Here is a 91,544-nt window from a genome sequence, read left to right as displayed (position 1 = left end):
TCTGGCTGAGGGCTAAACTGTGCCGCTGGCGCGGTGCCTTCGGCAATCGTCTTCGCAGTTCGGGCCGCCCGTGACGTGCTCCCTGCACGACACGGGCTTTCACCGCGTCCATGCGGCTCACCCGGCGAAGCCGCTAGCCTCAGCACAGTTTTTGACGCCGAAAACGCCTTCGTTTTGTATCGAGTGAGGTCAATAGAAACGGCTTCCATAAGGAAGCCGTTTTTCTTTGGGATTAACCGGCCTTGGCTAACTGACTGCGGTAGTTCGCCAGCCATTCACTAATACGCTGCTGTTGGGCGTCATCCAGCCACATGCCCAGTTTGGTGCGGCGCCAGATAGCGTCTTCCAGCGACACCACCCATTCGTGCTCCACCAGATAACGCAGCTCGGCTTCGTACAGGGTATGGCCGAAATGTTCACCCAGATCGCTCAACGCCTGCGCGTTGCCGAGTATTTTCTCGCTCTGGGTGCCGTAGGTGCGGCTGTAGCGACGTGCCAGCGCTTCCGGCAGATTGTAGCGGCGGCGCAGCAGGGCGGCGTAGTCTTCGCGGCTGCCGCTGATATCGCCGCCGGGCAGAATGGCGCGGTTGGTCCACGCCTGGCCCGCCTGCGGGTAGTATTTCGCCAGCTTGTCCATGGCGTGTTCCGCCAGCTTCCGGTAGGTGGTCAGCTTGCCGCCGAACACCGACAGCAGCGGCGCCTTACCGCTTTCATCCGCCACTGACAGCGTGTAATCGCGGGTGATGGCCTGCGGTGAATCCGACTCGTCGTCGCACAACGGACGCACGCCCGAGTAGCTCCAGACGATGTCGTCGCGCGTCAGCTGCTTTTTGAAGTGGTCGTTGTATACGTCCAGTAGGTAACGAATTTCGTTGTCGTCAATCTTCACCTGATGCGGATCGCCGTGGTACTCCACATCGGTAGTGCCGATGATGGAAAACTCATCCTGCCACGGGATCACAAACACGATGCGGTGGTCTTTATTCTGCAGAATGTAGGCCTGCTCTTCCTGATGCACGCGCGGAACGACGATATGGCTGCCTTTGATCAGTCGGATGCCGTACGGCGACGGCAGCGCCAGACCATCGTCAAAGAACTGGCGTACCCACGGGCCGGTTGCGTTGACCAGGCCTTTCGCCTGCCAGCGATGCGTCTCGCCGCTCAGCGCGTCTTCGGCTTCCACCACCCACAGGCCGTTTTCTCGGCGGGCGCGGGTGACGGTCATGCGCGTTTTCACCTCGCCGCCGCGGCGTACGACTTCCTGCGCGTTCAGCACCACCAGACGGGCGTCGTCCACCCAGCAGTCGGAATATTCGAAACCGCGCGTCAGTTCCGGTTTCAGCACCGATTCACGGCCGAATCGCAGCCCGTGGCTGGACGGCAGGCTGACGCGTTTGCCCAGATGGTCGTACATGAACAGACCGGCGCGAATCATCCAGGCCGGACGCAGGTGCGGCTGGTGCGGCAGGCGAAAACGCATCGGGAAAATGATGTGCGGCGCCATTTTCAGCAGCACTTCGCGTTCGGACAGCGCTTCCCCCACCAGCCGGAACTCATAGTGTTCCAGATAGCGCAGGCCGCCATGAATCAGCTTTGAGCTGGCGGAGGAGGTGGCGCAGGCCAGATCCTGCGCTTCCAGCAACAGAACGGACAGTCCGCGCCCGGCGGCATCCGCCGCGATGCCGGTACCGTTAATGCCTCCGCCGATCACGATCAGATCTTTGGTTTCCACGTTTTCTCCTCCGCCACGTCAAAAGCCGTCATATTCGTTAAAAGCTATAATGTCGTTAAAAGCAATAATGTTCGTTTTCGCTCACGATATTAATCGAAAACAAACATGTTAGCCAAGCGTTAACCAATTAAAAACATTTGCGCGTGATGTAGCTAACAGTTTCGCGCCTGATTTAATTAAAGATAACCTGTTCGGCACGGGTGATCTGGGTGTTTTCCCCGCCGCGCGCGCCCGGTTGTTCGCGATATCCCTGTGGTTTATCCGGTCTATCGGCGCGATGAGTGGGTTACAATGCGCGCAATGTCATGCAAGGCATACCATTCGGTAACCACCACCCTTTATCAGGCAATATGAGGCAGGCAATGGAGCAGTTTGAGGCAATCGATATTGAGCAGGCGCATCAGCGCTGGCAGCAAGGCATTGTGCTGGTGGATATTCGCGATCCGCAGAGTTTCGGCGGCGCCCACGTGCCTGGCTCGACCCACCTGACCAACGAAACCCTGTCGGATTTTGTGCGCGGCGCCGATTTCGAACAGCCGGTGATGGTGATGTGCTATCACGGCATCAGCAGCCGTAACGCGGCGAATTACCTGATCAGCCTCGGTTTTGAGGCCGTATATAGCGTGGATGGCGGTTTCGAAGCCTGGCAAACGCGCTTTCCGCAGGATGTGGCGGCGGGATGACGGTGAACCGGTGTGGCGCGCGAGGCGACACACCGGCTTGATTACCGGACTTCAATCGGTTTTTTGACGAACAAGCCGTAGCTCAACGCCCCCAGCATCAGCAAACCCGCCCCCAGAAAGAAAACATTGGTGAACATCCCGGTGGCGTCCAGAATCACCCCGGTAATAATGGGCGCGCTGGCTGCCCCGAGAAAACCGCCGAAGTTCTGAATGGCGCCAAGTGACGCCACCTGCTCTTTGGGAGCAATGTCGGTCGCCAGTGTCCAGATGACGCCGGAAGGCAACTGCGAGCAGAAATATCCCAGCGATAACAGCAGAATGGACATCGAGGTGTTGCTGACGAAAGGAATCGGCGCCACAAAGCAGGCCGCCAATGCTGCTCCCAGTACGATAGGGATCTTACGGGCGGTGATGGTGTTGACGCCGCGGCGAATCAGCCGATCGGAGATAGCACCGCCACACAGCACGCCGAGAATGCCGGCGAGGAACGGAATAGAGGCAATCCAGCCGGTCTGTTTCAACGTGAAGCCGAGGGATTTTTCCAGATAGCCCGGCAGCCAGGTCAGATATACCCAGATGGTAAACATGATGGAGAAATTACCCAGAATCATGAACCAGGTGGTTTTATGCCGAAACAGCGCGCCCCAGCCTGGCTGGCTTTTGGCCGCCTCATCGCCGGACGCCGGCGCCGCCGCTGTTGTTCCGGCATGAATGTCGCGCTCTTCGGCCGCAGTCGGTTCGCGGTAGAACTTCAGCCAGACCAGCAGCAGCGGTATGCCCGCCAGGCCGATGGCGATAAACATGCCGCGCCAGCCCAGCGTCAGCAACAGTACGGTCAGAATCGGCGGCGCCACGGCGTTGGCGATCTGCGAGCCGGTATTGATGATGGCGGTCGGCAGGCCGCGTTCGCGGGCGGAAAACCAGCGATGGGTGATTTTAATGCCCGAGGTGAAAAAGGGCGACTCGGCGATACCCAGCAACATGCGCAATCCATAGAACATGGAATAGCCGTTGATGAATCCGGCCAGCACGGTAAAGGTTGACCACAACCCCACTGCGCCGGAAAACATTTTTTTCGGCCCCAGTTTGTCCACCAGCCAGCCGGCCGGCAGGTTGGCGAGCGCATAAGGCCACAGGAAGGCGGAAAGCAGCATGCCCATCTGGGTGGCGCTGAAACCGAACTCTTTAGCGATGGTGGTATTGGCGATACTCAAGTTGGCGCGATCAAGGTAATTGATGATCGCCGCCATTAACAGAATGAAAATGATTCCCCAGCGTAAGCGGGTAATCGGCGAGGTGGTTATAACCGTATTATCTTGTAAGGTAGAGGTGGCGTTTTTCATAATAATCAGCAATCCGTAAATAAACTGATGTGAATTTTAATCACCGCTTTGCGAATAAAAGATGGGCCTCGGCTTTGACAGCATGGCCGGTGCAGATCTTCCGGAAAGAAAACGGCAAACATGCCTGGTGTTAATGAAATAAAGCTTTCGTTTTGAATATTGCGATAAAAGACAATATCGTGGTGCTCGCTTTTGTCTTCAATCACAGTATTGCTGCGGCTGCCGCGTGCGACGCCGATGGTTTCTTCCCCCTGTAATAAATACTGGATATCGACAAAATTAAAATGTGATTCCGCCAGCCGTTCCTCGGCAGGTTCTGTGGTGAACTCTTGTAATAAGCAGAACATTTTTCCGGGAATAATGTCGTATTTCCCGGTCGCCATCACGGTAAAGTCGGTCGTGGAAATATAATCGATGGCCTGATGAATAATCGGATGTGTTGCGTATTTCTCCCGACTCCAGTCTTGTTGATCGCAAATAATCATAGCGGGTTATTCCTGGTGAATGACAAGAGCATGCCATTAAGCCGGCAGGTGGAAATAAAGGCGTTATTTCCACTCGCCGGACAATACGCCTGATGGCGTTGACGTTATCGTTACTGAATTTTTTTCTGGTAGTGTTCCGTTCCCTGACGAATCTGATCCAGGATCACCGTCAAGGCCCAGAATTTCTCTAGCACATTGTCCCCGGTCACCCGGCAGTGATCGTGTTCAAAGGTGCCGAGGCGCTGATGGTAGATCTTGGCGTTTTTGGGGTAGCCCAGCGTTTCGGTGACCGCCGCCAGCGACAGAAAGGTCGCCAGCTCCTGCGCCAGTTCCGGCTGCTGCCGGCTTTGCGAATACAGCCACTGATACAGTTCCGGGTGGAAGTTGGTGAACACGCCGCTAAAGCCTTTGGAGCCGGCGCGCATCGCCGGAAAAGCGATGGCGGCGTTGGCGTTGATGATATTCAGCGGCGTGCCGGCGGTGAGTTTTACCCGGCGTTCTACCGTTGGCAGGTCGCAACTCACGTCCTTGAGCACCACAAAGCGGCCGCTGTTGGCGCAGTGCATCAGTTCTTCATCCGTCAGCAGGCGGCGATACGGCGCCGGACATTCGTATAGGCCGAGCGGCAGCGTCGCCGGCAGCGCCGCCAGCAACGTGTCCAGCGTACTGAAGAATGTCGCCGAGCCTTGGTTCTTCGGGTCCAGATGATTGGTGACCAGCACCAGCGCGTCGATGCCGGTTTCCGCCATCGCCTGCAGTTCGGCAATCTGCTCGTCGATAGCGTCGCTGATGTGGCCGGATGCGATCACCGGCACGCGTCCCGCTACGGTGTCTACGACGAAACGAGCCAGATCCACGCGCTCCTGCAGGCTGAGGAACAACATTTCGCTGGACTGGCAGACGGCGAACAGCGCGTCCACTCCTTTGTCCAGATACCAGTCAATCAGTTTCGCCAGACCGGGGTAGTCGATTTCGTTTCTGGTGTTAAACGGGGTCAGCATGACGGGAATGATGCCTTCGATGCTCTTCATTCTTTTTCTCCTTGCCCGAAAATCTGTTCGGGGTGTTTAAAAATAAGGTGTGGGTAAATCAGCGTTGCGCCAGCCGGTTCGTCACCTGCTGATGGGTTGGCATATTGGCGGCGCCTTCCCGTTCGACCGCCAGAGAGGCGAACGCATTGGCATAGGTGGCGGCCTGCGCCACGCTCTGTCCGGCGGCCACGGCGGCGGCGAATGCGCCGTTAAAGGCATCGCCGGCGCCGGTGGTATCCACGCTGACGGCGGGAAAGGCTGGAATATGCTGGAATTGCTGACCGTCAAACAGCAGGGCGCCGTTGGCGCCCATGGTGATGATCACCCGTGCGGCGCCAAGAGCGTGGATTTTCTGCGCGGCTTGTCTGGCACTGTCCAGGCTGTTGATCTCAATACCGGACAGTAATGAGGCTTCGGTTTCATTCGGGGTGATGATATCCACATAATCGAGGCAGGATAAAACATCGTCGGAATAAGGGGCCGGATTCAGGATAATTTGCGTGTCGAGCGCCCTGGCCAGCTTCATGGCGCTTAGCGTAGCCGGGAAATTATTTTCCATTTGCAGCAGCAATACGTCCGCGTCTTCCAGCTCGGGCATGATTTCGGCAATTTCTTCATCGGTCAGCGTTTTATTGGCGCCGGAATAAATGGCAATCATATTTTCGCCATTTTGCAGCGAGACATAAATAATCGCGTTGCCGGTCGGCTCCGTGTCGGACTGATATAATTTAAATGAGTGAATGGCGGATTTTGAAAGATGTTCGTAAGCAAAATGACTGAATTGATCTTTCCCGACTTTGGAAACGAAATGCACTTTCGCACCGGCCATACTGGCGGCCATTGCCTGATTGGCGCCTTTTCCTCCTGGCCCCAGTGCGCTGCCTTGCGCCAGTAAAGATTCTCCTCCTTTGGGAAAACGCGCGACCCTGGCGACAATATCCACATTAAACGAGCCAAGAATACAGACTTTACCTTTCATGGTTTTATCCTTTTTTCGTATGCTTTTATTTCTTACCTGATTTTTTATTTTCTTTAACAGGACCTCAAAATCTTTTCCGGTTTCGGTAATAAGCTGAGATTGCAGGCTGCGGCGAATAATAACGGCGCCGCCGTGGCAACGCTGAATCAGTTGTTGCCGGGCCAGGGCATTCAGATCACTGCGTATGGTTTCTCTGGTGACAGAGAAAATAGCGGCCAGATATTCCACGCTGGCGCGATCGTATTGATCCAGATATTCCAGAATCTTGTTTCTACGCTCTTCAAGAAACATACCCTTAACACCTCTTAAATGAGAGTAATGGAGCCTCCCTGGTTGAAAAGTGACCGCGATCATAGGATGTCGGACAAAACGGAAGTAAACAAAAATCCGCAGTACACCCGCCGGGCGGCAAGGGAGCCTGTCATGACGAATGCCCGAGAGATGTGAAAGCCATCACATCCAAACGGAAATAGCAGGGGTTATGAACGGTTATTGCGCTGCGCTCCGGGCGGTAAATGTTTTAGAATCGAAGACATAAATTCATTGGCGGGAAGCGTTGGGCTATTGTCATGATCCGAATTGTTGCGTTATCCAATCCGCGTCTGGCGCAGGCGTTTGTCGACTATATGCATACGCACCAGGTGCGACTGGTTGTCCGCATCAACGGCAGCGAAGTGGATATCTGGCTGCCGGATGAGAGCCAGCAGGAGCGGGTGAAGCAGGAACTGGCGCGCTTTCTGCAAGAACCCTGGCATGAACGCTATCAGGCGGCCAGCTGGCAGAACGGCACTACCGACAGCGGGCTGCGTTACCCGTCGTTTTCCTACCTGCAGACGCTGCGTCAGCGCGCGGGGCCGTTGACGCTGGCTGTGCTGGTGGTCGCCATCGCCGTCTACCTGCTGATGCAGGCCTACGGCGTCGAGCGCATGATGGTGCTGCTAGCCTTTCCGGACAGCACGCAGACTCTGCAGCTCTGGCGCTGGTTCAGCCACGCGCTGCTGCATTTCTCGCTGTTGCATCTGCTGTTCAACCTGATGTGGTGGTGGTATCTCGGCGGCCCGGTGGAGCGTGTGCTCGGCACCCGGCGCTTGTGCGTCATTCTGTTATTGTCATCTGCGCTCAGCGGTTGGGTGCAGTCCTGGTTCAGCGGTGTCTATTTCGGCGGCCTGTCCGGCGTGGTGTATGCCCTGATGGGGTACGTCTGGCTGCGCGGCGAGCGTGAGCCGGATGGCTCGCTGCATCTTCAGCGTGGTTTGATGGCGTTTGCGCTGGCGTGGCTGGTGGCGGGCTATTTCGATATTTTGGGCATGTCGATCGCCAATGCGGCGCATGTCGCGGGACTGGTCATTGGCTTGCTGATGGCATGGTGGGATACACGCAACAGACACCGTTAATGCCATCATACCGTTTACCGAAATCCGAATGAGTGGCAGAAGGGCGCGCAGTGGCTACTGCATGGCCGTGCGTTGTTTTGCCTGCGAGGCGCGGTTTCTTAATTGGCCGGCATGACGGCATGCCGGTGTTTGAGGGGATCAATGTGAAGCAAACACAGCGGCACGACGCCATTATCGATTTGGTGCGTCGGCAGGGATACGTCAGTACCGAGGAGCTGGTGGAGCATTTTGCGGTCAGCCCGCAGACCATTCGCCGCGATCTGAACGATCTGGCGGAACAGAACAAGATCCATCGTCATCATGGCGGAGCGGCGTTGCCCTCCAGTTCGGTTAATACCGCCTATCACGATCGCAAAATGATGTGGTCTGATGAAAAAGCCAGGATTGCGAGGCAGGTCGCCAGCCAGATTCCGGATGGTGCTACGCTTTTTATTGATATCGGCACCACGCCGGAAGCGGTGGCCCACGCGTTGATGAACCATAAAGATTTGCGGGTGGTCACCAACAACCTGAATGTGGCGACGCTGCTGACCGCCAAAGAAGATTTTCGCCTGATTCTGGCGGGCGGCGAGGTGCGCAGCCGGGACGGCGGCATCATCGGCGAGGCCACGCTGGATTTCATCTCTCAATTCAGGCTCGATTTCGGCATTTTGGGAATCAGCGGTATTGATATGGACGGCTCGTTGCTGGAGTTTGATTACCACGAGGTACGCACCAAGCGGGCGATTATCGAAAACTCCCGCTGCGTGATGCTGGTGACGGACCATTCGAAGTTCGGCCGTAACGCTATGGTCAATTTGGGTAACATGGATTTGATCGACTATCTTTTTACCGATCAGTTACCACCGCCCAGTGTGCTGAAAATCATCGAACAACATAAGGTACAGTTGGAGTTGTGCTGATCCCGACGTGCCTTTTTCCATCACTGATAGAGGAGAGAGGCACGATGTCACCATCATTCAATCCTTCCCGGTTCGCCGCCGCCCTGCAGCGTCAGTTGCAGGCGTGCGCTCAACCGTCTTTGCAGGCGCTGTCGTTGCGTCAGTGCTGGCAACTGGTGAGCGCCGCGCTGACGGAGCAACTGGATGTGTTGACGTCTGCCGACCAGTTCCCGCCCGACGCCGCGTCTGCGGCGGCGCGGCATGTCAATTACCTGTCGATGGAGTTCCTGCCCGGCCGCCTGACCGGCAACAACCTGCTCAATCTGGGTTGGTATGACGCGGTGGCGGAGGTGCTGGCGCAACAGGGGCCGGCGCTGAGCGACGTGCTGGAGCAGGAAACCGACCCGGCGCTCGGCAACGGCGGGCTGGGACGGCTGGCGTCCTGTTATCTGGACGCGATGGCGACGGTCGGCCAGCCGGCGACAGGCTATGGTCTGCATTATCAGTACGGCTTGTTCCGCCAGCATTTTGACGCCTGCTTTCAGCGGGAAACGCCGGACGACTGGCTGCGCGACAGCTACCCCTGGGCGCGTCCGCGTCCGGAGCTGGCGGTGGAGGTCGGCTTCGGCGGCGAACTGGCGATACAGACGGATGGCAGCGAGCGTTGGATACCGGAGCAGGTTATCGTCGGCGAGGCCACCGATATCCCGGTTATCGGCTATCGCAACGGCAGGGTACAACCGCTGCGGCTGTGGCAGGCCACTCACAGCGACCCGTTTGATCTTGAGCAGTTCAACGCCGGTCATTACCTGAAAGCCGAGCAGCAGGGCATCGCCGCCGCCAGTCTGACCAAGGTGCTTTACCCGAACGATAATCACACGGCAGGTAAAAAACTGCGCCTGATGCAGCAGTATTTTCAGTGCGCCTGCGCCGTGGCGGACATCTTCCGGCGGCATGAGCGCGCAGGAAGGTCTCTGGAGACGTTGCCCGACTATGAAGTGGTGCAGTTGAACGATACCCATCCGACGCTGGCGATCCCCGAAACCCTGCGTCTGTTGCTGGACGAGCACGAAATGCCGTGGGAACAGGCCTGGCAGCTTACCGGGCGCCTGTTTGCCTACACCAATCATACCCTGATGCCGGAGGCGCTGGAGTGCTGGGACGAACGGCTGTTCGGCCGGCTGCTGCCGCGTCATCTGTCGATTATCAAAACGATTAATGAGCGCCTGCGCCAGCAGGTGGACGCGCGCTGGCCGGGCGATCGGCACGTCTGGGCGCGGCTGGCGGTGGTACATCGCCGTCAGGTGAGAATGGCGAACCTGTGCGTGGTGGCCTGCTTTGCGGTCAATGGGGTGGCGCAGATGCACTCTGATCTGGTGGTGCGCGACCTGTTTCCGGAATATCACCAGCTGTGGCCGACGAAGTTTCACAATGTCACCAACGGCATTACGCCGCGCCGCTGGCTGAAACAGTGCAACCCGGCGCTCTCTTCGCTGATCGACGATACCCTGCGCACCGAATGGGGCAACCGGCTGACGCTGCTGGACGGGCTGGCGCCCTATGCGCAGGACAGCGCGTTCCGGGCGCGCTACCGGCGCATCAAGCAGGACAACAAAACGCAACTGACGCAATTTTTGCAGCGCGAATACGGCATCCGTATCGATCCGGCCTCGTTGTTTGATGTGCAAATCAAACGGTTGCATGAATACAAACGGCAGCATCTGAATCTGCTGCACATTTTATCGCTATATAAGCGATTGCTTGCCGACCCCGGATTGGATATCGTGCCGCGCCTTTTTCTGTTTGGCGCCAAGGCTGCGCCGGGGTACGTGCTGGCAAAAAACATTATTTACGCCATCAACTGCGTGGCGGAGCACATTAACCGGGACAAGCGGGTGAATGATCGCCTGAAAGTGGTCTTTTTGCCGGATTACCGTGTTTCGCTGGCGGAGCGGATTATTCCGGCCGCCGACGTATCGGAGCAGATTTCCACGGCGGGCAAGGAGGCGTCCGGCACCGGCAACATGAAGCTGGCGCTGAACGGCGCGCTGACGGTGGGCACCCTGGACGGCGCCAATGTGGAGATGGCGCAGGAAGTGGGCGCGGAGAATCTATTCATCTTTGGGCATACCGTCGAACAAGTGAAAGCGCTGACCGCCGACGGCTATAAACCCGCTCGCTACATTGCCGCGAATCCATTGCTCAAGGAAATCCTCGCCGAACTGGCCGATGGAACGTTCAGTCACGGGGATAAAACGGCGTTCGCCCCTCTGCTGGATAGCCTGCTGAAACTGGGGGACCCCTATCTGGTGCTGGCCGATTTCACACCTTACTGCCAGATCCAACAGCGTGTGGATGAGCTGTATCGTGAACCTGATGAATGGACGCGTCGCTGCATTCTGAATACCGCCCGCATGGGGATGTTCAGTGCCGATCGGGCAATTCATGATTATCAGAAACGCATCTGGACGATGCGTGATTAAGGAATCAATACCATGGCGTTGAAAGCAAAAAAATCTGTACCCCAACATCCGGGGATCGCTGATACCTATAAAGATGCTTACGGTAATGAACAGGCGATAGACCAGGAAACCCGCGAGAAACTGCTGCAACTGCTTGATGTGGCGGCTCCGACAGTAGCGCCGTTGCCTTCGGTGTGCGTGTTCCGTCAGGGGCAACCGCATAGGTTGCCCCTGCGCGATGAAGGCGAGTATGGCTGGACGCTCACCTATGAGAAAGGCGGCATTATCGAAGGGCGTTCGGCCGGGCAGGCGGCGCTGGCGTTGCCGGACAACCTGCCGCTCGGCTACCACCAACTTATTCTGACGCAGGGCGAACAGCAGTGGTCATGCCGGGTGATTGTGGCGCCGGCGCGGTGTTACGAGCCGGAACCGCTGACGCAGGGAAAACGCTGGTGGGGCGTCACGGTGCAGCTTTATACCCTGCGTTCGTCGGATAACTGGGGGATCGGCGATTTCGGCGACCTGAAAACGCTGGTGGAGCAGGTAGCGCGCCGGGGCGGCGCCTTTGTCGGCCTTAATCCATTGCACGCGCTTTATCCGGCCGAGCCGGAAGCCGCCAGCCCGTACAGCCCGTCATCGCGCAACTGGCTGAATATTATCTATATCGATGTGAATCAGGTGGATGATTTTCATCAGAGCGACGCCGCCTGCGAGTGGTGGAAGCAGGACGATGTTCAGCGACGGCTGACAGCCGCCCGCGCCAGCCGATGGGTGGATTACGCCGCGGTCACCAGCCTGAAACTGACGGCGCTGCGGCTGGCGTTCAACCATTTTAATCGCCGCAACGCGCTGGACCCGCGCAAAACCGCCTTCCAGCAATTTCTGAAAACCCACGATGAAAGCCTGTTGCAGCAGGCGACTTACGACGCGTTGCAGGCGTGGCGGAAGAAGCAGGGCGAGCCGGCCGCCGACTGGTTGCAGTGGCCGTGGGAATATCATGACGCGCGTAGCGACGCCTCGCTGCGATTCCGGCAGGAACACGCCGATGATGTGCAGTTTTATTGCTGGCTGCAGTGGCTGGCGCATGAACAGCTGGCGACCTGTTTTTCCCACAGCAAACAACTGGGCATGCCGATCGGTCTGTATCGCGATCTGGCTGTAGGGGTGGCGCAGGGCGGCGTGGATACCTGGGGCGATCAGCAATTGCACTGCATGTCGGTGACGCTAGGCGCGCCGCCGGACCCGCTGGGGCCGGGCGGACAGAACTGGAACCTGACGCCGATGCACCCGATTCTGCTGCGCCAGCGCGACTATCAGCCGTTTATCGATTTGCTGCGCAGCAATATGGCGCACAGCGGCGCGCTGCGTATCGACCATGTGATGGGGCTGCTGCGGCTGTGGTGGATTCTGAGCGGTAGCACCGCTACCCACGGCGCTTATGTGCTTTATCCGGTGGATGACCTGCTGGGGATCCTGGCGCTGGAAAGCCATCGCCATCGCTGCCTGGTGATCGGCGAGGATCTGGGGACGGTGCCGGAAGAGATCGTCAACAAACTGCGCGACAACAGCGTCTACTCCTATAAGGTGCTGTTTTTTGAAAAGGATCAGCACGATCGTTTTCGCGCGCCGGACGAGTATCCGCCCCGCTCAATGGCCACTATCACCACCCATGACCTGGCGACACTACGTGGCTACTGGCAGGGCGTCGATCTGACGCTGGGCAAGGATCTCGGGTTGTATCCCACCGACGCATTGCTGCAACAGCAGCACGACGCGCGGGAAAGCGCCAAGCAGGGGCTGCTTGACGCCCTGCATGAGCAGGGACTGCTGCCGCAGCGGGTTGGGCGCAATGCATCGCTCACGACCATGAGCGCCCAGCTTAACCGCGGAGTGCAGCGTTATCTGGCCGACAGCGCCAGCGCGCTGCTGGGATTGCAGCTTGAAGACTGGCTGGACATGGCGACGCCGGTGAATGTGCCGGGCACCCATCAGGAATACCCCAACTGGCGGCGCAAGCTGAGCCGTTCGCTGGATTCCATTTTTACCGACCGCTATCTGGAACGGTTGATTCGGGATATCGATTTGCGTCGTGGCGGGCCGGTACCGTCGCGGACCAGAAAGACGGCGAAACCGGCAGATAACGAGAAGCCGGAAGAGACAAAAAAGGAAGAGACAAAAAAGAAAGCAACGAAAAAAGCCTGAGTGGCGAGTAAACGGCATCGGGAAAAACGACGGGCGACCAGATGACTGGCCGCCCGTGATAATCAAAACCGGCTCGATGGGGCCGATCGTCAGCATCGTATCCGATCAGCACTACCAATCAGCACTACCGATCAGCACTACGTCGTATCATGGCATCTGATTGGAATGACCATCCCATCAGAGCGACATCCTGTCAGAACGGCATTCTATCAATAGTAGGAGTGTTCGCCGCGCTGATGCTCGGTGAGGTCACGCACCCCTTTCAGTTCCGGGAATTTCTGCAACAGCTCTTTTTCGATGCCTTCCTTCAGGGTGTAATCCACCATGGAACAGCCGTTGCAGCCGCCGCCGAACTGCAGAATGGCGTAACCTTCCTCAGTGATTTCCATCAGCGTGACGCGGCCGCCATGACCGGCCAGCTGCGGGTTGATCTGGGATTGCAGCACATACTCCACACGCTCCATCAGCGGAGCGTCGTCGCCGACTTTGCGCATCTTGGCGTTCGGCGCTTTTAACGTCAGCTGGGAGCCTAACTGGTCGGTCACGAAGTCGATTTCGGCGTCTTCCAGATACGGCGTGCTGAGTTCATCCACGTAGGCGGACAGTTTCTCGAACTTCAGCTCGGTATCGTTCGGCTCGACGGCATCGGGCGGGCAGTAGGACACCCCGCACTCGGCGTTAGGGGTACCGGGATTGATGACGAAGACACGGATCTGGGTGCCTTCCTCCTGTTTTGCCAGCAGCTTGGCAAAGTGCTCCTGAGCAGCGTCGGTAATACGAATCATAATGTTAACTCAATAGTTGACTACGCCAGTTGGTTATAATACGCCCATCCCGGCGGTTACGACAAGGTGCGGCATAGACACCACACCTGAACCTGCCGCGCGCCGGCATTGCATAATACCCGGCTGACTTCCGCCGCGGTGCTGCCGGTGGTCACCACATCGTCCAGCAACACTAACCGTTTGCCGTCGACGTCATGCCGACACTCGAACGCGCCGCGCAGGTTGCGGCGACGGGAACGCGCGCCCAACGTCTGCTGAGGAACGGTAGAACGCACGCGGACCAGCGCGGCGGGGTGATACGCGCAGCCCAACCAGCGCGCCAGCAGGCGCGCGAGCAGGTCGGTCTGGTTGAAGCCGCGCCGCCAGTGACGCCGTCGGTGCAGAGGAACGGTGACGATGGCGTCAGGCCGCGGATACGCGGCGGGCAGGCTCCGGGCGGTATCCCGGCGGCGCGCCAGCCATTGCAGCAGCATCAACCGCGCCAACGCCGGCGCCAGCTCGGTGCGCCCCTGAAATTTGACGCGTTTGAGCAGCGTGCTCAGCGGCGGCCGATAATCGCTGACAAACAGCAACGACTGCCACGGCGGCGGCTGTTGCAGGCACCGTCCGCACGGCAGGACGTCGGACGCCGAAGGCAGGCCGCAGCGCGGACAACTGGTGACCGGCAGCGGCAGGTGACGGCGGCAGTGACTGCAAATCCCGTGATGACTATGATAGAGCGGCTGCTGGCAGAGCCAGCACTGTGCCATGATCGTCAACATCGCATTTCCCTGAGTAATCAGGCATGCCGGGCGGCGTGGCCTGAACCATTCCATTTCTGACGGAGGACAACATAACTCATGGAAGCACTGCACTGGCAAACGGAAGGGGAAGGAACATGCGAACTTGTGATGCTGCATGGCTGGGGAATGAATTCGCAGGTATGGAACAACATCGTCGTGCGACTGGCCCCGCATTTCAGGCTGCATCGGGTGGACCTGCCGGGTTATGGTCAGAGTCAGGGATTTGGGGTGATGTCGCTTGCCGACATGGCGCAGCAGGTGCTGGCGCAGGCGCCGCAGCGGGCGGTGTGGCTGGGCTGGTCGCTGGGCGGGCTGGTGGCCAGTCAGGCGGCGCTGAGCGCGCCGGAACGGGTCAATGCGCTGATTACGCTGGCGTCGTCCCCGTGCTTTGAAGCGCGCGACGACTGGCCGGGCATCCGTCCGCAGGTGCTGTCCGGTTTCCAGCAAATGCTGAGCGAAGATTTCCTCGGCACCATCGAGCGCTTTCTGGCGTTGCAGACGCTGGGTACCGAAAACGCCAGAAAAGACGCCCGCTTGTTGAAAGTGGCGCTGTCCGGTCAACCGGCGCCGACTACCGAAGTGCTGAACGCCGGGTTGGATATCTTGCGCCACGCCGATCTGCGTGAACCGCTGAGTGCGCTGACCGTACCGTTCCTGCGTCTGTACGGCGCGTTGGACGGGCTGGTGCCGCGCAAGGTCGCCGCGCTGATGGACGAACGGTACCCGCACTCCACTTCCGTGGTAATACCGAAAGCCGCCCACGCGCCGTTTGTTTCCCACCCGGAAGCGTTTGTGGAGCATGTGGTGGGGTTTGTGGGGGAAAATCTATAGGTGCAGTAGATTAATGGGAATGGTTTATCGAAATACGAAGATTGTGATACAAGGATCTCTGCGATTCGTTGCTGTATTTAAATCAGTTCGATTATGTTTGTAATGCCAGTTTTAAAAGAAATTACTACACGTGGATGATTGAATAGAAAAAGGATGTAAAAATGTCATATATTATTTACCTAACGTTGGAAGGCGACCAGCAGGGATTAATTTCCTCTGGTTGTTCTACTATAGATTCTATCGGTAATCGTTATCAGTCTGGGCATGAAGATCAGATACAGGTATTAGGATTGAACCATACGATAACACGAGATGATAATGTGGCTCATCATCCGATACAATTAGTAAAGCCTATCGATAAATCTTCTCCATTACTAGGCGTATCTATTACCTCAAATGAAAAGTTAACGGCGAATTTTTTCTTCTATAGAACTAATTCAGCTGGGAAGTTGGAGGTTTTTTATGAATTAACATTGGCTGATGCCAGAGTAGTATCGGTATCTTCATCATATCCACACTCTATAAATAATATAGAATCAATCCCTTATGAAGAGATTATGCTTAAATATAAAAGCATATCTTGGTCGCATAAATCTGCCGGTACTTCTGGTTATAGTATCTGGCATGATGGGATTAACGAATAGATTAATTATTGTTTCAATAATCTCCGAAGTATATACCCTGAATTAAAGCTCGAAGTGTGACGGGTATCGTATGTACTTCGGAGGTTAATCGTAAAGCCAATGCCCTAACCTTGCTGATTCTATAAGCATTGCTACAGATAATGCTTTTAATTCTGGTTTTTCAGTCTTTTTAAATGGGTTTAGAAGAGAAAATAAACTATGGTCTGAATAATCGTAATAATAATTATCTATATTAAAGTTACCTGAGGTGACTTCGAATTCTTTAAAAAATTCAGACATCAATGCTTGTATCTCATCATCATCAAAATCAAACTCTGAGTTTATTAGCGTCTCTTCTGTTACTTTCTTTTGATATGGGGTTATTGAAACTCCAGCGTGCCTCTTTACCAGGTCTATTATTTTCTTCTTATTAATTTCCATATAATTTATCCTCGCCTCTGGCTATCTGATTGTAGTGTCGTACAGCATTATAGGATATGGTGCTTACATCGCAAATTAATATGGCCCAACCTAAAACAGGTATTGTCCTGCCAACAAATGTTCCTAGGTTCCTGACAAACCTTATCTTTAATCCCTGAATTGGGCCGCCAATAATCGTTGGTAATGATATTCCAAGCGGGATTTTTGTCTTTTTGAATATTCGCCTTGAATATATGCTAGATAATGATGTCCCTTTTATTGCGCCGGACGGCTTTCTTCTTGTGTCTTGATCGTTTCTCCCTAAAAGAATCATACTCATAGCAAGAGCATCGTCAATGCCAAAGTGTTTCATGGTTTCATCAACCATAATCCAGAAGAATAATTCTCCTGCGCTTAAATTTATCATCCCATTGTAAAAATATGTTCCACCTACTTCTTCCACTGTATCCATGTGTAATTCCCTTTTGAGGCGTTTGAAGTGATTTTTATATAGTTAATCTCGATGAAGACTGTTGTATTTTAGCATATGCACATCATTCAGGCATGACACGCCAGTCACTGCTTCTAAATACAGGGTTCAGGCCTGATTGCCTGAACCCTGGCAGAGAGATCACCGTTTCTTAAACGCCGCCGCCAGCGCGTCGCTCATGGCGCTATTGCCTGCCGGCGTGCTGCTCTGGCGCGGGCGGGCCTTGTTCCCTGCTTGCGATGGGCGCGACGCATTATTGCCGTTGTCGCGTCCGCTACCGCCGCGGCGGCTGTTGCCCTCGCCCGGCTGTTCGTCCAGCCGCATGGTCAGCGCGATGCGCTTGCGTTGCAGGTCTACTTCCAGCACCTTCACCTTGACGATGTCGCCGGCTTTCACTACCTGATGCGGGTCTTCTACGAAGCGATCCGACAGTGAGGAGATGTGCACCAGTCCGTCCTGATGTACGCCGATATCCACAAACGCGCCGAAGTTGGTGACGTTGGTGACGGCGCCTTCCAGAATCATGCCCGGCATCAGGTCGTTGAGGGTTTCCACCCCGTCGGCGAAGCTGGCGGTCTTGAATTCAGGCCGCGGGTCGCGCCCCGGTTTTTCCAGCTCTTTGATGATGTCGGTGACGGTAGGCACCCCGAAGCGATCGTCGGTAAAGCTGACCGGTTTCAGGGTGCGCAGCGCGCTGGAATTGCCCATCAGGTCCTGCAGTTTCTGCTCGGTGGCGGCCAGAATGCGCTCCACCACCGGGTAGGCTTCCGGGTGGACGGTGGAGGCGTCAAGCGGGTTGTCGCCGTGGTTGATACGCAGGAAGCCGGCGCACTGCTCAAAGGCTTTCGGACCAAGGCGGCTGACTTTCAGCAATTGGTCGCGGTTGTTGAAGCGCCCGTTTTCGTCGCGCCAGCTGACGATGTTTTGCGCCATCAGCCGGGTGAGGCCGGCCACGCGGGTCAACAGTGCTACCGACGCGGTGTTGAGGTCGACGCCGACGGCGTTCACGCAGTCTTCCACCACCGCGTCCAGTTTCTTCGCCAGTTGAGTTTGGCTGACGTCATGCTGGTACTGGCCGACGCCGATGGATTTGGGGTCGATCTTGACCAGCTCGGACAGCGGGTCCTGCAGGCGGCGGGCGATGGACACCGCGCCGCGCAGCGACACGTCCAGATCCGGGAATTCCAGCGCCGCCAGTTCGGAGGCGGAATACACCGACGCGCCCGCTTCGCTGACGATCACCTTCTGGGCTTTTACGTCTGGGAACTGTTTCTGGGTATCGAGGAAGAAACGCTCGGTTTCACGCGAGGCGGTGCCGTTGCCGATGGCAACCAGCTCCACCTGATGCTTGATGCACAGCGCTGCTACCACGGTAGCGGCTTTGGCGGTCTGACCGGTGTGCGGATAGATGGTGTCGGTCGCCACCAGTTTGCCGGTGGCGTCCACCACCGCCACTTTCACGCCGGTACGCAGGCCCGGGTCCAGCCCCATCGTCGCGCGCATGCCGGCGGGCGCCGCCATCAGCAGGTCGTGCAGGTTGCGGGCAAACACGTTGATGGCTTCATCTTCGGCTTTTTCACGCACGCTGCCCATCAGCTCGGTTTCCAGATGCAGCAGCACTTTGATGCGCCAGGTCCAGTTCACCACCGCGCGCCGCCAGCTGTCCGCCGGCGCGTTGCCGAGACGCAATCCCAGATGGTCGACGATGATTTGCTCGCAGTGGCTCTCTTTCGGCGGTTCGTCAAACTGCGGATCGGCGTTAAGCGACAGTTGCAATACGCCTTCGTTACGGCCGCGGAACATTGCCAGCGCCCGGTGCGACGGCACCTGCGACAGCGGTTCGTGATGGTCGAAGTAGTCGCGGAATTTCGCGCCGTCTTCCTCTTTGCCTTCCACCACGCGGGACACCAGATGGGCGTTTTTCCACAGGTAATCACGCACCTTAGCCAGCAGCGCGGCGTCTTCGGCGAAACGCTCCATCAGAATGTAGCGTGCGCCGTCCAGTGCGGCCTTGACGTCGGCCACGCCGTTATCGGCATTGACGTAAGCGTCGGCCACGTGTTCCGGCGTCTGGCTCGGGTCGCTCCACAGGCTGTCCGCCAGCGGCTCCAGCCCGGCTTCGATGGCGATTTGCCCGCGCGTGCGGCGTTTGGGCTTGTAAGGCAGGTAGAGGTCTTCCAGCTCGGTCTTGCTGAGCGTGGTGTTGATCGACGTCGCCAGCGCGTCGGTCAGCTTGCCCTGTTCCTCAATGGATTTGAGGATGGTCTGGCGGCGTTCTTCCAGCTCGCGCAGGTAAGACAGGCGGCTTTCCAACTGGCGCAGTTGGGTATCATCCAGCCCGCCGGTGACTTCTTTACGGTAACGGGCGATAAAAGGCACCGTGTTGCCTTCATCCAGCAGTTGAATGGCCGCACTGACCTGTTCGGTTCGTGCCTGCAGTTCGCTGGCAATAATCTGGCTTAATGCATTCGTCATAGTGTTATCAGCAAGATAGTTTTATTAGCGAGATAATGAACGTTGAAAGGATAAATGACTGGGGGACAGTTATACGGATTGACGGCGCAAAATGCCAGTCAGACAAACGGAGGGTTTGCAGCGGCCCGGCCGGCGCCGGTACCGCCAGAGTATTACGCTTCGTTGCAGAACGGCGCGATGTAGCGCTGATGACGAGAGGCTTTCAACTGCTGTAAATCCACCAGCACCAGACCATCAACGCAGTTGTTGAAGTCCGGGTCGACGCCGAAGTCGATAAACTGCACGCCGCCCGGCTCGCACAGCTCCGAGTACTGCTTATACAGCGTGGGAATGGAGCATCCCATGTTGCTGAGCATACTTTTGAGGCGCGTCAAATCCTGTTGATAGTCGTCGCCTTCGAATTGCCTGAGCACTTCCGGCAGCGAGGCCGGGTAGGGCCGACGCGAACGGGCCAGCGCCTGGCTGGGTGCGAAGTGCAACCGGTAGAACGCAATCAGCAGATCGCGCGCCGGCGAAGGCAAGGAACCGGACAAGGAAACCGGGCCGAACAGATAGCGGTACTCCGGGTAGCGCGCCAGATACGCGCCGATGCCCAGCCACAGGTAGTCCAGGCCGCGCTTGCCCCAGTATTTGGGCTGAATAAAGCTGCGGCCCAGCTCAATTCCGCTGGCCAGCACCGGGGCCATCTCTTCGCCGTACTGAAACAGGCTATGACTGTACAGACCGCTGATGTCTTTTTCCGCCAGCAGGCGCGCCGTCGGCGCAAACCGATAGGCGCCGACGATTTCCAGTTCGCGGTCGTCCCATAACACCAGATGCAGGTAATCGTCGTCGAAGCTGTCGAGGTCGCGACGTTTGCCGGAGCCTTCGCCGACGGCGCGAAAGGCGATTTCGCGCAGACGTCCCAACTCACGCAAGATAGGAACGTAATCTTCGCTGCCGCGACGATAGAGGTAGATTTTTTTGCCGTCCGGCGTGGTGCCGAGTGCTTCGCAGGTTTCCAGCGCCCGTTTCAGCAGCGTGCGCTCTTCCGGCAGCGCAATCGGCTTGTCGCCGTTAAAACAGCCGGGTTTGCCTTGCCCCAGGCGGTAGACATGGCGGCGGAAGCGGGCGGCCAGATCGTTGGGCTGCCATTCGCCCTGGCTCCAGGTCGAGTAAGGGATCTGCGCGCCGATGCGAAAGCGCAGCCGGTTGCCGTGCTGGCGGAACATTTCCCGCACCAGCAACAGGGTGGACAGCGGGCGATAAATCAGCGACGACAGGTAGAACAGATTGCTGTTACGCCCGCTGATGTGAATCGGCACAATCGGCGCGCGCGCTTTGGCCGCCATGCGGATAAAGCCGTTATGCCAGTGGCCGTCCCGGATGCCTTTCAGGCTCATGCGGGAGACTTCGCCGGCGGGGAACATGATGATCGCGCCATCGCCGGCCAGATGTTCCTGAATGGCGGCGAGCTGATGACGCCGGGTGCGGTTGCTAAAGTTATCCACCGAAAAAAACAGGTTTTTCAGGGGCTCGATATAGGAAAGTAATTGGCTGGCGACGATACGCACATCCGGACGCACGCTGGCGACGGTACGTAGCAACGCCAGGCCGTCCAGCGAACCGATCGGATGGTTGGCGACCAGTACCACCGGTCCATGACTGGGGATGTTTTCCAGATCGCCTTCCACCATTTCACAATTAAGGCTGAAGTAATCCAGAACCTGTTCCACCAAATCCAGTCCTTTGAGGTGGGGGTAACGCTGGGCAAATTGCTGGAATTCATTCTCGAACAACAGACTACGCAACAGTGAACGCTGCCAGGTCGGAGTGGAACGATGCGGAGCAAGCTCTTGTAATAGGTTATCCAGGCTAAACATAAACGGCCCTCCATAATCACCGATGCCACGGTAAGGGAGGGAAATGACATCTTTATGTCAAAGTGAGAACAAATATGTGAAGGTAAGAACCTATATGTCAAAAAAAGAATAAGAATGACTAATAGCAATGTATTTTGATATTTGGACGCCGGCATGGCGAACACGGCGAGCGTGATCGGCAAAACGCCCGCCGGTATGACGGGGCTTGAGCCGGTCAATCGATAGGGTTGCGATAGTCGATTTTATTGACGTACCAGACCCTTGGGCCGGTTGGCGTATTAACCACCGCTTCTTCATCCACCGCTTTTTTCAGCAGCGCGCGCGCCATTGGGGCGTCGATTGAGATGTAATCCTTGCGGCCGTAAATTTCATCCGGCCCGACGATCCGAAAGCGTTTCACGTCGCCGTCTTCGTTTTCCACCTCGACCCAGGCACCGAAAAACACCTTGCCGTCTTGCTGGGGGGAGTAATCCACCACGCGCACTACCTGCAGGCGTTTGCGCAGATAGCGCACCCGGCGGTCGATTTCGCGCAACAGGCGTTTGTTGTAGAGGTAATCGGCGTTTTCGCTGCGATCGCCCAGACTGGCGGCCCAGGCTACCTTCTCCGTGATTTCCGGGCGGCGTTCCTTCCACAGATAGTTGAGTTCCTGATGCAGGGCTTCATAGCCTTCGCGCGTGATCAGATCGGTTTTCATACGCTTTTCTGAAATGTGAGGATCATAAAATCGTTATAATCGTTGGCTGTGAGATAACATAGCGGATAAATCGTCATTTGTGGCGTGATTTGCAGTGCCCGGTGATGGGAACGGCTTGATTACAACGTATTTTTATATCCTTTGTAACAATTTTGCCTAGAATATATACCAGAAACGACTGTCAGTTCATTGCCGGTTTCTGAACAATATCAGATTGTGTTTCGTAATAAAGCCAAGCGCTGGCGGCTATCACGTCTTTGGAGAAGAGAGATGCAAGAGAATTATAAAATTCTGGTTGTGGATGACGATATGCGCCTGCGTGCGTTGCTGGAACGCTATCTGACCGAACAGGGTTTTCAGGTCCGTAGCGTCGCTAACGCCGAACAGATGGATCGCCTGCTAACGCGCGAGTCCTTCCATCTGATGGTGCTGGACCTGATGTTGCCGGGGGAAGATGGCCTGTCCATCTGTCGCCGTCTGCGCAGCCAAAGTAACCCGATGCCGATCATTATGGTGACGGCGAAAGGCGAAGAAGTGGACAGGATCGTGGGTCTGGAAATCGGTGCGGACGACTACATTCCTAAACCGTTTAACCCGCGCGAACTGCTGGCTCGTATCCGTGCGGTTCTGCGCCGTCAGGCCAACGAACTGCCGGGCGCGCCGTCGCAGGAAGAAGCGATTATCGCGTTCGGCAAGTTCAAACTGAATCTGGGCACCCGCGAAATGTTCCGCGACGACGAGCCGATGCCGCTGACCAGCGGCGAGTTCGCCGTACTCAAGGCGCTGGTCAGCCACCCGCGCGAGCCGCTGTCCCGCGACAAACTGATGAACCTGGCCCGCGGCCGTGAGTACAGCGCGATGGAACGTTCGATTGATGTGCAGATTTCCCGTCTGCGCCGCATGGTAGAGGAAGACCCGGCACACCCGCGTTATATCCAGACCGTGTGGGGGCTGGGCTACGTGTTTGTGCCGGACGGCAGTAAAGCATGATTCGATGGCGCTTCTCTCCGCGCAGCGCCTTCGCCCGTACGCTGTTGCTGATTGTTACTCTGCTGTTCGTCAGTCTTGTCACCACCTATCTGGTGGTGCTTAACTTCGCGATTCTGCCCAGTCTGCAGCAGTTCAACAAGGTTCTGGCCTACGAGGTCAGAATGTTGATGACCGACAAGCTGCAACTGGAAGACGGTTCCACGCTGGACGTGCCCCCCGCGTTCCGGCGTGAGATTTACCGCGAACTGGGCATCTCGCTCTACACCAACGCCGCGGCGGAGGAGAGCGGGCTGCGCTGGGCGCAACACTACAAGTTTCTGAGTCAGCAGATGGCGCAGCAACTGGGCGGGCCGACCGAAGTGCGGGTGGAAGTGAGCAAGAATACCCCGGTGGTGTGGCTGAAAACCTGGTTGTCGCCGGATATCTGGGTGCGGGTGCCGCTGACGGAAATCCATCAGGGCGACTTCTCGCCGCTGTTCCGTTATACCCTGGCGATTATGCTGCTGGTGATCGGCGGCGCCTGGCTATTTATCCGGGTGCAGAACCGACCGCTGGTGGAGCTGGAGCACGCCGCCATTCAGGTGGGGAAAGGCATTATTCCGCCGCCGTTGCGCGAGTACGGCGCGTCGGAAGTACGTTCGGTGACGCGCGCTTTCAATCAGATGGCGTCCGGGGTCAAGCTGCTGGCGGATGACCGCACGCTGCTGATGGCCGGCGTCAGCCACGACCTGCGCACGCCGCTGACCCGCATTCGTCTGGCGACGGAGATGATGGGTCAGGAAGATGAATACCTGGCGGAGTCGATTAATAAGGATATCGAAGAGTGCAACGCCATCATTGAGCAGTTCATCGACTATCTGCGCACCGGTCAGGAAATGCAGATGGAAGTGGCCGACCTCAACGCGATTCTGGGGGAGGTGGTAGCGTCGGAAAGCGGTTACGAGCGCGAGATCGACAGCGAACTTGCTCAGGGCGAGTTGCAAATGAAGGTCAGCCCGTTATCCATCAAGCGGGCGGTGGCGAATCTGGTGGTGAACGCGGCCCGTTACGGCAACGGCTGGATTCGCGTCAGCAGCGGCCGAGAGTTGCAGCGCGCCTGGTTCCAGGTGGAGGACGACGGTCCCGGCATCGACCCGTCGCAGCTTGCGCACCTGTTCCAGCCGTTTGTGCGCGGCGATAGCGCCCGCAGCACCAGCGGCACCGGTCTGGGGTTGGCGATTGTGCAGCGTATCATTGATGCGCACAACGGATCGCTGGATGTCGGCGCCAGTGAGCGCGGCGGGCTGCGGGTGAGAGCCTACCTGCCGTTAACCTTCCCGAATCAATCCGGCGGAACGCCGGCGCGTGATGGCAACCGGCGAGCATCGGCCCCTGTAAGCGGCAGAAAGAAATAGAAAAAGTGGCGGCGGATGCCGCCAGGAAAACGACGAAAACGGTAAAGAAAAAGGCGCGTTCATCGCGCCTTTTTGCTGTCGGTGGGTTGCCGTCGTTATTGCTTCGGCCCGGCGGAAACCAGCGCCGCGCCGGCAGGAGTGTCGGTGTACTTGTCGAAATTGGTGATAAAGCGCTGTGCCAGGTCGTGCGCCTTCTCTTCCCACTGCGCCGGGGAGGCGTAGGTGTCGCGCGGATCCAGAATCGCCGGATCGACGCCCGGCAGCGCGGTCGGGATCGACAGATCGAAGATCGGCAACGTCTGGGTTTCGGCGTCGTCGATGCTGCCATTGAGGATCGCGTCGATAATGCCGCGGGTGTCCTTGATGGAGATACGCTTACCGGTGCCGTTCCAGCCGGTGTTCACCAGATAGGCTTTGGCGCCCGCCGCCTGCATGCGTTTTACCAGCACTTCGGCGTACTGCGTCGGGTGCAGCGCCAGGAACGCCGCGCCAAAGCAGGCGGAGAAGGTTGGCGTCGGTTCAGTCACGCCGCGCTCGGTGCCTGCCAGTTTGGCGGTAAAGCCGGACAGGAAGTGGTACTGGGTCTGATCCGCGGTCAGTCGGGAAACCGGCGGCAGCACGCCGAAGGCATCGGCGGTCAGGAAAATCACCTTGGTGGCGTGCCCGGCTTTGGAAACCGGCTTGACGATGTTATCAATGTGATAGATCGGGTATGACACGCGGGTGTTTTCGGTTTTTGAGCCGTCGCTAAAATCCACGCTGCCATCCGCCAGCACGGTCACGTTTTCCAGCAGCGCGTCGCGGCGGATGGCGTGATAAATATCCGGCTCCGCTGCAGCGGACAGATTGATGGTTTTCGCGTAGCAGCCGCCTTCAAAGTTGAACACGCCGTCGTCGTCCCAGCCGTGTTCGTCATCGCCGATCAACTGCCGTTTCGGGTCGGTGGACAGCGTGGTTTTGCCGGTGCCGGACAGGCCGAAGAACACCGCCACATCACCTTTTTCACCCACGTTGGCCGAGCAGTGCATGGAGGCGATGCCTTTGAGCGGCAACAGGTAGTTCATGATGGAGAACAGACCTTTCTTCATTTCGCCGCCGTACCAGGTGCCGCCGATGAGCTGGATGCGCTCAGTCAGGTTGAAGGCCACGAAGTTTTCCGAGTTCAGCCCCTGTTCCTGCCACTGCGGGTTGGTGCATTTCGCGCCGTTCATCACGATGAAATCCGGCTCGAAACCCTGCAACTCCTCATCGCTGGGACGGATAAACATGTTTTTCACGAAGTGAGCCTGCCAGGCGACTTCGGTGATGAAACGAACCTTCAGGCGCGTGTCGGCGTTGGCGCCGCAGAAAGCATCAACGACAAACACGCGTTTGCCTGATAACTGGTTGGTGACCAGCTGTTTCAGGTGTTGCCAGGTTTCCTGGCTGAGCGGATGGTTGTCGTTTTTGCCTTTGCCCTGATCGGACCACCAGACGGTGTCGCGGGTCACATCGTCGCGGACGATGTACTTATCCTTCGGGGAGCGGCCGGTGAAAATGCCGGTATCAACGGCAACGGCGCCCAGCTGGGTTTCGATACCGCGTTCATAACCTTGTAGGGTAGGGGATGTTTCTTCAGTAAAAAGTAAATCGTAGCTTGGGTTGTAGACAATTTCGCGGACATCATGAATGCCATAAGCCGTCAGTGCTTCTGGCGTAATGCCTTTTATCTGCATGTTGCTACTCCTAGATCGTTATAGTCGTACTGTTAGTAAGTCTAGAAGGTGAGCTTATTTTAACCGCGATAACAATCAAAAAATTAAATAAATTCATTAATAACTTTGCTTATACATGTGAAGAAAAAGTAAGCAAACGGTTGTTGTGTAAGCGAAATGACCGGGTGAGATAACGGGCGGTTTTTTCGTGGTACCGTCGTTGTGAGTCGTATTGTTGTTGTGAACGTTGTTGTGAAAGTAGAGAAACGGCCCGCAGGCGGGCCGCTGAAACGGGGGAATCAGTGCAGGGTCGGCTCGGCGCCGGGCTGGCGAAGGTCGGCAATATCCTGCGGGCTGAACAGATAATGGCTGCCGCAGTAGTCGCAGTGCATATCGATCTGTCCGTCCTGCGCCAGAATGTCGTTGACCTCGTCCGCCGACAGGGTCATCAGCGCGTCGGCGCAGCGTTCCCGCGAGCAGTGGCATTGGAACGCTACCGGCTGCGGCTCATACAGCGTGACGTTTTCCTGATGATACAGCCGATAAAGCACCTCGTCGGCCGGCAGACCGAACAGTTCCTCGCTCTTGACGGTGGCGGTCAACTGGGCCAGGTGGTCGAAGTCTTCGCGGTTGCCGTGCTGCGCGGGCAGAACCTGCAGCAGCATCCCGGCGGCGCACTGGCGGCCATCGTGTTCGCCGGTGCGGATGAACAGGCGCGTCGGCAACTGCTCGGACTGCTGGAAATAGTTTTCCAGACAGGCGGCCACGTTGTCGCCGTCCAGCCCCACTACGCCCTGATAGCGCTCGCCCTCGGTCGGGGTAATGGTGATCACCAGATAGCCGTTGCCCACCATGTCGTGCAGCGAGCTGTCGGCGGCGATGTCGCCCTGCAGGCGGGCGACGCCGCGCATCTGCTGTTGATGATTGCCGTTGATCACCGCCAGTTTCAGCGGGCCGTCGCCCTGTAACTGCACGGTGATATCGCCGCTGAATTTCAGCGTGGCGGTCAACAGGCTGGTGGCGACCAGCATTTCACCCAGCAGGTTTTTTACCGGCGCGGGGTAGTCGTGATTGGCCAGCATCTGCTGGAAGGTGTCGCTTACTGTTACCAGTTCGCCGCGAACGGCATGATTTTCGAACAGATAACGATGCAATTGGTCATGATTGGCCATAATGTTCTCTCGTGGTGATGACGGCTTAGAGCCTGGCCCACCGGGGCTATTTTACTTGCCATTTTGGCCCTGGGCAGTGCTCGAAATCCTCACGTACTAGGTGTACGCTCCGGGTTCTCCGCGCTGTCCGTGTCCAAACTGGCTGCGCCAATAACGCCTGGTGGGCCAGGCTCTTATTCCGCGTCACTGTATTTGAATTTGATTAAATCCCGGCGCTCTTTTTTATCCGGCCGCCGGTCCGGGTGCGGCATCGACAGGGCATTGAGCTTTCTGGCCTGCGCCAGTTTTTCCCGCTTTTCAATGCTCTGCTGCGTTTCTTCATACAGCGCCTGCGCTTGCGCCGCCGTGCGCCGTTGAGCGCTGATGGCGCGGACAATCACCGTGCGTGCGTCGTTGCCCTGACGCAGCGTGATTTCGGCATCCAGCTCCACCAGCTTGCCGGGTTTGCTGCGCTGGCCGTTATAGTGCACTTTGCCGCCGTCGATCATCTCGCGCGCCAGTGAGCGGGTTTTGTAAAAACGCGCCGCCCACAGCCATTTGTCCAACCGGACCGCATTGTCATCGTCATGCTGGCTGTCTTTGCTCATGAACACTCCTGATTGCCGACGAAAACCGACTGGTGGATGCCCGGGAGCAACGCCAGATAGTCATTCATCGACGGATGCTGCCGAAAACGGTTTTCCTGCCGGCTGGTCGAGTCAGGATTACTGACGCCCAGACAATAACGGATGCCAAACGTTCTGGCGGCATCCAGTATGGGTTCGCTGTCATCCACAAACAGCGTACGCGCCGGGTTAAACCCGGTTTCCGCCTGAACGGATCGCCATAACCGCTGATCTTCTTTGGGATACCCATAAGTATGGGTGGAAAGTAATAAATCAAGGTGCCGATCGAGCCCGGTGTGGGCTATCTTGACCGACAGGCTGTGCGGATGGGCGTTGGTCAGCAAAATAGTCCGGCGGCCGCTTTCGCGCAGCGCATGCAGAAACGGCGTGGTATCGTCGCGCAGGCGGGCGCGGTGGCCGATATCGCTGGTCATTTGGTAGATATCCAGCCCCAGCCGGTCGCTCCAGTAATCAAAGCAGTACCAGTTCAGGGTATGGCGCACCGCCTGATATTCCACCGTGATCAATTGTTGAGCCTGATCCAGGCTGATATTGCGCTGGCGGCTCAGGGATTCCGGCACCAGTTGCAGCCAAAAATAGCTGTCAAACGCCAGGTCGAGCAGCGTGCCGTCCATATCCAGCAGGACGGTATCGATCTCATTCCAGTTCAGTTCGGGATTCATGCACACTCCGGGACATACGCCCCGTTTCCGGTTGGGCCGGAGGCGGGGCAGTCGATGTTATCAGCGTAGCATAACCGCTAAACGCGGCCGATCGCACTCGTCGATTGAGGTAACCGGTCGATTATGCCGGTTACCTTATCTGGGAGCGGAGTCTGTTGACCTGGGAGCGAAGTCCATTATCCGTACATGGCGGTGGCGGCGGGCGCTTCCGGCACCAGATGGCGGGCGTAGTATTGCTGGATGTTGGCGATACGCTGCTGACTGCGGCGGCGTTTCACCAGCAGCAACACCAGATTCAGTATCAGAATGACGCTGAAGGCCAGCAGCAGCAGGCAGGCGCCCAGCGAACGCCACATGGTGACCGCGTCAGGTTCGCTGTGCAGCGAAATATGACGGGTACCGTTGGCATCGATGCTCAGTTGAGTAATCACGCCGTTGGACTCGAACGGCGTGTGCAGCAGCAGGGATGACAGACGTTGCAGTTCCTGCCATTGCTCCTGCGGCGGGAAATCGCGCAGCGGCGTGGTGGGCATCTGATGATTGACGAACTGGCGGCCTTCGTCGCTGCGAATCAGAAAACCGCCCGGCGGCGGACTGTTCAGCGAATTGGACGCCGTGATGATTTCGCGGCTATAGAACTCGTCGGTGGCATTTTTCACCAGCGAATCCAGTGACTCGGCGCTCACCGGGCGCAGCACCACGCTCATGCCTTTCAACGCGCCGGAACGCGCACGTTTAACCAGCAGATCCCAGTTCTTGGCGTTGCCCAGATTGATTAGCGCGTTTTTGAGCCGGGTGCAATCTTCTTCTTTTTCACACAGCGCATCGGTTTTCAGCACGATATCCGAGAAATTATTCAGCAGAATCATGCCGGATTTCTGAATGGCGTCCGCCAGTTGCGAGCTGACCTGATTGTCGCTGACGGCTGGGTGCAACTGCTCGTTGACCGTCTTTTGCAGCGCGGCGGTTTTCTCGATGGTGTCCGACTCGGGCAATGGCAGAGGCGCGGCCTTGTTCCAGTAAATGGCGGCGCAATCAAATGGCGCAAACGCCGAGGCCCGGGAGGAGGTCGGATTAAGGTTGATCGGCGGCACATAGCACATGCCGCTGCCGCGGATCTGCAATTTGTCGCCGATGTGCAGCGGCATACGCTCCAGTTCTTCTACCTGAGTCACCTTGATGCTGCTTGCGCCCTGCATCCAGGCCAGACTGAGTTTCAACGGCAGATCAAGCGGCACCGAGGTCAACAACAGGATCAGGCTTAACAACGCGCCAACCGCCAGTACGGCGTTTTTGCCCCATTGCTGTAGCGGGAAGAATTTGACTTCGTTATGTAATGACAGGTAATGACCCTGACGCACGACCTGGCGGGTCAGGTAGATATCCACATCGGTTTTTCTGCCGAGATCGTAGCCGATATAAGGCTGCCAGTGAGGGGGATAGATGAGATCAATATTGCCGAGAGAGACATTGCCGATCTGGCTTTGACTGGCGTCGCTGAACAACCCCATGCATTGTGGCGTGCCGTGCAGGCAATGCACCTCGCGGAGTTCTTTCTGCGAGGGCGGACGGAACAACTGCCAGCATCCCCAACCGGCCATGAGGCAGGCGGCGCCGGCCAGCCACGGCAACATCGCCAGCGGGCTGGTCAGGCTGAACACCAGCAGCAAAAACGCCAGGCTCAGCACCCCGGTTTCGCGCAGGCCGCGTGAGCGGTGCACAGCGTGTTCTTCCAGTGTTTCTCTGCGAATCGCCACCAGCTCGGTGTGTTCATGGACTTCCGGCCGAATCGACGCCTGTTCGCCAGAAATATCGGCGCCGGTGCTGGAATCCCTCTCATTGACGAATTCCGTCAGCGAATGACCGTTGAGTGAAACCACCAGCGGAATCGAACGGGTTTTGATCAGCTCGATCTCATTGTTCTGGGTGATGTATTGCTCCCAGCGCGCGGGCAGGTGAATCTCCTGAGTGTCGATGTAGTAGCGCCATTTGTTGGGCGCATCGGTACTCAGCCCATAGCGAGTGATGCTATGAGTAATGGGATACACCCGGTTGCCCGGCAGCAGACGAGGCAGACGCGGCGACGCGACCGGAACGGACGACGAAACCGGGCCGTCCAGATGGGACATGGCCAGATAGCGTTCGATGGCAATACGTTCCGACGCCGTCAGTTGACGATGTCCCGACGGTGTAACTGGCAAACGTTTGGCGAATAGAAGACGACGATACATGAGATAGCCAATGATCCCCCCTACCGCAATCAGACAGGCAAACAATACAGCCAATATGATGAGTATTGTGCGCATATTATCTCCAGCCAACAGCGTAAGGTTCCCTCTGTTATTTCCGGATAGTAACAAAACTACACGAACAATGTTAACCCGCGTCGCATGGTTAATGACTGAATTAACCGACTATTAGTTGTTTAACAGCGTATGTTAGCAAGCGGGAGATATTGCTGAAATGAGGAAAGTCTGAATTTTTTCTGATGAGTCATCAATAATCGGCTATGCGCACGCCATGATTTTTGTATAAAAAAAATTAATGTGTACGTGGTGTTGCTGATATGTAAAGTCACCATGATGGAGTTGCAGCAGCTGTTAATGTTAACGCACAATGTGACTCACTGAAGATTCTGTAGGAAACTGCGGCTCTACCGGTTTTTTGTTCCGTGCCGACCATTGGCCTGAACAGGGAAAGCCTGTTGATGTTTCCTTATAGAGGCCACGATGAATAATAACCTGCAAAAACCCAAAATCCTCAAGGTTGAGACCGTAGCCCGTTCACGTCTGTTCAATGTGGAAGCCGTTGATTTGGAATTTAGCAACGGCGAGCGCCGCGTTTACGAGCGTATGCGTCCATCGGGCCGCGAAGCGGTGATGATTGTACCGGTGAGCGGCGACGAGTTGCTGTTGATTCGTGAGTACGCGGTAGGGATTGAGCAGTATGAACTGGGGTTTCCCAAGGGCTTGATAGATCCGGGTGAGACGGTGTTTGAAGCGGCTAACCGTGAACTGATGGAAGAGGCCGGGTTTGGCGCGGAACAGTTTGAATTGTTATCCACCCTGACGATGGCGCCGTCCTATTTTTCCAGCAGTATGAATGTGGTGGTGGCGAACGGCCTGTACCCGCAACGCCTGCAGGGCGACGAACCGGAACCGCTGCAACTGGTGCGCTGGCCGCTGGCGGACATGATGTCGCTGCTAAAAGAGCCGGATTTTCGCGAAGCGCGCAACGTCAGCGCGCTGTTTCTGGCGCAACAGTGGCTGGGCCGACAATAACCGACAGCGACCTGCCAGAACGATCGATAACCAAAGAAAAAGGCGCGATAATCGCGCCTTTTTGCTATCTCAATCAGAAACGTATCTCAATCAGAAACGTATCGCCGTCGGGATCAGAACAGCTCTTCCGCCTGACCGCTGCTGGTATTGAACAGCGTGGTGCCGGCGTCATGCACTGCCCGTTCGGTCGGCTGCGTGCCATCAATGAAGTATTCCTGACGGCTGTTGGCGCCGCCATCCGACAGTTTGCCGCTGCTGCGATCGATGGTGACGGTCACGATGCCTTGCGGCGGCGGCGTTTTCTGTTCCGGTACGCCCGCCAGCGCCACCTTCATGAAGTCATCCCAGGCAGGTTCGGCACTCTTCGCGCCGCCTTCGTAACCGGAAATCTGGTCGCGAATTACGCCGGATGCCGACGTCCGGCCAAGGTCGCGGCGGTGATCGTCAAAACCAATCCACACGGAAGCGACGATATTGGGGCCATAACCTGAGAACCAGGCATCCTTCGAGTTGTTGGTGGTACCGGTTTTACCGCCGATATCGCGGCGTTGCAGCACCTTGCCCGCGCGCCAGCCCGTCCCCATCCAGCCTGGTTCGCCGAACACATTACTGTTCAGCGCATCCTTGATCAGGAAAGACAGCGGTGTGCTGATGACATGCGGCGCATAAGGCTGCGTCGCCGCTTGTCTGGCGACTTCCGACGGTGTGGCCGGGTCAGCTTGCGGCGCGGCCTGCACCGGGTTTTCCTGCGAGGTCGCCACGTTTTCCATGCTGTCATCCGACAGAACGGCGGAACGTTGGGTATCCCCGTAGATCACCGGCAGATTACAGGTATCGCACACCACTTTCGGGGTGGCGCTGAATACGGTGCTACCGCTGGCGTTGTCGATTTTGGTGATGAAATAAGGGTCGACCAGATAACCGCCGTTGGTCATCACCGCGTAACCGCGCACCACCTGCAGCGGTGTAAAGGACGCCGAGCCCAGCGCCAGCGATTCGGTATGCACGATGTTCTGTTCCGGGAAGCCGAAGCGCTCCAGATAATCGGCGGCGTAATCCACGCCCATCGCGCGCATCGCGCGTACCATCACCACGTTTTTCGACTGCCCCAACCCCTGACGCAGACGGATCGGGCCGTCGTACACCGGAGGCGAGTTTTTCGGGCTCCAGTCGGAACCGGCGCCCGGGTCCCAGCGCGTAATCGGGGCGTCGTTGAGAATGGTGGCCAGTGTCAGCCCTTTATCCATTGCTGCGGTATACAGGAACGGTTTGATGTTCGAACCGACCTGACGCAGCGCCTGCGTGGCGCGGTTGAACTTGCTCTGGTTGAAGTCGAAACCCCCTACCAGCGCCAGCACGGCGCCGTCTTTCGGATTGAGCGACACCAGCGCGGAGTTGACGTCCGGAACTTGCGCCAGCCACCAGTCGTTATCGACTTTACGCACCCAGATTTGCTGGCCGGCCTCCAGCACGTCCGTCACGCGCTTCGGCGTGGGGCCCTGCTGGTCATCCGAGCGGTAGGCGCGCGCCCAGCGTACCCCTGCCAGCGGCAGTTCGATTCTGTCGCCGTTGGCCATCATGGCATGGGCTTTGTCGGCGCTGGCGTCAGTCACCACCGCCGGGAACAGCGGCCCGTAAACCGGCAGCTTTTTCAAGGCCTCGACGATTTTATCCTGCGTCAGGGCCGGGGTGCCCACTTTCCACAGCACCTGCTCCGGCCCACGGTAGCCGTGGCGCATGTCATAAGCGATGACGTTATTATGCACCGCGTCTTCCGCCGCCAACTGCAACTTGCGGGTAATGGTGGTGTAGACCTGATAACCGTCGTTATACGCATCTTCGCCGTAACGCTTCACCATTTCCTGACGAACCATTTCGGCCAGATAGGGCGCGGAGAAGGCGATTTCCGGCGCGTGATAATCCGCCACCAGCTTTTCATTGCGCGCCTGATCGTATTGCGTCTGCGTAATGTAGTTTTCGTCCAGCATACGGGACAGCACCACATTGCGGCGAGCGACGGCGCGATCGTAGGAGTAGAGCGGGTTGAAGGTGGACGGCGCTTTCGGCAGACCGGCGATCATCGCCATCTGCGCCAGCGTCAACTGGTCCACCGGACGGCCGAAATAGACCTGCGCCGCCGCACCGACGCCATAGGCGCGGTAACCCAGATAGATCTTGTTCAGGTACAGCTCAAGAATTTCGTCTTTGGTCAGCGTTTGCTCGATGCGAATCGCCAGAAACACTTCCTTGATTTTACGCAACAGCGTGCGCTCGGGGCTCAGAAAGAAGTTTCGCGCCAGCTGTTGGGTAATGGTGCTCGCCCCCTGCGAGGCGTGACCGGACGTCAGGGCGATCACCGCCGCACGGATAATCCCTTGTGGGTCAACGCCATGATGTTCGAAGAAACGGCTGTCTTCCGTGGCGATAAACGCGTTCACCATCGTGGGGGGAATCTGATCCAGCTTCAGCGGGATACGACGCTTTTCGCCAAACTGGGCGATCAGCTCGCCGTCGGCGCTGTAAACCTGCATCGGCGTCTGCAGACGGACGTCTTTCAGCGTGGCGACATCAGGTAACTGCGGCTCGATATAGCGATAGAGGCCATAGAGCGAGGCGGCTCCCAGCAGAATGCAACTCACTGCAAGGATGAATAGGTACTTTACGAACTTCACCGGAGATTTTCCATTCAGTAGCAATTGAATAGTTTATAAACAGACGGGCGCTAGTATAAAGGGAAGCCAGCAAGGTGGATATACCCGTCATCTTTCAGGTTACAGATGCGTTGGCCGCCCTCTGTATACGGCCCTTCTCTGGGCCTCGCCCCGCATGGGGGCGCTGCAAACCGGGGCCGAATCAGCCCGGCAGATTTGTCACCCTGCCGCTACCGGGTTCAGTTCCTGGGGATTCACCCGGTCGGTGGCCGCCTTATCTGTACCCCGACATCCATCGGGTATCTGTTCTGTTATGAAACGATAAGGAGATCGAACACTCATGGCTTATCCCATCTGGCAGGTTGGACTGGATATCCAGAACGGTTTTATGCGTGCTCTGGCCGTACAACGCCGCAGGCATGGCTGGCAATTGCGCCACTGGTGGCAGTTGCCGTTGCCGGGCGGAACATTAAGCGGCGGTAGTCTACATCATCCCGCCGCGCTTTGTACGGTTCTTCGTCAATGGCGGCAGGAATTGCCACGATTTGTTTCATTGCGGTTGGGATTTCCCGCCTCGCGGGTACTGCAGCAACGGCTGGCGCTGCCTGACCGCCGTTTGCGTGAGCCGCGGCGCGGCGAATATATCGGAAAGATGGCGGCAAAGGCGTTGCCGATCAGCGGCGACGATCTGGCGCTGGATTATCGCCCTGACCCGCAAACGCCGAATACGCTGCTGGTCACCGCGGCGCGCCAAACCGAATTGAACATCTGGCTGCATTGCCTGCGCGATGCCGGCCTGCAACCCGACGCTGTGGATATTACTCCCTGCGCTTTGCGTTGCATGGCCGCCCAGGCCGGACTGGCGACCGATCGCCTGTTGCTGCACCGCTTCGACGATCACTGGCTGTGGGTTGCGCCGCTGGCGGAACCACTGGCATTCGGTACTTTTTATCCCGACGACATTTATTCAGATGGCATTTATTCAGATGACATGTCGAGCCGCTCGGATGGCGTTGCGACGTCGCCTGATGTACTGAAGTATGTAAGTACCTGCTATCAAAATAACGCTTCTCATCAGGCCTATCTCAGCGCATCTGCGCCGGAGTATCTGCAACAGCTTCCCGCCACGTTGATTCCCTGGTCCCCCCTGAGCGCGTTTGAGCGGCAGCAACCTCCGTTGCCGACGTTTCCCGCCGCCTTTGCCATTGCCGGCGGTCTGGCGATGCGCCCGGAGGATACGCCATGTTGACGGTTAATCTTCTGGCGTGGCGCCAGCGCCTGTTATATCGGCGTATGCGGCTGAGCCTGCTGGCGCTGGGTTTCTCGCTGTTTGGCATCGGTTGTACGGCGGCCGTGGTCGGCGGGTACTGGCAGCAACAACTGACGGAACTGCGGCTGCGCCTCGATCAAACGCAGTCGCAACAGTCGCAGTATGAACAGCTCTACCGCCGGACGCGGGATGCCTGGCAGGCGCGGGAAGCGCGGCTGGCGCAGCAGGCGGCGCAGGAACGAGGACGGAGGCAGAATTTGCGCTATCAGGCGTTGCTTGAACAGTTGCCGACGCTGGTGCCCGATTCGCTCTGGCTAACGGAAATCGGCGATAGCGGCGCGCATCTCCAGATATCCGGAGTGAGTAATCACTATTCTGCTATCGTCACTCTGGCGAAGGCGATGTCGACGTTACCGCAGATAGAACACGCCAGCGTGCAACAGACGCAGCGCGACACGCAGGATAGTTCGAGGCTGAGTTTCTCGTTGCGCCTGTATTGGCAGGCGTTGGCTGAGACGGGAGACAACGGATGATGGCGTGGCTTTACCCCATGACTGCCCGCTGGCTGGCGACACCGTTGTGGCTGCTGTTACTGGCGCCATCAGCGCTGGTGATGCTGGTGGCGCTTATTGTCGGTGGGGTATGGATTTCGGCAGAACGGCAGTTGCTGTTGCAACTTGAGCAGCAGCATCGGGACAGTGCGCTGGTCGTGGCGCAGTGGCGGGAGAAAATTACCCGGATGCCAGCCTTGCACCCGCTTCAGCGCTGGCTGGCTGACCAGCCGCCCTTGGCGGCGGACTGGTCGTCGAATCGCGTGGCATCGTGGCTGGAAGCGCCGCTGCGTGATAGCGGCGTACATCTGGTGACGTGGCGTCCGGTGCAGGCGGAAGACATGGACACGACATCGCCTGCCTGGCTGCTGGTTTTTAGCGCGGAGTATGCCGCAACCCTGAATTTTCTGACGCGCTTCAGGGCGCTCCCGGTGGTGCTGCGCATTGATCATCTGACGATCCGAAAAACGCCTGCCGGGCTGCGCACCGAACTGCGGCTGTCGTTGCCGCAGCCAGTGGAGACGGCGCGATGAGCGGATGGCGAGGCCTCATACTGTGGCTCGTCTGGCTGTCGGGAATGGCGAGGGCGGAGACGATGCGCGATCCGTTTCAGCCGCGGCTGGACGTATCGTGCGAGAACCGAGCGTTACCGGATGAATGGCGATTGAAAGGAATGGTGGGGTCGTCATCGCAGTGGGTCGGGTGGCTGGCGCAGACGCCAGGCGGCTGGCTGCGAGTCCGCGATGGCGACGTTATCCCGCCCGGCGACTGGCGGATTACGCGGCTGGATCGCACTGGCGCTACGCTGCGCCCGGCAAACGAGACGGTGCGCTGTGGGGCGGCGGAGGTTCATCTGGGCTCGCCCTTTCATCACAAAAAGGAATAACGCATGAAGACAGGATGTTTTCCCGGCGGACGGTTACGTCGGTACGGCTGGCTGATCTGGTTGATGATGTTGTTTGGCTGTGTGCTAGCCGAAGCCCGCGGCGACGAGCCGGTTTCGCTGGCGTTCGATGACGTGCCGGTTCAGCGAGTCTTGCAGGCGCTGGCCGATCACCTGCAGCTTAATCTGGTGGTGGCGCCGGGCGTGACGGGCAACGTCAGCCTGAATTTGCAGCAGGTTCCCTGGCAGCAGGCGCTTGATATTATTCTGCACATGGGGCAGTTGACGATTGAACGGCAGGATAGCGTCATGATGGTCTACCCCGATACCTATATGAAAGACCGGCAGCGGCAGCAGGAGGAGCTGGCGGCCAAACAGCGCCAGCAACTGCCGTTGCAGAATCTGTCCGTCACCTTGCAGTACGCGGAAGCCACCGACGTGGTAGCGAGTCTGCAGAGTCAGCGCGGCACCTTACTGACCGAGCGTGGCAGCGTAACGGTGGACAAGCGCACCAATACGCTGTTGGTGAGGGACGTTGTTTCAGCGCTGGAGCAAATTCGCCCCTGGATCGGGGAACTGGACAAACCGCTGGCGCAGGTGCAACTGGCGGCGCATATCGTGACCATCAGCAGTGAACATCTTAAGGCGCTGGGCGTCAACTGGGGACTGGGCGATGCCGCGACGGCGGGGCAGGCGCTGCAAATGAACAATTTCAGCGTCAGCCTGCCGGTGGAGTCGCCCGCCGTCAACGCCGGGTTTCATCTGGCGAAATTGAACGGACGGCTGCTGGATCTGGAATTGATGGCGCTGGAACAGGAAAATGAAGTGGAGATCATCGCCAGTCCGCGCCTGTTTACCGCACATCAGCAGACGGCCAGCATCAAGCAGGGCACGGAAATTCCGTATCAGGTGTCCAGCGGCGCCAGTGGCTCAACGTCGATTGAGTTCAAAGAAGCGGTGCTGGGAATGGAAGTTACGCCCAGGATTCTGCATGGCGGGCAGATTACGCTCAATCTGTTGATTAGCCAGAATATGCCGGGACGCGCCATCAAACAGGGCGAAGGGGGCGAGATACTGGCGATCGATAAACAGGAAATCCAGACACAGGTGACGGTTCAGGATGGTGAAACCATTGTGCTGGGCGGTATTTTCCAGCAGCAGAAGAATCAGGGCGAGCGGCAGGTTCCGGGGCTGGGCGCGTTGCCGGGCATAGGGCAATGGTTCCGCAGCGGTAATCAGCAGCACACGCGCCGCGAGCTGGTCATCTTTATTACCCCAACGCTGATTCAGTCGGCCAGACGCGCTCCGGCGGCCTGAAGGCGGGCAGGCGGACGAGCTGAGCCGCCTGTCTTGTGGGCCCGCTTTGTTAAAATAGTGCCCTTCATCGTTTGACGATACCCTCGTTTTAGCATACAAGGATAGCGGCTTGAGCACGGAAGTGGTGTTACATCAGCGGTGTACACCCCAAATAATTCAAGTTGCAGGACAAAACGCTCGCGTTTTAAACAACGCAACGCGTTGGCCCTTCAGGGCAAGGCTCATTATGAGCGCTGGTAGCGCGGTGACGCAGCGAATCCTCGGGCGTTTACATCAGTAAGCGACAAAGGGCGTGACAACGTTGCCGTGAGCAGCGTTTAACACAGCGTGCTGCGGCCTGGAAGGGGCGAGGCCCATGTATGGGCCGCGTAATAAAGCCAACGCACCTGCAACTTGAAGTATGACGGGATAGATAAAACGCACGGTTTATCGCTGCCTGATTCGTGTGGCATTTTATTCGGTTGCCAAACTACCCTGAGTATTGAGATAATTTTTTGTCTGATTCTCGCACTATCGCTCATGAGGTTTCAGTTTAGGTTCCGCCGCAGGTTACATGGCGGGGCGGATTATCATTAACGAATTTCTTAGTAATACCAAAAAAATGGCAGAGAAACGCAATATCTTTCTGGTTGGGCCCATGGGTGCCGGCAAAAGCACTATTGGCCGTCAGTTAGCTCAGCAGCTCAATATGGAATTCTTCGACTCCGATCAAGAAATTGAGCGACGTACCGGGGCTGATGTGGGCTGGGTATTTGATGTGGAAGGCGAGGAAGGCTTCCGCGATCGCGAAGAGAAAGTCATTAATGAATTGACGGAAAAGCAGGGCATTGTACTGGCAACAGGCGGCGGTTCGGTGAAATCACGCGAAACCCGCAATCGCCTGTCTGCACGTGGCGTGGTGGTGTATCTGGAAACCACCATTGAAAAACAGTTGGCCCGTACTCAGCGAGATAAAAAACGTCCGTTGCTTCAGGTTGAAACCCCACCACGCGAAGTGCTGGAGGCATTGGCGAAAGAGCGTAATCCGCTGTATGAAGAAATCGCCGATGTCACGATTCGCACTGATGAACAAAGCGCCAAGGTTGTTGCCAACCAGATCATCAGCATGCTGGAAAGCAACTGATTTTGTGTAATCTCCTGCACACTGCAGGCTTCTGACAGATCAATGGAACGCGCATGGAAAGAGTCACCGTAACCCTCGGGGAACGCAGTTACCCCATTACGATCGCCGCCGGTCTTTTCAACGATGCGGCTTCTTTTATGCCGCTGAAGGCTGGTGACCAGGCCATGCTGGTGACCAATGAGACGTTGGCACCGCTTTATCTGGATGCGTTGCGTGATCTGTTGGAAAAAAGCGGCGTGCGGGTTGATCAGGTGATTCTGCCTGATGGCGAGCAGTTCAAGTCGTTAGCCGTGCTGGAGCAGGTGTTTTCCGCCTTGCTGGCTCGGCCGCATGGGCGCGACACCACGCTGGTCGCGTTGGGGGGCGGCGTTATCGGCGACCTAACCGGCTTTGCCGCCGCCTGTTATCAGCGCGGCGTTCGCTTCATTCAGGTTCCGACCACGTTGCTGGCGCAGGTCGATTCTTCCGTCGGCGGGAAAACCGCCGTCAACCATCCGCTAGGCAAAAATATGATTGGCGCGTTCTACCAGCCTGCTTCGGTGGTGGTCGATCTGGATTGCCTTAAAACGCTGCCTGCACGTGAGCTGTCCTCTGGTCTGGCTGAAGTGATCAAGTATGGCATCATCCTTGACCGCGCGTTTTTCGAATGGCTGGAAGAGCATATTGACGCTGTGCGCAGCCTGCAGGATGAACCGCTGGCTTACTGTATTCGCCGTTGTTGTGAACTGAAGGCGGAGGTGGTGGCGGCGGATGAACGTGAATCCGGACTGCGCGCCTTGCTGAATTTGGGCCACACTTATGGACATGCCATTGAAGCGGAAATGGGTTACGGCAACTGGCTGCATGGCGAAGCCGTAGCGGCGGGCATGGTCATGGCGGCCGAGGCCGCACGCCGTCTCGGGCAGTTTAGCGCTGACGATGTCGAGCGCATCAGGGCGCTGTTGCTGCGGGCCGGATTGCCTGTCACCGGGCCGCGTGAAATGGCTCCGCAAGCGTATCTGCCGCACATGATGCGGGACAAGAAGGTTCTGGCGGGGGAACTGCGTCTGGTTCTGCCCACGGCGATAGGTCAGTCTGAAGTCCGAGCGGGCGTATCGCACGAACTGGTGCTGGCATCCATTGCCGACTGCCTTCCCTGAACGCACTCCCTGACTGGCTGAATAGCCAGCAGCCGGAGCTGCGGTGGTTTACGTTTAAAATACAATGCCTTATGATTTAGACTTTCGCAGTGTCAGATGTCCGCGGAAGCTAGCCTTTCAGTTGGAGGGTATAAATGGATGAGTTCAATCCGGAAGAAGAATTGAAGCCGGATACCAGCGATCGACGCCCTGCGCGCCAGCAGAGACGAAGCAAAGGCTTCGCTGCCCCCAGTGTCTCGCTATCCAGACAACACACCATGATTGGTATCGGTATTGTGGTACTGGTGCTGCTGATCATCGGCATTGGTTCTGCTCTGCAATCTCCCAGCCAGAACAAATCTTCGGCTCCGTCGCAACCAGCAGGTTCTGACAGGAATATCGATCTGTCATCGTCCATGTCTTCCAGTCAGGAACCGGGAACACCGCCACCGGCGGCGGCGCTTCAGCCCTCTTCTCCGGCGCCGGTCGCCGCTCAGAATGCGGGCGCAGGCTCTGCGCAGACGCTGAGTGGTCAGCCTGTTTCCGGTACGCCCACGCAAGCGCCGTTGCCTTCGCAGAATAGCAACCAGCAGCGTATTGAATTGCCGGGCAATATTACCGATGCGCTGTCTCAGCCTCAGCAACAGGACCGGGTGAACGCGTTGTCTTCCGGGTTGCCGACCGAACCGGCGACCGTGCTGGCGCCGGCAACCAAAGGCGGACGTGCTCAGCCTGCGGAGAAATCGCCTGCCCATGTTCAGGCGGAAAAACAGCCTTCTCCGGCATCTCATAAAACCGCCGCCGAGGCGAAAGAGAGCGCCAAACCTGCTGCGAATGCGCATCGGGCACCCACGACGGCCGTGACGCCCGCACCGGCCAGCAAACCGGCAGCGGCGGTCAAACCGGCGACGTCAGCCGGAAGCCAGAGCGGTACGGCTATCCAGAGTGCGCCGGCCGGCCACTTTACTTTGCAACTCAGCAGCGCCTCCCGCGAGGATTCCCTCAAAGCGTATGCCCGGGAACAGCGGCTGGCGAATTACTGGGTATATGAAACGAAACGTGACGGGCGACCCTGGTATGTTCTGGTGAATGGTGTTTACGCCTCGCCGGAGGATGCCAAACGCGCCATTGCGTCCTTGCCTGCTGATGTTCAGGCGAAAAAACCATGGGTCAGGCCGATCCGTCAGGTGAAGCAGGACTTGACCAAGTAAGACCAATTGGCCCTGATGTGCTGTCTAAACAGAGTACAATCCGTGGCTCTGAACTGTGTGAGTAATTAACGACGGCATGAAGAAAAACCGCGCGTTCTTAAAATGGGCCGGTGGGAAGTATCCGCTGGTGGAAGAGATTCGCCGATATCTGCCAGCGGGAGAGCGATTAATCGAGCCTTTCGTGGGCGCGGGTTCCGTATTTCTCAATACTGACTACGACAGCTATATTCTGGCGGATATCAACAGCGATCTGATTAATCTCTATAAAATTGTCAAAACCGAAACCGATGCTTTCATCCGCGATGCCCGCGAGCTGTTTATCGATGAAGTGAATACCTCGGATGTTTTTTACCGGTTGAGAGAGGAGTTCAATCTCTGTACCGATGATTATCGTCGGGCGCTGCTGTTTCTGTATCTGAACCGTCATTGTTATAACGGTCTGTGCCGCTATAACATGCGTGGCGAGTTCAATGTGCCGTTTGGGCGCTATAAGAAACCCTATTTTCCGGAAGAAGAGCTTTACTGGTTTGCGGAAAAGGCGCAGAACGCTACGTTCGTGTGCGAGCATTATCAGCAGACGCTGACTAACGCCTCCCCGGGCTCGGTGGTGTATTGCGACCCGCCTTACGCGCCGCTGTCGGCTACGGCCAATTTTACGGCGTACCATACCAACAACTTTAATAATCGGGACCAACAGAATCTGGCGCAGCTGGCGCAGCAGTTGTCGTCGCAAAGCCAGATCCCGGTACTGATTTCCAATCACGATACAGTACTGACTCGTGAATGGTACCGTGACGCTTCGTCGTTGTATGTGGTCAAGGCGCGCCGCACCATCAGCCGCAATATTTCGGGCCGCAGTAAGGTCAATGAGTTGCTGGCGTTGTATTGTCAGGCAGCGTTCTGAGCGTGATCGGGCGCTGCGGGCGGATGGGCGCGATGTGAGGAAGTAAAAGGGTTGTTCCCCTACAGAGTGGCTGCGCAGGTGTGAGATTAATCCATAGCGCCCGGCAGCAAAATGCAGACTTGATGGTTTGGAGAAACGCATGAAACCGTTTTTAATCGCCCCGTCTATTTTGTCGGCTGACTTTGCCCGTCTTGGCGAGGACACGGCGCAGGCCCTGGCGGCCGGGGCGGATGTGGTCCACTTTGACGTGATGGACAATCACTATGTTCCCAATCTGACTATCGGTCCGCTGGTGCTGAAATCTCTGCGCAACTATGGCATCACCGCACCGGTGGATGTGCATTTGATGGTAAAACCGGTGGATCGGCTGATCCCTGATTTTGCCGAAGCCGGCGCCAGTTTCATCACGTTTCATCCCGAAGCGTCCGAACATGTCGACCGTACCCTGCAATTGATCAAGGATCATGGCTGCAAGGCCGGTCTGGTGTTTAACCCCGCCACCTCGCTGAGTTATCTTGATTACGTGATGGATAAGCTGGACATCATTCTGCTGATGTCCGTCAATCCGGGCTTTGGCGGCCAGTCTTTCATTCCGTCCACGCTGGATAAACTGCGCCAGGTACGTAAGCGGATTGATGAAAGCGGCTACGATATTCGCCTGGAAGTGGATGGCGGCGTTAAAGTCGAGAACATCGCGCAGATTGCGGCGGCCGGGGCGGACATGTTTGTCGCCGGTTCGGCGATTTTCGGCCAACCGGATTACCGGGCGGTGATTGAGCGTATGCGACAGGAACTGGAGACGGTACGTCATGACTGATTTCTCTGCGATTCGCGGGCTGGCGTTCGACCTTGACGGCACGCTGATCAACAGTGCGCCGGGGCTGGCCGAAGCGGTCGATATGACTCTGGGGGCGTTGTCACTGCCTCGCGCGGGCGAAGCGCTGGTGTCCACCTGGATTGGCAACGGCGCCGATGTGCTGGTAGAGCGCGCATTGCGCTGGGCTGGCATGGAACCGACGGCACGGCAGGTTCATGACGCCCGTTCGCTGTTCGACAAGTATTATGCCCGCACGGTGGACAGCGGTAGCCTGCTGTTTCCGGGCGTGCAGGAAACGCTGGCGCAATTGGCCGAACGCGGTTTTCGCATGGCGGTAGTCACCAATAAACCGACGCCGTTTGTCGCGCCGTTGCTGGAGATGCTGGGGATCGGCAACGACTTCTCGCTGATTCTGGGCGGTGATGACGTGACCGAGAAGAAGCCGCATCCGGCGCCGCTGTATATGGTGCTGGGCAAGCTCGGGCTGCGGGCGAACGAGTTGCTGTTCGTCGGCGATTCGCGCAATGATATTCAGGCGGCGCGGGCCGCCGGATGCCCGTGCGTCGGCATGACGTACGGTTATAACTATGGCGAGGCGATTGCCCTGAGCCACCCTGACGTGGTGCTGGATCGCTTTGCAGATTTATTGACCCTTGCCGGGTTACCCCTTTCAAACGATCAGGAAGCATGACATGAGTAAGCCCATTGTATTTAGCGGCGCACAGCCGTCAGGCGAGTTGACCATTGGTAACTACATGGGTGCGTTACGTCAGTGGGTCAACATGCAGGATGATTTTGACTGCATCTATTGCATCGTGGATCAGCATGCGATCACCGTCCGCCAGGACCCGCAGCAATTGCGCAAAGCGACGCTGGACACGCTGGCGCTCTATCTGGCCTGTGGCATCGACCCGCAGAAAAGCACGATTTTCGTTCAGTCGCATGTGCCGGAGCACGCGCAACTGGGCTGGCTGCTGAATTGCTACACCTATTTCGGCGAACTGAGCCGCATGACCCAGTTCAAGGACAAGTCCGCCCGTTATGAAGAAAACATCAACGCGGGTCTGTTCGATTACCCGGTGCTGATGGCGGCCGATATCCTGCTGTACCAGACCAATCAGGTGCCGGTCGGGGAAGACCAGAAACAGCATCTGGAACTGAGCCGTGATATCGCCCAGCGTTTCAACACTATTTACGGTGAAACGTTCCGTATTCCGGAGCCGTTCATTCCTAAATCCGGCGCGCGAGTGATGTCGCTGCTGGAGCCGACCAGGAAAATGTCCAAGTCGGATGACAACCGCAATAACGTTATCGGCCTGCTGGAAGACCCGAAATCGGTGGTGAAGAAGATCAAACGCGCGGTAACGGATTCCGACGAGCCGCCGGTGGTGCGTTACGACCTGCAAAACAAGGCCGGCGTATCCAACCTGCTGGATATCCTCTCTGGGGTGACGGGAAAATCCATTGCCGAACTGGAGCAGGAGTTCGACGGCCAGATGTATGGTCACCTGAAAGGCGCGGTGGCGGACGCCGTCTCCGGCATGCTGATCGAGTTGCAGGAGCGTTATCACCGCTTCCGCGATGATGAAGCCTTCCTGCAGCAGGTGATGCGTGACGGCGCGCAGAAAGCCAGCGCCCGCGCGCAGGAAACGCTGCGCAAGGTGTATGACGTGGTTGGATTCGTGGCTCGCCCGTAATCTGATTTTCGCCAGACCGGTTCAGACAGCGCCGTTTCCCATCAGGAACGGCGCTTTTTTTATGCCCTGATGGGCGGACACTTGTAAATAGGGCAATTGCATAATCATCGGGTGGATAATTTTCACAAATGTTATAGATTGCCTAATGACCTCACAGCAGACTTCCTCAATAATCGATAAAAATAAAACGCAATTTTATTAAATCAGCACTGTGTTTTTATTCTCTCTCCGTTCTTCTTATGGTTATAAGAGCCCGTGCTGGCAGGCGCTTCACCTTCAGGCAGGTAATCAACGTGAAAATTGAATCGATCGACGTCACCGTCTTCACTTATCCCACTCGTCGCGTTTCCGACAGCGCAGGACATTCTCATCCGGGCGATGAGCATCAGGCCAGTATGGCGTTGCTGACCATCACCGCCGATAGCGGTCACAAAGGCTATGCATTTGCGCCGCCGGAAGTGATCCGCCCATACGTGGTGAACAGCTTTTTCCGCAAGGTGCTGATTGGGCAGGATCCGTTTGATCGCGAGCGGTTGTGGCAGGATCTGGTGCATTGGCAGCGCGGCAGCGCCAACCAACTGACCGACCGGGCGCTGGCGATCGCCGAGCAGGCGCTGTGGGATCTGGCCGGGCGCGCGCTGAATCTGCCGGTGTACAAACTGCTGGGCGGCTACCGCGATAAAGTGCCGGCCTACGGCAGCACCATGTGCGGCGACGAGCTGACCGGCGGCCTGTCCACGCCGGAAGAATACGGCCAGTTTGCTGAAAAGCTGGTGAAACGCGGTTACAAGGCCATCAAACTGCACACCTGGATGCCGCCGGTGTCGTTCGCGCCCAGCCCGAAAATGGACGTCAAAGCCTGCGCGGCGGTGCGCGAGGCGGTGGGGCCGGATATCTGCCTGATGCTGGACGGCTACCACTGGTACAGCCGCAGCGAGGCGCTGTATATCGGCCGTGAACTGCAAAAACTGAACTTCACCTGGTTCGAAGAGCCGATGGAAGAGCAGAGCATGGCGTCCTACAGCTGGCTGAACAAGAATCTGGACATTGACGTCATCGGGCCGGAAAGCCTGGGCGGGAAATATTTCAGCCGCGCCGACTGGGTGAAAGAGGGTGCCTGCGACATTCTGCGCGCCGGGGTGCAGGGCGTGGGTGGGATTTCGCCGTGTCTTAAAGTGGCGCATCTGGCGGAAGCCTTCGGCATGGATTGCGAAATTCACGGCAACGGCGCGCCGAATCTGGCGGTGGTGGGGGCGATTAAAAACTGCCGCTGGTACGAACGCGGCCTGCTGCATCCGTTCCTGAACTACGACGAGCCGGCGGCCTATCTGAATACGCTGGTCGACCCGATGGACGAAGAAGGGTATGTCCATTTGTCGCAGCGTCCCGGTTTGGGCGAGGACATTAATTTTGACTGGATTGATGCCCATACGTTGAGCAAGCACTAATAAGACGTTTCAGACGTCTTCCTTTTGACGGTTTTTACCTCCCCCGGCAGCGGGAATCCGGCATCGGGGGAGCGCGATTGTCGCCATCGTGTGTCCTGTGGGGGGTTAAGAGCGCAAATAGTGCTCTTTTTATCGCCAATGGGTGGCTGGGATCGCGTAAAAAAAGGTAAATGGGTAGCGCAGAAAGGTGTGGCTATTTAAAATCGGTACGCTTTCTGTCGTTGATCCTCAAAAGGAATTCTTCATGTCAAAACGTATATTGGCAGCGGTAGTAACTGTACTCTCTCTGACCGCTTTTTCACCGGCTTTTGCCGCTACCACGTCCACCCATGTGTTGCTGACAACCTCCGCGGGCAACATTGAGCTGGCTCTGGACGACCAAAAAGCGCCGGTTTCCGTGAAAAACTTTGTTGATTATGTCAACAGCGGGTTTTACAACGGCACCATTTTCCACCGGGTAATTCCGGGATTCATGGTGCAGGGCGGCGGTTTCGGCAGCGATATGAAGCAGAAACCCACCAATCCGCCGATCAAGAATGAAGCGGACAATGGTCTGCGTAACCTGCGCGGCACCATTTCCATGGCGCGCACCAGCGAAAAAGATAGCGCCACCAGCCAGTTCTTCATCAACGTCGCGGACAACGCTTTTCTGGATCACGGCCAGCGTGATTTTGGCTACGCCGTCTTCGGTAAAGTGGTGAAAGGCATGGAAGTGGCTGACAAGATTTCTCAGGTTCAGACAGAAAATGTGGGGCCGTACCAGAACGTGCCTTCCAAACCGATTGTGATTCAGTCAGCGAAAATCATTAAGAAATAGACCTGACATGTCCTGATGAGAGGTTAACGCTGTCCCCTTGCCGTTGAACGGTAAGGGGATTTTTTATTTCAACCGGCGCTAAGCGCCCGCTTCCTATCTTTAATCAGCGCAGGCTGATAAAGACACGTCTTTAGCCGTCAGGCAACGCTACCCCACCAATAAAATGTTAAATGCCAGCCACTTAGCGTGACTGGCATTCGCCGGTAAAGTTTTATTGCACTGAACGGATAAAAGCCGACGTTATTCCAGCTCTTTGGCCATTTGCTGCAGCCAGGCGTCCACACCGGTACTCGGGACTGTCAGAGTACGTTGGGTAGCCGCTGCGGTCGGGTAACCGCCCACTTCGCTCTGGCTGTTGACGAAGGTGCCGCTGCGTTTCTGGAAATCGCTGACGATGCGTTTATCCACCGCGTCGCGATCTTTCGGGCGAGCGCCGGCGTGCTGCGTCACCTGATTGACCACCGACGAGGAACTGATCGCGGTCAGCCCGGTGGGCCATACCGGCGCCGATTTCAACAGGTTGATGCCGGTGCCGGAGGTTTGCGCCACGGCCTTGCCTGATTTGTCGAAGGCCAGGTTGTCGCTCATCCAGACATCGCCGCCGGTGGTGTTGCTGCCGACCAGCGACAGGCCGGACTTGGTGTTGGCGCCGTGATACATCACGTTACCGGCGATCGCCACTTTGGCGTTCACCGGCAGGGAGCGGCCTTCCCATTCGCTCTGCACCGCACCGACACGAATACCCCAGATGCCTGGGTTGTAGATCAGGTTGTTGACCACCACGCCGGTAGTCGCGCCCTTGAACCAGGGGTTACGCTCGTTGTTGTGGGCGTACAGGTTGCCGATGATCGCCGCGTTGGTCACGTTATCGTGGACCAGCGTGCCCATCGAGTGAATGCCTTTGGAGTGGCTGGAGTCGTACAGGCCTTCCGCAATGATGTTATTGGAGAAGGTGACGTTATGAGCCGTACCGGACTGACCATCGTAACGCGGCCCGGAAACCGACAGGTTTTCGTCGGTGCCCCAGGCAAAGCTACAGTGGTCTACCACCACGTTATAGGCGTCCGGCCCGTAGAGCGACACATCTTTCTCAAAGCCGCTCTTCTTGGCGTGACCGTTATCGCCGATGCGGAAACGGATATGTTGTATCAGTACGTCATGGGTGGAGATCATCATGCCGCCCTTGACCAGCGTGATGCCCGGCGACGGTGCAGTCTGACCGGCAATGGTGACGTAAGGTTCGGCAAGCCGGATGTCTCTATCCGATATGTCGATCACGCCGCCCACTTCAAACACGATAATGCGCGGGCCTTTGGTCGCCAGCGCTTCGCGCAGCGAGCCGGCGCCGCTGGAGGCCAGCGTAGTCACGCGGATGATTTTGCCGCCGCTGCCAGCTACCGTCTCGGTTCCGAATCCTTTCAGGTCGGGGGCGGCGGTGCTGGCGGCCTGAGCGGTCAGGACGCTGGTGCTGAACAGTAAAGCAAACAGAAGGGTATGTTTCATAATGGCTTGCTCCTTATGCCGGGTCGTGTCCTGTCTGGCATTAGTGACACGGCGAGATAAAAAAGCGGGCGAGCGAATGTCGCTCCCCCGCTCCATAGTGGCTCCGCTATCCGCCCGGGCTTGCCGGGCGGATGGGGTTCCAGACATCAGCGTGGCTGACGGGAACCGATTATTTACAAGCTGAGCTGGTCAGCTCGGCCAGGTTTTTACCGACACCAGCGTAGTTAGCCAGTTTGTCCTTCACGCACTGTGCGCTGACCGGGCTGTAGCTGTAGGTCACAGTCGGGTAAGTGCCGGTGGAAGTCCAGCTATCGGCGTTGACGTAAGCTTTGGTATCCGCCGTCCAGGTGATGTTGTAGGTAGCGAAATCAGCCGGTTTGGTGATGTTGTTGTTTTTCAGCACCCAAGTGCCGAAATTGCTGCCGTCGTAGCGGGACGTCACCGGGTTCACCGCGTTTTCGAACCAGTTGCTTTCGACCAACGCCTTGCCGTTCTGACGCACGTTCAGACCAGAGCTGGTGATGTTGGTGTACAGGTTGTTGTAGGCGTGTACGTTACCGCCGCGCTGCAACGGCAGACGGGCGTTGACGTCATTGTAGATATTGTGGTGGTAAGTGATGTTGCGTTCGGCGCTGTCAGAGGCGCTGAACCCTGCCAGACCGACTTTCTTCACGCCGTGGATGTAGTTGTAGGAAATGGTGACGTAAGTGGCGCCTTTCTTGATGTCAAAGGCGGATTCGAACGTGGTGTCGCCGTCTTTGGTGCCATCACACTCGTGGTTGGCGGCAAACAGTTCGTTGTGGTCCAGCCAGATGTTCGGCGAGTTGTCGATACGGAACATATCGCCATCCTGAGCGCCGCCCGGCAGGTAGCCGATACGCATGTTGCGTACGACTACGTCGGAGGAGTTCACGATCCAGATGCCGAAGTTGGCGGAAGAGCCGTTGGCGCCGATGATGGTGATGCCTTTGGTGAAGTCTTTGATTTCCACGCCGCGGGCGTCTTTGCTCCACTGGCCGCAGATATTGGCGGCAGCGGCGTTGATCAGCGAATCTTCGTTACCGGTATAGGTGATGACCAGCGGGTACGCGCCGCCTTTCACCTTTTTGCCTTTGGAGTCGAGTTTGGCGGCATCGATGATATCGATGATGTCCTGCATGGATGCTGCGGTTTTGCTGACGGCTCCTGTCACGTTGCCCCCGGAAGTGGTGGCATAACCGCCCGTCGCAGCCAGACTGGATTGACTAAAGGCCAGCAGCAGACCGGCGGCAATCGGGGCAATGAATGATTTCATGAGTAGTATTCCTGTTTTTGAAAAATGTGAGATGGGCATTTATCGTTCCACATGCCCTTTATAGGTTGGTGCGGCAGGGGTATCCCGGTCATGTTTCAGGTTACGAACGCGCCGACGACCCTCGCTCACCCCAGTTACTTGCTTCTGTCGCTGGGGTTTGCCGGTTGCCGTCTGCCCGCAACCCGAATATTTAGGGGATAGATAAGTAAAACCGAATCGCACGAATCAACCTGTGCTCAGTTTTAGCTCAAAAGGGGGACATTTCAATAGTTGGAACGGCGGTTCATTATTAGAGGTGATTATGTTTTTGCAAATTTTGACAGACGTCACTTTTGGCGGCCGGAGTTCTGACCACTTAGTTATAACGTTTGATAATTAAAAGATGATTAATTATCAAATTAGCGTGAAAAGCGGCATAAGGCAACGTGCATAGCCGGTAGCGTTTCGCATCGGGTTCATGGTGACAAGGTGCCATGACGGCCTGGCTGCGTATCGAAGAAGAAAAAGAGCGGGCGTGTGGCCCGCTCGGTGATGGGGCGTCAGCCGGGCCGTTTTCATGCCCGGCTTTCGCTGTCGGATTATTTACAGGCTGCGCTGGTCAGCGTCGCCAGGTCTTTGCTCACGCCGGCGTAGTTAGCCAGTTTGTCCTTCACGCACTGCGCGCTGACCGGGCTGTAGCTGTAGGCCACCGTCGGGAAAGTACCGGTGGAAGTCCAGCTATCCGCGTTGACGTAAGCCTTGGTGTCTGCCGTCCAGGTGATGCTGTAGGTAGAGAAGTCGGCCGGTTTGGTGATGTTGTTGTTTTTCAACACCCAGGTGCCGAAGTTCTTACCGTCATAGCGGGACGTCACCGGGTTCACCGCGTTTTCGAACCAGTTGCTTTCGATCAGCGCCTGACCGTTCTGGCGCACGTTCAGGCCGGAACTGGTTACGTTGCTGTACAGGTTGTTGTAAGCGTGCACCAGGCCGCCGCGCTGCAACGGCAGACGGGCGTTGACGTCGTTGTAGCGGTTATGGTGATAAGTGATGTTGCGGCCGGTGTCGCTGCTGCTGGAACCGTCCAGACCGACTTTCTTCACGCCGTGGATGTAGTTGTAGGACACGGTGACATAGTCCGAAGCCCCCTTGATATCTACCGCGGCCTCAAAGGTGGTGTCGCCGTCCGGCGTGCCGTCGCATTCGTGGTTGGCGGCAAACAGTTCGTTGTGGTCAATCCAGACGTTCGGCGAATCGTCAACGCGGATCATGTCGCCATCTTTGGCCCCGCCCGGCAGGTAGCCGATACGCATGTTTTGCACCACCACGTCGGAGGATTTCTTAATCCAGATACCGAAGTTGGCGGAAGAGCCGTTGGCGCCGATGATGGTGATGCCTTTGGTGAATTCTTTGATTTCCACACCGCGGGCGTCTTTGCTCCACTGGCCGCAGATATTGGCGGCAGCGGCGTTGATCAGCGAATCTTCGTTACCGGTATAGGTGATGACCAGCGGGTACGCGCCGCCTTTCACCTTTTTGCCGTTAGCATCCAGACGGGCCGCGGCGATGATATCGACGATATCCTGCATCGACGTCGCCGTTTTGCTGACGGCGCCTGTCGTGTTGCCGCCTGCTGTAACGGCGTAGCCGCCGGTGTCGGTGGCGGCCAGCAACGGTTGACTGAGTGCCAGTAGCAGTCCAGCGGTAATCGGGGTAATGAGTGATTTCATAGCGTGTGTTCCTTTTCTCTAAACCATAAATATGTTGCGGGCATGTGCTATTCCCTTCGCCCGTATTGAGGGTGGAGTCGGCATGCATTGGTAAGAGAAATCAAAGTATGCCGGCAGCCAGACTCATTTTTAGTGTAAAAATCGCACAATTCAATAATTGAAATGCCATTTCATTATCTGGATCGAAGAGATCTTTTAATAGTTTTGAGCAGGCTCACGCTAACGTGTTCCCATAATGAAAGGGGGAATGATTGTTTAGTCATGCTCATGGTTTTGGTTTGGCATGAACTGTGAAATCGGTCACTGGCGTTCTGGATGGCTCGCCGGTTGACCTTGTTGCTGACGTCTGCCTTCTCTCTCCCGCATTTCGCCGTATTTCCACGCTGAACAGCCGCGCTCGCTAACCGGGCGATTCCTTACCCTGCTTTTATCGCTGAAATGAGCAGACGGAGAGGATATGCAACCAATTGATGAATTAACAATTTTGTCCGAAGGGATGCACGATGTGGTGCGAAGGCGAATTTTGCGGACCTACACCGCGCGTATGGAGGAGCAGCGGCGACATTTCGCCGGGTTTCAGACCAACCAACAGGGAGAGTTCGACGCCGGATTGCGCCCGTTGCTGGACATGAATCTGCTGAATCTGGGAGACAGCATGGAGCCCGGCGCCTATCAGGTTAACAGCAAGCGTTTTGAACGGGCGGTGCTGGATTATTACGCCCGGCTGTGGAACCTGCCGTCGCCGTACTGGGGATACCTGACCGCGATGGGGTCGACCGAAGGCAATCTGTTCGCGCTGTGGAATGCGCGCGATTTTCTGTGTGGCGCGGCTACCACGCACTGGCCGGCCATGACGCATGCGCGTTACGCGCCGGTGGTGCTGTATTCCGACCACAGCCACTATTCGCTGGCGAAAGCCTGCCGGGTATTGCAACTGGCGACGCCTGCCGAAGCCGGGCCGACGCTGGGGCGTTGCCCAATCAACGCCGGCGTGTGGCCGCGAGCGGTACCGTGCGACGACGCCGGGCGAATCGATGTGGAGAGCCTGCTGCAACTGGTGATGTTTTTTTATCGCTACCGGCGGCCGGTGATTGTCTGCCTGACCAGCGGCACCACCTTCAGCGGTTCCTGCGACGACTGGCCGCAGATTACCACGCAACTACGGCAGCGCCTGCCGCCCAATACGCCGCAGCAGCGCAGTTACTGGGTGCATGTGGATGGCGCGCTGTCGTCCAGTTATCTGCCGTTCTGGCCGGAACCGGAAGGGCGCCAACTGGCGATTGATGCGCAGGCGGCGTCGCTGCACTCCATCTGCGCCAGCCCGTACAAATGGCTGAGCATGCCGTGGCCGTGCGGCGTGGTGATGCTGTCGGCGCCGTATCGCGCGGTGGCGCTCAGCCGCCCGAATTATATCGGCAGCGGAGACTCGACCTTATCCGGTTCGCGCCCCGGCCTGTCCGCGGTGGTGTTGTGGAACCAACTGTGTCGCCTCGGCGAACAGGGGCAGCGGGAGATGATCCGCCGCTGTCACGACATACAGCGCTACGCTCACCAGCAACTTCGGTACCTATTTGAACGGCTTGATCCTGGCCGGGAACGACTGTTTCTGCAACCGTTACTCAGCGGCTCGCTGATGGTGCAGTTCAGCGCGCCCAGTCCATCCATCATCGAGCGTTTCTCGTTGTCCAGCGAACAACTGATGGTGCAGGGCAAGCCTGCGCTCTTCTGCCATCTGGTGGTGCTGCCGCATTGCCATCGGGCGCTGGTGGACAACCTGTTGTGGGCGCTGGGTCAGCCAGGCGCTTTTCCATCGGCCGGGGAGGTGTGAGATGCGGATTCTGTGGTCATGCTGCGGGCTTGTTTTGTTGCTTATGGGGTTGCCGGCGTGGTCCGCGCCGGCGGATAGCGCGGCGGATGCCCGCCCGGTGGATGTGAGTGTGAGCATTTTTATCAATAAGATCTATGGCGTGAACACGCTGGAGCAGACCTACAAGGTCGATGGCTACATCGTGGCGCAATGGACCGGAAAACCGCGCAAAACGCCGGGCGATAAGCCATTGATTGTCGAAAATAACCAGATCGAGCGGTGGATCAATAACGGATTATGGGTGCCGGCGCTGGAATTCATCAACGTGGTAGGCAGCCCGGACACCGGCAATAAACGCCTGATGCTGTTTCCCGACGGGCGGGTCATTTATAACGCCCGCTTTCTCGGCTCATTCAGCAATGACATGGACTTCCGGCTGTTTCCGTTTGATCGTCAACAGTTCGTGCTGGAACTGGAGCCTTTTTCCTATAACAACCAGCAGCTGCGGTTCAGCGACATACAGGTCTACACCGAAAATATTGATAACGAAGAGATCGACGAATGGTGGATTCGGGGCAAAGCCTCTACCCACATCAGCGATATTCGTTACGACCACCTGAGCAGCGTACAGCCCAATCAGAACGAGTTCTCCCGCATTACGGTACGGATAGACGCCGTGCGCAACCCGTCGTACTACCTGTGGAGTTTTATTCTGCCGCTGGGGTTGATTATTGCTGCGTCCTGGAGCGTGTTCTGGCTGGAGTCTTTCTCCGAGCGACTGCAAACCTCGTTCACTCTGATGCTGACGGTAGTGGCCTATGCGTTTTACACCAGCAATATTCTGCCGCGTCTGCCTTACACCACGGTCATCGACCAGATGATCATCGCCGGGTATGGCAGCATTTTCGCGGCGATCCTGCTGATTATTTTCGCCCACCACCGTCAGGCGAACGGCGTGGAAGACGATCTGTTGATACACCGCTGCCGCCTGGCCTTTCCTCTCGGGTTTCTGGCGATTGGCGGCGTGCTGATTATACGGGGGATTACGCTATGAGCGCTTCACCTTCACGGGCGGCGCTGGCGGAAGCGCTGTTCGCCAGCCTGATCTTTATCGGGCTGCTGGGATTCTCTACCTACATGGTCTACCACAAGTCGATCAGTACGCTGGAACAGGAGATCAAAATCGGGTTGTTGTCGAACGTGCGGGCGGCGGCCTCCACCCTGTCCGGCGATCGGCATCAGGACATTACCGCGCGCACCGTGCGCGATGATCCGGTTTATCAGCAACTGGCGGTGCAACTGGAACGCATTCGTCAGGCATCGCAGGATGTGCGCTACATCTATACCACGGTGCTGGATCAGGACAAGGTACGGTTTGTGGTGAACCCCAGCCCGCAGAACGACAACGATGGCGACGGCCTGCCGGACCTGCCTCCGGCGTTGATGCAGGTGTATGACAACGCGCCGTCGGAACTGGTGGACGCATTGCGGCAGCACAAAGCCGCGGTGTCGGACCAGCCGTATCGGGACGAGTGGGGCTCTTTCATCAGCGCCTACGCGCCTTTTTATGACCAGCAAGGCGAGTTTCGCGGCGTACTGGCGATGGATCTGGAGCTATCGAGCTTTTATCAGCGGCTGGAAGCGCTCAATCAGGTATTTCGCAAGGCAATCAGCACCATTCTGTTTCTCGGGCTGGTTGTCGGGCTGGCGGTGTGGTGGATGCGGCGCAGCAGCCAGCAGGTCCGGGTGCAACTGGCAAGCCGCGAACAGGCCTACAGCGCGCTGCTGCACGCCACGTCGCCTTCGCAACTGGAGCGATTGTATGACTGGCCGCTGCCGCTGCTGTTCCTGCGCGGCGGCGACCATGACCGGCCGCCGGCGTATCTGGCGGCAACGGCTGCCGAACCTTGGCTGTCGGGAGGCGAGCAGGCACAGCAGGCAAGCCTGAGCGAGTGGTGGCGCAATGCGGCGCCGTCGCTGCTTCCCTGCCCGGATTCGGTGTTGGCGATTGCGTCGACTGAAGCGCTGGAGGCGCATTTTTCGCCAGACTGTTGTCACCGTTTCTGGCTGCAGAGCTTTCAACTGTGGCGGCAACTGGCGCAGCAACCGCTGACGATTGAGGTCAGCCAGAGGGAAGAGGCGTTGCTGTATTGGGTGCTGGATGTCCGGCTAACGCGGTGCGGCGAGCCGAACGGCGCTGTGACTGAGGAGCCGGACTGGTGGCGGCGTTTTCTGCGCTGGCAGGCGGAGGCGGAATCCGCGCAGGTGACGATCCGTCAGGTGACGCGCGGCCAGTTGTTGCTGAGCTGGCGAGTGCCTAAATATCCGGAGGCGCTATGATGCCGCGTTTACTACCGATACTGTTAATCGTGCAGACCTTCCTGATCCAACTGGTTTCCGGCATCAATTACGTCACCATTCCGGTGCTGATGAACCTGCAGGGCCATAATAATCTGTGGATCGGCGTGGCGATGGCCTGCGAAATCATTGGCGTGCTGTTGTTCCACCAGCGCCTGAGCCGCATCATCCAGCGGATGGGGTTGATGTGGTCGACGCTGCTGCTGGTGCTATTGCGCGCCAGCCTGTGCGCCAGTATGGCGTGGCAACAATTTTACCCCGGCTGGCTGGTCAGCATTCTGGGATACGGTCTGTGTACCGGGATGCAGTTGATCCTGTTGCAGACCTGGCTGAATCAACTGCCGTTGCGACGGCGCGGCATCATCATGGGATTGTTTTCCGCCGCGCTGTCGCTGGGGGTGGCGCTGGGACCGGTATTGCTGCAACTGACGCAGGTCTCCATGTCGCAGCGGTTCTGGCTGACCGCGCTGCTCAGCCTGAGCGCGCTGCTGCTGGTGTGGATCGCCCACATCAATCCACTGTCGGGAACGGTGTCCGCGGTGCGTTTTCGCTTTGTCTGCCGCCATGCCCGCGCCATTCTGGTGTCCGCGCTGGTCGGCGGCGTCAGTTTCTACGGCCTGCCCAACTTCCTGACGCTGTATGGCATCAGCGACGGGCTGACGGAGGAGCGGGCGTCGTTGCTGATGACCATGTTCATGCTGGGCAGCGTCACGCTCGGGATGCTGGTCAGCCTGCTGTCGGATTGGGTAAACCGGCAGTGGATCGTGGTGTTCTGCATTTTCTGTTCGGTGGTTTGCGCGGTATTTCTGGCGCTGGCGGTGTATGCCGATTACGGCGCTACGCTGGTGCTGCTGTATATCTGGGGCGGTAGTATGGGCGGCGTTTACAGCATCGGCCTGTCGCTGATCGGCGATCGCTTTCATCCACAGCAGCAGATGTCCGCCAACATGAGCTACACCATGATGGATTCACTAGGCGGCATCGCCGGTCTGATTGGCATCGGCTTCATGATGGACCGTATGGGGCCGGAAGGCATGACGATGGTGCTGGTAGCGGTAGGTTGTGCGTTTCTCTGCTATTTGGTGTGGGAACTGGTCGAACACCAGACGCCTTTTCAATAAACGTCTCTTCTCAATGAGCCCGCACCGTACGGGCATTGCCCGCGGTGTTTTTCTTCCCGATCCCCGGCGTATTGCCGGGGGTTGGCTCATCATGTCCTTATTTTCTCCGGGTTTACTGCATGTTCCCCTGCTTTTTGCCGATGTTTACCCAAGAGAGGGAGCGTGTTTCCTCTGCAAACTGACTGCGTCAAGCAATTGAGGAGGAAACCCGATGACTCTTGAAATCAGCCAGGAAAAATTAAAAAAGGTAATGACGGCGGCCAGTGCGGACGACCTCGCGCTGTTCCAGCCCGCGTTGCAGCAGGAGTGCAATGCGGCGGAGATCAACACCCCGCTACGTTTTGCGCACTTTGTCGCCCAGATCGCACATGAAAGTAATGAACTGCGTGCGCGGGTGGAGAATTTGAACTACAGCGCCAAAGGGCTGCGTTCGGTGTTTGGGCGCTATTTCACCACCGATGAGATGGCCGCGCAGTGTGAGCGCAAACCGGAGCCGATCGCCAACATTGTTTACGCCAACCGGCTGGGCAACGGCGCGACGGAAACGGGAGACGGCTGGAAGTACCGCGGCCGGGGGTTGATTCAGCTGACGGGGCGTGACAATTACCGCACCTGCGGGAGCGCCATCGGCCAGGATTTGGTGACGAACCCGGATTTGATCAGCCAGAACCCGTCGGTGTCGGTGGCGGCGGCGATCTGGTTCTGGAAAAAGAACGGACTGAACGCGCTGGCCGATCAGGATGACGTCAATGGCATTACCCGTCGGATTAATGGCGGCCTTAATGGTCTGGCAGACCGTAAGGACTATCTGGCAAAAGCCAAGCGCGCTTTTGGTTGAGAAGCGGCCGGCGGTTCCAGTCTGGTAAGCGGGAATTCCGGGGTTGCAGGCAGCTCCGGTTTTATCAGAAACAGGCATTCGCCGCGCCGGAACGAATAATTATCCGTTTTACAAAGGAGATCGTCATTCAATAAACGTTCAGTATTTTATTTATCAGTTCTATGTAACCTACTGAGCTACATAGAACTGATAAAACTGATACTAAAGTGATACCAAAATATTTTTTAAGTAAGGCTACTATAAATTTATTAGCCTAAGATAAATGCTCAACTTGTCAGAACGTTTTTAAACAATAAAACGATGACGAGCATTTATTGAGAAATACCGTATTTTCTGTGTGAATGTTCTGCGCCAGTTCCAGAGCGAAAGAAAATATAACCGGAATGATTGCTGATAACTTGTGCGATAATCACGGTTGTTATTCTCTTGCAAACGGAATGGTATACAAACACTGGGGATTTTAAATTCCATATTCAGGAAAGAGAATGATGATGCACCCGTCGAACACTCATAATGCATTATTGAATAACCCACTTTCTGATTTACAGCAATTGGGGATAAATGGAGAAGGAATAAAAATCGGTATTATTGATGGCGCCATTGATTGCCAGCATCCGATATTAAATCATTTAAATATTGAATGCCTTTCTGTGCAGACAAATAAAAGCACCTCACACGGTACTGCTGTGGGCAGTATTATCGGTGGAAAGGGTGTTGGCATCGCACCGGCGGCAACCATTTTGAGTATTCCCGTCTTTCATGAAGACGAGTGGGGAAATATTCATGGCTGCTCTGAGCGTACGCTGGCGAAAGCCATTCGTGATGCTCGTTTAAAGGGGTGCAATATTATCAACGTTAGCGGTGCGTCATTATCGGTTAATGGCCAGGGAACGGATGAATTACGCAAAGCTGTCGACGATTGCGAAAAAGAAGGCGTATTGGTTATCGCAGCTGTCGGTAATGAAGGCCGTAATAGTGAGTCATTACCGGCGTCGATGGATTTTGTTTTAGCCGTCGGCGCTTGTGATAAAGAGGGATTGCCCGCCTCATTTAATAATTACGGGGTGAAGCTGAGAAAGAAAATGTTGCTGGCATCTGGTGTATCAATCCCTGTTGCTACGCCGAATTATGATCTGTCTGTTGTATCTGGTAGCAGTTTTTCTGCCCCGGTGGTGTCGGCAGTCTCGGCATTAATCATGAGGGCGATGAATGTAGCAAACGATCGTCGTGCGTCAAAAATGATTCGGGACGTGCTGTTTAACACAGCCACCCCACTCGTGTTGTCAACGGCAGGTAATCGGGAGTCTGTTGTATACCGATTAAATATTCAGAAATTATTCCGGCAAATAGCACAGGAATTCTATCACCAACCACCAAAAAGGATCACCACCATGTCAACTGAAGAGAAAATGGTTGAACCCGCCGCCGTGGAGCTGCTGGTTCCCTCGATTATCGACGCCCAGCAGGACATTCAGGATATTGAGCTGGATGACGATGAGGTGCTGGCGCCTTCCAGCCTGAGCCCGGAAGCGAGCGCCCCGTCGCGCGCCGCCGGCCTGTCGTTATCGAAAATCAGCGATCCGGCAGCCAATCACTATGTCCATGCTCCGGCCCGGCGGGTTATGCCGCAATCCTCGCTGCTGGATGCGCGCACGGTCCGCGATCAGGAAAAGATCTTTGTCATCGGCCAGGTCGGCTATGACTTCGGTACCGAAGCGCGGCTGGATTATTTTACCCAGGTGATGGGAAATAAAAGCGGTTACCCGTTTGACCCGGTGCAAATGGCTGAGCACTTGAATACCGGTGATAATGCGGAACAATCCAACGCGCTTATCTGGACGCTGAAAATTGACGGCATTCCGGTTTATGCCATTAAACCGGATGCTCAGTTCGCGGTGCTGGAATATGCCCGTTTGGTGGAGTTCCTGTACGAACAGGAAACCAAAGGCGTGGAGCGCGTTTCCATCGCCGGGATTATCAGCGGCGAAACTCGTTTGTTCAACGGCCAGGTGATCCCCACCATCAGCCCGGTATTACGCGGCATGTTCAACTGGGAATCCCAGGATATTTCCAAGATGCTGATGGGGGAAAGCGCCGTCGGCACGCCGAAATCCAAGGAACTGGTCAACTTCATCAACCGCATTTATTACGAACTGCGTAACCGGGGTTACGAGTCGAATGAGCGCGCCATTAACTATGCGGCCACCAACGCTTATCAGATGAAGGAAATCTTCGACGACGCTTTCGGCGAAGGGTTATTCCTGAACAAGATCGGCGCGGAACGCAGCCCGGTCAGCCGTCCGGAATCCGATTGCTGGGACGTGGTGCTGGAATTCTTCAACCCGAAAGAACGCCTCACCGCCGCACGCAAACTGTATCGCTACACCATTGACGTCAGCGATGTCATGCCGGTCACCATCGGTACGCTGCGCAGCTGGCATGCCTATTAATATCGGCCTGCCGAACCATACCGTTTTTCAGCTTTGCCGCCAGTCGGTGGCATTAACCTGGGGATATCCCCAAAACGTAATGCAAATACACTCAAGGAGAAATAACCATGAAACTTCCAACCCAAGCACAGAATGTTAATCGCGCTAACCGTGTTGCCGAAGCCAAAGCGTCCGGCGTTAACCCGGCCTTCTGGGGCCAGGCGCTGAATCTGCTGAAAAAAGCAGGCCAGGGCGCGCTGTCCGGCGTACTGAGCTAATCAGTAATGGTGCATGACCGAATGGTCATGCACCATTTATTCATAATAAAAATAAATAATTAAATGTAGTCTGGTGTTAATTGTGTTGTCAAAATCAGGGGATATTAGGTTAGGTGAATTTACATCATAACTAATTGGTATGCTTTATTGTGGTTGGTGTGCGTAAATATCAATCTGTCGTGAGTGTGGTCTGGTATTTGGAAATGAAACCATGAAAAGGTGTATTGATTTTGATTGCAAAGGGGAATGTATGTCTAACAACGGATTTATGGTGAACACAGCAGTGATCAAAGACCTCAGGTTAAAAAAAAATTAAGTCAGGAGGAACTGTCAGAACAAAGCCTTGAATCAAAGTGTTATATCTCTATCTCTACAATAAAAAGAGCGGAGTTAGGCAAGCCGATCTCCAGACAAACGTTGTATAAATTTGCAAAATTCTTTGATGTCACCGAGGAGAACCTCGTGCTGCAGTCACATGATCCCGCATCCTGTGATTTTAATTCTGATGAGTATAAATATATCGCATTTTTGTTTGCTGATTTATATCAGATGCTGGTTCTACGTGATGCGAATAAAATCTGATTGTAGATATAGAAAATAATATTTTAATGGTTTTAAGAATGATGCCGTTTTTATCATTGTGATAAGAGTGGTTGCATAAGAATAAAGTAATGGCCTATTCAGCGATACAATAGCGCCGAATATTTATTCGGCTGATTTTAATACCGGCAGGGAATGCATTTATTTTTATCCCGATACAACGGTGATAATGAGTAAAAAATCAGTAAAGGGATTTACATTATTTTTACCAGGGTTTGTCCAGAGAGTCTGTCGACAGAATCTACGGATTCATTTTGATTGTCGAAATAGCGGTTTAAATGAGAAGGGCGTGTTGCAGAAGTCACGCCATTTCTTATGAAGGGGCGCATTTTATTACCTCAACTAATTTGACTGCAGGAAAACCAACGCACCTGCAGCTTGAAACATGACGGGGATATTGTGAAATGTGCACTGGCAGGAGTTGAATAAAGGATTTTCCCGTGAAAACAGAAAATATACTACCTGGTAAATTAAAAAGTATTCCTGCCGAAAAAATACCCCTCATGGGCTATTCGGTGGGGCGACATATCCCGGAATTTATCTTTTTGCCTTCGGTACTGCGTGACCGAATCGATCGGTTGATGTTATCCGGTAGACCCATTTTGCTTTCTGGCGAGCCGGGCGCAGACCTGTCTGAGATTACCGGCTATATTCGCGCCAGACTTCAGGCGTTGCAGGGGCGCTATGTCGAACTGAGCGGCGAGGGCGATCCAACGAAACGGCTGGAGGAGGCACTCGCCGCTATTCCCGACGATCGTCGGCTAACCTTGTGCATTCCTGGTTTTGATACGCTGACCGAACAGCAGCAGCAGAAGGCTCTGGCGTTGCTTCGGGTAGAACATGCCAGGCGGAGCGAGCTACGGCTGGTGTTCGGGCTGATTGCGGCGCCGGCGGAGAACAGCGCGTCGTCGGCGCAGCCCGCTGCTCAACTGGTGTCGGCGTTTGGCTGCCAGTCGCTGTCAGTACCGGCCCTGAAAGGCCGAACGCAGGATATCGCCGAACTGGTTCATGCCGCCTGGCAGGCGTACCGTCAGTCAATCCGGCAGACATTGCATCCTGAGGTGCTGTTTCACCTGCATCATTACGACTGGCCCGGCAATGTGCGGCAACTGTGGCACAGTATCGCCCGGCTGTTGATGCTCAGCGACGACGCCGAGATCGGCCTGTCGCAGGCCAGTAGTATTCTGCCGCAAATCGTGGCCCGAACGGGGCAAGCGCCGTCAGGCGAGCGGCAGCGGATCAACCGTTCATTATGCGATGCGGTGCTCAGCCGCGATCAGGACGCCCTGCAACAGTTTCACCCGTCGGTGATCAAAGCGCTGCTGTATCTGGGCGAGCATTTCCAGCAGGAAGTAACGTTGATTGAGCTGGCGGAAAATTCCCACATCAGCCCGTCGCATCTCTCCTATCTGCTCAAGCACAGCCTCCGGCTGTCGTTTAAGCAGATTCTGAATCAGACCCGCATTTTCTATGCCTGTCAGCGGCTGGAATGCCACCCCATGAGCCGGATCACCAATCTCTACCTGGATTGCGGCTATGGCGACCTGAGCCATTTTGAGAAGATGTTCAAACGCTATACCGGCGTTACGCCCATCGAGTTTCGGAAAAAATTCAACCCGGTGGTGCTGCGTGATGAAACCGGGTGACAGCCGACGCCCTTTCTTAACGTCCCCGGTCATGGCATGGCCGGGTTTTCCCCAGGATTGGCGCACATTTATTTATTTCCTTCTCCGGCTGTTTCAGATGTGCATCTGGACAACCGTGTCTTAACTCTTCAGACTCGACATCATTCCTTCTTCATCATGCTGTGTTAGGTATGATGTCTACGACGAGCGTAACGCCATTCACCCGCTGATAGATAAAGATATGTTGCTACTTATCGACAACTACGACTCCTTTACCTACAACCTGTACCAGTATTTTTGCGAGTTGGGGGCGGAGGTGCTGGTCAGGCGTAATGATGCGCTGACTTTGGCGGACATCGAGCGGTTATCGCCGCAACGACTGGTGATTTCCCCCGGCCCTTGTACGCCGGATGAAGCCGGGATTTCGCTGGCGGCTATCCGCCATTTTGCCGGCACGCTGCCGATTTTGGGGGTGTGCCTGGGGCATCAGGCGCTGGGGCAGGCATTTGGCGCACGGGTGGTGCGCGCCCGTCAGGTGATGCACGGCAAAACCTCGCCGGTGCGGCACACCGGCCGCGGCGTGTTCGCCGGGCTGGCAAACCCGTTGACCGTCACCCGTTATCACTCGCTGATTCTGGAACAGGATTCGCTGCCTGATTGTTTTGAGGTAACCGCCTGGACCGAGAACGACGCCGGAATGGATGAGATCATGGGGGTACGCCACCGCTCGTTGCCGCTGGAAGGCGTGCAGTTCCACCCAGAAAGCATTCTCAGCCAGCAGGGGCATCAGCTACTGAAGAATTTCCTTGATTTATAGAGGGATAGTGGGAGCAAATCCGGCTTTATACCCGTCATGCTTCACGTTGCAGGTGTGCCGGCGTTATTACCAGGCCCTTCCTATTTAGGGCATGTCGGATTAATGATTGCGTATTTTTGATTTTTTATGCATATTTAATGACTATATTTTCACTCGAAAACCACGGATATCACAACGGGGCAGCAAATGGCGACAGAGAAAGCAGCAGTAACACGGGATACTTACGATAAGGTAATTCTTCCGGTTTATGCACCCGCGCAGTTTGTGCCGGTAAAAGGCAAAGGGAGCCGTGTCTGGGATCAGCAGGGCAAGGAATATATCGATTTCTCCGGCGGCATCGCGGTGACGGCGCTGGGGCACTGCCATCCGGCGCTGGTGGCGGCGTTGAAAGAGCAGGGCGAAACCCTGTGGCACACCAGCAACGTGTTCACTAACGAACCGGCGCTGCGTTTGGCCACCAAACTGATTAATGCGACCTTTGCCGACCGCGTCTTTTTCGCCAACTCCGGCGCGGAAGCCAACGAAGCGGCATTCAAGCTGGCTCGTCATTACGCCATTACCCGCCACAGCCCGTACAAAACCAAGATCATTTCGTTTTATCAGTCGTTCCACGGTCGTACGCTGTTCACCGTTTCCGTCGGCGGCCAGCCGAAATACGCCGATGGTTTCGGCCCGAAACCGGCGGACATCGTGCACGTGCCGTTTAACGATCTGGATGCGGTAAAAGCGGTGATGGATGACCACACCTGTGCGGTGGTGCTGGAGCCGATTCAGGGCGAAGGCGGCATCACGCCTGCCACGCCGGCGTTCCTCAAAGGGGTGCGCGAGCTGTGCGACCAGTATCAGGCGCTGCTGGTGTTTGATGAAGTGCAGTGCGGCATGGGCCGCAGCGGCAAGCTGTTCTCTTATATGCATTACGGCATCACGCCGGACATTCTGACCACCGCCAAAGCGCTGGGCGGCGGTTTCCCGATCAGCGCGATGCTGACCACGGAAGAGATCGCGTCGGTAATGGCGGTCGGCACCCACGGCACGACTTACGGCGGCAATCCGTTGGCCTGCGCCGTGGCGGAAGCGGCGCTGGATGTGATCAATACGCCGGAAGTGTTGTCTGGAGTGGTGGATCGCCATGCGCGCTTTGTGTCCGCGCTGGAGAGTATCAACGCGCAGTACGATATTTTCGACGAAATCCGCGGCATGGGGCTGCTGCTGGGCGCGCAGCTGAAACCGGCCTGGCATGGCCGCGCCCGGGATTTCCTGGCGGCATCGGCGGATCTGGGGTTGATGGTTTTGGTGGCGGGGCCGGACGTGATTCGCTTCGTGCCGTCGCTGGTGATTACCCCGGAAGAGATCGATCAAGGCATGGCGCTGTTCGGAAAAGCAGTGGCGCAGGTGGTGAAAGGCGCGTAAGCCGCGATTTTTCTTTCCACTAAAACGACAAGAGCGTGCCTGGGCACGCTCTTTTTGATCCGGCTGATGTTGATCCGGTGGATGATAATCAGCGGGTGCCGTACACCACGATGGTTTTACCGTGGGCGGAAATCAGGTTCTGATCTTCCAGCATTTTCAGGATACGACCGACGGTTTCGCGGGAACAGCCGACAATCTGGCCGATCTCCTGTCGGGTGATCTTGATCTGCATGCCGTCCGGGTGGGTCATGGCGTCTGGCTGCTTGGCCAGGTTGAGCAGGGTTTGCGCGATACGACCGGTAACGTCGAGGAACGCCAGATTGCCGACTTTCTGCGAGGTCACCTGCAGGCGGCGCGCCATCTGCGAGGACAACCGCATCAGAATATCCGGGTTGACCTGAATCAGCTGGCGGAATTTTTTATAGGAAATCTCAGCGACTTCGCAGGCAGTTTTCGCCCGGACCCACGCACTGCGTTCCTGCCCATCTTCGAACAAGCCAAGTTCGCCGATAAAATCGCCCTGATTCAGATAAGAAAGAATCATTTCCTTGCCTTCTTCATCCTTGATCAGCACGGCAACCGAGCCTTTCACGATGTAGTAAAGCGTCTCTGCTTTTTCACCCTGATGAATCAGAGTGCTCTTCGATGGGTACTTGTGAATGTGGCAATGAGAAAGGAACCATTCGAGAGTCGGGTCTGTTTGCGGTTTGCCGAGAACCATTCGCTGTTATCCTCTGTTGTAATTCACTGCGCAAATCACAGGGCTCAGAGTTCCCTGTACGGCGTGATAACATAGTTATAATTCAATTCCGTCCTGGCGGAATGACGTCAGGGAATAAATATACTGAGGCTGTCTATCGGATGACGCCAGTAAGCCGGCTGCGGGTCTTGCAGAGGCTCAACATACACCGGTTTACTTCTTCGTTTGTAACACAGGTTGAGTGTAGTGTCTTGTGTTGTCTCGCTTCAGCATGATTAAGCTCTGATTATCAGGCTTTTTTGTACATAAGCGGTGTAAAATTTCAAAAATAATTGATTGAGGGCAAACTTATGCAGGCTCGGGTGAAATGGGTTGAAGGGTTAACGTTTCTTGGCGAATCCGCGTCCGGACATCAGTTGCTGATGGACGGTAACGCCGGCGATAAAGCCCCCAGCCCGATGGAAATGGTGCTGATGGCGGCAGGCGGGTGCAGCGCCATTGATGTGGTGTCTATCCTGCAGAAAGGCCGTCATGATGTGGCGGACTGCGAAGTGCGTCTGACCTCTGAACGCCGTGCGGAAGCGCCGCGCCTGTTCACCGCCATCAACCTGCACTTTATCGTTACCGGCAAGGGGCTGAACGACAAGGCGGTAGAGCGCGCGGTGTCGCTGTCGGCGGAGAAATACTGCTCCGTGGCGCTGATGCTGGAGAAGGCGGTGACGATTACCCACAGCCACGAAGTGATCGCGCTCGACTGAATTGCCTGCACGCGGCGGCTAACTTCACCGCCCGCCGCGTCGCTTAATCAATATGATTACCTTCTACTAACCGCTGCACCAGCGGCATCATGATCAACTCCATCGCCAGCCCCATTTTGCCGCCCGGCACCACCAGCGTGTTGATGTGGGAAATGAACGAACCCTGCAGCATCGCCAGCAGGTAGGGATAATCAATGTGGTCCAGCCCCTGAAAGTGGATGACCACAAAACTTTCGTCCATCGACGGAATGGCTTTGGCGGCAAACGGGTTGGAGGTGTCCACCGTCGGCACGCGCTGAAAGTTGATATGCGTGCGGGAAAACTGCGGAGTGATGTGGGTGATGTAATCTTCCATCGAACGTACGACGGAATCCATTACCGCTTCGCGGGAGTGACCGCGCTCGTTGATATCGCGCACCAGCTTTTGAATCCACTCCAGGTTGACGATCGGCACCACGCCGACCAGCAGGTCGACATGCTGCGCCACATCGTGCTGGTCGGTGACTACGCCGCCGTGCAACCCTTCGTAGAACAACAGATCGGTCGGTTCCGGCATCGGCTCCCACGGGGTGAAGGTGCCCGGCACCTGATTGTAGGGAATCGCCTCGTCGTAAGTGTGCAGGTATTTGCGGGTCTGGCCGGTGCCGCTGTGGCCGTATTCGATAAAGGAGTGTTCTAGCTGGCAGAAGTCGTTCGCTTCCGGTCCGAAATAGCTGATGTGGCGGCCCAAATCCCGCGCCTTGCGGATCGCCATATCCATTTCCGGCCGGGTGTAACGGTGATAGCTGTCGCCATCCACCAACGCGGCGCGAAGATTCAGTTGCTGGAAAATCTTGCGAAACGCCAGACTGGTGGTGGTGGTCCCCGCACCGCTGGAGCCGGTGACCGCGATAATTGGATGCTGGTGCGACATGGTGTGCAACCTCCGGTGAATGGTGCCAACTCCGGTCAGAGATATCTGATAATTGTTAGCATGTTTATACCGCGGTGACACGCCAATTTACGTTTTTAAGCGATTGATTCAGGGCTGATACCGTTCACCGCTGCTGAGCTGACTGCGGGGCATGATATTGACGGTTTCATGCAGTTCAGACCAGACCAACACCACGTCGCCCTGCGCCAGTTGCTGGCGTACATCGGCCACTTTTTCATCCAGCGTTCGCTCCTGCTCGCCGTAGTCGGTCCCTTCGCGCAGGACGAACGATTCAATCAGGTTTTGCAGCGTTTCCGACGCCAGTTCTTGCCAGGGAATGATCATGCGTTCTGCTCCAGATAAGGGGTAAACCAGTCGGGAATACGGTGTTCCAGCCACAGTTCGGGTTTGCGCCACGACCCGCCGACAAAGCCGACATGGCCGCCGCATTCCGTCAGTTGGTAGTCGATGTTGGCCGGCAATTGCGTTGTATCGGGGATCACGGCCGGCGTCATGAACGGGTCGTCTTTGGCCTGAATGATCAACAACGGCTGGCGGATGTGCGATAACCGCGGCAGCGCGCTGCTGCGCCGGTAGTAGTCCGTCGCGCCGGTAAACCCATGCAGCTGTGCCGTCACCAGGTCGTCAAACTCCCGCAGGCGATGTACCTGACGTAGCCGTTCGGCGGAAATCGGCAGGCTGCCGGGGTAGGCGGAGAGCTTGCGCAGGGCGCTGCGGCGCAACAGATTAAGCAGATACGACTGGTACAGCCGGGAAAAGCCGTGCTCCAGACGGTGGCTGCAAGGCTCCAGCATCAACGGCGCGGAGACGATAGCCGCGGCGTTCAGCGTGCCGGGCGCGTCCTGACCGCTCAGCAGGCAAGCCAGCATGTTGCCGCCCAGCGATACCCCGACCGCCGCCGTGGGCGCGGCGCCCAGCGTTTGGTTCAGCCAGTGCAGAAAATAGCGGGCGTCTTCGGTTTCGCCGGCGTGATAGGCGCGCGGCAGACGGTTGGGCTGCCCGCCGCAACCGCGAAAGTGCATCACCACCGCCAGCCAGCCGCGCCGCTGGCAGGCGGTCATCAACCCGTGGGCGTAAGGGCTGTGGAAACTGCCCTCCAGACCATGAAACAGCACCACGCGAGGTTTGTGTTTCGCCTGAGCCGGCGTTTCGCTCCAGGCGAGATCGACAAAATCCCCGTCCGGCATAGTCAGCCGCTGCCAGACCGGTTTCAGCGCCGGATGGCGTCGAAGCAGGCGCGGCAGCAGAGTCTGCAGATGGGGATTGCGCACGCCCGGCAAGGGCTGAAAACACTCGCTACGGTGAGAAGAATTATTCATAACCAGAAAGCCATGATGAAAAGGTGTCGTGATGCCCGTGGCGGCGATGCCTGTAGCGGCATCGCGAAAAGCTTGTCTGCATCACATCACGCTGCTAGGTTGTGACGTCCCTTCTGTTACAGGATTGTCGTTTCATGGAGCACTTCAGTCTGTTTCTTTCAATGCTCGGTTTCTTGTGGGTCGCCGCCATTACGCCCGGCCCCAATAATATGCTACTTACCGCCTCCGCCGCCAATTTTGGCGTATTGCGTTCTATGCCGTTGATGCTGGGCATCATGGTCGGCATGCAAAGCATGTTGCTGCTGGTGGCGCTGGGGCTGGGGAGCGTGATCCTGCTTTATCCGTCGCTGCATCTGGCGTTGAAGGTGCTGGGCAGCGCCTATCTGCTATGGTTATCGTGGAAGATCGCCACCGCGGCGTATGAAAAACTGGATACCGACACCGCGCCGTCGGCGCCGATACCGCTGTATCAGGGCGGGTTGCTGCAATTCCTCAATCCGAAGGCCTGGCTGATGGCATTGGGCGCGGTGGCGGGGTTTAGCCTGGCAGGCGACGGTTACGCAGGGTCGGTGGTGGCTATCAGCATTGCGATGGTGTGCGTCAATTTCGTGGCTGGGGTTATCTGGCTGGGATTCGGCGCGATGATCGGCCGCTTGTTGCGTAGCCCGCGCGCCTGGAAGATTTTCAATCTCGCGATGGGGTTGCTGACGGCGACCTGCGTGCTGATGATCTGGCATTGATGGGTGCGGCGGGCCGTGCGTTGCCCGCCGTTTGGGCGTGAAGTCGGGTGTTTACCCCTGGCTTTCCGCGTCGCGCAGCAACTGCTCCAGTTGCTCCTGCGCATCCAGCCAGGCCATTTCGGCGTTTTCCAGATCCGCTTTCGTCGCGCTTTGCTTTTGCAGGCACTCGGTCAGTTCGCTTTTACGGCTGACGTCATAAAGCGCGCTGTCGGCCAGGCGTTCTTCCACTGCGGTCAGCGCGGTTTGCAGTTTCTCCATCTGTTGTTCCAGTTGGGTAATCTGCTTACGCAGCGGTTGGGTCAGCGTGCGTAACTCGGCGTCGCGCCGTTTCTGATCCTTCCTCGACTGAGCGCTGTTGGCGGCGTTGTCTCTGGAGGCGGATTCCGTTGCGTTATCCTGCTTCTGCGCATCCAGCAGCCATTGCTGGTAATCCTCCAGATCGCCGTCAAACGGTTCGACCTTGCGGTCGTGCACCAGATAGAGATCGTCGGTGGTGGATCGGATCAGGTGACGATCGTGAGACACCACGACCAGCGCGCCTTCGAAGTCGATCAACGCCTCGGTCAACGCCTGACGCATGTCGAGATCCAGGTGGTTGGTCGGTTCGTCGAGCAGCAGCAGGTTGGGGCGCTGCCAGACGATCAGCGCCAGCACCAGCCGTGCTTTCTCGCCGCCGGAAAAGCGCTCGGTAGGCTCGGTCACCTTGTCGCCCCGGAAATCAAAACCGCCGAGGTAGTCGCGCAACTGCTGCTCGGTTTCCCGTTCCGCCAGCCGGACAAGGTGCTGCAACGGCGACTCGTCGGGACGCAGGAACTCCAACTGATGCTGGGCGAAATAGCCGAGACGCACGCCTTTGGCCAGGCCGATGTCGCCGCTGAACGGCTGAAGCTCGCCCGCCAGCAGCTTGATGAGCGTCGATTTCCCGGCGCCGTTGTGGCCGAGCAACCCGATGCGCGAACCGGGCACCAGATTGAGTTTGATGGAATCCAGAATCAGACGGTCACCGTAGCCCGCGCTGACTTTTTCCATCCGCAACAGCGGGTTGGGCAACGCTTCCGGCGCCCGGAAGCTGAAGCGGAATGGGTTGTCGACGTGGGCCGGGGCGATAAGCTCCATGCGTTCCAGCATCTTGATACGGCTTTGCGCCTGCTTGGCCTTGCTGGCTTTGGCACGAAAACGGTCGATGTAGTGCTGCAGGTGGGCGACCCGTTCCTGCTGATGCTGGTACATCGCCTGCTGTTGAGACAGGCGGGTGGCGCGCTGCTGCTCGAACGAGGTGTAGTTACCGGTGTATTCAAACAGGGTTTCCTGCTCGATATGCAGAATCCGGTTGGCGATCGGGTCGAGAAAATCCCGATCGTGGGAGATCAGCACCAGCGTGCCGGGATAGTTCTTCAGCCATTTCTCCAGCCAGATCACCGCGTCCAGATCCAAGTGGTTGGTCGGCTCGTCGAGTAGCAGTAAATCGGAACGGCAAATCAGCGCCTGCGCCAGATTCAGGCGCATACGCCAGCCGCCGGAGAAGTCGCTGACGGGCTGTTGCAACTGTTCCTGCTGAAAGCCGAGCCCGTTGAGCAGGCTGGCGGCGCGGGCCTGAATCGACCAGGCCTGAACGGCGTCCAGCTTGCCGTGCAGGGTGGCGATGGCGTTGCCGTCGTTGCGGGCATTCGCCGCGTCCAGGTCGGCTTCCAACTGGCGGAACTCGCGGTCGCCGTCGATCACGTAATCAATCGCCGATCGCGCCAGCGCCGGGGTTTCCTGATTGACCCACGCCAGCGCCCAGTTTTGCGGAAAGGTTACGCTGCCGCCGTCGGCGCTGATTTCCCCTTTCAGCAACGACAACAGGGTTGATTTGCCACAGCCGTTTTTACCGACCAGGCCGACTTTTTGGCCGGGGTTGACGGTAGCGGTGGCGTTGTCCAGCAGTACCCGGGTACCGCGTCGAATTTGCAAGGAGGAGAAAACAATCATAACGCGCCAAATGTTCAAATATGTTAAATTACCGATCGGGTATCAGGACTGCCGTGTCCTGTTGTATTGCTGCGCAGCATGGTAGCCGAAAATACCTGCAATGACGACGCTTTGGAGGGGAATGATGTCGCAGCCACCAAAAATTTTGCTGCTGTTTGCCCATCCGGAATCCCAGGATTCGGTCGCGAATAAGCTGTTATTACAATCCGCCCGCCAGCTCGGGCATGTCACCGTGCACGATCTTTACGCGCACTATCCTGATTTTTTTATCGATATTCATCATGAGCAGCAGTTGCTGCGCGAGCATCAGCTGATCGTGTTTCAGCATCCGCTTTATACCTACAGTTGCCCGGCTTTGTTGAAAGAGTGGCTGGATAGGGTGCTGACCCGCGGCTTTGCCAACGGGGTCGGCGGTAATGCGCTTGCCGGAAAATACTGGCGATCGGTGGTGACGACCGGCGAGCAGCAAGACGCTTACCGGTCTTCGGGTGTGAATCGTTACACGATGGATGACGTATTGAGACCGTTTGAAATGACGGCGACCATGTGCCACATGCACTGGCTGTCGCCGCTGGTGATTTACTGGGCCCGGCGCCTACCGCCGGATGTATTGCAAGAGCATGCCAGAGCCTATGGCGACTGGCTGGCGTCGCCATTTCCGCGTGGAGAATCCTAGCACATGGAAACCTCTTCTTTGCTGAATGCCGGCGTGCTGTTTCTGTTTGTTGCCGTGTTGATGGTGCCGATTGCCGCCCGTTTGGGAATCGGCGCGGTGCTGGGGTATTTGCTGGCCGGTATCGCCATCGGTCCGTGGGGGTTAGGCTTCATTCGTGATGTGGAAGCCATCCTGCATTTTTCCGAGCTGGGCGTGGTGTTCCTGATGTTTATCATCGGTCTGGAACTGGACCCGGCCAAGCTGTGGCGGCTGCGGCGTTCTATTTTCGGCACCGGCGCGGCGCAGGTGCTGTTGAGCGCCGCGGTGCTGGGCGGCGCGCTGTATCTGAGCCAGTTTTCCTGGCAGGCGGCGCTGATTGGCGGTATTGGACTAGCGATGTCTTCCACCGCCATCGCGCTGCAGCTGATGCGCGAAAAAGGCATGAACCGCAACGAGTCCGGCCAGCTCGGCTTTTCCGTGCTGCTGTTTCAGGACCTGGCGGTGATCCCGGCGCTGGCGCTGATTCCGGTGATGGCGGGCGTGCAGGGCGAGCTGGATGACTGGCGTCAGGTGGTGCTGAAGGTGGTGGCGTTCGGCGGCATGTTGATCGGCGGCCGCTATCTGGTGCGTCCGCTGTTCCGTTTTATCGCCGCCTCGGGCGTGCGGGAAGTGTTTACCGCCGCCGCGCTGTTGCTGGTGCTGGGCTCCGCGCTGTTCATGGACGCGCTGGGGCTGTCGATGGCGCTCGGTACCTTTATTGCCGGCGTCCTGCTGGCGGAAAGCGAATACCGTCATGAACTGGAAATTTCCATTGAGCCATTCAAAGGGCTGTTGCTGGGACTGTTCTTCATTTCGGTAGGGATGTCGCTCAATCTCGGCGTGCTGTACGCCAATATCCTGATGGTGTTGGCGGGCGTGGCGATCCTGGTGGTGGTGAAAGGGTTTATCCTGTACCTGCTGGCGCGGTTGTATGGGCTGCGTTCCTCCGAACGCCTGCAGTTCGCCGGGGTGTTGAGTCAGGGCGGTGAATTCGCTTTTGTGCTGTTTTCCTCCGCCGCCACCCACAAAGTGCTGAAGGGGGCGCAATTGCCGCTGCTGCTGGTGACGGTGACCCTGTCGATGATGGTGACGCCGATCCTGATGCAGTTGATCGACCGTATTCTGGCGCGCCGTTTCAATGCGCAGGAAGAGCCGGACGAAACGCCGTACGTTGAAAACGATGAGCCGCAGGTGATCGTGGTGGGATTCGGTCGTTTCGGGCAGGTGATCGCCCGTTTGCTGATGGCCAACAAAATGCGCATCACCGTGCTGGAGCGCGATATCAGCGCCGTCAGCCTGATGCGCAGCTACGGCTACAAGGTCTATTACGGCGACGCCACCGAGCTGGAGTTGTTGCGCGCCGCCGGCGCGGCACAGGCTCAGTCCATCGTGATTACGTGTAATGAGCCGGAAGACGCGATGACCATCGTGCATCTGTGCCAGCAGCATTTCCCTCACCTGGAAATTCTGGCCCGTGCGCGCGGCCGTGTGGAGGCGCACGAGTTTTTGCAGGTCGGTGTGACGCAGTTCTCGCGCGAAACCTTCTCCAGCGCGCTGGAACTGGGCCGCAAAACGCTGATCTCATTAGGGATGCATCCCCATCAGGCTTACCGGGCGCAACAGCATTTCCGGCGGCTCGACATGCGCATGCTGCGCGAACTGATGCCGCAGCGCCAAGGCGATGTGGCGCAGATTTCCCGCGTTAAGGAAGCCCGCCGCGAGCTGGAGGATATCTTCGAGCGCGAAATGCTGCGTGAGCGACGTCGACCGGACGACTGGGACGAACACTAGGCGCATTCGCGGCGTACCGCAGTATGCCGCGAACGCAGACCATCAGGATACATCAAGAAAGGGAGCCGGAGGGCAACCATGCGGAAACGTTTTATTGCCGGGGCGGTATGCCCGAAGTGCCACTCGCAGGATACGCTGGCGGTGGGGCGCGAGGGCGACGATGAGGTGGTGGTGTGCGTGCACTGCGGTTATCAGCAGAGCCAGTCGGAAACGCCGCCAAAAGCCGCCACCCCGCCTGCCGGCGAAATCATCGGCATGTTTCGCCCAGAATAGGGCGACACAAGCCTTAAGTCATTGCTGCCGGCCAGCTTTGCCGGGATAGTTTATCGCAGACAGTTTTTTTATCCCGGACAGTACATGGGGACGTTTTTCCGCTACAATTTGCGCAAAATCGATTTCCAACGCTAGGAGATATCATGAAAGTAGCAAAAGACCTGGTGGTCAGCCTGGCCTATCAGGTACGTACGGAAGATGGTGTATTGGTTGATGAGTCTCCGGTGAGCGCACCGCTGGACTATCTGCATGGTCACGGCTCGCTGATTTCCGGTCTGGAAAAAGCGCTGGAAGGCCGCGATGTGGGCGAGCGTTTTGACGTCAGCGTCGGCGCCAACGATGCCTACGGCGAATATGATGACAATCTGGTTCAGCGCGTGCCGAAAGACGTGTTTGTCGGCGTGGACGAGCTGCAGGTCGGCATGCGTTTCCTGGCCGATACCGATCAGGGTCCGGTGCCGGTAGAAATCACCGAAGTGCAGGACGATCACGTCGTGGTTGACGGCAACCACATGCTGGCGGGTCAGAACCTGAAATTCAACGTGGAAGTGGTCGCTATCCGCGAAGCGACGGAAGAAGAACTGGCGCACGGCCATGTACACGGCGCGCACGATCATGACCACGATCACGACGGTTGCTGCGGCGGCCACGGTCATGATCACGACCACGATCATGACCACGGTAAAGGCGGTTGCGGCGGTAACGGCGGCTGCGGTTGCCACCACTGATTTGCCCTTCCCCGAAAAGGCCGCGTTTGCGGCCTTTTTCTTTTTTGTGTCAGGGACTGAGTTGTCAGGGCACGATCGGCGCTTTGGTTTTTTGCAGCGAACGCATGAACGTGTCGTTCAGATGCAGGTGCTGTTCCACCAGTGTCGGCGGCGTGAGCGCCAGCCATTGATTCAGGGAGATGTCCGCGTAGTGGTCGCTCTTGAACAGTTCCAGAAAGCGTAGTGGCGTGGTGCCGGTGTTCTCCACATAGTGTCCCATAGCGAACGGCACATAACCGACGTCGCCGGCCCGAAAATCGAACGTTCGCGCCTGCCCGGACGAAGCAAATACCCCCATCCGTCCTTCCCCTTCGAGATAGTACTGCCATTCGTCATTGTTGGGGTGCCAGTGCAGTTCCCGCATCGCGCCGGGCTCCAGCTCCACCAGCGCGGCGGCGATGGTTTTGGACACTTTGAACACCGAGGAGTCGGTAATGCGCACCGTGCCACCCTTCATCTTGATTGGGGTTTGCGCCAGCATGCGGTGACTGAATGGGTTGGCGACCTGACCGGCGCCGCCAAACGCGCCTTTGTCGATCGACCCCGGCACCGGCGCGGCAAAGATGTACTCTTCGGACGGGCTGGGCAGATGGCTGAAGGTTTCTACCGGTACGCCGAAGTTTTTTGCCAGCACCTCCGGCGGTACATGTTTGAACCAGTCGCTAAGTAAAAAGGTGCTGTCTTCGTCGAAGTTACCGCTGTCAAACGCCAGCAGAAATTCACAACCATCCGGCCCCAATCCCTGAATCGAGTGCGGTACGCCGGGCGGGAAGTACCATAAATCGCCGACGCCCAGATCGTCGACAAACCAGCGTCCCTCGGCGTCGATGGCGGTGATGCGGGCATTGCCGTACAGCATATAAGCCCATTCGCCTTCCTTGTGCCAGTGCAGTTCACGGATGCCGCCGGCGTTGAGGCGCATGTCAACGCCGGCGATGGTGGTGGAAATTCCCAGTTCTCGCTGCGTCACCTGACGCGTCCAGCCGCCGCTGCCTTTGCGTATGTGTGCGTCGCTAAAAGAAAAACGCAGGTTGGGCAGAGTGCCGTTGTCGGTCAACGGCGGGTTGACCAGGTCCGGGTTCTGCGCTTGCCGCAGTGGGTTTTGCGGGCCGGGATCATTACCGCCCTGGCCGTTGCCGGTCCACGGAATGGCGTTGTCTTGCGCATGCAGTTTACCGGCGGCCAGCGCGACGGTTCCACCGACAGTAAACGCCATAAAGTTTCGACGAGTTAATGTATTCATTAGCGACTCCCTTGCTGAGTGATCGTGGTGTCATGATTGACGTGTGTATCATCCGAATGTGTTTTTCCGTGTGGGCACATCACTACCCACAGCCGGTTACAGTTAAACGTTATTTATTCTTGTGGTGGAGGGATGTCGTTTCATCCCTTTAGGGAAGGCGAGTTGTAAGGATGTGTTGGCAATAAATATAAATATAATTTATGTGTTTGCGGTGAGTAATGGTGAAAAAACAGGCTGGTTGATTTTTTGTTTAATTAATGTGTCTTTTTTGTTTTATGAAGAGCACGTTCTGATAAAAACAGCTTGGGCGGGTTGGTTGGGGGGATAAATCAGGCCGATGTGGTTCAGTCATACTCGTTTACACGTTGTGTACCCGTCCGGGCAAAACCGTCCATCATAAAAACCGCATCATCATGAAAACCCAACGCCTCCCGTGGGAGGCGTTGAAAGCACATCAGTCAGCGACGCCGGTTACTCTTTTCCCATCAGCATTGCGTCCTGCGGGGCATTGTCGCGCTGGGAACGCGTCATCAGGAAATAGCTGTAGCCCGTCAGCATCAGCACGATGAACAAGCCGCCAATCACCGGGTTAAACCACAGCATGGCTATCAGACACACCACGGACAGCGCCAGTGCGATAGCCGGGATGATCGGATAGCCCGGCGCATGGAAAGTACGATGCAGGCCCGGTTCGGTACGACGCAGGCGGAACAGACTCAGCATACTCATCATGTACATTACGTTGGCGCCGAACACCGCCATGGTGATCATCGCGGCGGTCAGGCTCATCCCCTGCAGGTTGATCCAACTGTCGCTGAAGATAGTAGCGATGCCAATCACGCCGCCGGTCAGAATGGCGCGGTGCGGCGTCTGAAAACGGGACAACTTCGCCAGACCGGCGGGCAGGTAACCGGCGCGGGCCAGCGCGAAGAACTGGCGGGAATAGCCGAGGATGATGCCGTGGAAACTGGCGATTAGTCCGAACAGCCCGATCCACACCAGCATGTGCATCCAGCCGGAGTTTTCACCCACCACGGCTTTCATCGCCTGCGGCAGCGGGTCGTTGATGTTGGACAGGGTGCGCCAGTCGCCCACGCCGCCAGCCATAATCATGACCCCGAGCGCCAGCACCACCAGCGTGATGATGCCGCTGATGTAGGCTTTGGGGATGGTGCGCTGCGGATCTTTGGCTTCCTCGGCGGCCATGGCGGCGCCTTCAATCGCCAGAAAGAACCAGATAGCGAAAGGAATGGCGGCGAAGATGCCGGAGATAGCCGGGCTGCCGAAATTATCGCTGCCGGCCCAGCCGTTGGCGACAAAGTGGCTGATGCTGAAACCCGGCGCCACCACGCCCATGAACACCAGTAGCTCAATGACCGCCAGCACGGTGACAAACAGTTCGAACATCGCCGCCAGTTTCACGCCCAGAATATTCAGCGTCATGAAGATTAGATAAGCCCCGGTGGCCGCGTAGCGCGGATCCAGCGACGGATACTGCACGTTGAGATAGGCGCCGATAGCCATCGCGATCGACGGCGGGGCGAAGACGAACTCGATCAGGGTCGCCATGCCGGCAATCAGGCCGCCGGTTTCGCCGAAGGCGCGGCGGCTGTAAGCGAACGGGCCGCCGGCGTGAGGAATGGCGGTGGTCAGCTCGGTAAAGCTGAAAATAAAGCAGGTATACATGGCGGCGATAATCAGGGTAGTGACGAGAAAGCCTAATGTTCCCGCCACGCCCCAGCCGTAGCTCCAGCCAAAGTACTCGCCGGAAATCACCAGACCGACGGCGATTCCCCACAGATGAAGCGTACCCAGGGTGGGTTTTAACTGCATTGTCATGACGCTCTCCCCTACAAGACGCGGGATGAAAACAGCCGGTTTTCATCACCCCTATTTATAAGAATCAGTTAGTTATAAAAACCATCGGGTTGTAACAACCGTTTGCTGTTGTCTGCGACGGGCACGCCCGCTAGGTCCGCATGTTTCGATAATGCCGCTGACGGTCGGCCGGCGACTTGACATCCGCGCGGAGATTTTTGCGCTCTGCGGTCAAACCGGGGGAATTCGACCGGGAGGTGTCGCGTACGGTCAATTTGCGGCATTGCGACGTCAAGCATCGTAACGGGAGTGATCACATCCTGAGAGCCGATCACCCGGATAGCACCCGGTCTGGCCCTCTTTGGATGAGATAACACGTATGGCAGAACAGGACATGGCAGAGCAGTACGATACCCTTGATAACACCACCCTGGACCAACTGGCCGCGCTGGCCATGACACGTTACCCACCTGCATTGCAGGGGCAGCTCGCCCTGCTGTGTCGTTCGGAAAACGCCACCTATCGGCTGGTCGCGGGCGGTAAACGTTACGCGATGCGCATTCACCGGCCTGGCTATCATCAGCGCGAGGATATTGCCGGCGAACTGTCCTGGCTGGATGCGTTGCGGGAAGAAGGGATTACGGTGCCGCAGGCGCTGACCGGGCTGGATGGCGAAACGGTGCAAACGGTGACGACGGCGGATGGCACGGTGCGCAATGTGGTGCTGTTTCACTGGATTGAAGGCGAGATGCCAACCACGGCAGTCGATGCCGCCGCCTTTGAACAACTGGGCGTGATCACCGCCCGTTTGCATCAGCACAGTCGCCGCTGGGTGCGTCCGAGCGGCTTTCGTCGTCTGGTCTGGGACCATGACACCATGGTGGGGGCGCACGGTCACTGGGGACGCTGGCAGGACGCGCCCAACCTGAAAGCGGAAGACCACGGCATCATCGAGGAAACGCTGGCGCAGGTGCGCGACGCGCTAACGCACTACGGCAAAGACAGCCAGCGTTATGGCCTGATTCACGCGGATTTGCGCCTGACCAATCTGCTGTTGCTGAACGGCGAAACCCGGGTGATCGATTTTGACGATTGCGGCTTCAGTTGGTATCTGCACGATTTGGCGGCGGCGATCAGTTTCGTGGAGCACCACCCCAGCGCGCCCGCGTGGGTGGAAGGCTGGCTCAGCGGCTATCAGCGCGTCTGTCCGCTTAGCGAGGCGGATCGGGCGGTGATCCCGTCGTTGTTGATCCAGCGTCGTATCCAGTTGATGGCCTGGGCGGGTTCTCATAGCCAAACCGAACAGGCGATCGGCCTGGGAGCGGACTGGAGCGATCACACCGTGCGGTTGTGTCGTCGCTATCTGGACAAGGAAGCGCTGCCGGTCGGCGCCTGAGCCGATCGTCGCGGCAACTGCACCACAACAGCGCACCGTGGGATCGCCGTGGTGCCGCTCTGTCTTACGACGCCAGTTAAATCAGTGACTTGTGAATGGTATGGAAATTGCAAGTCTATGATATTTCGTCGGTTGTGTGTGAGGCAGGAATCATGGAAACCACGTCTTTTCGGCTGCCGCCGGTCGCCGGGCTGCCCATCGGGCACCGGGGCGTTCTGGCCGCCGCCGCATCGGGCCTGACCGATTTTATCGGTGAAAAAGGCGGTGATGCGGACCGCATTCTGGGCATCAGCGGCATCAACCCCGAACTGCTGGCTTGCCCGACGCTCAGTGTCGGGCTGGTGAATTACTGCCGGGTGCTGGAGGAGGCCGCCCGCTATTCGGATTGCGATAATTTCGGGCTGCATTACGGCCGGCAGTTCAAGCCGCAGGCGCTGGGGTTGATAGGCTATGTTGGGTTATGCAGTGCCACTCTGGAGCAGGCATTGCATAACGTAGTCAATGCCTTTCCCTTTCATCAGCACGATACGCTGATCCGTCTGGTGGACAAGGGCGACTGCTGGCGTTTCGACTATCAGGTGCGTCACGGCGCCATCCTGCACTGCCGTCAGGATGCGGAACTGACGCTGGGGATGATGTTGAACCTGATTCGTCATGCGGCCGGCAAAAACTGGGCGCCGCGGGAAGTGCATTTTGAGCATCCTCGCCCTGAACAGTGGCATGAGCACTGCAAGGCGTTCGACGCGCCGGTTTACTTCGATCAACCGTTCAATTCTCTGCTGATCCCCAAACGCGACCTGATGCGAGCCATGCCGGATCATGATCCGCTGTTGCTGCTGGTGGTGCAGGATTCCCTGCGCCGGCTGAACAGCGACGTTCCCCAGCAGAGCGTGGTGGATATGGCGCGCGCCCGACTGCGTCAGGTGTTGCCGCAAGGCGAGCCGTCGCTGGAAGAGGTGGCGGAAAACATCGGTCTATCGAGCTGGTCGTTGCAGCGGCGGCTGAAAGACGAAGGCATTACTTTCACCCAACTGGTGGAGAAGGTGCGTTGCGAGATGGCGACCCATTATCTGCAGCAGCGTCAGCTGTCGATTTCCGAGATGGCGTTCCTGCTGGGTTACTCTGAGGTCAGCGCTTTCTCCCGCGCGTTCCGTCGCTGGTTCGGCATCAGCCCGCGGCAGTGGCGCAAGGCATAGTCTGTCGCGATCGGCGGGTCACGATGACCGGGTTAAGCGATGACAGGGTTAGGTCATACGACGACTGGGTTAATAGTGCGGCGGCGGCGTCTCTTCCGACTGAGACGCAATCATTGATGGCGATGTCGCCCGCAGTTTTTCGGTCATTAGCCGCAGTTGTTCGCGCAGCCTGACCATTTCCAGTTCGTGCTGCACGACGGTCTGGTTCAATTCTTCAATGGTGACCTCCTGAAAAGCCAGACGACTTTCCAGTAATTCGAGCCGTTGTTCCAGTGCTGACAGTGACATCTTTATTTCCTCCCGTGCAGTGTGCGCAGAGTGTGTCAGAAAGCGGAAAGTTCTGGTAGCAAAACCATACGCCGTCGGGCGTAAATCCTGGCATTCAGAATTTTTCGCTATCCGGTGCGGCGCGTCGTTGTATTGTCTTTGCGCGCAACGTTATAGTAGCTGGCGAAATGTTAATGTTGCCGGGGCATGGTGCTCCGAATGTTGGAGAGATGGATGAAATCACTGTTTAAAGTCACACTGCTGACGGCAGCCATGGGACTGGCGCTGAGTACGGGTGTTATGGCGGCGGACGCGGCCAAGACCACTGATGCCGCGGCGGCAACCTCTGCCCCAGCGGCAGCGGACGCAGCGAAAGCGGCGGCGGGCAAATTCAAGAGCGATGAAGAAGCCGCAGCATACGCACTGGGTGCGTCGCTGGGCCGCTACATGGACAACTCCCTGAAAGAGCAGGAAAAGCTGGGCATCAAACTGGACAAGCAACAGCTGATTCAGGGTGTTCAGGACGCGTTTGCCGACAAGAGCAAGCTGTCTGACGAAGAGATCGAGAAAACCCTGCAGTCGTTTGAAGGCCGTGTGAAAGAAGCCGCTCAGGCCAAAATGCAGCAGGATGCCAAAGACAACGCGGATAAAGGCACCAAATTCCGTGATGCCTTCGTCAAAGAAAAAGGCGTGAAGAAAACTGAGTCCGGCCTGCTCTATCAGGTAGAGAAGGAAGGGACCGGCGCGGCGCCGAAAGACAGCGATACCGTAGTAGTGAACTACAAAGGTACGCTGGTTGACGGTTCCGAGTTCGACAACTCCTACAAGCGCGGCGAACCGCTGTCTTTCCGTCTGGACGGCGTAATCCCGGGCTGGACCGAAGGCCTCAAGCATGTGAAGAAAGGCGGTAAGATCAAGCTGGTCATCCCGCCGGCGCTGGCTTACGGCGAAGCGGGCGTTCCGGGGATCCCGGCTAACTCCACGCTGGTGTTCGAAGTCGAACTGCTGGACATCAAATCGGATGCCGACGCTAAAGGCGCTGCGCCGAAAGCGGAAAAACCGGCTGACGACAAGGCTAAGAAAGCCGCTCAGTAATCGACTGACCGCCGCCGGTGGCGGCGTCGGCACGATGGTGATACCGCCTGCTCATCAGAGCCGGCGGTATTTTTTTGCCCTAACGGGCGGCGGTACTGCGTATGCCCGGCAACTGCATGTTGCGGGTGAACAGGAGCGAACCGGTCAGCCGGCGCCGTCCTCGTAGCAGATGATGCCATTGCTGTGGCGCTTGAAAACGACGCGGGCCTGCGTCCCGGTGCGGTCACGCCGGTTTTCCAGAAAGAACTCGCCGTGGTGCAACTGCACGATGCGGGTCACGATGCTCAGCCCGAGCCCGATACCGCCGTAGCGGGTATCCATACGTACAAACGCCTTGGTCAGTTCTCCCACCTGGGACTCGTTGATTCCCGGCCCCTCGTCCGCGACGACCAGTTCACAGCCGCCGTTGGAATAGTCGGTGATCCTGACGGTAATGGTGCTGTTTTCCGGGCTGTATCGGTAAGCGTTTTCCACCAGATTGCGCAGCAGTAACTGCAGTAGCGTCGCATTGCCCGGTACGGTTCCGGTTTGCGTGTCCGACCGCCAGTCGAGCTGCTGGTGACGTAGGGTCGCCATTTCCTCCAGCTCTTCCTGTTTTGGCGTAATCACATCGTCAACCAGGGACACCGACTCGTAGTGGCCGGCGGCGAGTTCGTTCCCGACCCTAGCCAGCAACAGCAACTGTTCGATGGTTTTAGTCAGATGGTCGACGCGTTTGATTAATGGCTGGCAGTCGATGTGGTGCACTTGCTCGTGCAATTCCAGGCTTAGCCGGATGCCGGCCAGCGGGGTGCGCAACTCATGCGCGACGTTCGAGGCGAAGAGCCGGTCGCGGCGCAGCGATTCGCTAAAGCGCGTAAACAGCTGGTTCATGCTGGCGATTACGGCTGCGACTTCGGTGAGATTGCTTTGTTGCTGGAGCGGTTCCAGATTTTCGGCGCTCCGATTTTGCAACTCCTGCTGCAGTTCGGTAAGTGGGCGTGTAAGACGACTGATGGCCTGTGCGCATATTAATAAGGTGGCGGTAACCATGACCAGGCCCGGCAGACTGAGAGCGGCTATCGCTTCATAAATCTCGAACTGGATATCGTCTTCGCGCGATTGCGCGGTCAGCGCCTGATTAACCAGCAGCTGAATTTGCTCCTTGCTCTCGTACCATAACCAAAACACGCTGATAAGCTGACAAATCAGCAAGATACAACCAAGCGTCAGGATCAGCTGCTTCCTGATGCTGGTGGTGCGATCCGGAAGAGAACGGGGGATGAGCCTCATGTCTGATCACCCTTGGTCAGCAGATAGCCGAAACCGCGCAGGGTCTTAATCCGATTTTTGCCGATCTTCTGCCTCAGGTTGTGGATATGCACTTCCAGCGAATTGGAGGAGGGGTCGTCGTCCCAGCTGTAAAGGTCCTGATGCAGCACTTCGCGGTGTACCTGTGAACCGGCCTTGAGGATCAGCCGGGACAGAATGGCGAACTCTTTGGGGGTCAGGACGATGGGTTTATCGTCCAGCATGACCTGTTGATTGTTGAGATCGAGCGTGATGTTGTCTACCCGGATCCAGCTGTCGCTGGATCCCTGATGGCGGCGGATCAGCGCGCGGACCCGCGCCTGAAATTCGCTCAGCGCAAAGGGTTTTATCATGTAATCGTCTGCGCCGACGTCCAGCCCGGTAACGCGATCGTCCACCGTGTCGCGGGCGGTCAGGATTAACACCGGTTGCTGGTAGTGGTTCCGCCGCCAGCGGTTTAGCAGGGTGAGGCCATCTTCATCCGGCAACCCCAGATCCAGCACCACCAGGCTGTAGTGGGCGCTGGTGATCAGGGCATCCGCTTCTTTGGCGGTGGAAGCGCAATCGCAGACATACCCTTCGTTGCGCATCGCCTGCAATAATCCTTCCTGTAACAACGTATCATCTTCAACAATCAAAAGTTTCATGAAGTGCCCCGACACGGTTGAAGAATATCAAGCGGCGCCTGATATTCCGCTGTCGCAATGTTAAACATGCCCAGAACGGTATGGAACAGATTGTCCTGGGAAAAACGTTGCTGACCGGCCTGCTTGCGCATGCAACTGTCGTCGATGGAAAACTGTTGCTGATAGCCGCCGGAAAGCCACATCAGCATCGGGATATGAGTTTGTTGTGTGGGCGCGACCGCGTACGGCATGCTGTGCAGGTAAATCCCGTCTTCGCCCAGTGACTCGCCGTGGTCGGAAAGATAAACCAAAGCGGTGTTAAATTTATCCTGATGCCCTTTCAAGACATTAATTGCCTTATCAACAATATAGTCTACGTAGAGAATCGTATTATCGTAAGTATTGATTAATGATTCTCGCGAGCATGTCTGGATCTGATTGGTATCGCAGGTTGGGGTGAATTTTCGAAAGGCGTCGGGATAGCGCTGATAATAGGCCGGCCCGTGGCTGCCCATCGTATGCAGCACAATGATGCCGTCGTTGTTCAACTGATTGATGTAATCTTCGACGCCGCTGAACAATGCCTCGTCATGGCATTCCCCATCAATGCACTGGCCGGGCAGATTCAGCGCGGTGATATCCGTGCTCGGCACGCGATCGCAGGCGCCTTTGCAGCCGCCGTCGTTCTCCTGCCAGCGCACGTTGACGCCGGCGTGCTGCAGCACATCCAGCAATCCTTCCTGATGGGCGGCCAGTTGTTCATCGTAGCCGGCGCGCGGCATGTTGGAGAACATGCAGGGAACGGAAACCCCGGTAGAGGTGCCGCAGGACGCCGTCTGACTGAAATAGATCACATTGTCGTTGGCCAGCCGCGGGTTGGTGGGTTTGCTGTAGCCGCCGAGCGAAAAATTCTCGGCACGGGAGGTTTCCCCCACCACCAGAATCACCAGATTCTTTTTGGCATCGTCATTCGGCAGCGGCTTTTTATGCGCATCCAGCCCAATTTGCACCAGCGGTAAATTGGCTTGCGCGTGATGACGGTAATAGGAAATGTTGGCGAAAATAATATTGCTGGGGGTCAGCGATTTCACCAGCTCCTTATTATTTCGCATCAGCGAGGCGTAATCCTTATAGAAAAAGGTGGCGACCAGCAGAATGGCGACAATCGACATCAGGATGCTGAAGCAGCGGGAGCCAATCGCTATCCAGCTTATCGGCGTCGGTTTGATTTTAACCCACAGCGCGCCCAGCGCGGGAACAAGGCCCAGCAGCGTCAACCAGAGCAGGTACTGCGGCGTCACCAGCGCCATCGATTCCGCCATGTTGGTTTCAAACACGTTTTGCATCATGGTGCGGTCGATGATGATGCCGTAGTTGATCATGAAATATTGTACCGCCGCGCCGCCCACCAACAGCAGGGCGACCACGCCCTGACGCAGCCAGGAAATCGCCAACAGGGTGAACAGAATATTCAGTACCGCGAAAATGACGACGGGCATGGTGGCCAGGAATAATCCATCCCGCCAGGTGTTGATAGCGACCAGATGCGAAACCTGGCGGTAGTAGGCGATATTTTGTATCAGGGTAATGAAGGCAGCGAACACCAGATTATAGGTAAAGCTGCTCCAGACCGGGCGGGAGAGGCGAGACATTTTAAACATTGCGGATAGCCATCCATGCGGGGGAAATATGATGTGTCGCACTCTAAACCGCATAAATTAAATCAACCTTAAGAGAGGTGACGCTGGTCCGGCCATGAAATACAAAGGACGACGCAAGGGTTATTTGATAGACTGATAATCCTGTCAATACGATGATAAATGACGTTGAGGGTGGTGCCTGCCATGTCTACTTCGCTTGTTACTGGCGAATCCAATGACCTTGATTTGCTGGACCAGCGTCCGTTCACGCAGACGGATTATGAAATCCTGAAATCGTATGAAGCAGTGGTCGACGGTCTGGCGATGCTGATCGGCGATCATTGCGAAATCGTGCTGCACTCGCTGGACGACCTGAAATGCTCGGCGGTCCGTATCGCCAATGGCGAGCACACCGGACGGAAAATCGGCTCACCCATTACCGATCTGGCGTTGCGCATGCTGCACGATATGGCAGGCGAAGACAGCAGCGTTTCCAGAGCGTATTTCACCCGCGCCAAAAGCGGCGTATTGATGAAGTCGGTAACCATCGCTATCCGCAACCGCGAACAGCGCGTGATCGGGCTTTTGTGCATCAATATGAATCTCGACGTCCCCTTCTCGCAGATCATGCAAACCTTTATGCCGCCTGAAATCAAGGAAGTGGCATCCTCCGTCAACTTTGCGTCTTCGGTGGATGAGCTGGTGGCGCAGACGCTGGAATTCACCATCGAAGAGGTGAACGCCGATCGCAACGTCTCCAACAATGCCAAGAACCGCCAGATTGTGCTCAATCTCTATGAGAAAGGCATCTTTGATATCAAGGACGCCATCAATCAGGTGGCCGACCGGCTGAATATTTCCAAGCACACCGTCTACCTCTATATCCGTCAGTTCAAGAGCGGCGACTTCAGCGGGCACGATCGTTAATGCTGAGTTACTGCCTGCTGGTGACCGGGCCCGCCTATGGCACGCAGCAAGCCAGCAGCGCGTTTCAGTTCGCGCAGGCTTTGCTGACGCAAGGATATCGGCTGCAGAGCGTTTTCTTCTACCGTGAAGGGGTGTTGAACGCCAACCAGCTTACCGCGCCGGCCAGCGACGAGTTTGATCTGGTGCGGGCCTGGCGGCAACTGGCGCAGACCCATCAGGTGGAACTCAATGTATGCGTGGCGGCGGCGCTGCGTCGCGGCGTGACTGACGCGCAGCAGGCGGAACAGTTACAGCTGGCGGGGGCGAATCTCCAGCCGGGGTTTACCCTGAGCGGATTAGGCGAACTGTCGCAGTCGGTACTGCGCTGCGATCGCGTCGTTCAGTTTTAGCCGCAGGGGAATAAGATGAAGCGAGTTGCTTTCGTATTTACCCAGGCGCCTCATGGTTCGTCTGCCGGTCGGGAAGGGCTGGACGCCTTGCTGGCGATGTCGTCGCTGACCGAGGATATCGGGGTTTTCTTTATCGCTGACGGCGTGTTCCAGCTTCTCCCAAACCAGCGGCCGGATCTGATCCTGATGCGCAACTATATCGCCACCTTCGGGGTGCTGCCGTTGTATGACGTTGAACGCTGCTATGTCTGCGAGGCGTCAGCGCGTCAGCGTGGGATCCCGGCGGAAACCCGCTGGGTGCTGGATGTGGAGCCGCTGGCGGCCGATGCGCTACGCGCCACGCTGAACACTTACGATACCGTCCTGACTTTTTGACCGGTGACCCCATGCTGCATACTCTGGCTCATTCACCTTACCATACCGACCTGGATGCGCTGCTGCGCAACGTCGGCGACGGCGATGCCATTCTGCTGCTGCAGGACGGCGTGATTGCCGCGCTGGCCGGCACGCCCGGCGGCGAGCGTCTGTTATCCTCCGGCGCGACAGTGCATGCCCTGAAAGAGGATGTTGAGGCTCGGGGCCTGATTGCGCAAATTTCCACCACAATTGTGTTGATTGACTATACTGAATTTGTGCAATTAACTGCCCTGCATTCCCGGCAACTGGCCTGGTAATTTCGCCTTTTTGTATATTTCTTGACTCCTTACCCGGCCAGCCCTAAAATTCTGCGTCCTCATACTTTGCCTCTGTGTTGGTATGGGGTGATTTATTACGTGTTTACGAAGCAAAAACCAGGAGCTTTTTGAATGGCAACAATTAACCAGCTGGTACGCAAACCGCGCTCCCTGAAGGTTGCTAAAAGCAACGTTCCGGCGCTGGAAGCCTGCCCGCAGAAACGTGGCGTATGTACTCGTGTATATACCACCACCCCGAAAAAACCGAACTCCGCACTGCGTAAAGTATGCCGTGTTCGTTTAACTAACGGTTTTGAAGTTACCTCCTATATCGGCGGTGAAGGTCATAACCTGCAGGAACACTCCGTGATCCTGATCCGTGGCGGTCGTGTTAAAGACCTGCCAGGTGTGCGTTACCACACCGTACGCGGCGCGCTGGACTGCTCTGGTGTTAAAGACCGTAAGCAATCCCGTTCCAAATACGGCGTGAAGAAGCCCAAGGCTTAATGGTTCTCCGTTAAGTAAGGCCAAACGTTTTAACTTTAATGTCAAACTAAACTCGTAGAGTTTTGGACAATCCTGAATTAACAACGGAGTATTTCCATGCCACGTCGTCGCGTCATTGGTCAGCGTAAAATTCTGCCGGATCCGAAGTTCGGATCAGAACTGCTGGCTAAATTTGTCAATATCCTGATGGTAGATGGTAAAAAATCTACCGCAGAAGCAATCGTCTATACCGCGCTGGAGACCCTGGCTCAGCGTTCTGGTAAAGACCATCTGGAAGCCTTTGAAGCAGCACTGGACAACGTGCGCCCGACTGTCGAAGTTAAGTCGCGCCGTGTTGGTGGTTCTACTTATCAGGTTCCAGTTGAAGTTCGTCCGGTTCGTCGCAATGCTCTGGCTATGCGTTGGATCGTTGAAGCTGCTCGTAAACGCGGTGATAAATCCATGGCTTTGCGCCTGGCGAACGAACTTTCTGATGCAGCAGACAACAAAGGTACTGCTGTGAAGAAACGTGAAGACGTTCACCGTATGGCTGAAGCCAACAAGGCGTTCGCTCACTACCGCTGGTAATCCCTGCGTAGACGTTAATAACCCGGCGGGCGCTTCAAAGGCTGACCCGCCCGGGTTTACTACTTTGAACGCCCTAGGAATAGAGGAAACAAATGGCTCGTACAACACCCATTGCGCGCTATCGTAACATCGGTATCAGCGCACACATCGACGCCGGTAAGACCACTACTACTGAACGTATTCTGTTCTACACCGGTGTGAACCACAAAATCGGTGAAGTTCATGATGGCGCCGCCACTATGGACTGGATGGAGCAGGAACAGGAGCGTGGTATCACTATTACCTCCGCTGCGACCACTGCCTTCTGGTCCGGTATGGCTAAGCAGTATGAACCGCACCGTATCAACATCATCGACACCCCGGGGCACGTTGACTTCACCATCGAAGTAGAACGTTCCATGCGTGTTCTGGATGGCGCAGTCATGGTTTACTGTGCGGTAGGTGGTGTTCAGCCGCAGTCTGAAACCGTATGGCGTCAGGCAAACAAATATAAAGTTCCGCGTATCGCGTTCGTTAACAAAATGGACCGTATGGGCGCGAACTTCCTGAAAGTTGTTGACCAGATTAAAGTGCGTCTGGGTGCGAACCCGGTTCCGCTGCAGCTGGCGATTGGCGCAGAAGAAAACTTCACCGGTGTTGTTGACCTGGTGAAAATGAAAGCCATCAACTGGAATGATTCTGATCAGGGCGTGACCTTCGTTTACGAAGATATTCCGGCCGACATGCAGGATCTGGCCGACGAATGGCATCAGAACCTGATCGAGTCTGCAGCAGAAGCTTCTGAAGATCTGATGGAAAAATACCTGGGCGGCGAAGAGCTGACCGAGGAAGAAATCAAGAAAGCACTGCGTCAGCGCGTACTGAGCAACGAAATCATTCTGGTTACCTGTGGTTCCGCGTTCAAGAACAAGGGCGTGCAGGCAATGCTGGATGCCGTTGTCGATTACCTGCCGGCACCGACCGACGTACCGGCAATCAACGGTATTCTGGACGACGGTAAAGATACGCCGGCTGAGCGTCACGCTAGCGATGATGAGCCGTTCTCTGCACTGGCGTTCAAAATCGCAACCGACCCGTTTGTGGGTAACCTGACGTTCTTCCGTGTGTACTCCGGCGTGGTTAACTCCGGCGACACCGTGCTGAACTCAGTAAAATCTGAGCGTGAGCGTTTTGGTCGTATCGTTCAGATGCACGCCAACAAACGTGAAGAGATCAAAGAAGTTCGCGCAGGCGACATCGCAGCTGCGATCGGTCTGAAAGACGTGATCACCGGTGACACCCTGTGTGACCCGGAAAACCCGATCATTCTGGAGCGTATGGAATTCCCGGAACCGGTTATCTCCATCGCGGTAGAACCGAAAACCAAAGCCGACCAGGAAAAAATGGGTCTGGCTCTGGGCCGTCTGGCGAAGGAAGACCCGTCTTTCCGCGTATGGACTGACGAAGAATCCAACCAGACCATCATCGCTGGTATGGGTGAACTGCACCTCGACATCATCGTTGACCGTATGAAGCGTGAATTCAACGTGGAAGCGAATGTTGGTAAACCGCAGGTTGCTTACCGCGAAGCGATTCGCGCTAAAGTTACCGATGTTGAAGGTAAACACGCCAAGCAGTCTGGTGGTCGTGGTCAGTACGGTCATGTTGTTATCGACATGTACCCGCTGGAGCCGGGCTCGAATCCGAAAGGCTACGAGTTCGTCAACGATATCAAAGGTGGTGTGATTCCTGGCGAATACATCCCGGCCGTTGATAAAGGCATCCAGGAACAGCTGAAAGCCGGTCCGTTGGCTGGCTTCCCGGTAGTTGATCTCGGCGTGCGTCTGCACTTCGGTTCTTACCATGACGTTGACTCCTCCGAGCTGGCGTTTAAACTGGCCGCTTCTATCGCCTTTAAAGCGGCGTTCAGTAAAGCGAAACCTGTTCTGCTTGAGCCGATCATGAAGGTTGAAGTAGAAACGCCGGAAGAGAACACTGGTGACGTCATCGGTGACCTGAGCCGTCGTCGTGGTATGCTGCGTGGTCAAGAATCCAACGTTACTGGCGTTGTGATTCACGCTGAGGTTCCGCTGTCTGAAATGTTCGGATACGCAACCCAGCTGCGTTCTCTGACCAAAGGTCGTGCTTCTTACTCCATGGAGTTCCTGAAGTACGATGATGCGCCGAACAACGTTGCCCAGGCCGTTATTGAAGCCCGTGGTAAGTAATTCGGGTTTAACAACACATTGATCCCGTGCTCTCTCCGTTAGGGGAGAGCATTTGAGTAAGGAATATAGCCGTGTCTAAAGAAAAATTTGAACGTACAAAACCGCACGTCAACGTCGGTACTATCGGCCACGTTGACCATGGTAAAACTACTCTGACCGCAGCCATCACTACCGTTCTGGCAAAAA

84 protein-coding genes are annotated in these 91,544 nt (G+C 56.8%); 52 read left to right on the top strand and 32 right to left on the bottom strand.

Annotated elements, in window-relative coordinates; all coding sequences use genetic code 11:
* Positions 1–232 precede the first annotated feature (232 nt).
* Complete coding sequence (gene glpD / locus DXXMK7_RS19535; protein WP_038664843.1) at positions 233–1,732, bottom strand: glycerol-3-phosphate dehydrogenase; 1,500 nt, start codon at positions 1,730–1,732, stop codon at positions 233–235.
* 362 nt (positions 1,733–2,094) lie between these two features.
* Between glpD and glpE the strand changes: the two genes are divergently transcribed.
* Positions 2,095–2,415: a thiosulfate sulfurtransferase GlpE gene (gene glpE / locus DXXMK7_RS19530; RefSeq protein WP_038920460.1), complete on the top strand. Its 321-nt coding sequence runs from the start codon at positions 2,095–2,097 to the stop codon at positions 2,413–2,415.
* Between the two features lie 41 nt (positions 2,416–2,456).
* On the opposite strand, the gene DXXMK7_RS19525 is transcribed toward glpE, so the two are convergent.
* The 4 genes from DXXMK7_RS19525 to rbsK all read right to left on the bottom strand — a co-directional run bounded on the left by DXXMK7_RS19525 (position 2,457) and on the right by rbsK (position 6,544).
* A complete protein-coding gene (locus DXXMK7_RS19525) occupies positions 2,457–3,758 on the bottom strand; it encodes an MFS transporter (RefSeq protein WP_038920459.1) in 1,302 nt (433 codons plus the stop codon).
* Positions 3,759–3,763: 5 nt separating this feature from the next.
* Complete coding sequence (locus DXXMK7_RS19520) at positions 3,764–4,243, bottom strand: YhcH/YjgK/YiaL family protein (protein WP_038920456.1); 480 nt, start codon at positions 4,241–4,243, stop codon at positions 3,764–3,766.
* Positions 4,244–4,353: 110 nt separating this feature from the next.
* Positions 4,354–5,274 carry a dihydrodipicolinate synthase family protein gene (locus DXXMK7_RS19515; RefSeq protein WP_038920455.1) on the bottom strand — a complete coding sequence of 307 codons (921 nt, stop codon included), beginning with the start codon at positions 5,272–5,274 and terminating at the stop codon, positions 4,354–4,356.
* A gap of 58 nt (positions 5,275–5,332) precedes the next feature.
* The gene (rbsK, locus tag DXXMK7_RS19510) at positions 5,333–6,544 is read right to left on the bottom strand and encodes a ribokinase (RefSeq protein ID WP_038920454.1); all 1,212 of its coding nucleotides are present in this window, start codon (positions 6,542–6,544) and stop codon (positions 5,333–5,335) included.
* A gap of 278 nt (positions 6,545–6,822) precedes the next feature.
* Between rbsK and glpG the strand changes: the two genes are divergently transcribed.
* The 4 genes from glpG (at position 6,823) to malQ (ending at position 13,192) form a co-directional block, all read left to right on the top strand.
* Positions 6,823–7,647, top strand: coding sequence for a rhomboid family intramembrane serine protease GlpG (gene glpG / locus DXXMK7_RS19505; RefSeq protein WP_038920453.1), 825 nt, complete (start codon positions 6,823–6,825; stop codon positions 7,645–7,647).
* 143 nt (positions 7,648–7,790) lie between these two features.
* On the top strand, positions 7,791–8,549 hold the full coding sequence (locus tag DXXMK7_RS19500) for a DeoR/GlpR family transcriptional regulator (protein ID WP_012768014.1): 759 nt from the start codon (positions 7,791–7,793) through the stop codon (positions 8,547–8,549).
* 44 nt (positions 8,550–8,593) lie between these two features.
* Entirely contained in the window at positions 8,594–11,011 is a 2,418-nt protein-coding gene (gene malP, locus DXXMK7_RS19495; protein ID WP_038920452.1) for a maltodextrin phosphorylase, read from the top strand.
* Positions 11,012–11,023: 12 nt separating this feature from the next.
* On the top strand, positions 11,024–13,192 hold the full coding sequence (malQ, locus tag DXXMK7_RS19490) for a 4-alpha-glucanotransferase (protein ID WP_038920451.1): 2,169 nt from the start codon (positions 11,024–11,026) through the stop codon (positions 13,190–13,192).
* A gap of 209 nt (positions 13,193–13,401) precedes the next feature.
* On the opposite strand, the gene nfuA is transcribed toward malQ, so the two are convergent.
* Both nfuA and gntX read right to left on the bottom strand, forming a co-directional pair.
* Complete coding sequence (gene nfuA / locus DXXMK7_RS19485; RefSeq protein WP_033569397.1) at positions 13,402–13,977, bottom strand: Fe-S biogenesis protein NfuA; 576 nt, start codon at positions 13,975–13,977, stop codon at positions 13,402–13,404.
* A 56-nt stretch (positions 13,978–14,033) separates the two neighbouring features.
* Entirely contained in the window at positions 14,034–14,738 is a 705-nt protein-coding gene (gntX, locus tag DXXMK7_RS19480) for a DNA utilization protein GntX (RefSeq protein ID WP_038920450.1), read from the bottom strand.
* 78 nt (positions 14,739–14,816) lie between these two features.
* On the opposite strand from gntX, the gene bioH reads away from it, so the two are divergent.
* Together bioH and DXXMK7_RS22160 are read left to right on the top strand one after the other, a co-directional pair.
* A complete protein-coding gene (gene bioH / locus DXXMK7_RS19475) occupies positions 14,817–15,590 on the top strand; it encodes a pimeloyl-ACP methyl ester esterase BioH (RefSeq protein WP_038920449.1) in 774 nt (257 codons plus the stop codon).
* Between the two features lie 161 nt (positions 15,591–15,751).
* Positions 15,752–16,234, top strand: a complete 483-nt coding sequence (locus tag DXXMK7_RS22160) for an Hcp family type VI secretion system effector (RefSeq protein ID WP_071605242.1) — start codon at positions 15,752–15,754, stop codon at positions 16,232–16,234.
* Positions 16,235–16,318: 84 nt separating this feature from the next.
* On the opposite strand, the gene DXXMK7_RS19470 is transcribed toward DXXMK7_RS22160, so the two are convergent.
* The 5 genes from DXXMK7_RS19470 to greB form a co-directional block, all read right to left on the bottom strand.
* A complete protein-coding gene (locus DXXMK7_RS19470) occupies positions 16,319–16,654 on the bottom strand; it encodes a DUF1493 family protein (RefSeq protein WP_038920448.1) in 336 nt (111 codons plus the stop codon).
* Positions 16,644–17,105, bottom strand: coding sequence for an STM2901 family protein (locus tag DXXMK7_RS19465; RefSeq protein ID WP_038920447.1), 462 nt, complete (start codon positions 17,103–17,105; stop codon positions 16,644–16,646). The genes DXXMK7_RS19470 and DXXMK7_RS19465 overlap by 11 nt, the downstream gene beginning before the upstream one ends.
* 159 nt (positions 17,106–17,264) lie before the next feature.
* Positions 17,265–19,598: a Tex family protein gene (locus tag DXXMK7_RS19460; RefSeq protein ID WP_038920446.1), complete on the bottom strand. Its 2,334-nt coding sequence runs from the start codon at positions 19,596–19,598 to the stop codon at positions 17,265–17,267.
* A gap of 152 nt (positions 19,599–19,750) precedes the next feature.
* Positions 19,751–21,460, bottom strand: a complete 1,710-nt coding sequence (locus DXXMK7_RS19455; RefSeq protein WP_038920445.1) for a lysophospholipid acyltransferase family protein — start codon at positions 21,458–21,460, stop codon at positions 19,751–19,753.
* A gap of 214 nt (positions 21,461–21,674) precedes the next feature.
* Positions 21,675–22,157, bottom strand: a complete 483-nt coding sequence (gene greB, locus DXXMK7_RS19450) for a transcription elongation factor GreB (RefSeq protein WP_038920444.1) — start codon at positions 22,155–22,157, stop codon at positions 21,675–21,677.
* 270 nt (positions 22,158–22,427) lie between these two features.
* Between greB and ompR the strand changes: the two genes are divergently transcribed.
* Both ompR and envZ read left to right on the top strand, forming a co-directional pair.
* Positions 22,428–23,147 (top strand): two-component system response regulator OmpR, encoded by a 720-nt coding sequence (ompR, locus tag DXXMK7_RS19445; RefSeq protein WP_005969424.1) that lies wholly within the window; start codon positions 22,428–22,430, stop codon positions 23,145–23,147.
* On the top strand, positions 23,144–24,541 hold the full coding sequence (gene envZ, locus DXXMK7_RS19440) for a two-component system sensor histidine kinase EnvZ (RefSeq protein WP_038920443.1): 1,398 nt from the start codon (positions 23,144–23,146) through the stop codon (positions 24,539–24,541). The genes ompR and envZ overlap by 4 nt, the downstream gene beginning before the upstream one ends.
* Positions 24,542–24,636: 95 nt before the next feature.
* On the opposite strand, the gene pckA is transcribed toward envZ, so the two are convergent.
* The 5 genes from pckA to DXXMK7_RS19415 all read right to left on the bottom strand — a co-directional run bounded on the left by pckA (position 24,637) and on the right by DXXMK7_RS19415 (position 31,001).
* Positions 24,637–26,256: a phosphoenolpyruvate carboxykinase (ATP) gene (pckA, locus tag DXXMK7_RS19435; protein WP_038664892.1), complete on the bottom strand. Its 1,620-nt coding sequence runs from the start codon at positions 26,254–26,256 to the stop codon at positions 24,637–24,639.
* A gap of 278 nt (positions 26,257–26,534) precedes the next feature.
* On the bottom strand, positions 26,535–27,407 hold the full coding sequence (gene hslO / locus DXXMK7_RS19430) for an Hsp33 family molecular chaperone HslO (RefSeq protein ID WP_038920442.1): 873 nt from the start codon (positions 27,405–27,407) through the stop codon (positions 26,535–26,537).
* 173 nt (positions 27,408–27,580) lie between these two features.
* On the bottom strand, positions 27,581–27,994 hold the full coding sequence (gene hslR / locus DXXMK7_RS19425) for a ribosome-associated heat shock protein Hsp15 (protein WP_038920441.1): 414 nt from the start codon (positions 27,992–27,994) through the stop codon (positions 27,581–27,583).
* Positions 27,991–28,695 carry a GMP/IMP nucleotidase gene (yrfG, locus tag DXXMK7_RS19420; protein WP_038920440.1) on the bottom strand — a complete coding sequence of 235 codons (705 nt, stop codon included), beginning with the start codon at positions 28,693–28,695 and terminating at the stop codon, positions 27,991–27,993. The genes hslR and yrfG overlap by 4 nt, the downstream gene beginning before the upstream one ends.
* A gap of 176 nt (positions 28,696–28,871) precedes the next feature.
* Complete coding sequence (locus tag DXXMK7_RS19415; RefSeq protein WP_038920438.1) at positions 28,872–31,001, bottom strand: intracellular growth attenuator family protein; 2,130 nt, start codon at positions 30,999–31,001, stop codon at positions 28,872–28,874.
* 423 nt (positions 31,002–31,424) lie between these two features.
* Between DXXMK7_RS19415 and nudE the strand changes: the two genes are divergently transcribed.
* Complete coding sequence (gene nudE, locus DXXMK7_RS19410) at positions 31,425–31,976, top strand: ADP compounds hydrolase NudE (RefSeq protein ID WP_038920437.1); 552 nt, start codon at positions 31,425–31,427, stop codon at positions 31,974–31,976.
* Positions 31,977–32,089: 113 nt separating this feature from the next.
* Here nudE and mrcA read toward each other — a convergent pair whose 3' ends face one another.
* On the bottom strand, positions 32,090–34,648 hold the full coding sequence (gene mrcA, locus DXXMK7_RS19405; protein WP_038920436.1) for a peptidoglycan glycosyltransferase/peptidoglycan DD-transpeptidase MrcA: 2,559 nt from the start codon (positions 34,646–34,648) through the stop codon (positions 32,090–32,092).
* Between the two features lie 319 nt (positions 34,649–34,967).
* On the opposite strand from mrcA, the gene pilM reads away from it, so the two are divergent.
* The 14 genes from pilM to ppiA all read left to right on the top strand — a co-directional run bounded on the left by pilM (position 34,968) and on the right by ppiA (position 47,783).
* The gene (gene pilM, locus DXXMK7_RS19400) at positions 34,968–35,876 is read left to right on the top strand and encodes a type IV pilus biogenesis protein PilM (protein WP_038920435.1); all 909 of its coding nucleotides are present in this window, start codon (positions 34,968–34,970) and stop codon (positions 35,874–35,876) included.
* A complete protein-coding gene (locus DXXMK7_RS19395; RefSeq protein ID WP_038920434.1) occupies positions 35,870–36,430 on the top strand; it encodes a PilN domain-containing protein in 561 nt (186 codons plus the stop codon). The genes pilM and DXXMK7_RS19395 overlap by 7 nt, the downstream gene beginning before the upstream one ends.
* A complete protein-coding gene (locus tag DXXMK7_RS19390; protein WP_238555974.1) occupies positions 36,427–36,981 on the top strand; it encodes a hypothetical protein in 555 nt (184 codons plus the stop codon). Before DXXMK7_RS19395 ends, DXXMK7_RS19390 begins: the two co-directional genes overlap by 4 nt.
* Positions 36,978–37,334, top strand: coding sequence for a HofP DNA utilization family protein (locus DXXMK7_RS19385; protein WP_038920433.1), 357 nt, complete (start codon positions 36,978–36,980; stop codon positions 37,332–37,334). The genes DXXMK7_RS19390 and DXXMK7_RS19385 overlap by 4 nt, the downstream gene beginning before the upstream one ends.
* A 3-nt stretch (positions 37,335–37,337) precedes the next feature.
* Positions 37,338–38,648 carry a DNA uptake porin HofQ gene (hofQ, locus tag DXXMK7_RS19380; protein ID WP_084682753.1) on the top strand — a complete coding sequence of 437 codons (1,311 nt, stop codon included), beginning with the start codon at positions 37,338–37,340 and terminating at the stop codon, positions 38,646–38,648.
* A 601-nt stretch (positions 38,649–39,249) separates the two neighbouring features.
* Positions 39,250–39,771 carry a shikimate kinase AroK gene (aroK, locus tag DXXMK7_RS19375; protein ID WP_038669202.1) on the top strand — a complete coding sequence of 174 codons (522 nt, stop codon included), beginning with the start codon at positions 39,250–39,252 and terminating at the stop codon, positions 39,769–39,771.
* Between the two features lie 53 nt (positions 39,772–39,824).
* Positions 39,825–40,910 carry a 3-dehydroquinate synthase gene (aroB, locus tag DXXMK7_RS19370; protein WP_038664923.1) on the top strand — a complete coding sequence of 362 codons (1,086 nt, stop codon included), beginning with the start codon at positions 39,825–39,827 and terminating at the stop codon, positions 40,908–40,910.
* Positions 40,911–41,044: 134 nt separating this feature from the next.
* A complete protein-coding gene (locus DXXMK7_RS19365) occupies positions 41,045–42,100 on the top strand; it encodes an SPOR domain-containing protein (RefSeq protein ID WP_038920432.1) in 1,056 nt (351 codons plus the stop codon).
* A gap of 76 nt (positions 42,101–42,176) precedes the next feature.
* The gene (gene dam, locus DXXMK7_RS19360; RefSeq protein WP_038664929.1) at positions 42,177–43,004 is read left to right on the top strand and encodes an adenine-specific DNA-methyltransferase; all 828 of its coding nucleotides are present in this window, start codon (positions 42,177–42,179) and stop codon (positions 43,002–43,004) included.
* Positions 43,005–43,143: 139 nt separating this feature from the next.
* Positions 43,144–43,821 (top strand): ribulose-phosphate 3-epimerase, encoded by a 678-nt coding sequence (rpe, locus tag DXXMK7_RS19355; RefSeq protein WP_038664932.1) that lies wholly within the window; start codon positions 43,144–43,146, stop codon positions 43,819–43,821.
* Positions 43,814–44,512: a phosphoglycolate phosphatase gene (locus DXXMK7_RS19350; RefSeq protein WP_038664935.1), complete on the top strand. Its 699-nt coding sequence runs from the start codon at positions 43,814–43,816 to the stop codon at positions 44,510–44,512. Before rpe ends, DXXMK7_RS19350 begins: the two co-directional genes overlap by 8 nt.
* 1 nt (position 44,513) lies before the next feature.
* Entirely contained in the window at positions 44,514–45,518 is a 1,005-nt protein-coding gene (trpS, locus tag DXXMK7_RS19345; protein ID WP_038920431.1) for a tryptophan--tRNA ligase, read from the top strand.
* Between the two features lie 293 nt (positions 45,519–45,811).
* Positions 45,812–46,966 (top strand): mandelate racemase family protein, encoded by a 1,155-nt coding sequence (locus DXXMK7_RS19340; protein WP_038920430.1) that lies wholly within the window; start codon positions 45,812–45,814, stop codon positions 46,964–46,966.
* 244 nt (positions 46,967–47,210) lie between these two features.
* Positions 47,211–47,783, top strand: a complete 573-nt coding sequence (ppiA, locus tag DXXMK7_RS19335; protein ID WP_038920429.1) for a peptidylprolyl isomerase A — start codon at positions 47,211–47,213, stop codon at positions 47,781–47,783.
* Positions 47,784–48,023: 240 nt separating this feature from the next.
* Here ppiA and pelZ read toward each other — a convergent pair whose 3' ends face one another.
* The 3 genes from pelZ to pelC form a co-directional block, all read right to left on the bottom strand.
* Positions 48,024–49,286: a pectate lyase PelZ gene (gene pelZ, locus DXXMK7_RS19330; RefSeq protein WP_038920428.1), complete on the bottom strand. Its 1,263-nt coding sequence runs from the start codon at positions 49,284–49,286 to the stop codon at positions 48,024–48,026.
* Positions 49,287–49,455: 169 nt separating this feature from the next.
* Entirely contained in the window at positions 49,456–50,580 is a 1,125-nt protein-coding gene (pelB, locus tag DXXMK7_RS19325) for a pectate lyase PelB (protein ID WP_038920427.1), read from the bottom strand.
* Positions 50,581–51,158: 578 nt separating this feature from the next.
* Positions 51,159–52,286 (bottom strand): pectate lyase PelC, encoded by a 1,128-nt coding sequence (gene pelC / locus DXXMK7_RS19320; RefSeq protein ID WP_038920426.1) that lies wholly within the window; start codon positions 52,284–52,286, stop codon positions 51,159–51,161.
* 457 nt (positions 52,287–52,743) lie between these two features.
* Here pelC and DXXMK7_RS19315 point away from each other — a divergent pair, with 457 nt between their 5' ends.
* From DXXMK7_RS19315 to DXXMK7_RS19270, 11 genes are all read left to right on the top strand, one after another.
* A complete protein-coding gene (locus tag DXXMK7_RS19315; protein ID WP_038920425.1) occupies positions 52,744–54,114 on the top strand; it encodes a pyridoxal-dependent decarboxylase in 1,371 nt (456 codons plus the stop codon).
* 1 nt (position 54,115) lies between these two features.
* Entirely contained in the window at positions 54,116–55,147 is a 1,032-nt protein-coding gene (locus DXXMK7_RS19310; RefSeq protein ID WP_038920424.1) for a gamma-aminobutyric-acid receptor subunit beta, read from the top strand.
* Positions 55,144–56,433: a PDC sensor domain-containing protein gene (locus DXXMK7_RS19305; RefSeq protein WP_038920423.1), complete on the top strand. Its 1,290-nt coding sequence runs from the start codon at positions 55,144–55,146 to the stop codon at positions 56,431–56,433. The genes DXXMK7_RS19310 and DXXMK7_RS19305 overlap by 4 nt, the downstream gene beginning before the upstream one ends.
* A complete protein-coding gene (locus DXXMK7_RS19300) occupies positions 56,430–57,572 on the top strand; it encodes an MFS transporter (protein ID WP_038920422.1) in 1,143 nt (380 codons plus the stop codon). The genes DXXMK7_RS19305 and DXXMK7_RS19300 overlap by 4 nt, the downstream gene beginning before the upstream one ends.
* 211 nt (positions 57,573–57,783) lie before the next feature.
* Complete coding sequence (locus tag DXXMK7_RS19295; RefSeq protein ID WP_038920421.1) at positions 57,784–58,410, top strand: glycoside hydrolase family 19 protein; 627 nt, start codon at positions 57,784–57,786, stop codon at positions 58,408–58,410.
* A gap of 485 nt (positions 58,411–58,895) precedes the next feature.
* A complete protein-coding gene (locus DXXMK7_RS19290; protein ID WP_038920419.1) occupies positions 58,896–60,860 on the top strand; it encodes a PatA/PatG family cyanobactin maturation protease in 1,965 nt (654 codons plus the stop codon).
* A 107-nt stretch (positions 60,861–60,967) separates the two neighbouring features.
* Complete coding sequence (locus DXXMK7_RS22865; RefSeq protein ID WP_022635150.1) at positions 60,968–61,117, top strand: hypothetical protein; 150 nt, start codon at positions 60,968–60,970, stop codon at positions 61,115–61,117.
* Positions 61,118–61,381: 264 nt separating this feature from the next.
* A complete protein-coding gene (locus DXXMK7_RS19285; RefSeq protein ID WP_107760597.1) occupies positions 61,382–61,699 on the top strand; it encodes a helix-turn-helix transcriptional regulator in 318 nt (105 codons plus the stop codon).
* Between the two features lie 458 nt (positions 61,700–62,157).
* Positions 62,158–63,363, top strand: a complete 1,206-nt coding sequence (locus DXXMK7_RS19280) for a helix-turn-helix domain-containing protein (protein ID WP_038920417.1) — start codon at positions 62,158–62,160, stop codon at positions 63,361–63,363.
* Positions 63,364–63,583: 220 nt separating this feature from the next.
* Positions 63,584–64,159: an aminodeoxychorismate synthase component II gene (locus tag DXXMK7_RS19275; protein WP_038664982.1), complete on the top strand. Its 576-nt coding sequence runs from the start codon at positions 63,584–63,586 to the stop codon at positions 64,157–64,159.
* Positions 64,160–64,345: 186 nt separating this feature from the next.
* Positions 64,346–65,569 (top strand): aspartate aminotransferase family protein, encoded by a 1,224-nt coding sequence (locus DXXMK7_RS19270; RefSeq protein ID WP_038920415.1) that lies wholly within the window; start codon positions 64,346–64,348, stop codon positions 65,567–65,569.
* An 88-nt stretch (positions 65,570–65,657) separates the two neighbouring features.
* Here the strand turns inward: DXXMK7_RS19270 and crp are convergent, their stop codons facing one another.
* Positions 65,658–66,290 (bottom strand): cAMP-activated global transcriptional regulator CRP, encoded by a 633-nt coding sequence (gene crp, locus DXXMK7_RS19265; protein ID WP_012768072.1) that lies wholly within the window; start codon positions 66,288–66,290, stop codon positions 65,658–65,660.
* Positions 66,291–66,619: 329 nt separating this feature from the next.
* Here crp and DXXMK7_RS19260 point away from each other — a divergent pair, with 329 nt between their 5' ends.
* Positions 66,620–67,027 (top strand): OsmC family protein, encoded by a 408-nt coding sequence (locus DXXMK7_RS19260; RefSeq protein ID WP_038664988.1) that lies wholly within the window; start codon positions 66,620–66,622, stop codon positions 67,025–67,027.
* A 43-nt stretch (positions 67,028–67,070) separates the two neighbouring features.
* On the opposite strand, the gene DXXMK7_RS19255 is transcribed toward DXXMK7_RS19260, so the two are convergent.
* The 3 genes from DXXMK7_RS19255 to DXXMK7_RS19245 form a co-directional block, all read right to left on the bottom strand.
* The gene (locus DXXMK7_RS19255; protein ID WP_038920414.1) at positions 67,071–67,940 is read right to left on the bottom strand and encodes a phosphoribulokinase; all 870 of its coding nucleotides are present in this window, start codon (positions 67,938–67,940) and stop codon (positions 67,071–67,073) included.
* A 108-nt stretch (positions 67,941–68,048) separates the two neighbouring features.
* A complete protein-coding gene (locus tag DXXMK7_RS19250; protein ID WP_038664995.1) occupies positions 68,049–68,285 on the bottom strand; it encodes a YheU family protein in 237 nt (78 codons plus the stop codon).
* Positions 68,282–69,280 (bottom strand): hydrolase, encoded by a 999-nt coding sequence (locus tag DXXMK7_RS19245; protein ID WP_038920413.1) that lies wholly within the window; start codon positions 69,278–69,280, stop codon positions 68,282–68,284. Before DXXMK7_RS19245 ends, DXXMK7_RS19250 begins: the two co-directional genes overlap by 4 nt.
* A gap of 134 nt (positions 69,281–69,414) precedes the next feature.
* On the opposite strand from DXXMK7_RS19245, the gene DXXMK7_RS19240 reads away from it, so the two are divergent.
* Positions 69,415–70,020: a LysE family translocator gene (locus DXXMK7_RS19240; protein WP_038920412.1), complete on the top strand. Its 606-nt coding sequence runs from the start codon at positions 69,415–69,417 to the stop codon at positions 70,018–70,020.
* Between the two features lie 51 nt (positions 70,021–70,071).
* Here DXXMK7_RS19240 and DXXMK7_RS19235 read toward each other — a convergent pair whose 3' ends face one another.
* Positions 70,072–71,991 carry an ABC transporter ATP-binding protein gene (locus tag DXXMK7_RS19235; protein WP_038921147.1) on the bottom strand — a complete coding sequence of 640 codons (1,920 nt, stop codon included), beginning with the start codon at positions 71,989–71,991 and terminating at the stop codon, positions 70,072–70,074.
* A gap of 124 nt (positions 71,992–72,115) precedes the next feature.
* On the opposite strand from DXXMK7_RS19235, the gene kefG reads away from it, so the two are divergent.
* The 4 genes from kefG (at position 72,116) to slyD (ending at position 75,477) form a co-directional block, all read left to right on the top strand.
* Positions 72,116–72,667 (top strand): glutathione-regulated potassium-efflux system ancillary protein KefG, encoded by a 552-nt coding sequence (gene kefG / locus DXXMK7_RS19230; RefSeq protein ID WP_038665004.1) that lies wholly within the window; start codon positions 72,116–72,118, stop codon positions 72,665–72,667.
* Between the two features lie 3 nt (positions 72,668–72,670).
* Positions 72,671–74,476: a glutathione-regulated potassium-efflux system protein KefB gene (kefB, locus tag DXXMK7_RS19225; protein ID WP_038920411.1), complete on the top strand. Its 1,806-nt coding sequence runs from the start codon at positions 72,671–72,673 to the stop codon at positions 74,474–74,476.
* A gap of 78 nt (positions 74,477–74,554) precedes the next feature.
* Positions 74,555–74,749, top strand: a complete 195-nt coding sequence (locus tag DXXMK7_RS19220; RefSeq protein WP_038920410.1) for a YheV family putative zinc ribbon protein — start codon at positions 74,555–74,557, stop codon at positions 74,747–74,749.
* A 143-nt stretch (positions 74,750–74,892) separates the two neighbouring features.
* Entirely contained in the window at positions 74,893–75,477 is a 585-nt protein-coding gene (slyD, locus tag DXXMK7_RS19215; RefSeq protein WP_038920409.1) for a peptidylprolyl isomerase, read from the top strand.
* Between the two features lie 64 nt (positions 75,478–75,541).
* Here the strand turns inward: slyD and DXXMK7_RS19210 are convergent, their stop codons facing one another.
* Positions 75,542–76,759, bottom strand: a complete 1,218-nt coding sequence (locus DXXMK7_RS19210; RefSeq protein ID WP_038920408.1) for an oxalate decarboxylase family bicupin — start codon at positions 76,757–76,759, stop codon at positions 75,542–75,544.
* Positions 76,760–77,230: 471 nt separating this feature from the next.
* Positions 77,231–78,598 carry an ethanolamine permease gene (gene eat / locus DXXMK7_RS19205; protein WP_038665023.1) on the bottom strand — a complete coding sequence of 456 codons (1,368 nt, stop codon included), beginning with the start codon at positions 78,596–78,598 and terminating at the stop codon, positions 77,231–77,233.
* A gap of 358 nt (positions 78,599–78,956) precedes the next feature.
* On the opposite strand from eat, the gene DXXMK7_RS19200 reads away from it, so the two are divergent.
* Both DXXMK7_RS19200 and DXXMK7_RS19195 read left to right on the top strand, forming a co-directional pair.
* Positions 78,957–79,973 (top strand): phosphotransferase enzyme family protein, encoded by a 1,017-nt coding sequence (locus DXXMK7_RS19200; protein ID WP_038920407.1) that lies wholly within the window; start codon positions 78,957–78,959, stop codon positions 79,971–79,973.
* Between the two features lie 152 nt (positions 79,974–80,125).
* On the top strand, positions 80,126–81,169 hold the full coding sequence (locus DXXMK7_RS19195; protein ID WP_038665028.1) for an AraC family transcriptional regulator: 1,044 nt from the start codon (positions 80,126–80,128) through the stop codon (positions 81,167–81,169).
* Between the two features lie 69 nt (positions 81,170–81,238).
* On the opposite strand, the gene DXXMK7_RS19190 is transcribed toward DXXMK7_RS19195, so the two are convergent.
* Positions 81,239–81,457 carry a protein SlyX gene (locus DXXMK7_RS19190; protein WP_038665031.1) on the bottom strand — a complete coding sequence of 73 codons (219 nt, stop codon included), beginning with the start codon at positions 81,455–81,457 and terminating at the stop codon, positions 81,239–81,241.
* 213 nt (positions 81,458–81,670) lie between these two features.
* On the opposite strand from DXXMK7_RS19190, the gene fkpA reads away from it, so the two are divergent.
* Positions 81,671–82,531, top strand: coding sequence for an FKBP-type peptidyl-prolyl cis-trans isomerase (gene fkpA / locus DXXMK7_RS19185; protein WP_038665034.1), 861 nt, complete (start codon positions 81,671–81,673; stop codon positions 82,529–82,531).
* Positions 82,532–82,675: 144 nt separating this feature from the next.
* On the opposite strand, the gene pmrB is transcribed toward fkpA, so the two are convergent.
* From pmrB to eptA, 3 genes are read right to left on the bottom strand one after another with little or no spacing between them, the layout of a single operon-like run.
* The gene (pmrB, locus tag DXXMK7_RS19180) at positions 82,676–83,803 is read right to left on the bottom strand and encodes a two-component system sensor histidine kinase PmrB (protein ID WP_038920405.1); all 1,128 of its coding nucleotides are present in this window, start codon (positions 83,801–83,803) and stop codon (positions 82,676–82,678) included.
* Entirely contained in the window at positions 83,800–84,468 is a 669-nt protein-coding gene (pmrA, locus tag DXXMK7_RS19175) for a two-component system response regulator PmrA (protein ID WP_038920404.1), read from the bottom strand. The genes pmrB and pmrA overlap by 4 nt, the downstream gene beginning before the upstream one ends.
* On the bottom strand, positions 84,465–86,108 hold the full coding sequence (gene eptA / locus DXXMK7_RS19170; protein ID WP_038920403.1) for a phosphoethanolamine transferase EptA: 1,644 nt from the start codon (positions 86,106–86,108) through the stop codon (positions 84,465–84,467). The genes pmrA and eptA overlap by 4 nt, the downstream gene beginning before the upstream one ends.
* A 183-nt stretch (positions 86,109–86,291) precedes the next feature.
* Here eptA and DXXMK7_RS19165 point away from each other — a divergent pair, with 183 nt between their 5' ends.
* The 8 genes from DXXMK7_RS19165 to DXXMK7_RS22145 all read left to right on the top strand — a co-directional run.
* On the top strand, positions 86,292–87,014 hold the full coding sequence (locus tag DXXMK7_RS19165) for a transcriptional regulator (protein WP_013319711.1): 723 nt from the start codon (positions 86,292–86,294) through the stop codon (positions 87,012–87,014).
* On the top strand, positions 87,014–87,403 hold the full coding sequence (tusD, locus tag DXXMK7_RS19160) for a sulfurtransferase complex subunit TusD (RefSeq protein WP_038920402.1): 390 nt from the start codon (positions 87,014–87,016) through the stop codon (positions 87,401–87,403). The genes DXXMK7_RS19165 and tusD overlap by 1 nt, the downstream gene beginning before the upstream one ends.
* Before the next feature lie 15 nt (positions 87,404–87,418).
* Positions 87,419–87,778 carry a sulfurtransferase complex subunit TusC gene (tusC, locus tag DXXMK7_RS19155; RefSeq protein WP_038920401.1) on the top strand — a complete coding sequence of 120 codons (360 nt, stop codon included), beginning with the start codon at positions 87,419–87,421 and terminating at the stop codon, positions 87,776–87,778.
* An 11-nt stretch (positions 87,779–87,789) separates the two neighbouring features.
* Complete coding sequence (gene tusB / locus DXXMK7_RS19150; RefSeq protein WP_038920400.1) at positions 87,790–88,077, top strand: sulfurtransferase complex subunit TusB; 288 nt, start codon at positions 87,790–87,792, stop codon at positions 88,075–88,077.
* Positions 88,078–88,209: 132 nt separating this feature from the next.
* Positions 88,210–88,584, top strand: coding sequence for a 30S ribosomal protein S12 (gene rpsL, locus DXXMK7_RS19145; RefSeq protein ID WP_012768095.1), 375 nt, complete (start codon positions 88,210–88,212; stop codon positions 88,582–88,584).
* A gap of 96 nt (positions 88,585–88,680) precedes the next feature.
* Positions 88,681–89,151, top strand: a complete 471-nt coding sequence (gene rpsG, locus DXXMK7_RS19140; protein WP_013319707.1) for a 30S ribosomal protein S7 — start codon at positions 88,681–88,683, stop codon at positions 89,149–89,151.
* A gap of 92 nt (positions 89,152–89,243) precedes the next feature.
* Complete coding sequence (gene fusA, locus DXXMK7_RS19135; RefSeq protein WP_038920399.1) at positions 89,244–91,358, top strand: elongation factor G; 2,115 nt, start codon at positions 89,244–89,246, stop codon at positions 91,356–91,358.
* Between the two features lie 71 nt (positions 91,359–91,429).
* Positions 91,430–91,544 (top strand): GTP-binding protein (locus DXXMK7_RS22145; protein ID WP_021280608.1); only part of this gene is annotated, 115 nt, incomplete at its 3' end.

Source organism: Dickeya sp. MK7, assembly GCF_000406305.1.
Classification (GTDB): Bacteria; Pseudomonadota; Gammaproteobacteria; order Enterobacterales; family Enterobacteriaceae; genus Dickeya; species Dickeya fangzhongdai.
The sequence above is the reverse complement of the archived record's forward strand: the minus strand, read 5'-3'. Positions and strand labels throughout refer to the sequence as shown.

Coding starts and splice junctions, on each gene's coding strand:
- DXXMK7_RS19315 (WP_038920425.1), top strand. CDS start 52,744: ATGCAACCAATTGATGAATTAACAATTTTGTCCGAAGGGATGCACGAT.
- crp (WP_012768072.1), bottom strand. CDS start 66,290: ATGGTTCTCGGCAAACCGCAAACAGACCCGACTCTCGAATGGTTCCTT.
- glpE (WP_038920460.1), top strand. CDS start 2,095: ATGGAGCAGTTTGAGGCAATCGATATTGAGCAGGCGCATCAGCGCTGG.
- fusA (WP_038920399.1), top strand. CDS start 89,244: ATGGCTCGTACAACACCCATTGCGCGCTATCGTAACATCGGTATCAGC.
- DXXMK7_RS19310 (WP_038920424.1), top strand. CDS start 54,116: ATGCGGATTCTGTGGTCATGCTGCGGGCTTGTTTTGTTGCTTATGGGG.
- yrfG (WP_038920440.1), bottom strand. CDS start 28,695: ATGAATCCCGAACTGAACTGGAATGAGATCGATACCGTCCTGCTGGAT.
- tusB (WP_038920400.1), top strand. CDS start 87,790: ATGCTGCATACTCTGGCTCATTCACCTTACCATACCGACCTGGATGCG.
- rpsL (WP_012768095.1), top strand. CDS start 88,210: ATGGCAACAATTAACCAGCTGGTACGCAAACCGCGCTCCCTGAAGGTT.
- DXXMK7_RS22865 (WP_022635150.1), top strand. CDS start 60,968: ATGAAACTTCCAACCCAAGCACAGAATGTTAATCGCGCTAACCGTGTT.
- greB (WP_038920444.1), bottom strand. CDS start 22,157: ATGAAAACCGATCTGATCACGCGCGAAGGCTATGAAGCCCTGCATCAG.
- pmrB (WP_038920405.1), bottom strand. CDS start 83,803: ATGAGGCTCATCCCCCGTTCTCTTCCGGATCGCACCACCAGCATCAGG.
- DXXMK7_RS19255 (WP_038920414.1), bottom strand. CDS start 67,940: ATGTCGCACCAGCATCCAATTATCGCGGTCACCGGCTCCAGCGGTGCG.
- aroB (WP_038664923.1), top strand. CDS start 39,825: ATGGAAAGAGTCACCGTAACCCTCGGGGAACGCAGTTACCCCATTACG.
- DXXMK7_RS19235 (WP_038921147.1), bottom strand. CDS start 71,991: ATGATTGTTTTCTCCTCCTTGCAAATTCGACGCGGTACCCGGGTACTG.
- DXXMK7_RS19165 (WP_013319711.1), top strand. CDS start 86,292: ATGTCTACTTCGCTTGTTACTGGCGAATCCAATGACCTTGATTTGCTG.
- trpS (WP_038920431.1), top strand. CDS start 44,514: ATGAGTAAGCCCATTGTATTTAGCGGCGCACAGCCGTCAGGCGAGTTG.
- nudE (WP_038920437.1), top strand. CDS start 31,425: ATGAATAATAACCTGCAAAAACCCAAAATCCTCAAGGTTGAGACCGTA.
- DXXMK7_RS19210 (WP_038920408.1), bottom strand. CDS start 76,759: ATGAATACATTAACTCGTCGAAACTTTATGGCGTTTACTGTCGGTGGA.
- malQ (WP_038920451.1), top strand. CDS start 11,024: ATGGCGTTGAAAGCAAAAAAATCTGTACCCCAACATCCGGGGATCGCT.
- eptA (WP_038920403.1), bottom strand. CDS start 86,108: ATGTTTAAAATGTCTCGCCTCTCCCGCCCGGTCTGGAGCAGCTTTACC.
- DXXMK7_RS19365 (WP_038920432.1), top strand. CDS start 41,045: ATGGATGAGTTCAATCCGGAAGAAGAATTGAAGCCGGATACCAGCGAT.
- ompR (WP_005969424.1), top strand. CDS start 22,428: ATGCAAGAGAATTATAAAATTCTGGTTGTGGATGACGATATGCGCCTG.
- DXXMK7_RS19465 (WP_038920447.1), bottom strand. CDS start 17,105: ATGGATACAGTGGAAGAAGTAGGTGGAACATATTTTTACAATGGGATG.
- rpe (WP_038664932.1), top strand. CDS start 43,144: ATGAAACCGTTTTTAATCGCCCCGTCTATTTTGTCGGCTGACTTTGCC.
- dam (WP_038664929.1), top strand. CDS start 42,177: ATGAAGAAAAACCGCGCGTTCTTAAAATGGGCCGGTGGGAAGTATCCG.
- tusD (WP_038920402.1), top strand. CDS start 87,014: ATGCTGAGTTACTGCCTGCTGGTGACCGGGCCCGCCTATGGCACGCAG.
- bioH (WP_038920449.1), top strand. CDS start 14,817: ATGGAAGCACTGCACTGGCAAACGGAAGGGGAAGGAACATGCGAACTT.
- nfuA (WP_033569397.1), bottom strand. CDS start 13,977: ATGATTCGTATTACCGACGCTGCTCAGGAGCACTTTGCCAAGCTGCTG.
- hslO (WP_038920442.1), bottom strand. CDS start 27,407: ATGGCCAATCATGACCAATTGCATCGTTATCTGTTCGAAAATCATGCC.
- DXXMK7_RS19455 (WP_038920445.1), bottom strand. CDS start 21,460: ATGTTTAGCCTGGATAACCTATTACAAGAGCTTGCTCCGCATCGTTCC.
- kefG (WP_038665004.1), top strand. CDS start 72,116: ATGTCGCAGCCACCAAAAATTTTGCTGCTGTTTGCCCATCCGGAATCC.
- pilM (WP_038920435.1), top strand. CDS start 34,968: ATGGCTTATCCCATCTGGCAGGTTGGACTGGATATCCAGAACGGTTTT.
- slyD (WP_038920409.1), top strand. CDS start 74,893: ATGAAAGTAGCAAAAGACCTGGTGGTCAGCCTGGCCTATCAGGTACGT.
- DXXMK7_RS19395 (WP_038920434.1), top strand. CDS start 35,870: ATGTTGACGGTTAATCTTCTGGCGTGGCGCCAGCGCCTGTTATATCGG.
- DXXMK7_RS19390 (WP_238555974.1), top strand. CDS start 36,427: ATGATGGCGTGGCTTTACCCCATGACTGCCCGCTGGCTGGCGACACCG.
- DXXMK7_RS19220 (WP_038920410.1), top strand. CDS start 74,555: ATGCGGAAACGTTTTATTGCCGGGGCGGTATGCCCGAAGTGCCACTCG.
- glpG (WP_038920453.1), top strand. CDS start 6,823: ATGATCCGAATTGTTGCGTTATCCAATCCGCGTCTGGCGCAGGCGTTT.
- eat (WP_038665023.1), bottom strand. CDS start 78,598: ATGACAATGCAGTTAAAACCCACCCTGGGTACGCTTCATCTGTGGGGA.
- DXXMK7_RS19470 (WP_038920448.1), bottom strand. CDS start 16,654: ATGGAAATTAATAAGAAGAAAATAATAGACCTGGTAAAGAGGCACGCT.
- pckA (WP_038664892.1), bottom strand. CDS start 26,256: ATGCAGATAAAAGGCATTACGCCAGAAGCACTGACGGCTTATGGCATT.
- DXXMK7_RS19305 (WP_038920423.1), top strand. CDS start 55,144: ATGAGCGCTTCACCTTCACGGGCGGCGCTGGCGGAAGCGCTGTTCGCC.
- DXXMK7_RS19200 (WP_038920407.1), top strand. CDS start 78,957: ATGGCAGAACAGGACATGGCAGAGCAGTACGATACCCTTGATAACACC.
- tusC (WP_038920401.1), top strand. CDS start 87,419: ATGAAGCGAGTTGCTTTCGTATTTACCCAGGCGCCTCATGGTTCGTCT.
- pelB (WP_038920427.1), bottom strand. CDS start 50,580: ATGAAATCATTCATTGCCCCGATTGCCGCCGGTCTGCTGCTGGCCTTT.
- DXXMK7_RS19520 (WP_038920456.1), bottom strand. CDS start 4,243: ATGATTATTTGCGATCAACAAGACTGGAGTCGGGAGAAATACGCAACA.
- hofQ (WP_084682753.1), top strand. CDS start 37,338: ATGAAGACAGGATGTTTTCCCGGCGGACGGTTACGTCGGTACGGCTGG.
- DXXMK7_RS19250 (WP_038664995.1), bottom strand. CDS start 68,285: ATGATCATTCCCTGGCAAGAACTGGCGTCGGAAACGCTGCAAAACCTG.
- DXXMK7_RS19385 (WP_038920433.1), top strand. CDS start 36,978: ATGAGCGGATGGCGAGGCCTCATACTGTGGCTCGTCTGGCTGTCGGGA.
- pmrA (WP_038920404.1), bottom strand. CDS start 84,468: ATGAAACTTTTGATTGTTGAAGATGATACGTTGTTACAGGAAGGATTA.
- ppiA (WP_038920429.1), top strand. CDS start 47,211: ATGTCAAAACGTATATTGGCAGCGGTAGTAACTGTACTCTCTCTGACC.
- DXXMK7_RS22160 (WP_071605242.1), top strand. CDS start 15,752: ATGTCATATATTATTTACCTAACGTTGGAAGGCGACCAGCAGGGATTA.
- aroK (WP_038669202.1), top strand. CDS start 39,250: ATGGCAGAGAAACGCAATATCTTTCTGGTTGGGCCCATGGGTGCCGGC.
- DXXMK7_RS19245 (WP_038920413.1), bottom strand. CDS start 69,280: ATGAATAATTCTTCTCACCGTAGCGAGTGTTTTCAGCCCTTGCCGGGC.
- hslR (WP_038920441.1), bottom strand. CDS start 27,994: ATGAGCAAAGACAGCCAGCATGACGATGACAATGCGGTCCGGTTGGAC.
- DXXMK7_RS19270 (WP_038920415.1), top strand. CDS start 64,346: ATGGCGACAGAGAAAGCAGCAGTAACACGGGATACTTACGATAAGGTA.
- gntX (WP_038920450.1), bottom strand. CDS start 14,738: ATGTTGACGATCATGGCACAGTGCTGGCTCTGCCAGCAGCCGCTCTAT.
- DXXMK7_RS19275 (WP_038664982.1), top strand. CDS start 63,584: ATGTTGCTACTTATCGACAACTACGACTCCTTTACCTACAACCTGTAC.
- kefB (WP_038920411.1), top strand. CDS start 72,671: ATGGAAACCTCTTCTTTGCTGAATGCCGGCGTGCTGTTTCTGTTTGTT.
- DXXMK7_RS19195 (WP_038665028.1), top strand. CDS start 80,126: ATGGAAACCACGTCTTTTCGGCTGCCGCCGGTCGCCGGGCTGCCCATC.
- DXXMK7_RS19460 (WP_038920446.1), bottom strand. CDS start 19,598: ATGACGAATGCATTAAGCCAGATTATTGCCAGCGAACTGCAGGCACGA.
- DXXMK7_RS19240 (WP_038920412.1), top strand. CDS start 69,415: ATGGAGCACTTCAGTCTGTTTCTTTCAATGCTCGGTTTCTTGTGGGTC.
- DXXMK7_RS19415 (WP_038920438.1), bottom strand. CDS start 31,001: ATGCGCACAATACTCATCATATTGGCTGTATTGTTTGCCTGTCTGATT.
- DXXMK7_RS19190 (WP_038665031.1), bottom strand. CDS start 81,457: ATGTCACTGTCAGCACTGGAACAACGGCTCGAATTACTGGAAAGTCGT.
- DXXMK7_RS19300 (WP_038920422.1), top strand. CDS start 56,430: ATGATGCCGCGTTTACTACCGATACTGTTAATCGTGCAGACCTTCCTG.
- DXXMK7_RS19295 (WP_038920421.1), top strand. CDS start 57,784: ATGACTCTTGAAATCAGCCAGGAAAAATTAAAAAAGGTAATGACGGCG.
- rpsG (WP_013319707.1), top strand. CDS start 88,681: ATGCCACGTCGTCGCGTCATTGGTCAGCGTAAAATTCTGCCGGATCCG.
- fkpA (WP_038665034.1), top strand. CDS start 81,671: ATGAAATCACTGTTTAAAGTCACACTGCTGACGGCAGCCATGGGACTG.
- pelZ (WP_038920428.1), bottom strand. CDS start 49,286: ATGAAACATACCCTTCTGTTTGCTTTACTGTTCAGCACCAGCGTCCTG.
- envZ (WP_038920443.1), top strand. CDS start 23,144: ATGATTCGATGGCGCTTCTCTCCGCGCAGCGCCTTCGCCCGTACGCTG.
- DXXMK7_RS19525 (WP_038920459.1), bottom strand. CDS start 3,758: ATGAAAAACGCCACCTCTACCTTACAAGATAATACGGTTATAACCACC.
- DXXMK7_RS19515 (WP_038920455.1), bottom strand. CDS start 5,274: ATGAAGAGCATCGAAGGCATCATTCCCGTCATGCTGACCCCGTTTAAC.
- malP (WP_038920452.1), top strand. CDS start 8,594: ATGTCACCATCATTCAATCCTTCCCGGTTCGCCGCCGCCCTGCAGCGT.
- rbsK (WP_038920454.1), bottom strand. CDS start 6,544: ATGTTTCTTGAAGAGCGTAGAAACAAGATTCTGGAATATCTGGATCAA.
- pelC (WP_038920426.1), bottom strand. CDS start 52,286: ATGAAATCACTCATTACCCCGATTACCGCTGGACTGCTACTGGCACTC.
- DXXMK7_RS19350 (WP_038664935.1), top strand. CDS start 43,814: ATGACTGATTTCTCTGCGATTCGCGGGCTGGCGTTCGACCTTGACGGC.
- DXXMK7_RS19290 (WP_038920419.1), top strand. CDS start 58,896: ATGATGATGCACCCGTCGAACACTCATAATGCATTATTGAATAACCCA.
- DXXMK7_RS19260 (WP_038664988.1), top strand. CDS start 66,620: ATGCAGGCTCGGGTGAAATGGGTTGAAGGGTTAACGTTTCTTGGCGAA.